Annotated in this window: 110 protein-coding genes and 2 tRNA genes (1 of these 112 only partly in view); 67 read left to right on the top strand and 45 right to left on the bottom strand. The window is 35.5% G+C overall.

Annotation, left to right across the window (positions count from 1 at the left end):
- Positions 1-194: 194 nt before the first annotated feature.
- The 6 genes from NO995_RS12330 to trxB form a co-directional block, all read right to left on the bottom strand.
- The gene (locus NO995_RS12330) at positions 195-1,325 is read right to left on the bottom strand and encodes a cytochrome-c peroxidase (protein WP_258227773.1); all 1,131 of its coding nucleotides are present in this window, start codon (positions 1,323-1,325) and stop codon (positions 195-197) included.
- Between the two features lie 2 nt (positions 1,326-1,327).
- Positions 1,328-2,923 carry a DUF6850 family outer membrane beta-barrel protein gene (locus NO995_RS12325; RefSeq protein WP_258227772.1) on the bottom strand — a complete coding sequence of 532 codons (1,596 nt, stop codon included), beginning with the start codon at positions 2,921-2,923 and terminating at the stop codon, positions 1,328-1,330.
- 52 nt (positions 2,924-2,975) lie between these two features.
- Positions 2,976-4,316 carry a DUF4876 domain-containing protein gene (locus tag NO995_RS12320; RefSeq protein WP_258227771.1) on the bottom strand — a complete coding sequence of 447 codons (1,341 nt, stop codon included), beginning with the start codon at positions 4,314-4,316 and terminating at the stop codon, positions 2,976-2,978.
- Positions 4,317-4,322: 6 nt separating this feature from the next.
- The gene (locus NO995_RS12315) at positions 4,323-6,980 is read right to left on the bottom strand and encodes a TonB-dependent receptor (RefSeq protein ID WP_258227770.1); all 2,658 of its coding nucleotides are present in this window, start codon (positions 6,978-6,980) and stop codon (positions 4,323-4,325) included.
- Between the two features lie 188 nt (positions 6,981-7,168).
- A tRNA-Pro gene (locus NO995_RS12310) sits at positions 7,169-7,243 on the bottom strand.
- Positions 7,244-7,352: 109 nt separating this feature from the next.
- Complete coding sequence (gene trxB / locus NO995_RS12305) at positions 7,353-8,327, bottom strand: thioredoxin-disulfide reductase (protein WP_258227769.1); 975 nt, start codon at positions 8,325-8,327, stop codon at positions 7,353-7,355.
- 167 nt (positions 8,328-8,494) lie between these two features.
- On the opposite strand from trxB, the gene NO995_RS12300 reads away from it, so the two are divergent.
- Positions 8,495-8,956: a hypothetical protein gene (locus NO995_RS12300; protein WP_240575453.1), complete on the top strand. Its 462-nt coding sequence runs from the start codon at positions 8,495-8,497 to the stop codon at positions 8,954-8,956.
- Positions 8,957-9,005: 49 nt separating this feature from the next.
- On the opposite strand, the gene NO995_RS12295 is transcribed toward NO995_RS12300, so the two are convergent.
- Both NO995_RS12295 and NO995_RS12290 read right to left on the bottom strand, forming a co-directional pair.
- Positions 9,006-9,674, bottom strand: coding sequence for a bifunctional 4-hydroxy-2-oxoglutarate aldolase/2-dehydro-3-deoxy-phosphogluconate aldolase (locus NO995_RS12295; protein WP_240575452.1), 669 nt, complete (start codon positions 9,672-9,674; stop codon positions 9,006-9,008).
- A gap of 12 nt (positions 9,675-9,686) precedes the next feature.
- The gene (locus NO995_RS12290; RefSeq protein ID WP_240575449.1) at positions 9,687-10,733 is read right to left on the bottom strand and encodes a sugar kinase; all 1,047 of its coding nucleotides are present in this window, start codon (positions 10,731-10,733) and stop codon (positions 9,687-9,689) included.
- Positions 10,734-10,885: 152 nt separating this feature from the next.
- On the opposite strand from NO995_RS12290, the gene NO995_RS12285 reads away from it, so the two are divergent.
- On the top strand, positions 10,886-11,914 hold the full coding sequence (locus NO995_RS12285) for a LacI family DNA-binding transcriptional regulator (protein ID WP_258227768.1): 1,029 nt from the start codon (positions 10,886-10,888) through the stop codon (positions 11,912-11,914).
- Positions 11,915-11,982: 68 nt separating this feature from the next.
- Here NO995_RS12285 and NO995_RS12280 read toward each other — a convergent pair whose 3' ends face one another.
- The gene (locus NO995_RS12280; RefSeq protein ID WP_258227767.1) at positions 11,983-12,330 is read right to left on the bottom strand and encodes a cupin domain-containing protein; all 348 of its coding nucleotides are present in this window, start codon (positions 12,328-12,330) and stop codon (positions 11,983-11,985) included.
- Between the two features lie 127 nt (positions 12,331-12,457).
- Positions 12,458-12,532: transfer RNA gene (locus NO995_RS12275), tRNA-Pro, on the bottom strand.
- A 139-nt stretch (positions 12,533-12,671) separates the two neighbouring features.
- Between NO995_RS12275 and NO995_RS12270 the strand changes: the two genes are divergently transcribed.
- The 15 genes from NO995_RS12270 to NO995_RS12200 all read left to right on the top strand — a co-directional run bounded on the left by NO995_RS12270 (position 12,672) and on the right by NO995_RS12200 (position 27,277).
- Positions 12,672-14,957: a TonB-dependent receptor gene (locus NO995_RS12270; protein ID WP_258227766.1), complete on the top strand. Its 2,286-nt coding sequence runs from the start codon at positions 12,672-12,674 to the stop codon at positions 14,955-14,957.
- A 6-nt stretch (positions 14,958-14,963) separates the two neighbouring features.
- Positions 14,964-16,085 (top strand): PQQ-dependent sugar dehydrogenase, encoded by a 1,122-nt coding sequence (locus NO995_RS12265; RefSeq protein WP_258227765.1) that lies wholly within the window; start codon positions 14,964-14,966, stop codon positions 16,083-16,085.
- Between the two features lie 9 nt (positions 16,086-16,094).
- Positions 16,095-16,496 (top strand): cytochrome c, encoded by a 402-nt coding sequence (locus tag NO995_RS12260; RefSeq protein WP_258227764.1) that lies wholly within the window; start codon positions 16,095-16,097, stop codon positions 16,494-16,496.
- A gap of 67 nt (positions 16,497-16,563) precedes the next feature.
- Positions 16,564-17,169, top strand: a complete 606-nt coding sequence (gene udk, locus NO995_RS12255; protein WP_258227763.1) for a uridine kinase — start codon at positions 16,564-16,566, stop codon at positions 17,167-17,169.
- 2 nt (positions 17,170-17,171) lie between these two features.
- A complete protein-coding gene (locus NO995_RS12250) occupies positions 17,172-17,495 on the top strand; it encodes a septum formation initiator family protein (protein ID WP_258227762.1) in 324 nt (107 codons plus the stop codon).
- Positions 17,488-18,858, top strand: a complete 1,371-nt coding sequence (locus NO995_RS12245) for a methylmalonyl-CoA mutase subunit beta (protein ID WP_258227761.1) — start codon at positions 17,488-17,490, stop codon at positions 18,856-18,858. The genes NO995_RS12250 and NO995_RS12245 overlap by 8 nt, the downstream gene beginning before the upstream one ends.
- A 1-nt stretch (position 18,859) precedes the next feature.
- Positions 18,860-19,447, top strand: a complete 588-nt coding sequence (locus NO995_RS12240; protein WP_258227760.1) for a hypothetical protein — start codon at positions 18,860-18,862, stop codon at positions 19,445-19,447.
- 3 nt (positions 19,448-19,450) lie between these two features.
- Entirely contained in the window at positions 19,451-21,571 is a 2,121-nt protein-coding gene (scpA, locus tag NO995_RS12235; RefSeq protein WP_258227759.1) for a methylmalonyl-CoA mutase, read from the top strand.
- 119 nt (positions 21,572-21,690) lie between these two features.
- Positions 21,691-22,455 carry a ParA family protein gene (locus NO995_RS12230; protein WP_240574930.1) on the top strand — a complete coding sequence of 255 codons (765 nt, stop codon included), beginning with the start codon at positions 21,691-21,693 and terminating at the stop codon, positions 22,453-22,455.
- Positions 22,456-22,458: 3 nt separating this feature from the next.
- The gene (locus tag NO995_RS12225) at positions 22,459-23,367 is read left to right on the top strand and encodes a ParB/RepB/Spo0J family partition protein (protein WP_240574929.1); all 909 of its coding nucleotides are present in this window, start codon (positions 22,459-22,461) and stop codon (positions 23,365-23,367) included.
- Positions 23,357-23,971 carry a DUF5683 domain-containing protein gene (locus NO995_RS12220; RefSeq protein ID WP_240574928.1) on the top strand — a complete coding sequence of 205 codons (615 nt, stop codon included), beginning with the start codon at positions 23,357-23,359 and terminating at the stop codon, positions 23,969-23,971. The genes NO995_RS12225 and NO995_RS12220 overlap by 11 nt, the downstream gene beginning before the upstream one ends.
- A 2-nt stretch (positions 23,972-23,973) precedes the next feature.
- On the top strand, positions 23,974-24,678 hold the full coding sequence (gene dapB / locus NO995_RS12215) for a 4-hydroxy-tetrahydrodipicolinate reductase (protein ID WP_258227758.1): 705 nt from the start codon (positions 23,974-23,976) through the stop codon (positions 24,676-24,678).
- A 67-nt stretch (positions 24,679-24,745) separates the two neighbouring features.
- A complete protein-coding gene (gene lepB, locus NO995_RS12210) occupies positions 24,746-26,326 on the top strand; it encodes a signal peptidase I (protein WP_258227757.1) in 1,581 nt (526 codons plus the stop codon).
- A 16-nt stretch (positions 26,327-26,342) separates the two neighbouring features.
- Positions 26,343-26,969: a WbqC family protein gene (locus NO995_RS12205; protein WP_240574925.1), complete on the top strand. Its 627-nt coding sequence runs from the start codon at positions 26,343-26,345 to the stop codon at positions 26,967-26,969.
- On the top strand, positions 26,969-27,277 hold the full coding sequence (locus NO995_RS12200) for a DUF6122 family protein (protein WP_258227756.1): 309 nt from the start codon (positions 26,969-26,971) through the stop codon (positions 27,275-27,277). The genes NO995_RS12205 and NO995_RS12200 overlap by 1 nt, the downstream gene beginning before the upstream one ends.
- Here the strand turns inward: NO995_RS12200 and NO995_RS12195 are convergent, their stop codons facing one another.
- The 8 genes from NO995_RS12195 to NO995_RS12160 all read right to left on the bottom strand — a co-directional run bounded on the left by NO995_RS12195 (position 27,278) and on the right by NO995_RS12160 (position 33,934).
- Complete coding sequence (locus tag NO995_RS12195) at positions 27,278-28,303, bottom strand: endonuclease/exonuclease/phosphatase family protein (RefSeq protein WP_258227755.1); 1,026 nt, start codon at positions 28,301-28,303, stop codon at positions 27,278-27,280.
- A gap of 30 nt (positions 28,304-28,333) precedes the next feature.
- Entirely contained in the window at positions 28,334-29,176 is an 843-nt protein-coding gene (locus tag NO995_RS12190; RefSeq protein WP_258227754.1) for a rhomboid family intramembrane serine protease, read from the bottom strand.
- Entirely contained in the window at positions 29,176-29,943 is a 768-nt protein-coding gene (locus NO995_RS12185; RefSeq protein ID WP_258227753.1) for a rhomboid family intramembrane serine protease, read from the bottom strand. The genes NO995_RS12190 and NO995_RS12185 overlap by 1 nt, the downstream gene beginning before the upstream one ends.
- A gap of 3 nt (positions 29,944-29,946) precedes the next feature.
- On the bottom strand, positions 29,947-31,953 hold the full coding sequence (mutL, locus tag NO995_RS12180) for a DNA mismatch repair endonuclease MutL (protein ID WP_258227752.1): 2,007 nt from the start codon (positions 31,951-31,953) through the stop codon (positions 29,947-29,949).
- Positions 31,954-31,956: 3 nt separating this feature from the next.
- Positions 31,957-32,241, bottom strand: a complete 285-nt coding sequence (locus tag NO995_RS12175; protein ID WP_240574919.1) for a riboflavin synthase subunit beta — start codon at positions 32,239-32,241, stop codon at positions 31,957-31,959.
- A gap of 17 nt (positions 32,242-32,258) precedes the next feature.
- Positions 32,259-32,513 carry a hypothetical protein gene (locus NO995_RS12170; protein WP_258227751.1) on the bottom strand — a complete coding sequence of 85 codons (255 nt, stop codon included), beginning with the start codon at positions 32,511-32,513 and terminating at the stop codon, positions 32,259-32,261.
- Positions 32,514-32,665: 152 nt separating this feature from the next.
- Positions 32,666-33,151, bottom strand: coding sequence for a 6,7-dimethyl-8-ribityllumazine synthase (gene ribH / locus NO995_RS12165; protein ID WP_258227750.1), 486 nt, complete (start codon positions 33,149-33,151; stop codon positions 32,666-32,668).
- Between the two features lie 3 nt (positions 33,152-33,154).
- Complete coding sequence (locus NO995_RS12160) at positions 33,155-33,934, bottom strand: tol-pal system YbgF family protein (RefSeq protein ID WP_258227749.1); 780 nt, start codon at positions 33,932-33,934, stop codon at positions 33,155-33,157.
- Positions 33,935-34,075: 141 nt separating this feature from the next.
- On the opposite strand from NO995_RS12160, the gene recF reads away from it, so the two are divergent.
- From recF to NO995_RS12135, 5 genes are all read left to right on the top strand, one after another.
- Entirely contained in the window at positions 34,076-35,155 is a 1,080-nt protein-coding gene (gene recF, locus NO995_RS12155; protein ID WP_258227748.1) for a DNA replication/repair protein RecF, read from the top strand.
- Positions 35,156-35,159: 4 nt separating this feature from the next.
- Positions 35,160-35,840 carry a 2'-5' RNA ligase family protein gene (locus NO995_RS12150; RefSeq protein WP_258227747.1) on the top strand — a complete coding sequence of 227 codons (681 nt, stop codon included), beginning with the start codon at positions 35,160-35,162 and terminating at the stop codon, positions 35,838-35,840.
- A 38-nt stretch (positions 35,841-35,878) separates the two neighbouring features.
- Positions 35,879-36,175, top strand: coding sequence for a DUF721 domain-containing protein (locus tag NO995_RS12145; protein ID WP_258227746.1), 297 nt, complete (start codon positions 35,879-35,881; stop codon positions 36,173-36,175).
- Between the two features lie 98 nt (positions 36,176-36,273).
- Complete coding sequence (locus tag NO995_RS12140; protein ID WP_240574913.1) at positions 36,274-36,465, top strand: cold-shock protein; 192 nt, start codon at positions 36,274-36,276, stop codon at positions 36,463-36,465.
- Positions 36,466-36,621: 156 nt separating this feature from the next.
- Positions 36,622-36,813: a cold-shock protein gene (locus NO995_RS12135; protein ID WP_240574912.1), complete on the top strand. Its 192-nt coding sequence runs from the start codon at positions 36,622-36,624 to the stop codon at positions 36,811-36,813.
- A gap of 76 nt (positions 36,814-36,889) precedes the next feature.
- Here the strand turns inward: NO995_RS12135 and NO995_RS12130 are convergent, their stop codons facing one another.
- Positions 36,890-37,309 (bottom strand): nucleoside-diphosphate kinase, encoded by a 420-nt coding sequence (locus NO995_RS12130; protein WP_188224288.1) that lies wholly within the window; start codon positions 37,307-37,309, stop codon positions 36,890-36,892.
- Positions 37,310-37,481: 172 nt separating this feature from the next.
- On the opposite strand from NO995_RS12130, the gene NO995_RS12125 reads away from it, so the two are divergent.
- From NO995_RS12125 to NO995_RS12105, 5 genes are read left to right on the top strand one after another with little or no spacing between them, the layout of a single operon-like run.
- Positions 37,482-38,501, top strand: a complete 1,020-nt coding sequence (locus NO995_RS12125; RefSeq protein WP_240574911.1) for a bifunctional oligoribonuclease/PAP phosphatase NrnA — start codon at positions 37,482-37,484, stop codon at positions 38,499-38,501.
- Positions 38,494-39,039: a gliding motility-associated peptidyl-prolyl isomerase GldI gene (gldI, locus tag NO995_RS12120; protein WP_258227745.1), complete on the top strand. Its 546-nt coding sequence runs from the start codon at positions 38,494-38,496 to the stop codon at positions 39,037-39,039. Before NO995_RS12125 ends, gldI begins: the two co-directional genes overlap by 8 nt.
- A gap of 43 nt (positions 39,040-39,082) precedes the next feature.
- Positions 39,083-40,210, top strand: a complete 1,128-nt coding sequence (locus tag NO995_RS12115) for a peptidylprolyl isomerase (RefSeq protein WP_258227744.1) — start codon at positions 39,083-39,085, stop codon at positions 40,208-40,210.
- Positions 40,211-40,246: 36 nt separating this feature from the next.
- A complete protein-coding gene (gene lgt, locus NO995_RS12110) occupies positions 40,247-41,176 on the top strand; it encodes a prolipoprotein diacylglyceryl transferase (RefSeq protein ID WP_258227743.1) in 930 nt (309 codons plus the stop codon).
- A 1-nt stretch (position 41,177) separates the two neighbouring features.
- A complete protein-coding gene (locus NO995_RS12105; RefSeq protein WP_258227742.1) occupies positions 41,178-41,675 on the top strand; it encodes a DUF192 domain-containing protein in 498 nt (165 codons plus the stop codon).
- On the opposite strand, the gene NO995_RS12100 is transcribed toward NO995_RS12105, so the two are convergent.
- From NO995_RS12100 to NO995_RS12070, 7 genes are all read right to left on the bottom strand, one after another.
- Positions 41,672-44,050, bottom strand: coding sequence for an outer membrane beta-barrel family protein (locus tag NO995_RS12100; protein ID WP_258227741.1), 2,379 nt, complete (start codon positions 44,048-44,050; stop codon positions 41,672-41,674). The two genes, NO995_RS12105 and NO995_RS12100, sit on opposite strands and share 4 nt — an antisense overlap.
- A gap of 66 nt (positions 44,051-44,116) precedes the next feature.
- Positions 44,117-44,560, bottom strand: a complete 444-nt coding sequence (locus tag NO995_RS12095) for a GNAT family N-acetyltransferase (protein WP_258227740.1) — start codon at positions 44,558-44,560, stop codon at positions 44,117-44,119.
- Between the two features lie 12 nt (positions 44,561-44,572).
- Positions 44,573-45,868 (bottom strand): phosphoribosylamine--glycine ligase, encoded by a 1,296-nt coding sequence (locus NO995_RS12090; RefSeq protein ID WP_258227739.1) that lies wholly within the window; start codon positions 45,866-45,868, stop codon positions 44,573-44,575.
- Positions 45,869-46,038: 170 nt separating this feature from the next.
- Entirely contained in the window at positions 46,039-49,023 is a 2,985-nt protein-coding gene (secDF, locus tag NO995_RS12085) for a protein translocase subunit SecDF (protein ID WP_240574903.1), read from the bottom strand.
- 207 nt (positions 49,024-49,230) lie between these two features.
- Entirely contained in the window at positions 49,231-49,848 is a 618-nt protein-coding gene (locus NO995_RS12080) for a hypothetical protein (RefSeq protein ID WP_258227738.1), read from the bottom strand.
- A gap of 72 nt (positions 49,849-49,920) precedes the next feature.
- Positions 49,921-50,847, bottom strand: a complete 927-nt coding sequence (locus tag NO995_RS12075) for a malate dehydrogenase (protein ID WP_240574901.1) — start codon at positions 50,845-50,847, stop codon at positions 49,921-49,923.
- 199 nt (positions 50,848-51,046) lie between these two features.
- Positions 51,047-52,078: a DUF6588 family protein gene (locus tag NO995_RS12070; RefSeq protein WP_258227737.1), complete on the bottom strand. Its 1,032-nt coding sequence runs from the start codon at positions 52,076-52,078 to the stop codon at positions 51,047-51,049.
- A 284-nt stretch (positions 52,079-52,362) separates the two neighbouring features.
- On the opposite strand from NO995_RS12070, the gene NO995_RS12065 reads away from it, so the two are divergent.
- A complete protein-coding gene (locus tag NO995_RS12065; RefSeq protein ID WP_258227736.1) occupies positions 52,363-53,127 on the top strand; it encodes a membrane metalloprotease in 765 nt (254 codons plus the stop codon).
- A gap of 28 nt (positions 53,128-53,155) precedes the next feature.
- Positions 53,156-53,725 carry a porin family protein gene (locus NO995_RS12060; protein WP_258227735.1) on the top strand — a complete coding sequence of 190 codons (570 nt, stop codon included), beginning with the start codon at positions 53,156-53,158 and terminating at the stop codon, positions 53,723-53,725.
- A gap of 67 nt (positions 53,726-53,792) precedes the next feature.
- On the opposite strand, the gene gyrB is transcribed toward NO995_RS12060, so the two are convergent.
- The gene (gene gyrB, locus NO995_RS12055; protein WP_240574897.1) at positions 53,793-55,742 is read right to left on the bottom strand and encodes a DNA topoisomerase (ATP-hydrolyzing) subunit B; all 1,950 of its coding nucleotides are present in this window, start codon (positions 55,740-55,742) and stop codon (positions 53,793-53,795) included.
- 426 nt (positions 55,743-56,168) lie between these two features.
- Here gyrB and NO995_RS12050 point away from each other — a divergent pair, with 426 nt between their 5' ends.
- The 5 genes from NO995_RS12050 (at position 56,169) to NO995_RS12030 (ending at position 63,434) form a co-directional block, all read left to right on the top strand.
- Positions 56,169-57,434, top strand: coding sequence for a porin (locus tag NO995_RS12050; protein ID WP_258227734.1), 1,266 nt, complete (start codon positions 56,169-56,171; stop codon positions 57,432-57,434).
- A 287-nt stretch (positions 57,435-57,721) separates the two neighbouring features.
- The gene (locus tag NO995_RS12045) at positions 57,722-57,991 is read left to right on the top strand and encodes a hypothetical protein (protein WP_240574895.1); all 270 of its coding nucleotides are present in this window, start codon (positions 57,722-57,724) and stop codon (positions 57,989-57,991) included.
- A gap of 3 nt (positions 57,992-57,994) precedes the next feature.
- Complete coding sequence (locus NO995_RS12040) at positions 57,995-59,395, top strand: aspartyl/glutamyl-tRNA amidotransferase subunit A (RefSeq protein ID WP_258227733.1); 1,401 nt, start codon at positions 57,995-57,997, stop codon at positions 59,393-59,395.
- Positions 59,395-62,730: a bifunctional amidotransferase subunit GatB/aspartate--tRNA ligase AspS gene (gene gatB/aspS, locus NO995_RS12035; protein ID WP_258227732.1), complete on the top strand. Its 3,336-nt coding sequence runs from the start codon at positions 59,395-59,397 to the stop codon at positions 62,728-62,730. The genes NO995_RS12040 and gatB/aspS overlap by 1 nt, the downstream gene beginning before the upstream one ends.
- A gap of 176 nt (positions 62,731-62,906) precedes the next feature.
- A complete protein-coding gene (locus tag NO995_RS12030) occupies positions 62,907-63,434 on the top strand; it encodes a DUF2911 domain-containing protein (RefSeq protein WP_240574892.1) in 528 nt (175 codons plus the stop codon).
- Positions 63,435-63,485: 51 nt separating this feature from the next.
- Here the strand turns inward: NO995_RS12030 and NO995_RS12025 are convergent, their stop codons facing one another.
- Entirely contained in the window at positions 63,486-63,812 is a 327-nt protein-coding gene (locus NO995_RS12025; protein WP_258227731.1) for a DUF202 domain-containing protein, read from the bottom strand.
- Positions 63,813-63,855: 43 nt separating this feature from the next.
- Complete coding sequence (locus NO995_RS12020; protein ID WP_240574890.1) at positions 63,856-64,485, bottom strand: 7-carboxy-7-deazaguanine synthase QueE; 630 nt, start codon at positions 64,483-64,485, stop codon at positions 63,856-63,858.
- 188 nt (positions 64,486-64,673) lie between these two features.
- Between NO995_RS12020 and NO995_RS12015 the strand changes: the two genes are divergently transcribed.
- Genes NO995_RS12015 through rluF form a run of 6 tightly spaced genes read left to right on the top strand, consistent with a single transcriptional unit; the run spans position 64,674 to position 69,862 of the window.
- Positions 64,674-66,206 (top strand): DUF853 domain-containing protein, encoded by a 1,533-nt coding sequence (locus NO995_RS12015; protein WP_258227730.1) that lies wholly within the window; start codon positions 64,674-64,676, stop codon positions 66,204-66,206.
- Between the two features lie 49 nt (positions 66,207-66,255).
- Entirely contained in the window at positions 66,256-66,807 is a 552-nt protein-coding gene (locus NO995_RS12010; protein ID WP_258227729.1) for a hypothetical protein, read from the top strand.
- A gap of 5 nt (positions 66,808-66,812) precedes the next feature.
- Positions 66,813-67,787, top strand: a complete 975-nt coding sequence (locus NO995_RS12005; RefSeq protein WP_258227728.1) for a YitT family protein — start codon at positions 66,813-66,815, stop codon at positions 67,785-67,787.
- 17 nt (positions 67,788-67,804) lie between these two features.
- Positions 67,805-68,179, top strand: coding sequence for a cupin domain-containing protein (locus NO995_RS12000; protein ID WP_258227727.1), 375 nt, complete (start codon positions 67,805-67,807; stop codon positions 68,177-68,179).
- Positions 68,180-69,004: an alpha/beta hydrolase gene (locus NO995_RS11995; protein WP_258227726.1), complete on the top strand. Its 825-nt coding sequence runs from the start codon at positions 68,180-68,182 to the stop codon at positions 69,002-69,004.
- A gap of 42 nt (positions 69,005-69,046) precedes the next feature.
- The gene (gene rluF / locus NO995_RS11990; RefSeq protein WP_258227725.1) at positions 69,047-69,862 is read left to right on the top strand and encodes a 23S rRNA pseudouridine(2604) synthase RluF; all 816 of its coding nucleotides are present in this window, start codon (positions 69,047-69,049) and stop codon (positions 69,860-69,862) included.
- A 123-nt stretch (positions 69,863-69,985) separates the two neighbouring features.
- Here rluF and NO995_RS11985 read toward each other — a convergent pair whose 3' ends face one another.
- From NO995_RS11985 to NO995_RS11970, 4 genes are all read right to left on the bottom strand, one after another.
- Complete coding sequence (locus NO995_RS11985) at positions 69,986-70,555, bottom strand: acetate uptake transporter (protein WP_258227724.1); 570 nt, start codon at positions 70,553-70,555, stop codon at positions 69,986-69,988.
- A 247-nt stretch (positions 70,556-70,802) separates the two neighbouring features.
- Positions 70,803-71,678 carry a bifunctional methylenetetrahydrofolate dehydrogenase/methenyltetrahydrofolate cyclohydrolase FolD gene (folD, locus tag NO995_RS11980; RefSeq protein ID WP_258227723.1) on the bottom strand — a complete coding sequence of 292 codons (876 nt, stop codon included), beginning with the start codon at positions 71,676-71,678 and terminating at the stop codon, positions 70,803-70,805.
- A gap of 50 nt (positions 71,679-71,728) precedes the next feature.
- On the bottom strand, positions 71,729-73,057 hold the full coding sequence (gene ffh / locus NO995_RS11975; protein ID WP_258227722.1) for a signal recognition particle protein: 1,329 nt from the start codon (positions 73,055-73,057) through the stop codon (positions 71,729-71,731).
- A 195-nt stretch (positions 73,058-73,252) separates the two neighbouring features.
- Positions 73,253-75,004 (bottom strand): hypothetical protein, encoded by a 1,752-nt coding sequence (locus NO995_RS11970; RefSeq protein WP_258227721.1) that lies wholly within the window; start codon positions 75,002-75,004, stop codon positions 73,253-73,255.
- Between the two features lie 112 nt (positions 75,005-75,116).
- Between NO995_RS11970 and NO995_RS11965 the strand changes: the two genes are divergently transcribed.
- The 3 genes from NO995_RS11965 to NO995_RS11955 all read left to right on the top strand — a co-directional run bounded on the left by NO995_RS11965 (position 75,117) and on the right by NO995_RS11955 (position 78,942).
- On the top strand, positions 75,117-75,632 hold the full coding sequence (locus tag NO995_RS11965) for an RNA polymerase sigma factor (RefSeq protein ID WP_258227720.1): 516 nt from the start codon (positions 75,117-75,119) through the stop codon (positions 75,630-75,632).
- A gap of 69 nt (positions 75,633-75,701) precedes the next feature.
- Positions 75,702-76,598, top strand: coding sequence for a FecR family protein (locus NO995_RS11960; protein WP_258227719.1), 897 nt, complete (start codon positions 75,702-75,704; stop codon positions 76,596-76,598).
- Positions 76,591-78,942, top strand: coding sequence for a TonB-dependent siderophore receptor (locus NO995_RS11955; RefSeq protein ID WP_258227718.1), 2,352 nt, complete (start codon positions 76,591-76,593; stop codon positions 78,940-78,942). The genes NO995_RS11960 and NO995_RS11955 overlap by 8 nt, the downstream gene beginning before the upstream one ends.
- 66 nt (positions 78,943-79,008) lie before the next feature.
- Here NO995_RS11955 and NO995_RS11950 read toward each other — a convergent pair whose 3' ends face one another.
- Positions 79,009-81,645 carry a valine--tRNA ligase gene (locus NO995_RS11950; protein ID WP_258227717.1) on the bottom strand — a complete coding sequence of 879 codons (2,637 nt, stop codon included), beginning with the start codon at positions 81,643-81,645 and terminating at the stop codon, positions 79,009-79,011.
- Between the two features lie 311 nt (positions 81,646-81,956).
- Between NO995_RS11950 and NO995_RS11945 the strand changes: the two genes are divergently transcribed.
- Positions 81,957-82,382 carry a DUF1573 domain-containing protein gene (locus NO995_RS11945; RefSeq protein ID WP_240574867.1) on the top strand — a complete coding sequence of 142 codons (426 nt, stop codon included), beginning with the start codon at positions 81,957-81,959 and terminating at the stop codon, positions 82,380-82,382.
- A gap of 47 nt (positions 82,383-82,429) precedes the next feature.
- On the opposite strand, the gene NO995_RS11940 is transcribed toward NO995_RS11945, so the two are convergent.
- On the bottom strand, positions 82,430-83,728 hold the full coding sequence (locus tag NO995_RS11940) for a PDZ domain-containing protein (RefSeq protein WP_258227716.1): 1,299 nt from the start codon (positions 83,726-83,728) through the stop codon (positions 82,430-82,432).
- Between the two features lie 165 nt (positions 83,729-83,893).
- On the opposite strand from NO995_RS11940, the gene NO995_RS11935 reads away from it, so the two are divergent.
- The 4 genes from NO995_RS11935 to NO995_RS11920 all read left to right on the top strand — a co-directional run bounded on the left by NO995_RS11935 (position 83,894) and on the right by NO995_RS11920 (position 87,494).
- The gene (locus NO995_RS11935) at positions 83,894-85,084 is read left to right on the top strand and encodes a pyridoxal phosphate-dependent aminotransferase (protein WP_258227715.1); all 1,191 of its coding nucleotides are present in this window, start codon (positions 83,894-83,896) and stop codon (positions 85,082-85,084) included.
- A complete protein-coding gene (gene murB, locus NO995_RS11930) occupies positions 85,084-86,097 on the top strand; it encodes a UDP-N-acetylmuramate dehydrogenase (RefSeq protein ID WP_258227714.1) in 1,014 nt (337 codons plus the stop codon). Before NO995_RS11935 ends, murB begins: the two co-directional genes overlap by 1 nt.
- Positions 86,098-86,163: 66 nt before the next feature.
- Positions 86,164-86,694, top strand: a complete 531-nt coding sequence (locus NO995_RS11925; protein WP_240574862.1) for an RNA polymerase sigma factor — start codon at positions 86,164-86,166, stop codon at positions 86,692-86,694.
- Positions 86,695-86,705: 11 nt separating this feature from the next.
- Positions 86,706-87,494 (top strand): anti-sigma factor, encoded by a 789-nt coding sequence (locus NO995_RS11920; protein WP_240574851.1) that lies wholly within the window; start codon positions 86,706-86,708, stop codon positions 87,492-87,494.
- A gap of 86 nt (positions 87,495-87,580) precedes the next feature.
- Here NO995_RS11920 and aqpZ read toward each other — a convergent pair whose 3' ends face one another.
- Positions 87,581-88,306, bottom strand: a complete 726-nt coding sequence (gene aqpZ, locus NO995_RS11915; RefSeq protein WP_240574849.1) for an aquaporin Z — start codon at positions 88,304-88,306, stop codon at positions 87,581-87,583.
- A 149-nt stretch (positions 88,307-88,455) separates the two neighbouring features.
- Between aqpZ and NO995_RS11910 the strand changes: the two genes are divergently transcribed.
- From NO995_RS11910 to NO995_RS11880, 7 genes are read left to right on the top strand one after another with little or no spacing between them, the layout of a single operon-like run.
- Positions 88,456-88,659: a membrane or secreted protein gene (locus NO995_RS11910; RefSeq protein ID WP_240574847.1), complete on the top strand. Its 204-nt coding sequence runs from the start codon at positions 88,456-88,458 to the stop codon at positions 88,657-88,659.
- A 6-nt stretch (positions 88,660-88,665) separates the two neighbouring features.
- Positions 88,666-89,778: a glycosyltransferase gene (locus NO995_RS11905; protein ID WP_258227713.1), complete on the top strand. Its 1,113-nt coding sequence runs from the start codon at positions 88,666-88,668 to the stop codon at positions 89,776-89,778.
- Positions 89,769-90,314 (top strand): RNA polymerase sigma factor, encoded by a 546-nt coding sequence (locus tag NO995_RS11900; RefSeq protein WP_258227712.1) that lies wholly within the window; start codon positions 89,769-89,771, stop codon positions 90,312-90,314. Before NO995_RS11905 ends, NO995_RS11900 begins: the two co-directional genes overlap by 10 nt.
- A 3-nt stretch (positions 90,315-90,317) precedes the next feature.
- Positions 90,318-91,562 carry an NRAMP family divalent metal transporter gene (locus tag NO995_RS11895; RefSeq protein WP_258227711.1) on the top strand — a complete coding sequence of 415 codons (1,245 nt, stop codon included), beginning with the start codon at positions 90,318-90,320 and terminating at the stop codon, positions 91,560-91,562.
- A 47-nt stretch (positions 91,563-91,609) separates the two neighbouring features.
- A complete protein-coding gene (gene lipA, locus NO995_RS11890) occupies positions 91,610-92,488 on the top strand; it encodes a lipoyl synthase (RefSeq protein ID WP_258227710.1) in 879 nt (292 codons plus the stop codon).
- 3 nt (positions 92,489-92,491) lie between these two features.
- A complete protein-coding gene (gene gap / locus NO995_RS11885) occupies positions 92,492-93,502 on the top strand; it encodes a type I glyceraldehyde-3-phosphate dehydrogenase (RefSeq protein WP_258227709.1) in 1,011 nt (336 codons plus the stop codon).
- A 32-nt stretch (positions 93,503-93,534) separates the two neighbouring features.
- Positions 93,535-95,772, top strand: coding sequence for an ATP-binding protein (locus tag NO995_RS11880; protein ID WP_258227708.1), 2,238 nt, complete (start codon positions 93,535-93,537; stop codon positions 95,770-95,772).
- On the opposite strand, the gene lpxK is transcribed toward NO995_RS11880, so the two are convergent.
- Positions 95,769-96,776, bottom strand: coding sequence for a tetraacyldisaccharide 4'-kinase (gene lpxK / locus NO995_RS11875; RefSeq protein WP_258227707.1), 1,008 nt, complete (start codon positions 96,774-96,776; stop codon positions 95,769-95,771). The genes NO995_RS11880 and lpxK overlap by 4 nt on opposite strands.
- Before the next feature lie 142 nt (positions 96,777-96,918).
- On the opposite strand from lpxK, the gene NO995_RS11870 reads away from it, so the two are divergent.
- From NO995_RS11870 to msrA, 3 genes are all read left to right on the top strand, one after another.
- A complete protein-coding gene (locus NO995_RS11870) occupies positions 96,919-98,013 on the top strand; it encodes a Nif3-like dinuclear metal center hexameric protein (protein ID WP_258227706.1) in 1,095 nt (364 codons plus the stop codon).
- Positions 98,014-98,016: 3 nt separating this feature from the next.
- Positions 98,017-98,799 carry a zinc ribbon domain-containing protein gene (locus NO995_RS11865; RefSeq protein WP_240574822.1) on the top strand — a complete coding sequence of 261 codons (783 nt, stop codon included), beginning with the start codon at positions 98,017-98,019 and terminating at the stop codon, positions 98,797-98,799.
- A 122-nt stretch (positions 98,800-98,921) separates the two neighbouring features.
- Entirely contained in the window at positions 98,922-99,578 is a 657-nt protein-coding gene (gene msrA, locus NO995_RS11860) for a peptide-methionine (S)-S-oxide reductase MsrA (RefSeq protein ID WP_258227705.1), read from the top strand.
- Here msrA and NO995_RS11855 read toward each other — a convergent pair.
- The 3 genes from NO995_RS11855 to NO995_RS11845 form a co-directional block, all read right to left on the bottom strand.
- Positions 99,575-100,375, bottom strand: a complete 801-nt coding sequence (locus NO995_RS11855; protein ID WP_258227704.1) for a bifunctional 2-polyprenyl-6-hydroxyphenol methylase/3-demethylubiquinol 3-O-methyltransferase UbiG — start codon at positions 100,373-100,375, stop codon at positions 99,575-99,577. The two genes, msrA and NO995_RS11855, sit on opposite strands and share 4 nt — an antisense overlap.
- Positions 100,376-100,518: 143 nt before the next feature.
- Positions 100,519-100,938 carry a (4Fe-4S)-binding protein gene (locus NO995_RS11850; RefSeq protein WP_240574815.1) on the bottom strand — a complete coding sequence of 140 codons (420 nt, stop codon included), beginning with the start codon at positions 100,936-100,938 and terminating at the stop codon, positions 100,519-100,521.
- 51 nt (positions 100,939-100,989) lie between these two features.
- A complete protein-coding gene (locus NO995_RS11845; RefSeq protein WP_258227703.1) occupies positions 100,990-101,781 on the bottom strand; it encodes a class I SAM-dependent methyltransferase in 792 nt (263 codons plus the stop codon).
- Positions 101,782-101,942: 161 nt separating this feature from the next.
- On the opposite strand from NO995_RS11845, the gene kynU reads away from it, so the two are divergent.
- From kynU to NO995_RS11805, 8 genes are all read left to right on the top strand, one after another.
- The gene (kynU, locus tag NO995_RS11840) at positions 101,943-103,214 is read left to right on the top strand and encodes a kynureninase (RefSeq protein ID WP_258227702.1); all 1,272 of its coding nucleotides are present in this window, start codon (positions 101,943-101,945) and stop codon (positions 103,212-103,214) included.
- On the top strand, positions 103,207-104,628 hold the full coding sequence (locus NO995_RS11835) for an NAD(P)/FAD-dependent oxidoreductase (protein ID WP_258227701.1): 1,422 nt from the start codon (positions 103,207-103,209) through the stop codon (positions 104,626-104,628). Before kynU ends, NO995_RS11835 begins: the two co-directional genes overlap by 8 nt.
- 10 nt (positions 104,629-104,638) lie before the next feature.
- Positions 104,639-105,049, top strand: coding sequence for a RidA family protein (locus NO995_RS11830; protein ID WP_258227700.1), 411 nt, complete (start codon positions 104,639-104,641; stop codon positions 105,047-105,049).
- On the top strand, positions 105,046-106,482 hold the full coding sequence (locus tag NO995_RS11825) for an aldehyde dehydrogenase (protein ID WP_258227699.1): 1,437 nt from the start codon (positions 105,046-105,048) through the stop codon (positions 106,480-106,482). The genes NO995_RS11830 and NO995_RS11825 overlap by 4 nt, the downstream gene beginning before the upstream one ends.
- Positions 106,483-106,594: 112 nt before the next feature.
- Complete coding sequence (locus NO995_RS11820) at positions 106,595-107,377, top strand: SDR family oxidoreductase (protein WP_258227698.1); 783 nt, start codon at positions 106,595-106,597, stop codon at positions 107,375-107,377.
- 143 nt (positions 107,378-107,520) lie between these two features.
- Positions 107,521-108,057 carry a 3-hydroxyanthranilate 3,4-dioxygenase gene (locus NO995_RS11815; protein ID WP_258227697.1) on the top strand — a complete coding sequence of 179 codons (537 nt, stop codon included), beginning with the start codon at positions 107,521-107,523 and terminating at the stop codon, positions 108,055-108,057.
- Between the two features lie 31 nt (positions 108,058-108,088).
- On the top strand, positions 108,089-109,174 hold the full coding sequence (locus tag NO995_RS11810; RefSeq protein WP_258227696.1) for an amidohydrolase family protein: 1,086 nt from the start codon (positions 108,089-108,091) through the stop codon (positions 109,172-109,174).
- Between the two features lie 57 nt (positions 109,175-109,231).
- Positions 109,232-109,873 (top strand): O-methyltransferase, encoded by a 642-nt coding sequence (locus tag NO995_RS11805; protein ID WP_258227695.1) that lies wholly within the window; start codon positions 109,232-109,234, stop codon positions 109,871-109,873.
- 151 nt (positions 109,874-110,024) lie between these two features.
- Here NO995_RS11805 and NO995_RS11800 read toward each other — a convergent pair whose 3' ends face one another.
- The 5 genes from NO995_RS11800 to NO995_RS11780 all read right to left on the bottom strand — a co-directional run bounded on the left by NO995_RS11800 (position 110,025) and on the right by NO995_RS11780 (position 115,104).
- The gene (locus tag NO995_RS11800; protein ID WP_240574791.1) at positions 110,025-110,312 is read right to left on the bottom strand and encodes a twin-arginine translocase TatA/TatE family subunit; all 288 of its coding nucleotides are present in this window, start codon (positions 110,310-110,312) and stop codon (positions 110,025-110,027) included.
- A 114-nt stretch (positions 110,313-110,426) separates the two neighbouring features.
- A complete protein-coding gene (locus NO995_RS11795) occupies positions 110,427-112,733 on the bottom strand; it encodes a M1 family metallopeptidase (RefSeq protein WP_258227694.1) in 2,307 nt (768 codons plus the stop codon).
- A gap of 108 nt (positions 112,734-112,841) precedes the next feature.
- Positions 112,842-113,345, bottom strand: coding sequence for a DUF6702 family protein (locus tag NO995_RS11790; protein WP_258227693.1), 504 nt, complete (start codon positions 113,343-113,345; stop codon positions 112,842-112,844).
- A gap of 72 nt (positions 113,346-113,417) precedes the next feature.
- A complete protein-coding gene (locus NO995_RS11785; protein ID WP_258227692.1) occupies positions 113,418-114,218 on the bottom strand; it encodes a hypothetical protein in 801 nt (266 codons plus the stop codon).
- An 88-nt stretch (positions 114,219-114,306) separates the two neighbouring features.
- Entirely contained in the window at positions 114,307-115,104 is a 798-nt protein-coding gene (locus NO995_RS11780; RefSeq protein ID WP_258227691.1) for a hypothetical protein, read from the bottom strand.
- Positions 115,105-115,277: 173 nt separating this feature from the next.
- On the opposite strand from NO995_RS11780, the gene pepE reads away from it, so the two are divergent.
- A protein-coding gene (gene pepE, locus NO995_RS11775; protein ID WP_258227690.1) for a dipeptidase PepE crosses the window boundary here: on the top strand, positions 115,278-115,343 show its 5' portion. Its footprint extends 642 nt past the window's final position; the window shows 66 of its 708 coding nt (coding positions 1-66); its start codon is at positions 115,278-115,280; its stop codon lies beyond the right edge, outside the window.

Raw genomic sequence — 115,343 nt, 5'->3', positions numbered from 1 at the left:
TAAACCTATCCTTAAAAAATAAATCATGGGAAGAATTGGGAATTCAACTGAGAATATACAAAATTTATTTACATCTTTTCGCTATTCTCACAAAACAATACTAATTTTACTACATATAATATAAAATGACAAGCATAAAAAAAATCCTGAAATAATACTGTTTCAGGATTTTATAATATAAACTTCACAACCTTTTACATTGGTAATTCCGGAGGCGATTCTCTATGTCGTCTGGACTCTAAAGTTTCTAAAAACGCAACCAATGCGCCTTTTTCCTCTACTGTTAATTGCAAGGCTTTTAATATAGGTGAGGTTGTTGGAAAAAGTGTATCATTTAATTGATGTGCTTTGCGTTTAGGCTGCGGCATCCCAGCGTTATACATATTTACCACACCTTCTAGATGTGGAAATAATCCATTATGCATGTATGGTCGCGTTCTGGATATTTCTCTTAAACTTGATGTTTTAAATTTCCCGACATCTTCTTTCTTTCCAGTAACTTCATAAAGCCCTAAATCTTCAAACGGACGACCATAATAAGTTAATCCGGTATTGTGAAACTGATTATCTGAAAAATATCCTGAATTATGACAATTAATACATCTGGCTTTGGTTCTAAACAAATGCAAACCTAAAACTTCCTCATCTGAATATACTTCTGAATTACCGGAAATAAACTTATCAAATTTAGTACTCTCACTAACAATAGAACGTTCGAAAGTTGCAATAGCTTTTCTTATTCTTTGCTCAGATATTTGTGATGTACCAAAGGCTTTTTCAAAAAGTGCTTTATATCCTTCAATTTTAGATATGGTATCGACAGCCAGATTAATGTGAAAATTCATTTCCAATGAATCTTTAATCGGGAAATTAACCTGATCTTCAAGACTGCCTGACCTGCCATCCCAAAATAATTTTTCAGCGTAAGCGACATTTAAAATCGTCATAGAATTTCTTCGCCCCAATTGACGGTTATGCCCATAGCTGGTTCTTCTTCCGTCGTTCCAGCCAATTTCGGAATCATGACAACTGGCACAGGCTATTTGTCCGCTGGACGATAAACGCGGATCGAAAAACAGCGTTTTCCCCAACTCTCTTTTTTCTTTAGAATACGGATTCGTTTCAGGATAAACAACAGCATCTAAATGACCAATATCTTGAAAGTTAATAGCGGTTATCGAATCTAAATCGGGTGCCGGCCATTGCGTATAATCGCCACTACTATATTGCTTTCTAAGTACATTAATATCATAATACTGATAGGTTTTAAATGCTGAAAAAAGCACTACTAAAACCAGTACTGGAATAAAACTATATTTTTTCATCTTTAATAGCTGATAGTTAAGCTGGCAAGCCCGCTAAAACGTGAAGGGTCTGAACTTGAAAATGCATGCATTTGTTGGAAAGCAATCTGATAACCAGCCTGCAATTTCAGACTTACATTATAATGCTTTTGAGAATTGATATTAATAAAAGTTCCGCCACTTAAATTTAACTGATTCACACTGTATAATTCATGGTTTGGAATAATCACTTCGCTATAAAAATCGCGCTGCGCGTAAGCTGCAAAATCGTTTTCCTGAATATTTTCTAAATCTGAAGTATTTCCCTGAATATATAATTCATCAAGATTCAACCTCAATGTACTTTTAAAAAACGGACTTAAAGCCATATTATCTGAAACGGCAAACGAACGCATAATGTAAGGTTGAAAATCTAAATTTGTATAATTTGAAGAAGTTGTCGCCAAAGCATCACGTTGTTCTACGCTCCAAATTTTTGTACTCAACCCCATATCCCAAAATATCTTTTCTGAACTAAAATTTAAGTACGACAACCCTGCTTTCAAAGCATTTTCCTGAGCTGAATAGGTTTTTCCACCTTTAGCATACCAAAAATTATCTCCAGAACTAAAATCGCCGCTTACATTAAACTTTATCTGTTTTAAAGGTGTTATTTTATATAAACCTAAAACATTTACCGAAAATGATTCTGGTTTATAACTTGCAAAATAATTTGAGGTATCATCTTTATTTACAACTCCATTATTTCTATACGTAAGCTGATCTGCTGCTTTATACAAGGCATCTGCCATTATGGTTAAATTTTCCGTTTGGAACGTGTACCCTAAATGAGCCTGATACTCGGTGATGCGACGTTGCGTAGAATTTTTAAACGGACTTGATAAAGAACCGTAACCTGACATCCATCTTACATAAATATCGTAATTAGCAGGTAGGTTTTTATCGTTATTAGAAAACTTGATCTCGTTATCGACATGAGTATACCCGTAAGCAAACGATGCTTTTATATGATGTTTTTCAGCTAACTTATAACTTAAACCCAGATTAACATCTAAGTTATTGTAAGTTATTTCTGGTCTGGGGTCTAAACCAATACGATACTTATTAAACAACGTGTAATTCGTATTTAGTAAAAGTTTAATTTTAGAACTTACAGGCAAAATAAAACCGCCGTTTATATCATACTCCTGATTACTCCAGTTTCCACCTTTTGAAACACCGAAATAATGCGGATCGCTCATCACCCCATTTTCAGGTAAATCGTAAGACAGATTCCATTTTAAGTTTTTATAAAATTCTTTTGAAATAGAAATATCACCAAAAAACAATACGCCGTTTTTATTGCGGTACACCCCTTGAGTTTTTAAACCAAAGTTATTTATGGTTTCGGAGGTGCGACCATCTTTTAAATCACCGCTTTCGGTTTTAAAATATAAAACAGAAGCCGTATAATCTTTAATTGTGGCAAACTGATAGTTTAAAGGAAATTTGCTTAACTCCTGCACTAAATCTTGAGCAAAATTTTGACGCACAGGATCCTGAATACTATCAGTTTTTCGTTGACCGAAACCAACTAAACTGACACTAAAACCTAGCAAAAAAAGAAAATACTGCTTCATAACTTTATTAACTCGCAACGTAAAATTTAATTTATTAAAAGCTTAACAAAGCTTATTCAATAATAACTTCAGGGTGTGATAACACCATAAAATCGTTGCTGGAATTGTTAGTATCCTGATAAACTGTAATACCGTTTACTTCTTTACTTTTACGTATTACCGATTCTGAAGAATAATGTCCAAGAATCGTCGAAATTTCACCAGCATCAATATCATCGGTTAAACGCTTTGGTTTTGCTTTAGAAGGATCATTTCGTTGTGTCTCAACGCCATCAATAATTACAGCACTTGGAATTTGTAAATACACTTTGGTATCTTCAGTATAATCTTCTCCTGCTATGGATGGTAACGGTACGCGTCCCCATGAATTTATAGCGTCATCATTTTCTTTAAAAAGAACAAAGGCATCACGACCAAACGGATCTAAAATAAGATCTTTTCCTCCATAAGTTTTAAATACAATTTCCATGTTAGCTGCATTCGGGTTATCGATATCTGAATCTAAATACGAACTTCCAATAGACTCCTGATAATCTCTGTAATAAGCTTCAAATAGCGCATTACTTAAATCGATTGTTCTGTCTGGCTCCGGCACTTCGTAAACTTTAGTTTCTCCATCGCTATCTAAAACCGTTAACGGACTTTTATGGTTGATAGCCGTAGCTGCAACAATCACGCTTTTTCTTGGCTCTAAAACATGTTCTTCTCCGGTTCCTGGAAACCTTAATACCTCATCGGCGTAAACATAATTGGTATTTGCATATTCCACATCGGTTTGGTTATACGACTGACTCCAATCGTACTGACCATTAGCTAAATGATATGATTGTAATGTAGAACTCACTGAAGAAGTTCCATAAACCTGAGCAAAACATAAACCATCCAAATACACAGCTTCGTTGGAGTTGTTATACACTTCAAAAAACAAGTCTCTGAATGAAGCGCCTAATTTCACATCGGAACCTGAAAAGTACACCTGTTTAATCAACAAACTTCCTATTTTTCCACTTACTAAAACCATTTCTACCAATCCTGTAGATTCCTGATTAATCGTCACGCCACTTAAAGACGCATTAAAACTAACCGGATCTGAAACTTCCTGCCCCCAATAGGCTGAATATTCTTCGGCTGTAAACACTAAAGACGCATTTACATTATATTTCCCTGGCACAACTTCTATATCAGCCATACCATTAGCATCTGTCGTTAACGTATATGTTTTGCCGTCATCGTTATTCACTAATGTAATAGCAACATTAGCCGCAGCTGCAAAATCGTAACCTTCATTAAAAGTTACCTTAAAACTATTATTTACGGGCATTACAAAATTATCTTCATCATTACTACAAGCCATTAAAAAGCTTGTTAGGACAAATAGTAAAATCTTTTTCATTGTTTTTTAAAATTTATATTGGATTTGGGCACCAAAACTAATTGGGCTGTTTTTCACATATTCAATGCCATCTACCGTAATCACTGGGCGATAGTCTAAAAAGTTGTTAGCATAAACCGACATACTTATGCCATTAAGCAACTCTTTTGTCATTCGTAAATGAAAATTATGATAGATAGGCGTGGTTTTATCTTCGGCTGAAGATGGATTTAACCATAAACTACTATACTGGTCAGACTCCTGCTGATTTTCAGGAATACTTACACGTTCGCCATTAGTGTTGATATAGGCAATAGGAAAAATACTTGACGAAGTCGCAAAACTTTTCGATCTGGTAAATTGTTCAGCGGTTAAAGAAATTAATAATCCTAAATCGGACAAATGATGTGTTACTATTCCACGAAGTCTAAATAAATCATCTTTCGTTGGCGTACTTTTATAAACGCCATATGAGTATTGTTCTTCAAGGGGATCTGTATTCTGAATAACACGATCTAAATCTGAAAACGACTTACTATATACATAAGTTCCAACCAGACTAAACGAGGTATTGATAGCCTTTATCTTATTGAAGTTGAAATAGAACTCGATCCCTTTATCAATGGTACTTGCCGCATTGGTTTGTAAACTATAATCCAGCAATAATGGAGAATACCCAACAACCTCGTAGGTTGGAGGCGACTGACTATCGGCAAAGGTAAATTCTACTTCTGGGAAATCAACCCGTTCTAACGCATTATAACTCGCCAGTGCATCAAAGGTATGATTGTAATAACCGGTTAACGACAAGTTTCCGAAACCTGTATTATAATTTAACCCCAATTCGTATTTCCAGCTTTTTGTAGGCTCTAAATTCTGCTTGGCTATTTCGGTTTTATACGTTTGAATTAGATTAAATGAATAATCAGATGTTCTGAAATCACGAATAAGCATATCAAAATATTTATCTCCCGGAAAAATCTGCGAAAGCGATGGAGTTTTTGAAGCAAAACCCAATCCGCCTCGAAGACTTAAACTTTGACTTAATTCTACACCTAAATTAATTCTGGGGCTAAAATTTGAAAAACCATTCTGAATATCATAACGCATACCTAAATTGGCATACACTTCGTTATCGTTAGACAATTTCCAGGTTATATTATCCTGAGCATAAACGCCAAAATTTATCCTTGGTTTCACGTAACGCCCAAAATCTAAAGCACGAATACCTTCACCCGAACTTAGCGTACTACTCCCTGAACTAAGTGTTACCTGAGTATGAGCATTAGCTGGATCGTAAGCTTTTCCTTTTCCGTTGTTATCACTAAAACTATAATTTGCTCCTAACGACAAATTATGCCTTACATGAGAACCTTTAATTGTTTTGTCTACAGATGTACCTAAATTTAAATTTACTGGCTGCCCATACACCTGACGGATTTGCATATAGGCAACAGGCGTATATTCACCGGAATACAATCCGGTTTCTAACCCTGTTGGCACCACACGTCCTCCATCATTTTTAAAAGACTGAACATAGGAATGCTGATAGGTATAAGCATATCCTAAATTAACATTTAAATGATCTATAAATGAAGCCTCAGGTTGCCAGGTAAATCGGTTACTTAATTTTATCCCTCTATCCTTTTTATATTTTGCCTCCTGACCTCCATCATCGTTATCTTGATCATAATTTAAATCATCAAGGTTATTATGCAGGGTTAAAGAAAAAGTATTTTTAATCGTTTTATTTGAATTGTATAACGACCATATTCCAGATGCTGTAAGTCTGTTGTATTGCTCTAAACTATTTCTTGGATCGGCATTGGCATTTACGTAATCTAATGACAAGCTTAGGTTTCCTAACTTATCATTAATTTTAAAGCCTTTCCCAATACTAACTGCGCTATTACCTTGTCTTATATTGGCAGAAAGCCTGTAAGGTGTAACTCCAGCCTTTCTGTTAATTTTAATTAATCCGCTGGTTAGGTTACCATATTTAGCATCAGGAATTCCGGTTACGACTTCAATTTCATCAATATTACTGGCTGGAATAGAACGTAAATCGATACCTGAATTCACATTATCGTAGGTAGTTAGCCCAGAATTACTATTATAATTCTGCATGTTTTCATCGTTAGATAGCTGCATGCCATCTAATACATATGAAACCCCAAAAGCATTGGTTTGACTTTCTTGCGCTGTTCGTAATGAAATGGAATTAGCCGAATTTAATGAAGGTGGGGTTATGGTTTGCCCAGGAAGTTGATTTAAAACATCACTTAAACTATAGGACTGAATTTGATTAATGGCATATTCATCTAAAACTACCGCCGAACCAACTTTACTTCGCCTTGGTACAGCCGTAACTTCTACTTCTTCCAATCGTAAATCTTCGTCTTTTAAAACGATAACTAATGACGTATTTACAACTGTTTCTTTTGGTGTTAAAACTTTAGTTTTCTTTCCGAGTATTTTTAACTCGATTTCAAAATCATTCTTATCAACCTCTATACTAAAGCTCCCTTCATTATCTGTAACATCCCATTTACCAGTTTTGAGATTAAACACTGTAACACTTTCAATAGGCAGATGAGTTGCATCATCATTGACAACACCAAATACCCTATCCTGAGCTAAAGCACCAATAGAACACAGACAAATTAAAAGAAATACAGACCTCATAGTTAATTTTAAGCCTGCAAATATATCTTTATTTTTATTTATTCTAAATAAGAATAATAAAAATACGCCTAAAGAACTAAGAAGTTAACATGTGTTAAATTATGCTATAAATCATAACAAAGGATTGCTATTACAAACAAAACATATAACTCATTGAATTAAAACACTAAGAAAGAGAGAGAGGATTGTCGGGATGACAGGATTCGAACCTGCGACCACACGGCCCCCAGCCGTGTACGCTAACCGGACTGCGCCACATCCCGATTTTTAAATTTATTGCCAAAGAAAATACTTTTTAATAAATTTCAAAAGGGTAAAATAAAAAAAGCCGAAGTAAAAACTTCGGCTTTTAAAATCTATTTAATTTCTATGTTATGCAGTGGCTGAAACTTCTACGGTTACTTCTTTAGCCGCTAAATAACGTTCTGCATCTAAAGCTGCCATACAACCGGTTCCGGCTGCTGTAATCGCCTGACGGTATACGTGATCTGCAGCGTCTCCACTTACAAATACTCCCGGCACATTAGTTTTTGCTGTTCCCGGTGTATTAATAATATAACCCGTTTCATCTAAGCTGATATAATCTTTAAAGATATCGGTGTTTGGTTTATGTCCGATTGCCACGAAGAATCCTGTTGCTGGAATTTCGTATTTTTCGTTGGTTTTATTGTTATAAACTCGAACCGCTGTTACTACTTGTCCGTCACCAATAACTTCATCGGTTTCTGTATTGAATAAAATGTCAATATTTGGAGTGTTAGCTACACGCTCTGCCATGATTTTAGAGGCTCTAAACTCATCACGTCTTACTAACATGGTTACTTTTTTACATAATTTTGATAAGTAGTGTGCTTCTTCACAGGCTGAATCTCCTGCACCAACAATCACCACTTCCTGATTTCTGTAGAAGAACCCGTCACATACCGCACATGCCGATACACCGCCACCTAACTTCAAGTATTTTTGTTCAGATTCTAAACCTAAATATTTTGCTGAAGCTCCGGTTGAAATGATTACCGTATCACAGTGAATTTCCTTCTCGTCGTTTACCCAAACTTTGTGAATATCGCCTGAAAAATCTACTTTAGTAATCCACCCGTCTCGGATATCAGCTTCAAAACGTTGCGCCTGAGCCTGTAATTCCATCATCATTTCTGGTCCTGTAATACCTTGTGGATATCCTGGAAAGTTCTCAACTTCGTTAGTGGTTGTTAACTGTCCGCCTGGTTGTGTTCCCTGGTATAATACCGGACTCATATTAGCACGTGCTGCATAAATCGCTGCGGTATATCCTGCAGGTCCCGACCCGATAATTAAGCACTTTACTCTTTCTATTGTATCTGACATAATTGCTACTAATTTTTATTAAAACAAAAGTAGAATTTTTAACAGAAAACTTACACTAAAGTTATCAAAAGATATTATCGGTTCATAATTAGTTGTTATCCTAATTCATTTTCACCACATTTTTTCGTAAATTGTAGTAATCTGACTAATAACCTAATAAGATAATTATGAAACCATTTCTATTACTTCTCTGTACTGCAATTTTATTATCCTGTAACCAAAATCCGAAAGCAGAGCTACAAACGGCAGAGCTCTCTAACAAACTTGATTTGAAAGGAGCCTGGAAAATGATTAGTTATTTAAATTATAGTGGTGATGGCTCTGTAGACACCATTATGACTTCTGAAAAATTTATTCAAATGAAAATGTTTTCAGATAATAAATTTATGTGGAACAGATTCACCTCTTACGATTCATCTGAATGGTTTGGAAGTGGAAACTACACTTTTAAGAATGATACCTTAGCAGAGCACACCGAGTATGGCTCGGAAGCCTTACTTACCGTTTTAGAAAAAGATAGTATTCACCGATTAGATATTATCTTTATAGACGAAGACTCCTATATGCAAACGGAAAAAGATAGTTTGGGAAATCCTATTTATGGTGAAATTTACCATAGAATAAAATAAAAAAGGTTGAACATGAGTTCAACCTTTTTTTATAAAGAAAATTTTACAATTATTTTCTAACAGCTTTGATGATATCTAAAGCAGCTTTAACATCCTGCTCTAACTTTGCGTAATCTTTATTTGCAAGAATCTCTTTTGAGATTAATTGAGATCCCATACCAACACAAGTTACTCCTGCATCAAACCAACCTTTAAGGTTTTCTTCGGTTGGAGCTACACCACCTGTTGGCATAATGCTTGTCCAAGGTTGTGGGCCTTTAATTCCTTTTACGAATTTAGGTCCGTATAAATCACCAGGGAATAACTTAACGATTTCGCATCCTAGCTCTTCAGCTCTTGCGATTTCAGTTAAACTTCCACAACCAGGAGACCATAATACCTTTTTACGGTTACAAGCGATAGCGATATCTTCTCTTAACACCGGAGTTACAATAAAGTTAGCTCCTAAAGCCATATATAATGACGCGGCAGCAGCATCGGTTACCGAACCAACTCCCATAATCATACCAGGAAGCTCTTTAATAGCGTATTTTGTTAATTCACCAAAAACTTCGTGAGCGAAATCTCCACGTGCAGTAAACTCTAATAATCTAGCGCCACCATCGTAACACGCTTTTAATACTTTTTTACTTAACTCTAAATCGCTATTGAAAAATAAAGGAATCATTCCTGTTTCTTTCATAGCCTGAGCTACTTCTAATCTTGTATATTGTGCCATTTTAAAATGTTTTTATCGAGCTACACGACCTGAAGCGTCACCACCCATTAATTTTTCAACTTCTGAAACAGTAACTAAGTTCGCATCACCTTTAATCGTGTGTTTTAAACAAGAAGCAGCAACAGCGAAATCTAATGCGTTTTGATCATCTTCTGGGTATTTTAATAATCCGTAGATTAAACCTCCCATGAATGAGTCACCACCACCTACTCTATCAACGATATCTGTAATTTGGTATTGACGCGTTTCAAACATTTTGTTTCCATCGTATAAAACACCAGCCCATGTATTGTGAGATGCAGAAATAGAACCACGTAAAGTTGTAATTACCTTTTTAGCTCTTGGGAATTTCTCCATCATTTGCTTACAAACCGATAAGAAAGCTTCAGCTTTTACATCGTGACCTTGAGTTTGTACTGTTAAACCTTCTGGTTTGATACCAAAGTGCATTTCAGCATCTTCTTCGTTTCCTAAAACGATATCACAGTAAGATGTTAACTCAGTCATTACAGCTTCTCTATGTGCAGCATCACAGTATTTCCACAATTTAGCACGGTAGTTTAAGTCTGTTGAAATAGTAATACCTTTTGCACTAGCAGCTTTAACAGCCTCTAAACAAGCATCAGCAGCACCTTGAGAAATCGCAGGCGTAATACCAGTCCAGTGGAACCACTCTACACCTTCAAAAACAGCATCCCAGTCAATCATTCCAGCTTCAATCTCAGCCATAGCCGAGTGCGCTCTATCGTAAACTACTTTACTACCTCTTGATACAGCACCAGTTTCTAAGAAATAAATTCCTAAACGGTCACCACCCCAGATAATTTTATCAACATTAACACCACGCTTACGCATTTCCATCATGGCACATTCTCCAATATCATTTTTTGGTAAACGCGTTACGAAATCTACAGAAACGCCATAGTTTGCTAATGAAACCGCTACGTTAGACTCTCCTCCTCCATAAATAACATCAAAGTTATCAGCTTGCGAAAATCTTTTAAATCCTTGAGGTGCTAAACGAAGCATGATCTCACCAAAAGTTACTACTTTACTCATTTTTTTTAATAGTTATTAATTATTATTCGAAATTTAGTTAAACGATTAAGCAGTGTTTAGAAAAAAAAATTACCATTATCAAACTACTTATTTTGATTTAAAAAAGTATTACAGTAATTTTGCTTAAACGATTAAGCAAATATATAAAAAAATTGACCAACAAAAAAAAAACAACTATAAAAGACATAGCTAATGTATTAAACATTTCGCCGGCCGCCGTTTCCAAGGCATTACACGACGATTCGCGCATTAGTGATAAAACTAAAGAAGCCGTTAAAGAAGTGGCTAAAAAATTAAACTACCAGCCCAACCACTTGGCCAGTGCCCTGCGCCGTGGAAAAAGTAATCTGGTAGGATTGATTGTTCCAAGAACCAACAGCAACTTTTTTTCTTCCGTTATTCAGAATATTGAAGAAGTTTTAAACAAAAAAGGCTATAACATTATCATTACCCAGTCTAACGAATCATTCAAAAAAGAGTGTAGCAATATTGATACCTTACTATTTACTCAGGTTGATGGTATTATTGCATCTATGGCAAATGAAACCATTAGTCTGGATTATTATGAAAAGATAAAGTCGAAAGGCATTCCTTTAATCTTATTCGATCGTGGTGAAAATGATTTAAATGTCGATTATATAGGAATTAATGATTACGATAGCAGTCATATGATTGTTGAACATCTAGTGGAACAAGGCTGCAAGCGTATTGCCCATATTGGAGGTTACCGACATACCAGAATTTTCAACAACAGGATTCGAGGTTATATGGACGCCATAGCAAAACACAATTTACCCTTAAAAGAGGAGCTACTCATTGAAAGCAGTCTGACCATAGAAGACGGCAGAAAAAAAATGAAGCAGCTTCTTGAGTTAAAAAACAGACCGGATGCTGTTTATGTAGCCGCAGATTATGCCGCTCTTGGAGCCTTACAAGTTCTAGAAGAAGAACACATAAAAGTACCTGAAGACATCGCCTTAGTTGGTTTTGGAAATGAACCTTTTACCGCTTTGGTAAACCCTTCTATTACAACTGTTAACCAACATAGTGATGAAATCGGCAAACAAGTGGCCTTAACGTTTTTAGAGCGCGTTAAAACACCCGGAAAAAAGCAAACATTGAATAAAATTATTCTTGGCGCCGAATTGATTGTTAGAGATTCATCTAACAAAAAAGGATAACTATAAAAATTTCAAATAAAAAAGGTTTCAATTCTTGAAACCTTTCTTATTCCCACTAAGTCATTCGTTTAGGGCATAAAATCCTCTCGAATAGGATTAAACACATCTATCAAAATCCCAGCCTTTTTACAAACCGTGCCATGCATGGTATTGGGAGGAATATAAAGTCCATCACCTTCTTTTACCAGTTTCACCTCATTGCCAACCGAAAATTCAAATTCCCCGCTTGCCACATAAGTTACCTGAACATGTGGATGCTCGTGCATCGCACCAACACCACCTGCTTCAAAACTCACATTAACGAGCATAATATTATTGTCATACCCCATAATTTTTCGTTTAATACCTCCTCCAAGGTCTTCCCACTCCATATCATCACCTAATAAAAACACCTCACTTGCTCCAAAATTTATCATAATTTTAATATCTAGTCTATTTATTTATAAAATGTAACACTTCTAAAATATAAATTTTATGTGGAAAATTTTGACACTGGAATAAAATAAAAAAGCCAGAATATCAATTGATATTCTGGCTTTTTTGTCGGGGTGGCAGGATTCGAACCTGCGACCTCCTGCTCCCAAAGCAGGCGCGATAACCGGGCTACGCTACACCCCGAGTATAATGGCTAACTCATTACGGGGTGCAAATATACTTCTTTATATTAAATACACAACCCTTTTCATTAAAATATTTAATTATTTCTTAGTTCAATTTTTAACTAATTTAGCTTTAAACCAACTAACACCCTTTAAACTTGAAGTTTACAAAAATCATCTGTCTTTTATTTTTTTTAATATTTTTTAGCTTAACCGTTTTTTCTCAATCAAAAATTAGCGGAAAAGTAATCGATCAAGATACAAACACCCCGCTTTCGCATGTTTCCATTATTCTAAAAAACACTAATGATACTATCTACTCTAACAATCTGGGACATTTTGAAATATACAATTTAGGTACTTATACGTTTCATAAACCGGGATATGAAGATAAAATTGAAAACATTCTGGAAAATCATCCAATAATACAACTTCAAATAAATCCTAATGAATTACATGAAGTGATGATAAGCAGCAATCAAATAGCTAAAACACAAAATACTTCTTATACCTCATCTCAAATTATAACCACACAAAGCATTGAACAAAACAATACAATTGATTTAGCTCCGGTGCTAAATCAGGTCTCTGGAGTGTTTATGCAAAACGGCGCTTTAAACACAAACCGAATTACCATTAGAGGAATTGGTTCCAGAAATTTATACGGCACGAGTAAAATAAGAGCTTATTTTAAAGATATTCCGTTAACTACAGGAAATGGAGAAACAACTATTGAAGATTTTGAACTGAGTTCTCTGGCAAGAATTGAAATTATTAAAGGGTCGGGATCCAGTATTTATGGCGCAGGATTAGGAGGTTTCATCAAGTTAATTCCTAAAACAGCCGGATTTAATCAAACCAGCATTCAAAATACAACTACAATTGGTTCTTTCGGGTTATTTAAAGATGTTATTGAATTAAGTAGTTCTACTAAAAAAACGAACATCAATACGGTTTTTAGTCACACCCAAAACGATGGATATAGAAACAATAGCTCATATAACAGAAAAACCATTACCTTTAACGCCAATCATTATTTTAATGAAAGGGACGAAATTTCATTCTTAGCTAGTTTTGTTGATTTAAAAGGCTACATACCAAGTTCTGTAGATGAACAAACTTATTTAAACACACCTGAGTCGGCTGCTTTTACCTGGGAACAATCTAAAGGATATGAAGATACCAGACGTAGTTTACTCGGGTTATCCTGGCACCATCAATATAGCAACACCATTTCACAAAAAACCAGTGTGTTTTCTTCATTTAAAAATGCCTACGAACCCAGACCTTTTAATATCCTTTCCGAAAACCTATCTGCCCTTGGCTTTAGAAGCAGAATTTTAAAAGAATCCACTGAATTTAAATGGACGTTTGGCATAGAATTTTTCAATGATTTCTACAATTGGAAAACTTTCGGAAATCTATATCAGGATGCTCCATCAGGCACAGGAAGTATTCAAGGCAACTTACTTTCTAATTTTAAAGAAAAACGCTATTATGTCAACGCCTTTTTTGAAACAGATTACAGTATTTCTAATAAAACAGAAGTCTCAGTTGGATTAAATTTTAACAAGACCAATTATAAACTCAAGGACTATTATAATAATGATTCAAATCCGGACCAATCGGGTTCATACACCTTTAAAAGTGTCCTTTCTCCTACCTTGGGATTAACGCATAGTATTTCTAAAAACAGCAGCCTGTATTCTAATATCAGTCACGGATTTTCTCCGCCAACAACAACCGAGACTTTATTACCAGATGGTTTAATCAATACAAATATAAAACCGGAAACCGGCTGGAATTTTGAAATTGGGTCGCGATCTATTTTTTTTAATAATCGTCTTCAATGTAATTTTTCTGTATATAGATTAAATATTTCAAATTTACTGGTTGCTAAACGCACGGGCAATGACGAATACATAGGCTTAAACGCTGGAAAAACACGACATGATGGTTTTGAATTAGATAGTCGTTTCCAATGGTTTAAGCTCAAAAACTACAAACTAAACACCATTTTTAGCTATACTCTAAACCGCTATAAGTTTAAAGATTTTATAGATGGTGATAATGATTATTCAGGAAATGATTTAACAGGTGTTCCCGGCCATATTTTCAACTTAGGATTAGACTTCAACACCCCTTTTGGTATTTATGGGAACCTCCATTTCCAAAACGTTGGGAGCATCCCTATTACCGATAGCAACAGCTTGTACACCGATTCTTATAATCTGACAAATTTTAAAATGGGCTGGCTAAAAAACCTTAATAAAACTTTAAATATCAATGTGTTTTTAGGTATAAATAATATATTTGATAAAGCCTATGCCTCTCAAATTCTAATAAATGCGACGGGGTTTAACGGCTCACAACCCAGATATTATTACCCTGGAAACCCTATAAATTACTATACAGGCTTTAATATCACCTACAACATAAACTAACAAACAATGAAACCAATTTACACATTAGTAACCCTTTTTATAGTTTATACTTCCTGCGCCCAGCAGGTAGAATCTGAAATTAAAGCAGAATCACCAGAGCATATTAGCTATACAACCGAACTTGTAGTTCCCGATTTAAATATCGCATGGGGCATGGCATTTCTACCAGATGGAAGCATGCTTATAACCGAAAAGGCCGGTGAGCTAATTCATTTTAAAAATGGCACCAAAACCACTATCGATGGCCTACCTGAAATTTATGTGCGTGGACAGGGTGGCTTTATGGATATTAAGCTGCATCCTGATTATAAAAATAACGGTTGGATTTACTTTTCTTATGCATCTTCTGAAGGCGAAGGCGAAGGTGGAAACACAGCTATTATGAGAGCTAAAATAAACGGAACCTCGCTTTCAAATCAGCAACAACTTTACAAAGCTGTTCCAAACACTACCAAAGGGCAACATTTTGGTTCACGAATTGAATTTGATAATGAAGGCTATCTTTACTTCTCTGCTGGCGAACGCGGACAACGTGATGTGAATCCACAGGATATTACCAGAGATGGTGGCAAAATTTACAGATTAAATGATGATGGAAGTATTCCTTCGGATAATCCTTTTGTAAATACGTCTAATGCGAAAACTGCCATTTACAGTTACGGTCACAGAAATCCGCAAGGTATGACCAAACATCCAGAAACTGGAGATATCTGGACCCATGAACATGGTCCACAGGGAGGTGATGAAATCAATATTATTGGAAAAGGCAAAAATTATGGATGGCCTGTAATATCTTACGGTATCAATTATAGTGGTACCACATTTACAGATATCACCGAAAAAGAAGGTATGGAACAACCGCTTTTTTACTGGGTTCCTTCAATTGCTCCTAGCGGAATGACGTTTGTAAATTCAGATAAATACCCAAACTGGCAAGGCAACTTACTTGTCGGTTCTTTAAAATTTCAATATTTAGAGCGCTTAATTCTTAAAAACAACAAAGTTATTAAACGTGAAAAACTATTCGAATCTATTGGTCGTGTTAGAGATGTACGTCAAGCCCCTGATGGTTATATCTATCTGAGCGTAGAAGGCAAAGGCATCTATAAAATTATTCCAACAAACTAAAATAATCTTATGAAATTCATCCTACTAAGTCTAGTTATTGCAGCGTCATCTATTACCATAAATTTACAACAAACTACACCCTTGGAGGAAAGCATTAAACGAGGTAGTGAAATCTACGCTGATTTTTGTATGAACTGCCATTTGCCAAATGGTGAAGGTGTAAAAAATGTGTACCCGCCTTTAGCCAAATCAGATTTTCTGGTTAAAAATCAAGAAGTCAGTATAAGAGCCGTTAAATATGGTACAAACGGAGAATTAAAAGTCAATGGTATCGTCTATAAAAATGTCATGGCACCATTAGGCTTATCGGATTCCGAGGTTGCCGATGTTATGAATTACATAAACAATTCATGGGGTAACAAGAATAAAAAAATGATAACCAAGGAAGTAGTAGAGAAAATCAAAAAATAAGAGCATTCTCGATTAAATGTTTTACATTTATTTAAATTTGTAACAGGCTAATCAAACAAAATTACACATGCTTATTATAGGAATTGCAGGTGGTACAGGCTGTGGTAAAACCACGGTAGTAAACCAAATACTTAACGAGCTTCGGGAAGGAGAAATAGGTGTAATTTCTCAGGACTCATATTATCAGGACACGACGCATTTAAGCTATGAAGAGCGTGTTAAAATAAATTTCGATCATCCAAGATCGATAGATTTCGACCTTTTAGAAAGCCACCTTAAAGATCTAAAAGACGATAAACCAATACACCAGCCTGTATATTCTTTTGTTAAACATAACCGCACGGGAGATACTGTTTTAACCCACCCAAGAAAGGTTATGATTGTTGAGGGTATTTTAATATTAACCAGTCCCGAAATTAGAAACATGTGCGATATTAAAATATTTGTTCATGCCGATTCAGACGAACGTTTAATACGCCGTTTAAAACGTGATATTTCAGAAAGAGGTCGTGATTTAGATGAAGTTTTAAGTCGTTACCAAACTACTTTAAAACCCATGCACGATCAGTTTATAGAGCCCATGAAAGAATTTGCAGATATCATCATCCCAAATAACAAATACAATACTGTTGCCGTAGATATTGTACGCACCATTATTAACAACCGACTTTAAACATGGCCTTTTTAAAACATAAATTATTTAAACCCTTTAAAAATATATTCGTTCTCATCATCACACTTTTTGTGGTTTGGATGTTGTTTTTCGATGCCAATTCATGGCTTATACACAATGAATTAAATTCAGACATCAATGATTTAGAAGCCGAAAAAGAATACTATTTAAAAGAAATAGAAAAAGATAAAAAAGCACTTAAAAAACTTAGTACCGAAGAAGGTATAGAAAAATTTGCACGCGAAGAATATTATATGAAACGCGACAGCGAAGAAATTTATATTATCGAGTACGAAGACAGCATTAAAACAAAATCTAATGACTAAAGGACTATTTAGCGAATTTGATGAAGTTTCTACCAAACAATGGAAACAAAAAATTCAATTCGAGCTAAATGGCGCGGATTATCAAACTCTTGTCTGGCATTCAAACGAAGATATTTCGGTAAAACCATTTTACAATGCCGATGATTTAAAAGATATTTCCCAAACTTCAAACACGCAAGCAACCGCATGGCGCATTTGTGATACAGTCTTTGTTAACGACACTGAAAAAGCCAATAAAAAAGCCTTAAAATCAATACATCAGGGTGCTGAAAGCATTAAATTTATCATCCCTAATCACGATATTTCCATTGATGCTTTACTAACTGATATAGACTCCAAAAAAGTCCTTTTGCATTTTGAATTGCATTTTTTAAATTCCGATTTTGTAAAACAACTTTTTAATGCCGTTTCAGATAAAAAAAGTTTCATTCATACCGATATTATTGGGAAACTGGCCAAAACAGGCAATTGGTTTAACAATATGAATTCGGACATAGACCAATTTAAGTCTATAGCTCAGCAAACCAATTCCTTTAGCATTAATGCTACACTTTATCAAAATGCTGGAGCCAATATGGTACAGCAATTGGCTTACGCCTTGGCACATGCCAATGAATACTTAAACATACTTGATGAAGAATTAACTTCGGAATCTAAACAACAAACCAAAGTTATCTTTAATATCGCCGTTGGAAGCAATTACTTTTTTGAAATTGCAAAACTCCGCGCTTTACGCTTACTTTGGGAGACATTAGCTTCAGAATACCAGGTAAAATCTGAATGTCATATTTTGGTAACTCCCTCTAAACGCAACAAAACCGTTTACGATTATAACACCAACATTATACGTTCTACCACTGAGTGTATGAGTAGCATTCTTGGTGGAGCTAACACCATTTGTAATTTACCTTACGATTCCGTTTTTCATAAATCCAATAGTTTCAGCGAGCGCATTGCTAGAAATCAATTGCTCATTTTAAAACACGAAAGTTATTTCGACAAAGTCAACAATCCTACTGATGGCTCTTATTACATGGAATCTTTAACCAATCAATTAGCAGAAAAAGCTTTGGCTCTTTTCAAAGACATTGAGGTAAATGGCGGTTTTTTAAAACAGTTGAAAGTTGGAACCATTCAACGAAAAATAAAAGAAAGCGCTCAAAAAGAGCAAGAACAATTTGATAATAACAAAGATATTCTGGTTGGTTCTAATAAATATCCTAACCCGGAAGACAAAATGAAAAAGGAACTGGAATTATATCCGTTTGTTAAAACCCATTACAGGAAAACTTTAATCGAACCCATTATAGAAAAACGATTAGCAGAATCTTTAGAACAAAAACGCTTAAACAATGAAAATTAAAATGAAATCTAATATTTATTTTTTTGCTTTTTTATTAATTATCACACTTTACGGTTGTAAAAAAGGCACAACTTTTACAGACTTTCAATATACAGAAAAGCCTGAAACTATTACTTGCCAAGGTTTAGACTCTAAACTATACAAAGAAGCATTATATGCTTTTGAAGACGATATTGTTGCTTTTTACGGTAAAGACAAACCAAACACTACATTAACACAGGCGTATTATCAGTTTTTAAGAGATGCCAATGCAAAACGCGTTAGCTACTTAGATATCGCTTCAGAACATACCTTGAAAATTTTTGGAGCTTTAAAAAATGAAGGCGATTTATGGGATGCCGAAAACCCTAACAGTCATTTAAATTATAATGGCAATTTAATGCAATGTGTTACGACAAACATTCATGAAGAAAGTTTAAAAACAACGTTAAATGCATTAATCTCGACCAATAGCATGAGTCCTAAATTATATGGAGCACCACTAATGTCTAGTTACCGAAGCATTTTAGGAGATAAATATTTGGCAACCTATGTGGCTTTCGATTTGTTTTACGCCAACCTTTTTAATTTAAACAAGACTCCACAATAATTCATGTCTAGAAAAAATCTTCAACATATCAACCTTAAATCAGTAAACCAAAATCCAAAGTCCGAATATCAAATATTTGAGACTGCAGAAGGGATTGCTGTAAAATCAAATTATTCAAAAGATGATATTGAAGATTTAGAACATCTGAATTTCGCTGCAGGCATCACCCCTAACCTACGTGGCCCATACACAACCATGTACGTTAGAAAACCGTGGACTATCCGTCAATATGCAGGATTTTCAACAGCCGAAGACAGCAACGCATTTTACAAACGCAACTTAGCTGCCGGACAAAAAGGATTATCGGTCGCCTTCGATTTAGCAACCCACCGTGGTTACGATTCCGATCACGAACGTGTGGTTGGCGATATAGGTAAAGCAGGCGTCGCTATAGACACTGTTGAAGACATGAAACGCTTATTCGATGACATTCCACTCGATAAAATGAGTGTTTCCATGACCATGAACGGTGCGGTATTACCTATTATGGCGTTCTATATTGTAGCCGCCGAAGAACAAGGTGCTAAACAAAATCAGCTATCCGGCACCATTCAAAATGATATTCTAAAAGAGTTTATGGTGCGTAACACCTACATTTACCCTCCTGAACCTTCTATGAAAATCATTTCGGATATTTTTGAATACACCAGTAAACATTTACCGAAATTCAATAGTATCAGCATTTCCGGATATCATATTCAGGAAGCTGGAGGAACTGCCGATATTGAACTAGCCTACACGCTTGCCGATGCTTTAGAGTACATCAAAACAGGATTGGCTACCGGCTTAAATATCGATGATTTTGCACCGCGCCTCTCCTTTTTCTGGGGAATTGGCATGAATCATTTTATGGAAATTGCCAAAATGCGTGCTGCACGTATGCTTTGGACTAAACTGATAAAACCCTTCAACCCTAAAAACGAAAAATCGTTAAATTTAAGAACACACTGCCAAACCAGCGGCTGGAGTTTAACCGAACAAGACCCGTTCAACAATATTGCACGAACCACTATTGAAGCTGCTGCAGCGGTTTTTGGTGGCACACAAAGTTTACATACTAATGCTCTGGACGAAGCCATTGCCCTTCCAACCGATTTCTCAGCTCGAATTGCACGAAACACTCAAATATTTCTACAAGAAGAAACCAAAATAACTAAAACAGTGGATCCTTGGGCTGGTAGTTTCTATATTGAAAAATTAACTAACGACATTGCTGAAAAAGCATGGGAATTAATTCAAGAAATTGAAGGTTTAGGCGGTATGACCAAAGCTATTGAAGCTGGTATTCCTAAAATACGAATTGAAGAAGCTGCGGCCAGAAAACAAGCCCGAATAGATTCTAACCAGGATATTATTATTGGTGTAAACAAGTACAGATTAAAGCAGGAAGCCCCTATTTCAACACTTGAAGTAGATAATCAAACGGTTAGAAATACACAGATCGAACGTTTAAACATTATTAAGGCTAAAAGGAATTCAGAAAAAGTTAATAAAACACTTTCAAATTTAACCGATTGCGCTCGAACAGGACAAGGAAATTTATTAGCTTTAGCTATTGAAGCCGCCCGTGAGCGTGCTACTTTAGGTGAAATAACGACAGCTTTAGAAACTGTTTTTGGCAGACATAAAGCTCAGATAAAATCTTTTTCAGGGGTGTACAGTAAAGAAATTAAAAACGACGACACATTTAAAACAGCAAAAGAGCTTTCCGATGTTTTTGCAAAACAGGATGGTAGACGTCCTCGAATTATGATTGCAAAAATGGGCCAGGACGGGCATGATCGTGGGGCTAAAGTTGTCGCTACTGCCTATGCCGATTTAGGCTTCGATGTCGATATCGCCCCCCTGTTTCAAACGCCTCAGGAAGTGGCAAAGCAAGCCGTTGAAAATGACGTACATATTCTAGGTGTATCCTCTTTAGCCGCCGGACATAAAACATTAGTCCCACAAGTTATTGAAGAATTGAAAAACTATGGCCGTGAGGATATTATGGTAATTGTTGGCGGTGTCATTCCTAAACAAGACTATCAATTTTTATTCGATTCTGGTGTGGTCGCTGTTTTTGGACCAGGCACAAAAATAAGTGAAGCTGCCATAAAAATTTTAGAAATTTTAATCGACTAACGGTTACTTTTTTTAACAAATTCCTCTTAAAATTTTTATTAAGAATCACTGTTAACAAATTCCGTTTTTATTCCTAAATAATAGTTGTATTTTTACCCCTAATAAAACCAAATCATTTAATGGGTAAAATAATTGCAATTGCTAACCAAAAAGGAGGTGTTGGTAAGACAACAACATCGATCAACTTAGCGGCTTCTCTTGGAGTTTTAGAAAAAAAAGTATTACTTATTGATGCTGATCCTCAAGCAAATGCAACTTCTGGAATTGGAATGGATGTGGAAAGCGTAGAGATAGGAACCTACCAACTTTTAGAACATTCGCATGCACCTAAGGAAGCTATCATTAAAACCGATACGCCAAATCTTGACATTATTCCTGCACACATCGACCTTGTGGCCATCGAAATTGAGCTTGTTGATAAAGAGCAAAGGGAGTATATGCTTAAGAAAGCGTTGGTTGATATCAAAAATGATTACGATTACATCATTATTGACTGTGCGCCTTCTTTAGGTCTGCTTACGTTAAACGCACTAACAGCCGCTGATTCTGTAATTATACCAATTCAGTGTGAGTACTTCGCTTTAGAAGGTTTAGGAAAGCTGTTAAACACAATTAAAAGTGTTCAAAAAATTCACAACAAAGAATTAGACATCGAAGGTTTATTACTTACCATGTACGATTCGCGTTTAAGACTGTCGAATCAGGTTGTTGAAGAAGTTCAAAAGCACTTTAACGATATGGTTTTTCAAACTATTATTCAACGTAATGTACGTTTGAGTGAAGCCCCAAGTTACGGCGAAAGCATAATTAATTACGATGCGGCTAGTAAAGGCGCAACAAATTACTTAAGTTTAGCTAAAGAAATTATTAATAAAAATGCATAACATATGGCTAAGGCAACAAAAAAACAAGCTTTAGGAAGAGGATTATCGGCACTTTTAAAAGATCCAGATAACGATATTCAGTCGGTACAGGATAAGGGTGCAGATAAAGTGATTGGAAATATTGTTGAATTAGACATCGATTTTATAGAAGTTAACCCGTTTCAGCCACGTACCAACTTTAGTGAAGAATCGCTACGTGAATTAGCATCTTCAGTAAAGGAATTAGGTATTATTCAGCCTATCACGGTTAGAAAATTAGGCTTTAACCAATACCAGTTGGTTTCGGGAGAGCGTCGTTACAGAGCCTCTAAACTTATTGGTTTAGAAACCATTCCGGCATATATTAGAATTGCCAACGATCAGGAATCCTTAGAGATGGCGCTTGTTGAAAATATTCAACGTCAGGATTTAGACCCTATCGAAATTGCCTTATCGTACCAACGTTTAATTGACGAAATCAACCTGACACAGGAACAAATGAGTGAGCGAGTTGGTAAAAAACGTTCCACCATCGCCAATTACCTGCGTCTTTTAAAACTGGATCCAATCATTCAAACCGGTATGCGTGACGGATTTATATCTATGGGTCACGGTCGTGCCTTAATTACTATTGAAGACCAAAGTGCCCAGTTAGATATTTACGAAAAAATACTATCCAATCAGCTTTCAGTAAGAAATACTGAAGAACTAGTTAGAAATTACGGAGAAACCAAAGACGTTGAGGCAGCTCCAAAAAAACAAACTGAAACTGTACCTACTTACATAAAAGATGGCATTGGCGCTTTTTCTGAATACTTTGGTCATAAAATTGACGTTAAAGTATCTAAAAACGGTAAAGGTAAAATTACCATTCCGTTTCATTCAGAAGAAGATTTCAATCGTATAACAAAATTAGTTAAGGGTGCCAAATAAACTTTTAATAACAAGCGCAATAGCGCTTTTGTTTAGTTTGTGTGTATCAGCGCAAGAAAAAAACAACAAAAAACCCGAACTTCCCAAAGAAGTAATTGTTGATACCCTTGTGCAATTGCCTCAGGAATTCAATCCCCTATCGCCAGCTAAGGCAGCCTTTTATTCGGCAGTATTGCCTGGTTTAGGTCAGGCCTACAACAAACGATACTGGAAAATTCCTTTAGTATATGTTGGCTTGGGAACAGGTGTGTATTTTTATATCAACAATAACAAAGAATACAACCGTTATCGTGATGCTTACAAAAGTCGTTTAGCTGGATTTGAAAATGATGAATTTTATTTCGATTCGGAAGGCAACAAACTAGACACACCACGTGTAACCACCGAAGGTTTAGAGCGCGGACAAAAATTCTATAGAAAAAATAAGGAAATTTCACTTTTAGTGACACTGGGCATTTATGCCTTGAATATTATTGATGCTAATGTTGATGCGCATTTAATGCAGTATAACATTGATGAAAATTTATCATTAGCACCACATTACAGATTTAATGAGATTGATGCAACAAGCAATCTCGGCCTAACATTTAATTTTAAATTTTGATTATGAAGATAGCTTTACTTGGTTACGGAAAAATGGGGAAAACCATTGAACAAATTGCTATTAAACGCGGACATGAAATTGTTTTAAAAGTAGACAAGAATGACGATTCTTACGATATTACTCAAGCCGATGTTGCTATAGATTTCAGTATTCCAACGGTAGCTTTTAATAACATTTCCAACTGTTTAAACAACGGTGTTCCGGTTATTTCCGGAACTACTGGATGGTTACAGGATTACGATAAAGCCGTGGCCTTATGTAAAGAAAAAAACGGTGGTTTTATCTATGCATCTAACTTTAGTTTAGGGGTTAACATCTTTTTTGAGCTAAACAAAACATTGGCAAAAATGATGAACACCCTTAAAGAGTATAACGTAACTATGGAAGAAATTCACCATACGCAAAAATTAGATGCACCAAGTGGTACTGCGATTACTCTAGCCGAAGGTATTATTGAAAACCACAGTGGTTATGATAAATGGAAATTAGATGAAGCTGCTGAAAAAAGTCTTCCTATCGTGGCTAAACGTATTGAAGATGTTCCGGGTACACATACTATCAATTATGAAAGTGAAGTAGACACCATCACTATCGAACATACAGCTCACAATCGTCAAGGATTTGCTTTAGGAGCCGTAATTGCTGCCGAGTGGATTATTGGTAAGCAAGGAGTTTTTAACATGAACGATGTGTTAAATATTGGTTAATGCCGGTTTTTAACGTAACAATTGAAGTAAGTTTAAACACTAACGTCGCAAACAAAACAACATAGGTATGACATTAATGCAATGGTTTATTTTCATCTTGATTATTCAGGTAATTCATGGATTTGGAACTTGGAAACTTTATATTAAAGCAGGACGACAAGCCTGGGAAGCTTTTATTCCGGTTTATAACGCCGTAACTTTAATGAAAATAATAAACCGCCCTTGGTGGTGGACCATTTTATTGTTTTTACCTATTGTTAACCTGATTATGTTTCCTGTAGTTTGGGTTGAAACTGCCAGAAGTTTTGGTAAAAACTCAACAACAGACACGATTTTAGCCGTTGTAACTTTAGGGTTTTATAACTATTACCTGAATTATGCCGCAACTGTTGAGTATATTGAAGATCGTAGTTTAAAACCAACTACAGGTGCAGGCGATTGGATAAGTTCTATTTTATTTGCCATTGTTGCTGCTACTATCGTCCATACGTATTTTATTCAGCCATTTACCATTCCGTCATCGTCATTAGAGAAATCGTTATTGGTTGGGGACTTCTTGTTTGTTAGTAAGTTTCATTATGGTGCACGTATCCCAATGACAACCGTTGCAGCTCCTATGGTACATGATACCATTCCTGGACTTAAAAAGAAATCATACTTATTTAATGATCATTTTGAAGACAGAAAAACGTCTTGGGAAAATAAATTACAGTTACCATATTTACGCATTCCAGGTTTCGAGGATATTGAAAGAAACGATATTGTCGTATTCAACCAACCAGCCGATACGCTGTTGGACATGAACAACTTTCACCCGGACAGAAATTATTATAAGCCAATTGACAAGAAAACAAATTTAGTAAAGCGTTGTGTTGGTGTTGCCGGAGATACTTTAGAAATTCGTGATGGTTTTGTGTTTATTAATGGGGTACAAAACCAATTACCAGATCGCGCGCATTTACAGTTTAGCTACTTAGTTCAACCTAAAAGCACACAGTTTAATCCTGCTGTTTTAAAAGAACGCTATGATATTACTGATGGCTTTGGGATAATAAACAATCAGAATACGTATTACTTCTCGGCGATTTCAGATGAGGCTTTAGCTAAATTTAAAGACAACCCGAATGTTCTAAGCATTACACCAAACAAAAAGCCTAAAGGCGAACCAGATGCTTCTATATTTCCACACGACGCAAATTACAACTGGAACGTTGATAATTTTGGTCCGGTAGTTATTCCTGAAAAAGGAAAAAGTATTGCTTTAAACATTGAAAATTTATCAATTTACAAACGAGCTATTAGCGAGTACGAAGGAAATGAAGTGACCGTTAAAGGCAACCAGATTTTAATTAATGGTGAGGCAGCTACATCTTATACCTTTAAACAAAACTACTATTGGATGATGGGAGATAACCGCCATAACTCTATCGATTCACGTTTCTGGGGCTTTGTACCGTTCGATCACGTAGTTGGTAAACCTGTATTTATCTGGATGAGCTGGGATGGAAAATCACCGCGTTGGGATCGTTTCTTTACTACTGTTAGTGGTGAAGGTAAAGCAACGTCGTTCTTAATTCCGTTTTTAATATTGTTAGCTGGTTATTATGCTTTCAGCAAATGGCGAGCACATAAAAAAGCAAATGCTTAATTAGGATTAATATTCAATGAACATTATCATTCACCCTACATATTTTCCAAGTATTGCACACTTTGTTGCCATCGCTCAAGCGGAACAAGTAACTATAGAAGTTGATGATAATTTCTTAAAGCAAACCTACCGAAACCGTGCTTATATTTACGGTGCAAATGGCAAGCAAACCTTGAATATTCCTGTTATTCACACCCAGAAAAACAGACAAAAATATAAAGATGTAAAGATTTTCAATGAAGACAACTGGCAAAGTAATCATTGGAAATCTTTAATATCGGCCTACAGAACCTCTCCTTTTTTCGAGTATTACGAAGACGAGATCAAACCTCTTTTTGAAACTAAAGCTGACTCCATTTTAGATTTTAACCTAAAATGTTTCGAAGTGATTTGTGATTGTTTACAATTGGACATAGAACAGATGAAAACGGAAGTGTTTCAAAAAGAAGTTGATGGTGATACGACTGATTATAGGTATTTAGTTCACGCTAAAAAAGAACAGGAACAGCCTTTTGAACCCTACACTCAGGTATTTGATGATAAACACGGATTTATACCTAATTTGAGTATTCTTGATTTACTTTTTAACGAAGGACCAAATGCTCTAACCTATCTCGAAAATCAAACCTTAGCACCTCTATAATGCTTCAATTCATTGCACATTACGGTTGCCATGTGCTTTTACCTTTTGCAGTTGCTTTAATCTGGTATAAACCACTATGGATAAAAGCTTATCTTATTATGCTTGCCGGATTTTTAATAGATATTGATCACGTATTGGCTACACCTATATTTAGCCCCGGGCGTTGCAGTATCAATTTTCACCCTCTACACAGTTATTACGCAATTGTATTGTATGTGTTGTTATTATTTCCGAAGAAAACCCGTTTAATTGGCTTAGGATTAGTAATCCATATTATTGCCGATCTGGTAGATTGCTCCTTTATGTAATTATTCATTAAGCGCCAGTGTCGCCATAATTGGGTAGTGATCTGAATAATGCTCGTTATACGACCTGAAACCATTTACCGTAAAGGCATCATCCGAAAAGATATAATCGATTCTCACAGGAAAAAACTGAAAATCGTAAGTACGCCCAAAACCATTTCCGGCCTCTTCGAACGTATCGTTTAAACCACCTTTAATTTTTCGATAAACATAGGAATATGCAGTATTATTAAAATCGCCACAAATAATCATTTTGTAATGGCATTGTGCCTTGTGATTTAAAAGCATTTCAGTCTGTGATTGCTGCTTTTTAAAGGTCGTACCTATACGATTAATTAAACGCTCGGAATCTTCATTTTTTAAGCTTTCTAATTTCGTTTCAATGCGTAAAGACTCCAAATGCACATTATAAATTCTAAGCGTATCTTTTCCCTTTACAACATCAGCAAAAATGGCATTGTTTGATGTATTCGGAAATTCCACTGAACCTGAATTAATAATAGGATATTGCGAAAAAATGGCTTGTCCGTGCTTTATTTTTTTTCCTGAAAGATGTTCGTATCTATACTTAAAAAAAGCCAAATCGTTGTTTTTTCGTGGGTGATAATCCTGAATACACAAGATGGCTGGTGCTTCTTCTTTTACAAAATCAATTAGTTTTGTGTCGACATCTGTTTCGGGAATCCATTCAAATAAATTAAACAACCTTACGTTGTAATTCATAACTTTAAAATTATTTGGGGCTTCAATCTTTTTAGAAGCTGCAAACTTATATAAAGACCCAAAACAGAAATACCCAATGGCTAAAACAAAAAGCGATAAAATAAGTTGCTTTTTCAGTCTTAATACCCAATACAACAAGAATAACACATTACATAATACTAAAAAAGGGACTCCTAAATTAAGAACTGATAATACAGCGAACGTTTTTGGAGGTAAAAAAGGAAGCGCATAAGAAAACAAAAGTACCAACGCCATGATAGCATTAATAAGATAAATAAGCTTATTGATAGCGCTAAGGTTTTTCATTGGTTTAATGCAATCGTGTTGGCATGATAATTATTTACCTGCTCTAAATAAAAACTCTTTTTCTTCGGCTGTAAGACTATCGTAACCACTTTTACTTATTTTATCGAGAATAACATCTATTTTCTTCTGTGTATTAAACTCGTTAAAATCGGCTTTAGTATACCCACCTACTTTACTTTTATTTTTATGAACCGTTTTTAAAGGTCCCTTTTTAGACAGTTTTACATTAGAAAACATACCTATTAAGCTTTCAAATCCACGACCAATATCATTACCTTTAACAAGCTGCTTGGCATAAAAATAACCTAATAAAGCACCTCCTAAATGTGCCAGATTACCACCGGCATTGATTCCGAATAATCCAAACACATCCAAAATTACAATGGCTACACCAACATACCATAACTTAATATTGAAAGTAAAAAAGCGCATATCCTGATTGGGCATATAAGCACAAATAAAAATAAGCAACGCTCTTACAGCTGCCGATGCTCCAACCAATGTAGAATTTGTTCCGAAGAAACCTGGAAATAAGGAATAACCTAATAGAAACAACATTCCGCCACTCATAGCTCCTAAAAAGTAAATGTTTATCGCCATTTTAGAGCTGAATAGGTTTAAAAACATCTGACCAATAACATAAAGCCAAAGCATATTAAATAAAATATGCAACGGATCGTAATGTAAAAAAGCATACGTAATAATAGACCACGGTCTCACGATAAAGCTTTCAAAATTACTTGGCAGCTCGAACCATACCAAATATTTTCGAAGCAATAAACCGATAACAAAAACAACCACATTTGTGGCTATTATTTTCTCCAGCACATTAAGTCGTGCCAGCTTATATTTTACATCATCCAGAAGACTCATTAATACCAGCGGTTTTGGTTAAACTGATTTTTTTTCCAGTACCACATAATAATAAACCCAATAACAGCGCCTCCTACGTGTGCAAAGTGAGCGACATTACCTTGACCAAATATGGAATTACCTGACAAACCAGATATTAAATCTAAGATAATAATTCCGGGAATAAAATACTTCGCTTTTATAGGAATAGGTAAAAATATCATCATCAGCTCGGCATTTGGATTCATCATACCAAAGGCTGCTAGAATTCCCATAATACATCCGGAAGCCCCAACCATACTGCCATTATAAACAGGAAAAATGCTTTGTAAATAGGCTAATTGCTGATTAGTTACACTACTCAACACTTTATTTTCCTGAAGCATATGAATTATTTGATCTGAAGTTAATCCGGAAGCAATTAAATCGTTAAAACTTGGAATAAATTCAACATAATAAAAGCCTAATTGCAGTAATACAGCCCCAAGTCCCGCTGAAAAATAGATGAATAAAAACCGTTTACTTCCTAAAACTTGCTCTACAGGTGTACCAAACATCCAAAGCGCAAACATATTGAATAAGATATGTGAAATGCCAAAATTATGAATATCTGCCCCACCATGCATAAACATATGCGTTACAATTTGCCAAGGCTTAAACATCTCGTTTTTCGGAAAATATAAAGCAAACCAATCATAAAATAGACCATTAGCAATAGTCATGGTTCCTATAAACATAATCACGTTGATTATGATTAAATGTTTTACACTTTCTGAAATACGCATCATAACTTATATAAATTTTTTGTCCAACTCATCCACAGTCATGGTTATAAATGTGGTGCGATTAGCTGGTGATACACTTGGTTCTTTACAGGCAAACAACTGATTCACCAAATGCTCTTGTTCTTCTTTTTCCAAAGCTTGTCCGGTTTTAATGGCCAGACTCTTGGCCATCGATTTTGCCATTAAATCGGTAGCACTAAAACTACTATCGGGCACTTCATTTTCAACATCACTAATAAGTTGCTCTAAAATAATAGACACCTCACTTTCAGGTACACTTACAGGTACACCAGTAATTTCAACCAATCCTGCCTGCAACTTTGCGAAGATGAATCCGGTATGCTCCAAATCACTTTTTAAATCGCGAATAACCTGCATTTCCTGATTTGAAAAATGAAGTTCTAACGGAAATAACAATTGTTGACTAACAACATTCCTTACCGTCATTTGACGTAAAAACTTTTCATACAATATACGTTGATGCGCCTTATTTTGGTCTATAAGAAGCATACCCGATTTTATGGTACTTACAATGTATTTATTGTGAAGTTGATACGTAGTTTGCTTCTGTTCTACCTTATTATCTTCGGTAAAAGCAGAGATTGTTTTTTCTTCGGCTTCAAATTTTACGTGATTAAAATTTTGAGGTTGCGGACTCACATATTCCTGTTGTGGCGCCTCTTCTTCATAAGTTTCATCCTCCTCATACTCTTCTTCCTCCTCTTCCTGTTCGTCAACATAAACATGTCTTAATTCAGATTCCGGAGATGGAATAAATTCAGAATTCGCCTTTTTATAAATATCACTATCTGAAATACCTACACCCAAATCTCTCGAAAAACTTTCCCAGGTTAAAGCCTGATCACTTTTTTGAGCAATGGCTCTAACAATAGAATTGACTTCTTCTTTAAACGGATTGTAGTCACGGTCGACTTCAATAGTTGGGTTCTTTACCGGTTTTTTTTCTAACTCGTATGGGGTATCTAAACTCGCATCGCGATCGAAATCTAAAATCGGAGCAATATTAAACTGTCCCAGACTATGCTTCACCGCCGAACGTAACAAAGCATACAAGGTATGCTCATCATCAAACTTAATCTCTGTTTTTGTCGGGTGAATATTAATATCAATAGACTGCGGATCGACTGTTAACTTTAAAAAGTAACTCGGGTTTGTCCCGTTTTTTAACAAGCCATCGAACGCAGCATTAATCGCATGGTTTAAATAAGCACTTTTAATAAAACGATCATTAACAAAAAAGTACTGTTCGTTACGTGTTTTCTTAGCAAACTCAGGTTTTCCGACAAATCCGGTAACTTGCAATACTTCGGTGTTTTCTGTAACCGGTACTAATTTTTCATTGGTACGGCTACCAAAAATATTAACTATACGTTGCCTATAGTTTCCAATAGGTAAATTAAAAGTTTCACTGCCATTATTATACATGGCAAAACTAATCTCGGGATGTGCCAATGCTACACGATGAAACTCGTCTAATACATGGCGTAATTCAACATTATTTGATTTTAAAAAATTTCGGCGCGCCGGAATATTGAAAAATAAATTTTTAACTGATATGGACGTTCCCGGAGGCGTTACCACCACATCCTGAGCAACCACTTTACTTCCTTCAATAAGGATACCTGTACCAACATCGTCGTCTTCCTGTCTGGTTCTTAACTCGACATGAGCAATAGCAGCAATACTGGCTAAGGCTTCACCACGAAACCCTTTGGTATTTAACTGAAATAAATCTTCAGCATTACGTATTTTAGAAGTCGCATGACGCTCGAAACTTAATCGGGCATCGGTAGCACTCATACCCTTACCATCGTCTATAACCTGTACAAGCGTTTTCCCAGCGTCTTTTATAATAAGTTTTATAGTTGTAGCACCAGCATCAATGGCATTTTCTAACAACTCTTTTACAACAGAAGCGGGGCGTTGTACAACTTCTCCTGCGGCTATCTGGTTTGCAACATGATCGGGTAAAAGTTGTATAATATCTGCCATGAATTATTTAAAAAATATAGATAAATCGAAATCGATGATAAATAAAAATATAAGAACAAGAATAGCTACGATTATTAAAATACGACGGTTAGCCTCTTTGTCTTCATTGTTTTTTAAATCATCTAATGCGTTGATTAATTTTGTTTTTAAGTTGGTATTTCCCCCAACTGTCTTTCTGTACTCATCAAATTTATGCTTGATTTCAAAGGGATTTCCTTCTTCCCCATTATTAAAATAACGTGGTGTATAACTAAATTTTTTGTTCTTACGTGTTTTAAAAATGCCCATAATGTCTAAGTTTTAGGTTAATTGAATTTTGAATCTAATAAGTACATACAAATCAATAACAGTACCAAAATTAACAGTAGTGTGCGTATAGACATGGCGCCTTTAACTCGTCGTTTAGAAGTTCTGTTTTGTTCCCACTTGGAAACAAAATCGTGTTTAACAGAGTCTTCTCCATTAGTGATTTCCTCACTTTCCTTAGAGAAACGAGGTTGATAATTAAAGGTTTTATTTTTACGTTGATTAAACAAAACAGATGAATACTTATACCTCAAAAGTACTTAAAAATAGGCAGAATCAAGAAATACTATTGCCAAAAATTGTTAACAGAAATACCCGAAAAATAGTTAAAAACAAAAGAGATGCTTAATGGTTTAACATCTAAGCATCTCTCCTATTTACATTTAAACCTGTTAAACAGACTTTTTTAGCTATTGTTACGAAGTTCGGCCATTTTTATTGCTGCAATAGCTGCTTCTGTTCCTTTATTACCGTGTTTTCCACCCGAGCGATCAATAGCCTGCTGCAAGGTGTTATCGGTAAGCACACAGAAAATAACCGGAGTTTCGTGCAACACATTTAGATCTTTAATACCTTGAGTTACGCCTTCACACACAAAATCGAAATGCTTGGTTTCACCTTGAATCACACTACCTATAACGATCACTGCACTCACAATTTGTTCCTGCATTTTCTTTGCGCCATAGATTAACTCGAAACTTCCCGGAACATCCCAACGGATAATATTTTCGGGTAATGTACCATTATCTATAAGTGCATCGTAAGCCCCTTTATATAAGCCTTCTGTTATGGTATCATTCCATTCAGAAACAACAATCCCAAATCGAAATTTCTTCGCATTTGGGATTGTCGCTTTATCGTAATCTGATAAATTTTTATTTGCCGTAGCCATATATTATTTACTTGCCAATACCTGAGCTTTACCAATAAACACATCGATAGTCGCTGCCTCGGTAGAGTTTGGATATTCTTCTTTAATTCTGTTAAAGTAATCTAATGCTTTACCTGCTTTATCTAAATCTAAAGCAATTGCTCCTGCTTTGTATAAATACATTGGCGTAGTATACTCGTTGTTACGCATATTAGCCGCTTGCTCATAGTAATCTAAAGCTTCCTTTGGTTGATTTAACTGCACAAAAGCATCACCAATATTACCTTTAGCTAATGGCGCCAAAATTTCATCATCACTTTTAAAATCACTTAAATACTCAATTGCATTTTTGTAATCTTTTAATCTTAAATATGCTGTACCCGCATAGTAATGAGCTAAGTTAGCCGATGGCGTTCCGCTATATTCTTCGATAATATCTAACATTCCATATTTACCTTCTCCGCCGTTTAAAGCTAAGTTAAATAACGAATCTTTTTCAACACCGTTTACAGCCTGGTCGAAATATTTTTGAGCCTGGAACATATCGTTCATTGCATTTTGTTGTTTTGGTTTTGCGATAAACTCGTTGTAACCCAAATAACCTAAAACAACAACCGCTACCACACCGATAAACATGAAGATGTATTTCTGATTTTTCTCAACAAACTCTTCTGTTTTAGACGCCGATTCGTCTAATGTATTAAATACCTCTGCTGTTGTAGATTCTTGTTCATCTACTTCTACTACAACTTCCTTTTCTACCTTCGTTTTCGGTTTATAACCTCTCTTGTTATATGTTGCCATGTATTAATTCTAAAGTTAATGCCTCGCAAAAATATAATTTTTCTTCATATACAAAAGGTTATTTATTTGTATTTTTTCAATAATTTGCACCTCCTTTTTAAAGAGTTGCAACTCCTTAACATGCTTTAAGCTACTTTTTTTATGATTTTAAAATCACTTTCATTATTAAACTATAAAAATTTCGAAAGTAAGTCCTTCAATTTCAACGACAAGATAAATTGCATTGTTGGAAACAATGGCATTGGTAAGACTAATGTACTCGATGCCATTTACCATTTATCTTTCGGAAAAAGTTATTTTAATCCGGTAGCAACACAAAATATTAAGCATGGTGAAGAATTTTTTGTGGTTAATGGCGAATATATTAAAGACGATAAATCTGAAAAAATAATAGTTAGTCTGAAACGCGGACAAAAGAAAGTAATAAAACGCAACGGAAAGATTTACGACAAGTTTAGCGACCATATTGGTTTTTTACCTCTCGTTATTATCTCACCAGCCGACAGAGATTTAATTGTTGAAGGTAGCGACACCCGCCGAAAATTTATAGATGGTGTTATTTCGCAAAGTGACAAAGTCTACTTAAACCATCTCATTAACTACAATAAAATTTTAGCCCAGCGTAACGCTTTATTAAAATACTTTGCATTAAATCACACCTTTAACAAGGAAACATTAGAAATTTACAACCAACAACTTAACGATTACGGTTCACAAATTTTTGAAAAGCGTAAATTGTTTTTACAAACCTTCATTCCTATTTTTAAAGATCGCTATAAGGCTATTAGCAATGGTAACGAAAATATAGAACTGGAATACAATAGCGGCTTATTTGAAGAGGATTTAAACAACTTGTTACAAAAAAACATCAGTAAAGATAAAGCCCTGCAATATACCAGTGTCGGTATTCATAAAGACGATTTAAATTTTAATATTGAAGGTCATCCGGTTAAAAAGTTCGGAAGTCAGGGACAACAAAAATCATTCTTAATAGCCTTGAAACTAGCTCAATTCGATTTTATAAAAGCGCAAAGTGGCGTCAATCCTATTTTATTACTCGATGATGTTTTTGACAAACTTGATGAAAACCGAGTTACGCAGATTATTAAATTGGTAGACGATGCCAATTTCGGGCAAATATTTATAAGTGACACCCATGCTGAACGTACCGAAAACGCGGTAAAGCAAGCCCATCAATCGTACGAAATCTTTAGACTTTAAAAGCATGAATCTAAAAGAGCATTATAGCAATCTGTACGATGCATCCATTGAAAAAATAAAAAACAACACCTACGAAATCGATGATTTGATTGAATCGAAAAACGATAATCGTTTTGGCATCACCTTATTACTACGTCCATCAGAAGCTGTAAAAGCTAATATTCAAACGTTTTTAAGTGAATTAAAAGCGATTGAACCCAATCAATATTATTACGAAAGTTCAGATATTCATATTACAGTTATGTCCATTATTTCCTGTTATAATGGCTTTCAACTTGAAAATATAAATATTCAGGATTACATAAAAATTATTCAGGAAAGTTTAATTGATTCACCCAATATAGAAATTCAATTTAAGGGCTTGACAGCATCACCTTCCTGCATTATGCTACAGGGTTTTATGAATAATGAAGCACTGAATTCTATAAGGGATGATCTGAGACAAAATTTTCAAAATTCAACTTTAGAACAAAGTATAGATCAACGTTACGCAATTCAAACAGCACATTCTACTGTTGTGCGCTTTAAAAATAAACTAGAGCATAAAGACGCTTTCCTAAAAACTATTGAAACCTTTAAGGATAAGAACTTTGGGACATTTAAGGTACACGAGTTAGATTTGGTTTATAACGACTGGTACCAAAAAGAAGCACTTGTTGAAAAGTTATTTCAATTTGAACTCTAAAACGTAGTACCTTTGCCACTTCTCAAGACTCCAAATTCATGGCAAAACGCAACAACGAACATATTAGCATCTCTGACGCTTTAAAGGAATTTGTTGAAACCAACAAATTAGAAAAAGGCTTAGATAAAGTCAATGTCGCCGATGCCTGGGCCGATCTTATGGGTAATGGTGTTAATAATTACACCCGATCGGTTAATTTAGAACGCGACACACTTTATGTACAACTTAATTCTAGTGTTTTACGAGAAGAATTAAGCTATGGAAAAGAAAAGATTATAATGATGATTAACGAGGCTCTCGGAAAAGAAATTGTTAAAAAATTGATTTTAAGATAACTACATTTAAAAATAAAAATAATAAAAGCCTTCGATTTCTAACAAGCTGTACTTATTTACATTACCTTTGACCTTTAAATTTTTTATATACAAATACAATGAGTAAAGGTACAGTAAAATTCTTCAATGATTCTAAAGGTTTTGGATTCATCGTTGAAGAAGACAACAACAAAGAACATTTCGTACACATTTCTGGACTAGTCGATGAAATTCGTGAAGGTGATGTAGTTGAATTCGATCTACAAGAAGGTAGAAAAGGATTAAACGCCGTAAACGTAAAAGTAATCTAATACATATACTTTAACAATTACAACAAAAAGGCTGTCAAAAATTATTGATAGCCTTTTTTTGTGCGTAAAATTTTATTAAAAATTTTACACTAAATTCATAGAATAAATTGAATTTTATACTACATTTAACTCAATTAATAACTAATATTTCAATTTATGAGTACAGGAACAGTTAAATTCTTCAATGATTCTAAAGGATTTGGGTTCATTATCGAAGAAGGTTCAAAAAAAGAGCACTTTGTTCACATTTCAGGATTAATCGACGAAATTCGTCAAGGCGACGAAGTTCAATTCGAACTGAAAGAAGGTAAAAAAGGATTAAACGCAGTAAATGTAAAAGTAATTTAATATATACTATTTAATTTTTTTAAGACAAAAAAAATCCCGCTATGGCGGGATTTTTAATTTATATAAAGCGGTTTAATTAAAACTGCTCTCTTCCTGCAAAGTGGAAAGCACCTTCAATAGCTGCATTCTCATCACTATCACTTCCGTGAACTGCATTTTCACCAACAGAAGCTGCATATAATTTACGAATAGTTCCTTCGGCAGCATCAGCTGGGTTTGTAGCACCAATTAAAGTTCTGAAATCTTCAACCGCATTTTCTTTTTCCAAAATAGCAGCTACGATAGGCCCACGAGTCATAAACTCTACTAACTCACCAAAGAATGGACGCTCACTGTGAATTGCATAAAAAGCTTCAGCATCAGCTTTGGTCATTTGCGTTAATTTCATTGCTACAATTCTAAATCCTGAAGCTGAAATTTTCTCTAATATTGCGCCAATGTGTCCGTTTTCAACTGCATCTGGCTTTAGCATTGTAAATGTTCTATTTGTTGCCATTTTTAAATTTTAGTGTTATTCTTTTTAATTTCATTTAAAGCATTCTTAAAAAGACATATACTTTTCTAAAAATACTTCACAATGAAGGTCTTTTAATTTTGCTGCAAAAGTACGCTATTTATCATTAAAAACAAGCCTATGTAATTTTAAAAAAATTGTATCTTCGTCATCTATGAAAAATGAAGAAATTAGCAACATAAAACAATTGTTATCTACTGAAAAAAAGATAGTTATTGTACCACATAAAAACCCCGACGGCGATGCCATCGGATCTACTTTAGGCCTTTACCATTATCTTTTAAAAGGCAACCATCAAGTTCACGTTATCGCCCCAAACGATTATCCGCACTTTTTAAAATGGATGCCTGATGAAAATAAGGTCTTAAAATACGATTCACAAACCGAAGAATCTGACACTTTAATTCATGCTGCCGATATTATTTTTACATTAGACTTTAATGCGCTAAACCGTACCGGAAACATGGAAACCGTTTTAGCCGAAAGTAAAGGCATTAAAATCATGATAGACCACCATCAGGCTCCTGATGATTACGCCTTGTATACCTATAGTGATGTAAGTATGAGTTCTACCTGTGAAATGGTATATCATTTTATTGATATGCTTGACGATAAAGCGTTGGTTGATACTAATATCGCTTCTTGTTTATATGCTGGAATTATGACCGATACTGGCTCATTCCGTTTTCCATCAACAACAAGCCAAACCCATCGCATTATTGCCGATTTAATCGATAAAGGTGCTAACAACTCACAAATACACAACAGTATTTACGATACTAACAGCTATCAACGTTTACAATTATTAGGTTGTGCCTTAACCAATTTAAAAGTCCTACCCGAGCACAGAGCGGCATTCATTACTTTATCTCAGGACGAACTCAATAAATACGATTACAAAAAAGGCGATACAGAAGGGATTGTAAATTATGGTTTATCTCTGGACAATATTGTACTAGCAGCTATTTTTATTGAAGACAAGCAGGAAGGTATTGTTAAAATATCGCTACGTTCAAAAGGTGATTTTTCGGTAAACGACATGTCCAGAACCCACTTTAATGGTGGCGGACATATAAATGCGGCTGGCGGACGAAGTGAATTATCACTAAACGATACCGTTGAAAAATTTATTAGTATATTGCCTAGTTATAATAAAGCCCTGAATAATGAATAAATTTTTAACACTGGCCACAATCGCTTTGGCGTTAGCTTGCAAATCTCCTGAAGCAAGACGCCCTGTTTCGGTTAAATCGGGCTCATTTATTGATGAATCCGTAGAACGTAATAAAAAATTAAATGCCGAAGAACAAGCACTTATAGAAAAGTTCATGACGCAAAAACAGGAAAATGAATACATTGCTTCTGAAAGTGGTTTCTGGTATTTCTACAATACCAAAACAGAAATTGACTCTTTACAAACACCTGTTTTTGGAGATGTAGTAAACTACGATTTCGACGTAAAAACTTTAAATGGGCAAACCATTTATTCGTTTGATGATCTTAAAACCCGTAATTACACCATGGATAAAGAAGAACTTTTTACTGGTTTAAGAGAAGGACTAAAACTTATGAAAACCGGTGAAACAGTAACTTTTTTATTCCCTTCACAAAAGGCATACGGTTACTATGGTGACGAAAACAAAATTGGCAGCAATACACCATTAATGTGTAAAGTAACCTTAAACTCTATCACAAAAACCGAAGACGATTAATTCAAAGAAACCAACTATTCCCTATAAATATTTACAGAACCATATGAAACAGTTAAAAATTTCAGCTAAAATACTTTTCATTGTCACCTTACTTACCAACTTAACATCATGTAAAGCCCAGTATCCGGAATTAGAGGACGGCATTTACGCCGAGTTCGTTACCAGTAAAGGCGTTATGGTTGCCAAATTAGATTACAATGAAACTCCGGTTACCGTTGCTAATTTTGTATCCTTAGCCGAAGGTACTAACACCATGGTCGACAAACAATATAAAGGAAAAAAATTTTATAACGGAACAACGTTTCACCGTGTTATTGATGGTTTCATGATTCAGGGTGGAGATCCTATAGGAAATGGTTCTGGTGGTCCCGGATACAAATTTACCGATGAGTTTTCAGAAGATTTAAAACACGATAAAGCTGGTATCCTATCTATGGCAAACTCTGGTCCGAATACTAACGGAAGTCAGTTTTTCATCACCGAAAAACCAACGCCATTCTTAGACAATAAACATTCTGTTTTTGGAGAACTGGTTATTGGTTTGGATGTGCAGGATACCATTTCAAATGTGGAAACCGATGCGACGGATGAGCCAATTGATAAAATCTACATTAAAGAGCTGAATATTATCCGAAAAGGAAAAGAAGCTAAGCGCTTTGACGCTCCAGACATTTTTGTGAATCATTTTGTTGAAGCCGAACGTCTTGAAAAAGAAAAAGCAGCAAAACAGGAAGCCTTATTAACTGCAACCAAAGAAAGATTTGAAAAACAAAAAGCAGAAGCCACTACCCTGCCTTCTGGTCTAAAATATTACATCAGCGAAAAAGGCGATGGCAACAAACTACCATCAACCGCAATTATTCTTACAGATTACAGCTTGTATATGGAAGATGGCAAACTATTTGACACCAGCAAATTAGATGTTGCCGAAGCCTTCGATATGGTAAACCCTGGGAAACGAGATGCCGAAATGTACCGCCCTATTGAAGCCGAAATCAGTCCGGATGCCCGCATGATTCCAGGTTTTAAAGAAGGTTTACAACAACTTAGTGTTGGAGATAAAGCCACGCTATTTATTCCATACCACTTAGGCTATGGCGAAATGGGAAATCGCGGCATTCCCCCACGTGCGAATTTAATTTTTGAAGTTGAAATTATTGAAGCACTCTAAACAAAACGACAATTTATATACAGAAAAATAACACTTATGTACCTATTAAAATTTGATTGGAATCCTATAACAGGTATCGATATCATTGGAAATTTCAAACTACACTTTTACAGCCTTATGTGGGTTACAGCCTTTGTATTAGGGTGGTTTATTATGAAACGTATTTTCACCAAAGAAAAAGTATCCTTAGAATATTTAGACCCTTTATTCATCTATACAGTTTTAGCAACCATGATCGGGGCTCGATTAGGGCATGTTTTGTTTTATCAGTCTGAATTAATTTCTGAAGACTTTTTCAGCATCTTTTTACCATTCCGATTTAAAGGCGGTATTGAATTTACGGGATTTCAAGGTTTAGCAAGTCATGGTGCTGCCATTGGAATTATTGTTGGGATGTATTTGTACCGTAAAAAATACAACTACAAATCGCTACTTTGGATTTTAGACCGTGTCGTGATTTCGGTTGCTTCAGGTGCCGTATTCATTAGAATTGGGAACTTTATCAATTCTGAAATTATAGGAAAGGTAACCGATTCTGCTTTTGGTGTACGTTTTATTCAGGATCAATATTACAAAAGTCAGATTGTACAATTAACGGGCATTAAAGATGCTCAGGAAGCCTATAATGCTGTAACCACCAATCCGCAGTTTCAAAATTTACTTGATGCCGTACCTTACAGACATCCGGCACAATTATACGAGTCGTTCTGTTATGTTTTTGTATTCTTAATTTTATGGTATTTCTACTCGAAAACCACCAAAAAAGATCAAACAGGATTCCTATTCGGATTATTTTTAATTTTATTATGGTCTATTAGATTCTTCGTTGAATTTGTAAAAGAACCTCAAGGCGACGAATATATTAACTGGCTTGGTTTAAACACCGGACAATGGTTGAGCATTCCGTTTATTCTAATAGGACTTTATTTTATGTTTGTTTATAAACCAAAACAGCCTGTGGTATAACATGAACTTTAAAAGTTTCTATATAACTTATCTTATTTTTGCAGCCTGTTTTACTTTAAGTTTCACAGGCTGTAAAAAAGATGATAAAACAGTGGTAAAACAAACCGAAATAAAATTCACCAAAGAAGGTGAACTTACCATTTTTAAAGCCGATTCTACTCAGGTAAATTTAGATATTGAAATCGCCGATACCGAATTTGACCGTGAAACAGGTTTGATGTATAGAGATGCTATGAAACCAAAACAAGGCATGCTCTTTGTTTTTGACGATGTTAGAGAACGTTATTTCTATATGAAAAACACAAGAATACCGTTAGACATTATTTATATTAGCGACAACAACAAAATTGTAAGTTTTCAAAAGAATGCCAAACCTTTTGATGAATCGTCGTTGCCTTCAAACCTGCCAGCAAAATATGTTTTAGAAGTTAATACCGGTTTATCCGACCAATGGCAACTTGCCGTGAACGATAGTATTAGCTTTGTAAAAACACATTAATAATGTCGTCTGCCTCCGGAATATTCCATAGCTTCTCCTTTACCAAAACCATAGCTAAAACCAAATGTAACAAAGCGACCACGAGCATTTTTACTATATGACAAAAAAGAATTTTGGCTAGTAAATCTCTCATCGATTCTTGAAACAAAAACATCGCGAACTCCTAGGTTTAGAACACCTCTACTATTCATTATTTTTTTCCGAAGACCTAAATCTAAAAACAGCATATCGCTCACTACGCTTTGTACGGTTTTATATTTAGATTGATAATTTCCGGTTGCTTCAAAATCTATATCAGCAGGCATTTTAAATTTCCCCATTAACTTGGAAGTCCACTGATTTCCTTTAAAATCGAACAACTGAGCTTCAAAACTTCCATCACGTTTAAAAGTATTATAATTAAAATCGGCATTAAGTGTTAACCAGTTTATCGGGCTATACTTGGTATTAAACTCTATTCCGTAAGTACTGTTCGCCCCAATATTCTCGGGTCTTGTTATATTTACATTATCTTCGGAAGTTGTAATACGTTCAATCACATCGGTCGTGTAGCGATGATACACTCCAAAATTAAGCGATGTTTTTCCGATATCGAAAATACTAGTCAATTCGTACGAATCTGTAAATTCCGGCATTAAATTAGGGTTCCCTTGACGAATGCTAAAACTATTCCTTATATTAAAAAACGGATTTAAATCCCATAATCGTGGACGGTAAATGCGCTTTGAATACCCGGCTTGTAAAGAAACCATATCTGAAATTTTATATGATGTATGTACACTTGGAAACAGATTTAAATAATTTTGATTATTTGCTTCATAAGTATTTGCTAATAAAGTCTTCAAATCGGTTTGTTCCATTCTAAGCCCTGTTTTCAATCCCCATTTTACTCCCTCGAAAGACCCGGTAGCATAAATTCCAAAAACATTCTGATTGTAATTAAAAATATTGGTAAGCCCTTCGTCCGTCACAAAATTTTCACCAACAAAGTTCTCCACTTCATAATCATTACTTACATCATTTATTACATATTGAGCACCAGTTTCCAAACGCCATTGTTCTGAAAATGGTTTGGTATAATCTAACTTAAATGTGTACGTGTAATCACTAAAATCGGCTCGAGTGCGTTGAACGGCATCTCTATCTTCACCTGAAACCGTAACATCATTAAACAAAGAAGATTGATCTTTGGCAAATGACTGCCCTAAAGCACTGAATAATAAATCATGATCTTCATGGTCTTCAAAATCCTTTTTATATTGAAGCTCATACTGCCATTTCGGATTGGTTGCCTCGGTTTCTTCAGTTCGATCCCATTCAGATATCAAGGCGTTTGTCTCATCAAACAATTTAAATAGATTATTTGAAGGTTGATCTTCTACCTCATAAGCAAAATTTCCGGAAAGCGTTACCACATTATTGGGATTGATATAATAATCAGTTCCTAAAATGATATTATAAAACTTTTCATTTCGGTATTCTTTTCCTGAATTCATCAGGTTTGTATTATTAATCAAATCTGTATTAATATTCTCCCCTACGTTAGGATTACTTCGTCTGCCTATACCAAGTTGCGTAAACAGGTTAAATTTTTCTGAACGTCGATTCAAACTTAATCCCACACTATGGTTATCTGGAATTCCTGTGTTCAGACTTAATGAACCGTTCACACCTTTACGCTCCTCTTTTTTAATAATGATATTTATAATACCGGAAGTTCCCTCGGCATCGTATTTTGCAGACGGATTAGTTATAACTTCAATACTTTCAATCATATCGGCAGTAATACTGCCTAATGCACCACCTTCACCGGTAAGAATCGAAGGTTTTCCATTAATTAAAATCTGAACACCACTGCTGCCTCGTAAACTTATAATCCCCTCTATATTTACACTAACTGAAGGCACATTATTAAGGACTTCCAAAGCGCTCATACCTGTACTGGAAATATCTTTACCTACATTAAAAACACGCCTATCTAATTTAAATTCGGTTCTGGACGTTTCTGCCTGCACTACCACTTCGTCTAACTGCGAAGCATCCTCCTGGAGCCCAATGGTTCCCAGATTTATGGTATTATTTTTTAAATTGAATTGTTCAATAGTTTTCGATAGAAACCCTATAAAACTTACTTCTATATAAAACTTTGATGCTTTGGTTTTAAGAGAAAAACTACCATCCTCAGTAGTTATAGCACCTGTAATAGCTTGTTTAGTATCACGACTGGCAACTACAATGGTAGCATAGGACAATGGTTGCTTACTACCTTCATCAATAACAACGCCCTTTATTTCAATGTTTTGTGAGCCACCCTTTACCCCTTGAAATAATAGGAATATAAAAAGAATGTATGTTGAAACTGTCTTAAAACTCATTTTTTAAACCTGTTATTAAAAGTTGCAAGTTAAATTAAAGTACTCACTTTTTAATAAATCTAAGGTTTAATTTGGGTAAAGGTATAAACCTTCCTTTTGTTCACCATGATGTAAAGTCTTTACATATAAAAAACCATTTTTAACATAAAAATGGTGGAGATTCAAGTCTTCAATGGTTAACCAAAATTTGGTTTCAGGATACATTTCTTTCAAACTATTTAGCCAAAAAGAGCCCAAATTCTGTCCTCTTCTGGATTCAGAAACATATATAAAGCCTAAATATTTATATCCTTTTTCAAAATAAGTATTTGCTTCTTCCAATGCATAAAACATATCCAGCGGGCATTTTGTAAATACTAAACCACCGGCTACAATTTCATTAGCTTCATTTAAAACAAAACATTCAGTTGACGACTTATAATCCTCCCACAACGGCAAAATACTCTCCTGCCAGTCCTGTGGAAGAATGGAAAAAAAAGACTGAACTTTGATGCACTTTTCAAAAATCATAACAACATTAAATTACAATAATCCCCATGACCACAATTTATCGGAGTCTTCAGTCCATCGATCGCCAATATCGGTACGATAATATCCGTTATTAATGATGACGTTATTAATACGATTATACATCATTTTCTGAGCATCTTTCATGGTGTTTCCAACCCCGGTTACCAAAACAGCAATTCCCGTATTTCCGGTAATAAGCCATTCGTCGTTTACCTTTTTTAAATGCATAGGATGCACGCCTTCCTTTCCGTTTTTCTTAAACACTACAACTGCATCTTTAGAAAACAGATTAAACGTTTTTTTATCGTCGTAAGGAAATGGTGGCACCACAATAAATGCCCCTACCTGAAAGCCTTTTTTTGTATTGATTTTAAACTTCTGTCTGGTTACGAGTTTATAAAATAACTCACCCAAAGGTTCATTTATACCCGCACGCTGAATTAACACCTGCGGATACCCAAAACGGGAAGTAAACTCCAGAGGATAAATGCCATTGCCATTCACAATGCAATTGATATCTATATGTCCTATAAAATTATGTTTTGCCAAAGTATGTTGAAATTTGAGTAATGTGGCTTCAAAAATAGGCGAGTCTTTCACCCAAAACATACTAGTTCCCATTTCACCGGTTGATACTCCGAGCTCTTTTGGAAATAACTTTTTATGCTCAAAAGTAATGTTTATAGGATAAATAAATTCGTTTCCATTAAAGAAAGCTGCAATCGATATTTCAACACCTTTTACTTTACGCTGCAACTGAAAGTTACCGAAGTTATTTCCCCAGGATTTTTCATAAGCTTTTAACACGCGAATCACGTCCAGACCTTCTTCATCACTTCCAACAAACAATAATTGTTTAAGCTCTTGTGTTTCTCCACAAGGTTTCAAAACATACGAACTCGGGTGGTTTTCTATATAATGAATAGCGTCGTTAAACGTGGTAAACTCCTTTGAAGGAATCACTTTTATCTTATGCTTCTTTAATTCTGCCTGACCAAAGTTTCGGTCTAATTCCAGGTTATCGGTATACTCGGTTCCTCCTAAAACCAATTTACCTTTAGCTCTTAATGCATTGGCAATTTTTCCATAACCTGTATAATCGAACACGATAATATCGGCCCAATCGACATGCTTTTCCCATTGCGCTGCCTTTGGCACAAATCCATAACCTATTTCCTTGGACGCTTTGTCTTCTATATATAATTTTACGGCGTGACCTTCTAAGTAAATTGTGTTAGCAATGTCCAGAGACTCGCCCCAACGCGAAACAAAAAGAAACTTTTTTCGCGACTGTGTTTGGGTTTTCACCTAAACAGTTTGAAGTATTAATTGATAATTCATCACAGATAAATTTTAAGCAAATGTATATAAATAACATATCAGTTGTACACAGCCTTCAACGACAAAATATGTTAAATTTTAAGCATAAAAAAAGCCCGTTAAAACTAACGGGCTTTCTATGTTTAAGAACTAACAACTTAGTCTTCTTTCTTCTTTTTACCTTCTAAACGCTTTACTGTATCATACATTATTGGCGATGCAATAAATAATGAAGAGTATGTACCTACTACGATACCAACAATTAAAGCAAACATAAATCCTCTAATAGAATCTCCACCAAAAATAAAGATTGCTAATAATACTACTAATGTCGTAGACGAGGTATTTAAGGTTCTTCCTAAAGTGCTACTTAACGATGTATCAACAATCTTTTGGAAATCCCAACTTGTATGTTCGTTAACGTACTCTCTAATTCTATCGAATACAATTACGGTATCGTTTAACGAGTACCCAATTACCGTTAAGATAGCTGCGATAAACGCCTGATCGATTTCCATGCTAAATGGCATGAATTTGTAGGTTATTGAGAATACTCCTAATACGATTAATACGTCGTGGAATACTGCTGCAACTGCACCAAGTGAATATTGCCACTTTTTGAAACGGAATAAGATATAAAGGAACACAACGATTAACGATCCTAAAATCGCCCAGAATGATGCTTGTTTAATATCATCGGCAATTGTTGGACTTACTTTGTAAGACTCCATTAAGCCAACCACTTTGTTTACGTTGTTGTTATCGATAAACTCTTCGTAAGACTGACCTCCTAAATAAGGTTGAATAGCAGCGAATAATTTAGATCTGATTTCTTCGTCTACTTCCTTACCAGTTTCATCAATTTTATACTTGGTTGTAATTTTTAAACTATTACTCTCTCCAACAGTTTTAGCATCAGCACTGTTGAAAACGTCTGGTTGAGATAATACACTCTTAATTTCTGAAGCGCTAACATCTTGTGGGAACACCACACGGTAAGTTCTACCTCCAACAAAATCTACACCCTGATCTAAACCATTAGTAGCTAATGAACCGATACCTAATGCAATAACAATTCCTGAAATGATATAAGCTACTTTACGCTTCTTTAAGAACTCGATATCAATTCTTCTGAATAAGTTTTTAGTCAATCCAGTAGAGAACTCTAACTGACCACCTTTGTTTACATACCAGTCGATTAATAATCTTGTAATGAAGATTGCAGTAAATAATGATGTAGCAATACCAATTAATAATGTTGTTGCGAAACCTTTAATTGGACCTGTACCGAATACGAATAAAATTAATGCTGTTAAACCAGTCGTAATGTTCGCATCTAAAATTGAAGATAAAGCGTTGCTAAATCCGTCCTGAATCGCTTCTTTCTGTCCTTTACCTTTAGCAATTTCTTCACGAATACGCTCGAAAATAATTACGTTCGCGTCGACCGACATACCAATGGTTAATACAATACCGGCAATACCAGGTAACGTTAATACCGCTCCTAATCCTGATAAGATACCAAAGATTAATAAGATGTTTAATAACATAGCAACATCAGAGAAAGCACCTGCTTTTCCGTAGTAAACTACCATCCATACTAAAACTAAAGCTAAAGCAATCATGAATGACATTGTACCACTATCAATCGCTTCCTGACCTAAAGATGGTCCTACAACATCACTTTGAATAATATCTGCCGATGCCGGTAATTTACCTGCACGTAATACATTCGCTAAATCGATAGCCTCGTTTAATGTAAAGTTTCCTGAAATAGATGAATTACCTCCAGCAATTGGTCCTGAAGTTACACCTGGAGCAGAATACACTACATTATCTAAAACGATAGCAATCTGGCTTCCGTTAGTAAATGCTTCACCCGTCATTTCTTCCCAGATTTTAGCACCTTTTGCATTCATTTGCATAGATACTGTTGGTCTGTTCATTTGGTCGTAATCCTGACGTGCATCAGTTACTACAGCTCCACTTAATTGTGGCTCATTATCTCTGTTTCCAGCTAAAGCGTATAATCCAACAACTTCACTGTTTTTTTCTGGTTTACCAAAAGCAAACTTCGTGTAACGCATTTCTGCAGGAAGTAAAGCTCTTACTTGTGGCATGTTTAAGTATTCTAATACTTGATTACGATCTGTAACTTCAAAATAAGCTACAATTGGTCCGCCTTGGTATCCTGGACCACGAATTAAATCGAAAATTGGGTTTACTGTATCTACGGCTGTAGAATCTGTAGTAGCATCACCTAAAAGATCGTCGATAGCATCTTCCTGGTCGTTGCTTTCAACTTCTTTAGTTTCAGATTTTGTATCAACAATATCTTTTAACGTTTCGTTCGCCTGAGTTAAGAAACCAAAAAACTGCTCTCCTCTGTAAGCATCCCAAAACTCTAACTGTGCTGTACTTTGTAATAAAGATGTTGCTCTTTCAATATCTTTAACCCCTGGTAACTCCACTAAAATACGACCAGACGTTCCTAAACGTTGAATGTTTGGAGATGTTACACCAAACTCATCAATACGCTTACGTAATACTTCGAAAGCAGAAACGATAGACTCGTCAATTTTTCTCTCGATAACCACTTTTACATCTGCATCAGACATACTTCCATCAATCTCACCATCTAATGTTTTTGTATAGAAAATATCTGGAGAAGCTAATTTAGTATCACCTTTAATCTTATCGAAAGCGATAAAGAAATCTTCTAAATATGTATTTTGAGAATCTTTTTGTAATTCTGAAGCATCATCTAAAGCCTTGTTAAATACAGGGTTTTTAGTATGATTAGCTAATCCTTTTAAAATGTCTTTTACAGACACCTGAAGAATAACGTTAATACCTCCTTTTAAATCTAAACCAAGGTTCATGGCTTTTTGTTTCACTTCGCTATAAGTGAATTTTGCAATACCCATGTTAAACACGGTATCATTGGAAATAGCATCTAAATATCTTAATTCTTCTGCACTTCGTTTTGCTCTGAAATCGTCTTCTGTTTCAGAGATTTTGTTGATGGCAACTTCTTCTGCCTCGCTCTCTATTTGACTTGCTTTAAACGTGAATGATAGCTGGTAAATACTTACCAATCCGAATAAAACCGCAAATAATTTTACTAATCCTTTATTTTGCATGTTTTGTTGTTTTTGTGTCACTCTAATCCACTATAAAAATGAATTAAACTTTGACACGCTTTTAGTTAATTAAAATTGTAATTGTTGCTCTAAAAGACGACATCTTTTAGATTGCTTTAAGTGTATATTTGAGTTGTTGGGAAGCCTTTATAAAAACTGAAGCATAACACAAACCATCAATTGAAAATCAATCAATAATATTCTGTTTTAAGCTAACCCTGAATATATAGGGCCTGCGCGTACTTCAGGAATATTACCCGTTGTATTATCTATAGCAACGGCAATATCTCTAAATACTTTTAACGCAACTTCAACAGTAAGACCGTTGTTGTTAACGTCTTGTATGGTATTGAAATAATAAACATATGGATTAAAAAACCTGTCGAAATCCTGCTTAGCACTAAGCATATGCTTTCCGCCAAAACCAGACGGTGCATCGTTAGCTTTGTGAATTTCAAAAACATCGAATTTATAGGTTTTAGACTCGTCGTCTGAAGGGAACTGGTTATTTGCAGTATTGCTATAACCAATATTTAGTGAATCATCATCAGAAAGTAAATCTTTAATACTGGCAACATCGGCAGCACTGTAGTACGAAATAACTACTTCTCCATTTTGCAGTTGCTTTACTTGAACAGCATCGGCACCGATAGCTTGCAGTTGACTGGTAACCTCCTGGATAGCACAATGGGCTTCATCAGATGTTACTTCAACATCTGTGAATTGCAGTACTATCTCCTGATTAGGCTCAGACGTTCGATTCTGATAAATACCTAAAAAGGAAATTAATACGATTAAAGCACCAAAGTACCATTTTGTTCTCATGCGCCAAATATAAAAAAAAGACTGTATTTCTACAGTCTTTCCTTAAAATATCTAAATTTTTCTTCTGGTATCTTATAGTTCAAGTAAACCATTGGTTTTTCTAACGCCTTCGGCGCTTGATTGCATGTGTGCTTTTTCGGCATCACTTAAAGGAATATTAACAATACTTTCAATACCGTTTTTACCTAAAATCACCGGTACTCCGATACAAATATCAGATAATTCATATTCACCATCTAATAAGGTTGAACATGGATACATTTTCTTCTGGTCGCAAGCAATCGCCTGAACCAATCCGCTAACTGCCGCTCCTGGTGCATACCAAGCCGAAGTTCCTAAAAGTTTGGTAAGTGTTGCGCCTCCAACTTTAGTGTCTTCTGCTACTTGCTGTAAACGTTCTTCTGATAAGAATTCTGAAACTTTCACACTATTTCTTGTAGCATGCGATGTTAAGGGTACCATACCTGTATCACTATGACCACCAATAACCATTCCGTCTACATCGCTAATTGGAGCTTCTAAAGCTTCAGCTAAACGGTACTTAAAACGTGCTGAATCTAAAGCACCACCCATACCTATAATTCGGTTTTTAGGTAAGTTTGTTGTTTTATGCACTAAGTACGTCATGGTATCCATTGGATTACTTACAACGATAATGATGGTGTTTGGTGAATGTTCGATTAAGCTGGCAGCAACAGATTTAACAATTCCAGCATTAATACCAATTAATTCCTCGCGAGTCATACCCGGTTTTCTTGGAATTCCAGAAGTAATAACACAAATATCGCTATCTGCTGTTTTACTGTAATCTCCTGTTACACCTGTAATTTTTGTATCAAAACCATTTAACGAAGCGGTTTGCATTAAATCCATAGCTTTCCCCTCGGCATAGCCTTCTTTAATGTCAACTAAAACGACTTCTGAAGCAAAATTTTTAATGGCAATGTACTCTGCACAACTAGCACCTACGGCGCCTGCGCCTACTACTGTAACTTTCATATTTTAATGTTTTATAGTTTAATATGTATTTTGATTTTTTTCAACTTTGTAAAGAAAGAACTTAAGGAATTGTTTTGCCAGAGAAAGCAAAAACTTTAGGTTTTCCCTTCCAAATTTACGAATTAATATACTCTAAATAAAAAAAGTGCAAGATTAAATCTTACACTTTTTCAGAAATTTTTATTGATTAATTTATGATTTATCTGAAGCCAAAGTTTAACCCGACAGAAAAGGCATTAAACTCAGCTAAATGGTATTCTGCATTAAATCTAAAAAAACCTATTTTTAATTTCGTACCAACTGTTCCTCGCATTCCAGATACTTTACTGGATACCGAAAACGGATCGGTTATACTTTGCGAACCACTTAATGGCCCTGTAGTAACAGTGTAAGTTCCTAATAAATCAGATTCCGATTTTCCGCTGATATACCCTACTCCACCATAAAAATTAATAATAGGCAATTTGGTTGAAGCAATTAACTGAAACAGCCAAGTATTGGTATCGTTTTCCAACTTCTGATTGTCTCCATCAACGCCCGACGATTCTGTTAAATCATAAGAAGCGCCAAGATGCGTATAAGCCACCAGACCAGAAAGTGCTACGGGCAATAATTTATCAGCCGGCAACCATTTGGTTGCTTCAAACTGTAATCCGGCACCGTACATATTAAAGGCAACCTCATCGGTTTTAATTTCAGGCATAAAACGCGCTTTAACTTCAATGCCTTTTATTAAGCCAACACCACCTTGAATAAATGCTGAGGGTAATAAATTACCACTTGCATTACCAATGCCCGAAGGTAATGTAATGCGTTCGCTGGAAAGCGGGTTATTTTTATCTGTGATTATAATATCGATGTCTGGATTATTTTCTCCTAAAGCGGTAGCCACCTGTTTTGATGTCTCTAAATCTGAAAAATTCACAACATAATCATAATCCGCACTGTTATAATCAGCAATATTCATTAAAAACGATTTATCCGATTTACTAATTAAAGAAGCATTCATAACCACCGAAATTTCAAATCCTCCTAAAGGTTTGGCATCAGCGGTATTAAACCAGTTAGCATTCATACTGTACATTAAACCATTGGTTGCCGGTGCCAGATAATCGTTTGTAAATCGTTGTGCATTTTCAACACCAGCAATAAGTAACGCGTCGACATCATTTTGGGCTTTCGAAACTAATGTCGCTAAACCAAAGATTGTGAATAAAGCAATTTTTTTCATTTTGTAAGTTTAGGGTTATTATCAAAAGTAGAAAAACAGAATCAAAAAACACCATTCAGCGTTTAAAATTAACATCTTAGCGATAATTAATTAAAATAAAAGTCTGAAACTTATATTAGGTGTTAATGGCAATGGAATAATCGTTTATAGTTTATAATTTTGAAAAAAGCTTACTAACCTTTATTACCAAAACTCAAAACCATCCCCACAATTTTAACGTATGTTATGTTAAAACAGCCATCCTATTTGGGTGGCTGTTTTTAAAAAAAGCTATATTTACAGTCATGAAAAACAAACTACTCCTGCTACTTGTCTCTCTAATTGTTCTTAGTTCATGTACTAAAGACAACTCTAACAGTTCAAGCAATTATAAAATTGAAAACCAACAGGCAACAGGAAGTTCTGCTTATGATATTCTTTCTGATGATACTTATAAAAGCTTAGTAATAGAATTAGTTTATGTTGAAGGTTTTGCTCCAACAGCGGCAGCATTAAACAATTTTCAAAATTTTTTAAATGACCGAATTTACAAACCTGACGGCATTACAATAGAAACGCGTGCCATTGCTTCTCCGGGAGAATCACCATATACCACAAAAGAAATTGCTGCGATTGAAGATAAGAATCGTACCCTTTACAATTCAGAAAACCAAATAGCTGTTTGGATGTTTTTCGCCGATGGAGAATCTGACCAAAACGATGAAAACAGTGTTGTTTTAGGTACAGCCTACCGCAATACGTCGTTTGTTATTTACGAAGAAACCATTCATGGCTATAGCGATAGCCGATACGAGCCCAACCGAGGCACATTGGAATCTACTGTGATTAACCATGAGTTTGGCCATATTTTAGGACTTACCAATTTAGGAACCGCCATGACCGAAGACCATGAAGATCCGGAACACGATAAACATTGCGACGTTGAGAGCTGCCTGATGTACTGGGCTGCAGAAAGCTCATCAAGTCTTGGAAACCTTTTTAATGCAGGAACCGTTCCGCAATTAGACCCGAAATGCCTTGCCGATTTACAAGCTAACGGAGGTAAATAACCCATTAATTATTTTAAACCTACAAATCATGAAAAATTTATTTTTTACAATTATTGGCGCAATCATATTTAATTTAAATTCTTTTGCACAAGATGCTCATTTTGGTATCAAAGGCGGGTACAATCTGGCCGCCGTACAATACGACGACGATTACGAAACCGGACAACGTCACGGATTTCACATAGGGTTTTACGGTGAATCTTTCCTTAATGAAAATATAGCATTGCAAGTTGAGTTTCTATATTCACAACAAGGTTTTGAATTAGAAGGAAACAATGCCACTTTCACCCAAAAACTGGATTATTTAAACCTACCTTTAATGTTAAAATTATATCCGGATAAGCATTTCTTTCTTGAAGCCGGACCACAGGTTGGTTTAGCTATATCACACAAAGAAGAATATAAAGGTTTATTTTTTGACGGATTTAGAGAAACCGAACCCGATAATTTTGATTGGGGTCTAAATTTTGGTGCTGGTTTTAAAACAGATTCAGGTGTATCTTTTGGCGCCAGATATCACTTAGGAATGGGAGATATTTACGACGATGGAAATCCGAAAAACCGCGTATGGCAATTCTACGTAGGTTTCGATTTCTAAAACAGGAACTTAATAAAAACAAAAAAGTCGCTTGAAAAGCGACTTTTTTGTTTTGTATATTCTACAATTATGCATCAATATTAGCATAAACAGCATTCTTTTCAATGAAATCTCTACGAGGTGGCACCTCATCTCCCATTAACATAGAGAAAATTCTATCGGCTTCAGTACCGTTATCGATTTGCACCATACGTAAAGTTCTGAATTCCGGATTCATAGTCGTATCCCATAATTGCTCCGCATTCATCTCTCCAAGACCTTTATAACGCTGAACACTTACACTACCTCCAAATTCTTCTGTAATGGCATCACGCTCTTTATCATTCCAAGCGTATTGCTTTTTATTACCTTTCTTAACTAAATATAATGGAGGTGTTGCAATATATACGTGACCTTCTTCAATAAGTTCCTTCATATAACGGAAGAAGAACGTTAAAATAAGTGTAGCAATGTGTGAACCATCAATATCGGCATCACACATAATTACAATCTTGTGATAACGTAATTTCGATAAGTTTAAAGCTTTACTGTCTTCTTCTGTACCTATAGTAACTCCCAAAGCTGTAAAGATATTTTTAATCTCTTCATTTTCGAACACTTTATGAGTCATGGCTTTTTCAACATTCAAGATTTTACCACGTAATGGTAAAATCGCCTGGAACGCACGGTCACGACCTTGTTTTGCAGTACCACCTGCCGAATCTCCCTCGACAAGGAATACTTCACATTTTGCAGGATCCTGCTCCGAACAGTCACTTAATTTACCAGGTAAACCACCAATACTCATAACGGTTTTACGTTGAACCATCTCACGCGCTTTTTGTGCTGCATGACGCGCCTGAGCTGCCAAGATTACCTTTTGAACAATAATTTTAGCATCGTCTGGGTGTTCTTCTAAGTAATCGGCTAACATTTCAGAAACCGCCTGACTTACACAAGCTGAAACCTCGCGGTTACCCAATTTCGTTTTTGTTTGTCCTTCGAATTGCGGCTCTGCCACTTTTACAGATACAATGGCTGTTAAACCTTCACGGAAATCATCACCGGCAATATCAAACTTTAATTTGTCTAACATACCTGATTCATCGGCATACTTCTTAAGCGTATTTGTTAAACCACGACGGAAACCTGATAAGTGAGTTCCTCCTTCGTGTGTATTAATGTTATTTACGTAAGAGTGTAAATTTTCGGCATACGATGTATTATACACCATAGCCACCTCAACAGGCACACCATTTTTCTCTCCTTCAAAAGAAATAACATGCTGCATTAATGGCTCGCGAGTCGCATCTAAATACTTGATAAATTCTTTAAGACCTTCTTCCGAATGGAATGTTTCACCTTCAAATTCACCATCTTTTTTAACAGCGCGTTTATCAATTAAATGAATAGTAATTCCTTTATTTAAGTAAGCCAGCTCACGCATTCTGCTTGCCAAAGTATCGTAGCTATACTCTAAAGTTTGTTGGAAAATAGTCGCATCAGGCTTAAAGGTCACGATGGTTCCACGCTTATCGGTTTCGCCTACTTGCTTTACAGGGTATAACGACTTTCCTCTTTCGTACTCTTGTTCCCAGATTTTACCATCGCGGTGAACGGTTGCTTTTAAATGGTCTGAAAGTGCGTTAACACAACTCACACCTACCCCGTGTAAACCACCAGATACTTTATATGAATCTTTATCGAATTTACCTCCGGCACCAATTTTAGTCATTACAACCTCAAGCGCAGAGATGCCTTCTTTTTTATGTAAATCTACAGGGATACCACGACCATCATCCTCAACAGTAATCGAGTTATCCTCGTTAATTGCTACAGTAATATTGTTACAGTGTCCGGCTAAAGCCTCATCAATCGAGTTATCTACTACCTCATATACCAAGTGGTGTAATCCACGAACGCCTACATCTCCAATATACATCGATGGACGCATACGTACGTGCTCCATTCCTTCAAGAGCCTGAATACTATCGGCCGAATAACCATTCTTGTTAAATTCTTCTTTTGCTTCGCTCATATTTCGAAATTATCTTAAATTTTAATCTAGTTAACACATAAAAAAATGACGCACAGGCATCATTTTATCAGTACAAACAAATATACGAAATAACAAGCCTTTCAAAAAGCTTTTTATCGACTTTATATATTAATTATCAACAATTGTTAATTAATTAAAAGTGTCTTAAATCGTCTAAAAAAGGCCTTAAATTTGATTTTAGCATTTTTATTTATTTTCTAAAATTTGAATTTCACCGAAATTCAATACAAGCATTTTAATCGCGTATTTACATCATGTAACTCCTTCTAGTTTTGGAAGATTTTCAGCTTAAATCTTCCTGTTTTCATTTAAAAGATTTAAATTCATCGTAAACATGATGTTTGTCACATTTTCATCATTTAGTAAGCAATAAATTTGCGTTACACTAAATAACTTAACACCGTTATGAAAATTAAAAACAAAACCTTAGTCTATTGCTTTTTACTCTCTCTATTTTTCCCTGCAACGATACTAAGTCAAGAGACAGAACAATTCAAACCTACCTTTAACTGGAACATTACCTCTCAATTCTGGCTTAGATATTCCGATTTAAATGACGGCTCGGAAATTCACGGAGAACCTACTTCTGATTTTTTTGATATTTCTATTCGCAGATTACGCATTCCTATATCTGCTCAAATAACACCAAAAATATATGCTTATGGTATGTTTGGCGGTAACAATTACAATTTTAAAGGCGATGACTTCCCTATTGGCATCTTAGATTTATATGTAGAATATTCTTTTGCAAAATATTTTGAGGTTGGCTTTGGAAAATCGGGCTGGCAAGGTTTAAACAGATGGAATATTCGTTCCAGTAAAACTTTAATGGGATTAGACTCTCCTCTGTTTACGTTAAACTCTGTTGAAATTAATGATGATATTGGACGTTTATTTGGACTTTGGGTTAAAGGTCAGGCTGGAAATTTTGATTACAGAATGACGTTTAACAGACCCTTTTATGTAAAAAACGTTCCGAATGGCTCTGTCAACTTTGCTAACAACAAACCCCGAGTAAAAACTTCAGCTTATGTAAAATACCAATTCTTTGATCATGAATCGAACAAATCGGCTTACCAGACTGGCACCTACCTTCAAAAGAAAAAAGTATTTAATATAGGTGCTGGATTTCAATATCAACCGGAAGCGATGAGCGACGGCGATGCCAACCTTGAGGAAACCAACATTTACGACATTACTCATTTTGCAGCCGATTCTTTTTTAAATCTTCCGCTTTCAAATGGCAATGCTATTACAGCATACCTAGGGTATTTCGATTACGATTTTGGTAAAGACTACATCCGAAATGTTGGCGCTAACAACCCAACTACTGGCGGCGGCACTGACTTTAACGGCTCTGGGGTTGCATTCCCAATGATTGGAACAGGAACTACCTGGTATGGACAATTTGGTTATGCTTTTAAAGAGGCACAAATTTTAAATCTCCCAACAGTTATTCAACCAAATATTGCTGTGCAACATTCTAACTGGGATGCTTTAAATGATAACATGACCGTATATGATTTTACCGTAAACTTTCTTATCAATGGCTCTCATGACAACAAAATAAGTTTAGGATATCAGCACCGTCCTATTTTTGATGCCACAACTTTAGAACAAAAAGACTATAAAGGTATGGCAGTTCTTCAATATCAAATTTCGTTTCATTAAACCCATTTTTAAAAATTAAACACAAACACCAGTTTCGTTATATAAACAATAAATTATTTTTAACTTTTTTAACAAATCGATAATACCTTAGTGTATCCTTAAAAAAAATGTTGATAGTATGTTTATTCTCTATATATTTGAGAACGAATAAATAAAAATGACAGTAATTAACAACAATAATAATTTCAATAATCCTAAAAGTTAGGACAGGAAGGTTATTGTTTAAAATATATGTAAAAAGCCTTCCGAGTTCGGAAGGCTTTTTTTTAACCGAAAATTTATTAGACATGAGTAAAATTATGACCGTCGACATCCTGTCGAGTATTAAAGGAGCACAACCCAGCGAGGCTGTGAACAAATTATTTGATGTAATTAAAAATGCACAGGCAACAAATAATACCTCTTTTAATAATAATCGTAATAATTGCGTGTCCTTAGACGATTTAAGAGAAGACGAAGTGATTGAAAGTTCTGCAACCGAAAAGCAAATTATTATTGAAAACTTCCCGAAAGAGAAAAAAGGCTACTTAGTAGTTTCTAAAATTATAGAAGAATAACATATGGACTCTCAAATACATAAAATTCACCAGCAACTGGCAAACAAAGAGATATCCTGTGTTGCTCTGGTTACTGAAAAATTAAGCGCTTTAAAAGCTAACACCCATAACACGGTAAATTCCACTTTAGAGGATTTAGCCCTTGATTTAGCCTCTAAAGTCGATGCCAAAATTGCAAATGGTGAAACTATTGGATTGTTGGAAGGGATTCCTTTTGGTATTAAAGATGTTTACATGCTGCAAGGCACAACTACCACGGCGAGTTCCGATTTACTTAAAAACTACAAATCGGCGTACACCGCAACAGCAATTCAAAAATTACTGGATGCTGGCGCTATTCCTTTGGTAAAAGAAAACTGTGATAGTTTTGGTCACGGTTCGTCAAGTGAAAACACTATTTTCGGATCGGTTAAAAATGCCATTAACCCAGACCTTGTAGGCGGTGGTTCCAGTGGAGGTTCGGCTGTAAATGTAGCGAAAGATTATACTGTATTTTCTATTGGTGGCGATACCGGAGGGTCGGTACGTCAACCAGCAGGTTACAACCATGTTTACGGACTAAAACCCACTTATGGACGTATTTCGCGCTACGGACTTATGGCCTATGCTTCGTCAACAGATTGTGTTGGACCTATCGCCAAATCAGTTGAAGATATACGTATCGTCTTAAACGTAATGAGTGGTAAAGATGTAAAGGATCAAACTACTTACACTTCCGCGGAAATTACCGCCGATAGCATTACAGATGCTTCTGAAATTAAATCAGTAGGTTATTTTAAAAACTTTATTGAAAGTGACGCAATTGATCCGAAAATCAAATCGGACTTTTTAAGTACTATTGAAAAAATTAAAGCCAAAGGTATCGAAGTTAAAGAACTGGATTTCTTTCAGTCTGATATTTTGGTGTCTACCTATTATACATTGGCCATGGCAGAAACCGCCTCTAACCTATCGCGTTTAGATGGCAGTAACTACGGTAACCGTATTGATGATAAAAACTTAAAAGAATCGTACGCGGTTACCCGTTCTGAGAATTTTTCAGAAGAAACTAAACGAAGAATTGTTGGTGGAAACCAGGTACTATCGCAAGGGTTTTCAGATGAAATCTACTTAAAAAGTTTAGCGCTTCGCGATGCGATTTCAGAAAACTTTGAAGATGATTTTAAAGATGTTGACATTATCTTATCACCGGTAACACCAAGCACACCTCCAGAAATTGGAAATAGCTTAAAAGATCCGCACGCCATGTATTTAAGCGATGCATACACAGTTGGATTTAGTCTTGGCCAATTACCAACTTTAACGGTTCCGCAAGGCACCGAAACAGGCTTACAAATCACAGCCGCAAAAACGAATGACGAACTTGTTTTGAAGTTTGCTAACTTCTTAAAAGATACGATATAATGGAATTAGAACAATTAGACGCGCTTTTAAAAGCACACGAATTAGAATTGGTTATCGGACTGGAAACTCACGTTCGATTAAACACAAAAACCAAGCTGTTTTGTTCTTGTCCTAACCAAGAAATTGAAACACCAAACCAAAATATATGCTCTGTTTGCACCGGCCAAATGGGGGTTTTACCTGCTGTTAATAAAGAGGCCGTAAAAAAGGCTATTTATTTTGGAAAAGCAGTAAAATCAACCTTTTCTAACAATGTCATTTCGTGGGATAGAAAACACTACGAATATCCGGACAACCCGAAAAACATACAAATTACACAGTTTCACAACCCGATTATTCCCGACGGACAAGTCTCTTGTTTCCGTAATGATGGGTCTCAGTTTACTGTAAACTTAACTCAAGTACATATCGAGGAAGATGCAGCTAAACTGATGCACGAAAAAGCGGTTTCTTTGGTAGATTTCAACAAAGCTGGTGTACCGCTTATTGAAATTGTTACCGAACCTTGCATTCGTCATATAGAAGATGCTTCAACTTACGCACAATACATTCAGCGTATTGTTCAGAATTTAAAAATCTCTGAAGCTAACTTAGAAAAAGGAGAATTTAAGTCGGATGTGTCGGTGTCACTTCGTAAAAAACATTCTTATGCTTTAAATCCGCGTACCGAAATAAAAAACTTAAACTCGTTTAAGTTTATGGTCGATGCCTTAAAAGAAGAAGTTGAAAAACAACTGAACTATTATATCGAGCATAAAGAATTTAGACCAGATCAAACTACCGTGCTTTGGGATGCCGATTTGAAGCAAACCAAAACCATGCGTAAAAAGGAATACGAGGCAGATTACCGTTTTATCTCGGAACCAGACCTGCCTTTTGTTTGTATAAAAGATGTGGTAGAATCGATTGATGTTGATGTAAGTTCATTACCTTTTGCGGTAGAATCTATCTTAATTAAAGGTGGTGTTTTACCGCAGGATGCGAAGTTTTTCACTGCTGATTCTTTACGTTCTGAAACTTTTGTAGCAATTAACGATGTTATTCAAGATCCGTCGTTTGTTGCAAAAACATTAACTAACAACATCAAACCTGAAGAATACGGAGACATTCACCGTATTGAACACTTAATTGAAATTTTCCAGTTGTTTAAATCGGAAAAAATCACATCGGTATTAGTGCAAAATGCGATTACTGAGTATTTAAAAGACAGACATTTTGACTACAACCAATATTTTGATGAGAACACCATTTCTGAAGAAAAAATCCAGGATGCCATTGCTAAAGTCATTTCAGAAAACGAAGCCATAGCTAACGACATTAAAGGCGGAAACCAAGGAAAAGCAGGAATTTTAGTCGGAAAAGTAATCGCCATTATCGGTAAAGGCGCTTCTGGAAAAGTGATTCGTGAAGGTATTTTAAATATTCTTCAAGCGGATAGCACTTCAACTTCATCAGCTGAATCAACTGTAAAAACAAAAGCTGAAGCGCAGAGTTCTTCTAAAAAAGAACAAGAAGAAGTTTTACCTGAAATTCCAATTGTGATAAAAGAAGAATATCGCACACATTTAATTACCGATATTACTGATAATAGCATTAATCAGGAAGTCACTCTTGCAGGTTGGGTTTCGAGTGTTCGTGATCACGGCGAATTAATTTTCATTGATTTGCGAGATTCAAGTACCGAAATTTTCCAGGTTCGTTTAAGCCGAGAGTCTTTCGCTAACCTTGATGAACTGGTACGTTTAAAGCCTGAGTCGGTAATAACAGTTTCGGGAACTATTGTGCAACGTAAAGAAGATGATTACAATACTGCTTTACGCACAGGAAAAATTGAACTTGAGGCCAAAGACCTTGATATTTTAAATTTATCTAGAACACTGCCGTTTGAAATAAAACGTGCCACTAAAACAAACGAAAACACGCGTTTTCAATATAAATATTTAGATCACAGAAATGACGATGTGCGTCGTACGATTGTTAACCGTCATAAAGTTATTAAGCTGCTTCGCGACATTTTAGATGAACAGGACTTCCTTGAAATAGAAACGCCAATTTTAAGTGCCGGAACCGATGAAGGTGCCCGTGAATTTATTGTACCTTCCAGAAAACAAGCCGGAGCATTTTACACACTACCACAGGCTCCTCAGCAGTTTAAACAAATGCTCATGGTGAGTGGTTACGAAAAATACTTCCAGATTGCTCGTTGTTTCAGAGATGAAGATTCTCGTGGTGACCGTCAGCCGGAATTTACGCAGTTGGATATTGAAATGGCTTATGCGAGTATGCAGCAAATCATAGATTTAAACACTAAAATGTTTAATGAAGTTGTGACTAAAATTTACGGTAACAAATGGATTTTACACCCGTTTGAAGTTCTGACCTACAAAGAAGCGATGGACTATTACGGATGCGACCGTCCAGACTTACGTTTTGGATTAAAACTTCAGGATATAACTGAGATTGTTAAAGACACGACATTCCAGGTTTTCAGTAAACCAATTGAAGAAGGCGGTATTGTAAAATGTATTAAAGTAACAGCCGAAGAGCAAGGTAAAAAGCGTTTATCTAAAGGGCAGATTGAAAAATTAACAGCCATAGCACAGCAACACGGTTTAGGTGGTTTGGCCTATATTATTGTGAACGAAGACGATTTACAATCGCCAATTATTAAATTCTTAGGTGAAGACATCGCTGCCGGAATTATTAAAGCTACGCATGCTCAGGTAGGTGATATTGTATTCTTCTCGGCTGCCGATTATGCGACTGCAAATAAAGCTTTAGATGCCGTACGCCAAGAATTAGGAAGCATGTTGAAATTAATTAACCCTAAAGAATTAAGACCAGCCTGGGTAGTCGATTTCCCAATGTTCGAAAAAACAGATGAAGGTCGTTGGACATTTACACACAACCCATTCTCAATGCCTGCTGTTTACGATATTGAAAAACACATGAGCGGTAACGACGAAGAAATCGGTTCCATTATTGCTCAGCAATACGATTTAATTCTGAATGGTTACGAAATTGGTGGCGGTTCGGTGCGTGCCCACAAACCAGAGATTTTAGAAGCCACTTACAGAAACATGGGCTACAATAAAGAAGAAATGCTAAAAAGCGTGAGCACCATGTACAAATCGTTCCACTACGGGGCCCCGCCACACGGTGGTATTGCCTGGGGTGTAGACCGATTAATGATGATTTTAGAAAAGAAAACATCCATTCGTGAAGTGATGGCTTTCCCTAAAACCGGAACCAGTGAAGATTTACTGTTTGGGGCGCCATCCATGCTTTCAGATAAAAAAGTAGAAGAAATGAATGTGAAAATCATGAGAAAATAATTCTCAGTTTGAGTTAATAATAAAAAAGCTTCAGCATGTTCTGGAGCTTTTTTTTATCATTGAATTTAAACAAATTAAAAACTTTAACAGTCTTAAATAATATTTAAATAAACTTTAAGAACATTTCATTTTATCTTTAAAAACACAATAATCTTTAAACAACTAATATCATTTTTATGAAAAAATCAACTTTATTAACCACACTTGCTTTTGCCTTTGTTATGCTATTTTCTTTAAATGCAAGTGCTCAAAAATTTGCAAAATTAGACAAAAGCCCATTAGACATTGCTTATTACAGAACCGACAGAAATGCTCCACCAATGGCAAAAGTTATATACAGCAGACCGCAACTTAACGGAAGAGCTTTAGCAACCTTAGCACCAAACGGAAAAGTTTGGAGAACAGGTGCTAACGAAGCAGCAGAAATAAAATTCTATAAAGATTCTAAACTTGGAGGCAAAGATGTTAAAGCTGGCACATACTCGTTATACACGATTCCTGGTGATAGTGAATGGACAATTATTTTAAGTTCAGACACCGATGTTTGGGGAGCCTACAATTACAAAGAAGCCAACGATGTTTTAAGAGTAAAAGCTCCTGTAAGTAAAGGAGAATCTGTAGAAGCGTTTTCTATAGCATTTGATAACGATAATATGTTTTTAGCTTGGGATACCACAAGAGTTGCCGTACCAATCAGTCAGTAATTATAAGTTTATAGCATAAAAAAAACACCTTGAAATATCAAGGTGTTTTTTTTATGCTTCAATGTTTTCAGCCATATCGTATAATCGGTTTAAACTTCGGCGTAGCACATAAAATCGATGAATCCCAATTACAAAAAAGACTATCGAAAAGACCAATGAAATATAAGCCAGGTAATCAAAATTAGAATACTCATCTTTCAACTGAAAAAAAGCAAAACTCCCGATCAATAAATACAAAGACGATCTAATATAGGACAACAACGTTCGTTCATTAGCCAAACGTGTACGCTCAATAGACAACTGATCGCGTAAAATAATTCGGCCGTCTGGTGTAAACTCTCGCTTAGTACTTAAAAACTTATGTCGTTTTTTATTCAAGGTTTCCTGTCTTAAACATCCACCTTAAAATTACAGTATTTTTTTAAGGAATATTTAAATACTTATGTGTTTGTAAAGAAACTTTCCACTTTGGGTGTTTCATCACATAATCTACGATTTCCGGAATTACTTTATCACGTTTGCTCCATTCCGGCTGCATATACAAAATACAATCTCCATTTACTTTAGCTGCTTGTTCTTCAGCAAAACGAAAATCATCTTTATTATATATAATCACCTTAAGTTCGTTGGCTTTGGCATATACTTCTTCGGTAGGCAACTTCATTTTTTTGGGCGATAAACAAATCCAATCCCAGATTCCGGTTAACTTATAAGCCCCAGAAGTTTCGATATGAACCTGCATCCCTTCAGCTTTTAACTGAGTTGTTAAAGCCGTCATATCCCAGGTTAAAGGTTCCCCTCCGGTTATAACAATGGTGTCACTATACTTTTTAGCATTCTCTACAATCTTCGTTGTTTCGGTAGGCGGGTGTAAATCGGCATTCCAGCTTTCTTTTACATCGCACCAATGGCACCCCACATCGCAACCACCAACACGAATAAAATATGCGGCAGTTCCCTTATGATATCCTTCTCCTTGTATGGTGTAAAACTCCTCCATTAAAGGCAACATTTCGCCTTTCTCTACTAATGATTGTATTTCGCTTTTCATGGGTGCAAAGATACGTATTCATTTACTTATTTCACTTTTTTTACCGTTCATTTAACGTCTTGATTTTTTCATCAAAATAAAGACATTCAACAATATGCAAAAATTGGGTTTAAGACTATGGATGTTCACAAAAAACAGCTATTTTTTTCTTCATCAATTTTCATGTATTTTTAACCAAAACTAAAGGTATGAGCAGAACAGACGATTTTTTAAAACACATTACTGAAGGCAACATAACAAAAGGCGACTTCATTCCTGTTGGTGCCGCCATGTTAGATGGACAAACCATTACTGGCGCCCATGTAAAAATTCCTTTAAAAACCTTAAATCGTCATGGTTTAATTGCCGGAGCTACCGGAACTGGAAAAACAAAATCGTTGCAGGTTTTAGCTGAAAATTTAAGTGAGCGTGGCATTCCTGTTTTGCTAATGGATATTAAGGGCGATTTAAGTGGATTAGCTAAACCAAGTCCGGGTCACGTAAAAATAGATGAACGTATGGCTCAAATTGGTTTACCTTTTGAAGCCAAAGGTTTTCCAGTTGAAATGTTAACCTTATCGGAACAAAACGGTGTTAGACTTCGGGCCACCGTTAGCGAATTTGGACCTGTATTATTGTCTCGAATTTTAGACTTAAATGATACGCAAGCCGGAATTGTAGCAGTAATATTTCAATACTGCGACAATAATAAATTGCCTTTATTAGATTTAAAAGATTTTAAAAAGATTTTACAATACGCTACAGATGAAGGGAAGGATGAATTTATTGAAGCTTACGGACGAATTTCAACGGCATCAACCGGAGCCATCTTACGTAAAATTGTAGAACTGGAACAACAAGGTGCCGATTTGTTTTTTGGAGAAACCTCATTCGATGTTCAGGATCTACTGCGTATTGATGAAAACGGGCAAGGCTATATAAACATCATCCGATTAACCGATATTCAAGACAGGCCAAAACTGTTTTCAACCTTTATGCTTAGTTTACTGGCTGAAATTTATTCTACTTTTCCTGAACAAGGCGATTCCGGAAGACCTGAATTGGTCATATTTATTGACGAGGCACATTTAATTTTCGATGAAGCTTCAAAAGCGTTACTCAATCAAATTGAAAGTATCGTAAAATTGATTCGTAGTAAAGGTGTCGGACTGTATTTTGTTACCCAAAACCCAACCGACGTTCCTGAAGAAGTTTTAAGTCAGTTAGGTTTAAAAATTCAGCATGCCTTACGCGCCTTCACGGCAAAAGACAGAAAAGCGATTAAGTTAACGGCTCAGAACTATCCGGATTCTGAATATTACAACACCGAAGACGTTTTAACATCGCTTGGTACAGGTGAAGCTTTAGTATCGGCTTTAGATGAAAAAGGCCGTCCAACGCCCTTGGCAGCAACCATGATGCGAGCACCTATGAGTCGTATGGATATTTTAACAGATGATGAATTGAAAGAACTACTTTCAACCTCAAAAATGGTTAAAAAATATAATGAAACTATAGACCGCGAAAGTGCTTACGAATTATTAAATGAAAAAATTGCAAAGGCAGAAGCTGACGAAGCCAAAGAAAAAGCTAAAAAGGAACAGGAAGCCTTAAAAAAAGCCAAAACTTCATCATCAACAAGACGCCGAAGTACCGCTATGAACCCAGTTGTGAAGGTATTAACCAGCGCTACATTTATTAGAAGTGTTTTTGGTATTTTAACTAAAATCATGAAAAAATAATACGACATTTGTCGCTTAAAAATAAAAAAAACAACCTATCTATCATTACATGAAAAAACTAATATTAAGCATCACTGCATTGTCTTTATTATTTGCAAGTTGTAGTAAAACCCAAGACCCCTTCGAAGTGTCTAAGCAACATGTGGGTTTGTTAACAGACTCTACACTTGTTAAAGACTTAAAAACCGTTTTTATTAACGATTCCATAGCAGAAACCTTTAACGATAAAGGCGCCTGGGGTGTTGATAAAAGCATTGAGGTTTTCGATAAAGCAGGACAAAAACTTTTAATATTAAACCCGGAATATAAAACAGATACGACTGCAGTCGTAAAAAGCATTCAAATTATAGATCCGCGTTACAAAACCGATAAAAACATTACAACAGCAAGTACGTTTAAAGATATTAACAGCAATTACAAAATATCAAGAATCGATAACTTAATTAATTCGGTTGTGGTTTCTGTAAACGATATCAATGCCAGTTTTACTATTGATAAAAAAGAACTACCAGCCAATATTAGATTTGATATGAATTTAGATATTGAAGCCATGCATATTCCTGATAACGCTAAAATAAAGTACTTCTTTATTAACTGGTAAACCCTATGAATCCGTTTTTATCCAAATTACTGGTCGATGTTGCTCGCAAAAGACTAAAAAGCAAAAGCGATGCCCCTGTGAGTAAACGGCAAATTGTGCCACTGGTAAGGATATTTCAGGTGGAACTGGCTCACGCTATTAAAGAATACATCTTTATAATCATTGGTGTGTTTTCTGCCGGATTCGGATTAAAAGGATTTTTATTACCTAATCATTTTATTGACGGAGGCGCCACTGGTATTTCATTATTACTAAACCATGTGACGTCTCTTGATTTAAGTATCTTCCTGATACTTGTCAACCTTCCCTTTTTAATATTAGCCTCAAAAACCATTAGCTTAAAATTTGCTATTAAAAGTATTGCAGCTATTGCTTTTTTAGCTTTTGTTGTTCATTTTATCGACTACCCTACCATAACAGACGATAAACTTTTAATTTCTGTTTTTGGTGGTTTTTTCCTTGGTTTAGGTATCGGATTATCTGTGCGAGGCGGCAGCGTTATAGATGGTACCGAAGTACTGGCTATTTACTTAAGCCGCAAGTTATCACTCACTATTGGAGACGTTTTACTTCTCATCAATATTTTAATATTCTCGGTTGGCGCTTATGTCCTTTCCATTGAAACGGCACTTTACGCAATTTTAACGTATCTTGCGGCCGCAAAAACTGTCGATTTTGTTGTTGATGGCGTTGAAGAATATGTTGGTGTTACCATTATATCAACACACCACGAGGAATTACGTGTCATGCTCACTGAAAAACTGGGACGTGCCTGTACCATTTATGCCGGCAAAGGTGGATTTGGAACCACAGGAAAGAGTTACGATAAAGATATTATTTACACCGTAGTCACCCGTTTAGAACTTGCAAAACTTCAAACTGAAATTGACAAAATAGACAGAAACGCCTTTATAATAATGGGGGTTGTAAAAGACCTAAAAGGCGGTATGATTAAGAAGAAACCCTTACAGGGACATTAAACGAAAACCAAAATATTTTGGCCAATAAAAAATATACGATACAAAACAATCCGTTTGTTGTACCTACAACCGATGGCAAAGTTATAAAAGAACATTTTGGCGTTGCTACAAATGGCAATAACAACATTAGTATCGCCCATATGAAAGCGCCTGCCGGGTGGAGCGAACCTTTTCAAACACCTGAATTCGACGAATACACATTTATAATAAGTGGTAGAAAGCAATTTATTATTGAAGGAGAAACAGTTATTTTAGAAGCTGGACAATCTATAAAAATAGAACGCAATACCCGAGTACAATACTCCAATCCATTTACCGAAGTCTGCGAATACATTGCTATTTGCACACCTGCATTTTCAATGGATTTAGTACACCGAGAAGAAGAACATTAAATGAATAATACCCTTGTTAAAACCATAGGTAAACTTGTTAACACAGTAAGCTACCTATCACCAAGTTATGCAGCTAAAAAAGCTGTAGATATTTTTTCAACCCCTAGAAAAGGAAAATTACACGCCGAAGAATTAGAATACCTAAAACCGACCAAGCAAAAAGTTTTTAAATACGACGGTATAGACATCCACACCTATCAATGGACAGGATCTAAACAAACTATTTTACTGGTTCATGGTTGGGAAAGTAACGCCTATCGATGGAAAGATTTAATAGACATTTTTAAAACAGAAGATTATAATATTGTGGCTTTAGATGCCCCAGGACATGGTAATTCCGGACACAAAACATTTAATGCAGTTTTATATTCAGAATGCATTAATATGGTGGCTCAGGCATTTAAACCAGATATTATTATTGGTCATTCTATTGGAGGTACGGCCTCTGCTTTAGCTACTAATAACCATAAACTTCCTGTTGAAAAATTAATCATGTTAGGTGCACCTTCTAACTTTGACGAGGTTATTGAAAACTACGTTAAAATTATGGGCTACAACAAAAGAGTTGTAAATGCTATGGATGCTTATTATTTAAAACACTTCGGAAAATTGCCTAGTTTTTACAGCATCAAGAACTTTTCAGAACATCTGGAAGCCGACGGATTAATTATTCACGATAAAAAAGACCGTATTATTTCATATCGCGATGCGCTTCACATTTCAAAATACTATAAAAATGCGAAGCTAGTTAAGACCAAAGGTTTTGGTCACGGCTTAAAAAACGAAATCGTTTACAATCATATTTTAGAGTTTTTAAACGCTTAGAATTGTTGTATTTTTGCTCCCTAAATTCATTATCTCAAGACCATGTCGGAAGAATTAAAACGTATTAATAAATATTTAAGTGAAATTGGATACTGCTCACGCCGAGAAGCCGATAAACTTATTGATGCCGGTCGTGTAACTATAAACGGCAGTGTTCCTGAAATGGGTACTAAAATTGCACCGGGCGATGTGGTTTGCGTAGATGGTAATGAAGTAAAAAACACCAAAGAAAGCTTTGTATATCTGGCTTTCAACAAACCAGTGGGCATTGTGTGTACTACGGACACCAGCGTTGAAAAAGACAACATTATCGATTATTTAAACTACCCGAAACGCATCTTTCCTATTGGGCGATTAGATAAACCTAGTGAAGGTTTAATTCTTTTAACCGACGATGGCGATATTGTGAACAAAATTCTCCGTGCCAGCAATAACCATGAAAAAGAATATATTGTATCGGTAGACAAACCTATTTCGCAAACCTTTATTGAGCGTATGGCAGGTGGGATTTATTTAGAAGATTTAAAGAAAACCACCAACAAATGTAAAGTAGAAAAGCTAAGCACTTACGAATTTAAAATTATACTTACCCAAGGACTAAACCGACAAATCCGTCGTATGTGTGCGTATTTAAATTACGAAGTACAGACTCTGAAACGTGTTCGTATCATGAACATTAAACTGGACACACCTGTTGGAGAATACCGTGAATTGACCAAAGAAGAGTTCGCCGAATTAAATAAACTCATTAGCACCTCAACTAAAGTCTTCAAACCAAAAACAGACAGACGTTCTGGCACAACTTCTGAAAGACCGCAACAAAACGACAAAAGGCAACCGAAACGTAGAAAGCGTTAAAAACCCTACTTATTTTTATTGCTGTCATTCTGAATTTATTTCAGAATCTGGCATCAGCACGTATTTTAGATTCTGAAATACTGAAATAAATTCAGCACAGGTAAAATCAGGTTAACAAAGTATTTACTTCTTACTAATCCAGGCCTTTCCGTTCTTCAACAATTCTTTTCCACTAACATCATTCAATATGATGACAGCCATCATATACCAGGCAGAAAGTGCGCAAATAATTAAAACAACAGCTGCAACTTTATTCATTACTGGAAAACCAAAATGCCCCAGATCTAAAAGAATAAAACCAATCAATAAAGTTGTAAATGTAACAGCCATGGCTGAATGAATATATAAAGATCCTACCCAGAATATAGCTGTTAAAAAAGTAAATCCCAGTAAATACAAACCTGTTTCAAAAGAAGTTGTTTCATAAACACCTAAGTGGTTTAAAATCCAAATGATACCCAAACCAATCCAAAATGCACCATAAGTTGTAAATGCTGCAAAACCGAAGTTATTTCCTGTTTTTTGCTCCATAAAACCTGCTATAAACTGCGCCAATCCTCCAAAAATAAGGCCCATGGACAAAACAGGACCCAAACCAGAAAAACCAAGGTTATGAAATTGTAATAATAATGTGGTTAAACCAAAACCGGACAATCCAACTACAGCCGGATTTGCTAATTTATTGTTGCTCATATTGAACTATTAAATAATTAAAATTGGCGGCAAAACTAGGATATAAACATTTTTAAAATTATGACAAAAAGCAGAAAAATTGCTTTTATTTTTTCCTATCTGGCAGCCGTTATTTAAAATACAGATAATAGATATTAATCGATTCACATCTTCATTCCCCAAAAGGAGAAAATAGACAAGTGACCGCACAAAAAAAAAGCAGCATTTAAAAAAATGCTGCTTTTTTTATTTTCAATAAAGATATTATCTATGCGTGTCTTTCTCTTGCTAATAATGTGTTTTTAAGAAGCATGGCAATCGTCATTGGTCCTACACCACCAGGTACCGGGGTAATAAAACTTGCTTTAGGGCTTACACTTGAAAAATCGACATCACCAGCTAAACGGTAACCCGCTTTTTTAGTTTCGTCTGGTACGCGAGTAATTCCAACATCAATAACAACTACACCATCTTTAACCATATCGCCAGTTAAGTATTCTGAGATACCAATAGCAGCTACAATTATATCTGCACCACGAGTAATCTCAGCTAAGTTCTTCGTACGACTGTGTACAACAGTAACTGTTGCATCACCTGCCTTACGCTTTTGACTCATTAAAATACTCATTGGGCGACCAACAATATGACTACGTCCCATCACGACCACATTTTTACCAGAGGTTTCTACATTGTAACGCTCTAATAATTCCATGATTCCAAATGGTGTTGCCGGAAGGAAAGTTGGTAAATCTAATGCCATTCTACCAACATTTGTTGGATGGAAACCATCTACATCTTTATCTGGATCGATAGCCATTAATACCTTTTGCTCGTCGATGTGCTTAGGTAATGGTAGCTGAACGATAAATCCGTCGATATCGTCATTGGTATTTAATTCGTGTATTTTCTGTAATAAAACTTCCTCAGTTGTTTCCTCAGGTAAGTCTATTAACGTTGAATTAAATCCTATTTTTTCACAAGCTTTTACTTTAGCATTCACGTAAGTCATACTTGCACCATCTGTTCCTACTAAAATCGCTGCTAAATGAGGTACCTTTTCGCCATTGGCAACCATGTTGCTCACTTCTACCGCGATTTCCTCTTTAATATCGTTACTTACTTTTTTTCCGTCTAAAATTGTCATATTTCAGATTTTGCTTGCTTGTTTATTATAAATGTTCTTAAAATTTACTATTAACGCATGCCTCGCATCATGCTCATCATCTTTTTAGCACCACCACCCTGCATCATCTTCATCATTTTGCTCATTTGGTCGAATTGCTTTAAAAGCTGATTAACTTGTTGTACTGAAGTACCAGATCCTTTACCAATACGTTTTTTTCTGCTCGCATTGATGATTGAAGGATTGGTTCTTTCTTCAGGTGTCATTGAATAAATGATGGCTTCAATGCCTTTAAAGGCATCATCATCAATATCGACATCTTTCAACATTTTTCCTGCACCAGGTATCATGCCCATAAGGTCCTTCATGTTACCCATTTTCTTGATTTGCTGAATCTGATTTAAGAAATCGTCAAAACCAAACTGGTTTTTAGCAATTTTCTTTTGAAGCTTACGTGCTTCCTCTTCATCAAACTGCTCTTGTGCACGCTCTACTAACGACACCACGTCTCCCATACCAAGGATACGATCTGCCATACGTGACGGATAGAACACATCGATCGCTTCCATTTTCTCACCAGTACCAATAAACTTAATTGGTTTATTCACTACCGATTTAATAGAAATAGCCGCACCACCACGTGTATCACCGTCTAATTTAGTAAGGATAACCCCGTCGAAATTCAATACATCGTTGAAGGCTTTCGCGGTGTTCACAGCATCCTGACCTGTCATAGAATCTACAACAAATAAGGTTTCCTGTGGTTTAATAGCTGCGTGAATATTTGAGATTTCGGTCATCATGGCCTCATCAACAGCTAAACGACCAGCGGTATCTATAATCACCACGTTATGTCCGTTGGCTTTGGCATGTGCAATACCTGCCTGAGCAATAGCTACCGGATCTTGATTTCCTTTATCGCTAAAAACCTCTACACCTATCTGCTCACCAACAACATGTAACTGGTCGATTGCAGCAGGACGATACACGTCACAGGCTACTAATAAAGGTTTCTTTGTTTTCTTATTTTTTAGATAATTAGCAAGCTTACCAGAAAAGGTTGTTTTACCAGAACCTTGTAAACCTGACATTAAAATAACACTTGGTGTACCTGACAAGTTGATTCCTTCGGCATCACCTCCCATTAATTCGGTTAACTCGTCTTTTACGATTTTAACCATTAATTGCCCAGGCTGTAATGTCGTTAATACATTTTGCCCCAGTGCTTTTTCCTTAACGGTATTTGTAAACTGTTTTGCTATTTTAAAGTTAACATCGGCATCCAGTAAAGCACGTCTTACTTCCTTTAAAGTCTCTGCAACGTTTACTTCTGTAATACTTCCGTGTCCTTTAAGAACGTGTAAGGCTTTATCTAATTTATCGCTTAAATTATTAAACATAATTGTTATTGAAATTTTAAGAAGTGCAAATTTAGTGATTTGCTGTGTATTATAGAAGTATACTTATACAAAATATGGAACAAAAAAAAGGACTACCAAAATACATATTTTGACAGCCCTTTTCCGTTGAAAGCTTCCTTAAATAATTAACCTACTAACTTAAACAAACAAGTTGCACTTTCAACTGTAGCAGAATTAATTTCTCTTTTCCAATACTAAAATGCGTTCTACTGCACCAGAAGCACTTAAATCTTTTAATTCTATTCGTGTTGTTGACATTTCTTTAATTCTCCAACGATGATTTAACACTGCAAAAGGCTCGGTTTCCTCAAAGCGCATCCCCAGGAATAACCCTTCATAACGATAAGCTAACCACGATCCGTTAATAACATTAGCCTCTAAATCGGTTGCTGTTACACGACCTGAAACCATAAAATTCAAAGTAAAGTTGCTGTAATCTGAAGTTTTATCGACATCTCCATCCTGGTATTTAGCAACTTCCCAATCGCCAACAATTAATAAGGCGTCAATATTTTTTAAATCCACGTCAAGCTCCGGACAGTGTCTTTTCAACACCATTTTATTACTATCATTCTCTAATTTGATTAATCCTGGTTCAAGGAAAGTTATTAACCATTCCAGATTTAAATTTGGTCGACCTTCAAAAGCTATCTGCAACATAAAACCTGTATCAACGGCAGTCACCTGATAGGTGCCTTCAACAAGCTCACCATTTATGCGAAGTTTCACAAGATTTTCAGCATAGAATTTTAATGGTGTTCCTATGTATTCATTTTCATTATCTACACCTTCAACATTTAAACGCTCTACACGCCAGTAACATTCCTGTAAATAATTCTCAATGCGTTCTTTAGTATAATCGAAAACAATGTCACAGTTTTTCTTTAATATGACACGATTACCTCCGGCCTGATATAATTTAATTCTTCCGTATTCTAAATCGTAAACAAACCATTCCAAACTAAAATCTACTAAAGTATCAAACTCTAACTTTATCAAGGCTCCATTATCTGTAACACGCGTAGACCAGGTTCCTGTTAAGGTATCACCTCCTCTGGTGCGCACCTGCACAATGTTTTCAGCTTTAAATACTATGGCATACTCGTGATACTTTTCAACTAAATTATCTTCATTTCTTTCAAACTCATACACCACCCATGGACAGGTTTGTAATAAATTATCTAAACGCTCTTTAGTGAAATCGGTATCTCCATAATCGTTGTCATCATCTTCATCGCAGGCATTTTTAGCCTCTCTCATCGCATTTCTCAATGCCAGATTATTATTCACTTCTATGGTTGTTCCATCTCCCAAAACCATAGTCACAGGAAAGTTTAAACTCGCAAATACTTCGCCTTCTCGCACTCTATGAATAAATCGATACATGGCTCTGTCGCTTTCAATAGTCACCACATCGATAGCCTGAGATCGCGTATCGTAAACGGAAAAAGAAATAGGGTATTGAAAATCGATACACTCAATATCATCATCATCTTCATTTTCTCCACGGCATTCCTTTGCCAACTCGATTAGAGCAGCTTTAGATTCAATAGTAATTTCAGTGAAGTTAGAGGTCGTTACAGTAATGGGAAAGAAAATCTCCAAGTCACTATAATCGTAATCGAACTCCTTAAATAAAGCGGCTATAATTTTATAATCTTCGGTTGAATCTATTTTAATTTCCAAACCATGAACCGACACCGTTATTGGCAACCCAACCGTTAAACAGCTGGCTCTATCAATAATATTGTCCATAGATCCGTCTTTAGTTGAAGTTGCTTCAATTAATACAGCCAACTCCGAATTTGCTGCAATAGCTTCAGATTCTTCGGCAGTTGTAATATCGACAACTTCATCCTGGCAAGACGTCATTAGGGAAAGGGCAAAAAAAGACAGTAGTAGTAATAATTTTAGTTTAGTTTTCATGATATGTAATTTTGGTTGATCATAGCTTTTGGTAATAGAACAAGTTAACTTTAAAAATTCCTACCCTGTATATTCTTTTTTTTTATTTTAGTTACTCCAAGTTCAAGGGAATATGCCAAAATCGATACAGGATAATATATGCGAAGAACGTTTGTTTTCTTCCATTTTTAATAAATACGCCAAAGATTTACACAACTTTTTATATTATAAATTCGGAGAGCAACTTAACCCAAAAGATAAAGTACAGGAGGCTTTTGTAAAACTCTGGGAAAACTGCGGAAAAGTTACTCCAGAAAAAGCCAAGAGCTTTGTATTTACTACCGCAAACAACTTAATGCTGAATGAAGCTGCACACCAAAAAGTGATATTAAAATATCAAGGAACAAAACCTACACATTATACTAATGAAAATCCTGAATTTTTAATGCAGGAGGATGAATACCGTAAAAAAGTTCAGCTCGCCTTAGCCAATTTAACAGATGCTCAGCGTGAAGCCTTTTTAATGAATAGAATTGAAGGCAAGCGATTTAAGGAAATAGCCGAGATTTTAGACATATCAACAAAAGCCGTTGAAAAACGCATTTACGGCGCTCTTGAAAAATTGAGAAAAGACATTAAAGAACTGTAATCTTAAAAATTTTAGTTTTTAGGGTAGGAAAAAACAATAGTTAACTGTTATATAGACGAATAAGGAATTATGGATAGAGAACAATTAATATCGAAATGGTTAAATAACGAACTGAACAATCAGGAACTTGAAGCCTTTAAAAAGCTTGAAGATTATGAAGATTTAATTCAGTTGAACAAAGCCTTACTGAGCTTTAAATCTGAAGAATACAATACGGCTGAAGCTTTAGATCAGGTTTTAAACACAATTAACAGTTCGAAAAAAACAACAACTCCTTGGACAAAATACATGGTTCGGGTTGCCGCGGTATTAGCTATTTGTTTCAGTTTATATTACTACACAACTACTTTAGACACAACCTACACCACCGATTTAGCTGAAAAAACATTTATAGAACTACCCGACCAATCTGTTGTAAACTTAAATGCCAAATCGACTTTAGTTTTTAATAAAAGTGATTGGAAAAATGAACGCGAAGTCAACCTTTCTGGAGAAGCTTTTTTTAAAGTTTCTAAAGGGTCTTTGTTTCATGTAAAAACCAAAACCGGTACTATTACCGTATATGGTACACAGTTTAACGTTAAACAACGTGAACAGTTTTTTGAAGTTATTTGCTACGAAGGTTTAGTTGGAGTGACTTACAATTCACAAGAGACTAAATTAAAACCTGGTGACAGTTTTTTAATTCTAAACGGGAAATTTATTGCTAAAGAAAAAGAAAAAAACCTAGAACCTTCGTGGTTAAATAATGAAAGTACCTTTAAAAGTTTACCTTACAAACAAGTTATTACAGAATTCGAAAGACAATACGGCGTGAACATGAAACTATTAAACATAGATGAAAACCAATTATTTTCTGGTAGTTTCACCCATAATAATTTAGATATTGCACTAAAATCTATCACCGTACCGTTACATATAACCTATAGTAAAACAAACAATACTATAACATTAAAAGGTGAATAGAAACTTTATACTTTCTATTATTTACGGATTATGTTTTTTGATGTTTTTACCGGTTAACGGACAAACCCATCAAGAAAAGCAATCTCTTTTTTCTATTTTAAAAATTCTTGAAGAGCGCTACAACATTAGTTTCTCGTATGCCGATGCTTCCATAAAAGAAAAAGCAGCTCCTTTACCTTCTAAAGACCTGAGCTTACAAGATGCATTAGACCTTTTAAATATTCAAACCTCATTAGAGTTTGAAATTTTAGATTCTCGGTTTGTTGCCATTAAAGAGCGTATCGTATCTGAAGAATCTTCTTTCAAAGTACAGCGTCTTGATGAAATTATTGTTTCAAAGTATCTTACCAATGGTATAGAAAAACTAAATGACGGTGCCATTACCATAAACACAGAAGCCTTTGGCATTCTTCCCGGATTAATAGAACCCGATGTATTACAAACCATCCAGGCACTTCCCGGAATTATAAGTACCGATGAAACAGTTTCCAACATCAATATTCGAGGCGGCACTCACGACCAGAACCTCTTTCTTTGGGACGGCATTAAAATGTATCAGTCAGGTCATTTTTTCGGATTAATTTCGGCTTTCAACCCCTATACAACCGAGAAAATAAACGTTTACAAAAACGGAAGCAGTGCCAGATATGGCGATGGTATTTCCAGCGTTATCGACATGAAATTACCCAATACTATTGATAACGAATTTAAAGCAGGACTTGGCTTTAACCTGATTAATGCCGATGCATTTGCGAAAATTCCACTATCAAAAAAAACAGAGGTACAAATATCCAGCAGACGCTCACTTACCGATTTAATTGCCACACCAACCTACGACCAATACTTTAAACGCATTTTTCAGGATTCCGATTTAACCAATACCTCAAGTTCTAATTCAATTTCGCAAAACGAAAAGTTCTATTTCTACGATGTGGCTTTAAAATTTCTTTACAACATCACAGAAAAGGACAAAATCCGTTTTCATTTTTTGAATGTAAATAACTTTTTAAATTACGACGAGCAATCTACCAATAACAATAGAGACGAAGCCTTAAACAGCAGTTTAAGACAAGAAAACTTAGCAGCCAGTGTCACCTATACCAGAGATTGGAATGAAAGATTTTCGACCACTTCTCAAATTTATGTTTCCAACTACGATTTAGATGCCATCAATTTTGACATTATTAATAACCAACGCCTGATTCAGGAAAATGAAGTTTACGATGGCTCTGTTAAATTGGATATTAATTACACCCCGAATTACCAGTTTAAAATTAAGGGAGGTTATCAATTTACAGAAGTTGGCATCAGTAATTTAGAGGATGTTAACAATCCTTATTTCAGAAGTTATATTAAAGAAGTCATTCGTAGTCATGCGGCTTATGCCGAAACCCAATATTTATCTAATAATGCACAAACCAAACTTCATTTTGGCGGGCGCTTAAACTACTTTCCTAAATTCGACAAAGTTTTAATTGAACCACGATTAAGTTTTAGTCAACGGTTTTTAAACAACTTCAGACTGGAGATTCTTGGAGAGTTAAAAAGCCAGACTACTACGCAAATTATCGATTTACAAAACGATTTTTTAGGTATTGAAAAACGTCGATGGGTTTTAGCAAACAATTATACAGAAATCACTACAAAGGATAATCAGACTATTTTTCCAGTACCAATTTTAAAGAGCAAACAAATATCTACCGGAATTCATTATAACAAAAACGAATTACTCATTAGTCTGGAAACTTACTTAAAAAAGATAGACGGCATTACTACCCGAAGTCAGGGATTTCAAAACCAGTATCAGTTTGTGCATGCTTTAGGAAGCTACGATATTAAAGGTTTAGATGTACTAATTAATAAACAGTTTGGAAATACGGTGAGTTCATGGGTTTCCTATTCTTACAGCATTAACGACTATACTTTCGATAGTTTAAACAATGGACAATCATTCCCGAATAATACCGACATCAGACACGCCATTTCTTTTGCAGGAACCTATACCAATCATAATTTTAAATTTGCCTTAGGTGTTAACTGGCATTCTGGAAAACCAACCACAGAACCCGACATTACCGACAGTCCGGATGACGATGTAATTACATATGCAAGCCCCAATAGTTCAAACCTTAAAGATTATTTACGAACCGATTGTTCCGCAACGTATGCTTTTAATATTTCAGATGCAGCTAAAGCCACGGTTGGCGCTTCTATATGGAACCTTTTAAATCATAGTAACATCATTAACAGCTACTATACTTTAGACGCTGCCAATAATGTAAACAAAGTTGAAAATCATTCGTTAGGCATCACGCCTAACGTGAGTTTTAGAGTAAGGTTTTAAGTCTTTATAAAATAAAAAAGACACATTTTTCAATGTGCCTTTTTCAATATTTTAAAATCTCTATTTTTAGCTTAAACTGGCTAAACTCGATTTAATCGTTTCAATTTTAGCCAGAGCATCGGCTTCCTTTTTACGCTCGTTAGCAATAACCTGTTCTGGCGCACCATTTACGAAACGCTCGTTAGATAATTTCTTTTGAACCGATTTTAAGAAACCTTCTGTATAATTCAACTCTTCAGTTAACTTTTTAATTTCAGCTTCAACATCAATGCTTCCTGCCATTGGCACAAAGTATTCATTCGATTTTACACGGAATGTTAAAGCGCCTTCAACAGCTTCATTCACGTATTCAATAGCTTCAAGGTTTCCTAACTTTTGAATGATGGAATCGAAGGTTGTGCTCGTGTTTCCGTTATTAATTACTGAAAAACCAATGGCATCTTTAAACGCAATATTCTTTTCTTTTCTAATATTTCTGATTCCTGAAACTACTTCTGAAGCAAAATCGAATTCACCAATCAAGGCTTCATTTACTGGTTTTGCTTCCGGCCATTTTGAAACAATTAAAGCTTCTTCCGGAGTACGCTCAGCAATATAATGCCAGATATCTTCTGTTAAGAACGGCATAAACGGATGAAGAATTTTTAAGTTATCTTCAAACGCAGCGATTAATCCTTTATAAGTTGCGGCATCAACAGGTTTTTGATACGCAGGCTTCACGATTTCCAATAACCATCCTGAGAAATCATCCATAATCAATTTATAAATCGCCATCAACGCATCGCTTAAACGGTATTTACTAAAGTGATCTTCAATTTCAGTTAGGGCTTTTTGGAATTTAGACGCGTACCAGTCTAAAGCAATTTTGCTAGATTCTGGTTGTGGAATAGTTTCATCGATTTGCCAACCATCAATTAAACGGTAAGCATTCCATATTTTGTTTCCGAAACCTTTTCCTTGCTGACATAGAGCCTCGTCGAATAATAAATCGTTACCTGCAGCACTACTTAACAATAATCCCACACGAACACCATCGGCACTGTACTCTTCAATTAATTTTAAAGCATCTGGTGAGTTTCCTAACGATTTACTCATTTTACGACGTTGCTTATCGCGTACAAGCCCGGTTAAGTATACATTGTTAAATGGTCTTTCCCCTTTATACTCGTATCCGGCAATAATCATTCTGGCAACCCAGAAGAATAAAATATCCGGACCAGTTACTAAATCATTTGTTGGGTAATAGTATTTTATGTCCTCGTTTTCTGGATTGCGAATACCATCGAACACGCTCATTGGCCATAACCAAGATGAGAACCAAGTATCCAAAGCATCGGTTTCCTGACGTAAATCTTCAGCTTTTAAATCGGCATTACCTGTTTTATCAATAGCTAATTTTAAAGCGTCTTCCATAGTTTCAGCAACTACAAAATCTTCTTTTCCATCACCATAGTAGTACGCAGGAATTTGTTGCCCCCACAATAACTGACGTGAAATATTCCAATCGCGGATGTTTTCCATCCAGTGGCGATAGGTATTCTCGAACTTCTTCGGGAATAATTGAATCTCGTTATCTTCACCTAAAACCGCTTCGATAGCAGGTTTTACCAATTCTTCCATTTTTAAGAACCACTGATCGCTTAAACGAGGCTCGATAACCGCTTTGGTACGTTCTGATGTTCCTACTTTATTTACATGTGTTTCAGTTTTAATTAAAACACCACTTTCTTCCAATTCCTTAGCAATCGCTTTACGCACTGCAAAACGATCTTGACCTTCGTAATGCAATCCGTAACTATTTAAAGAAGCGTCTTCATTAAAGATATCAACCACTTCAAGATTGTGCTTATCGCCTAAAACCTTATCGTTTTCATCGTGTGCCGGCGTCACTTTTAAACATCCGGTACCAAATTCCACATCTACATACTCATCCTCAATAATTGGAATGACACGACCACAAATAGGTACAATGGCCTTTTTACCTTTTAAATGTGTAAAACGCTCATCGGTTGGATTGATACAAATAGCAGTATCACCAAAAATAGTTTCAGGACGTGTAGTTGCAATAGTCAGCACATCATCACTTCCTTCAATTTTATAGTTTAGGTAATAAAGATTTCCTTGCTTTTCTTCGTAGATTACCTCTTCATCAGACAATGTTGTCTTTGCTTCGGGATCCCAGTTTACCATGCGATAACCACGGTAAATCATCCCTTTGTTGTACAAGTCAACAAACACTTTTATTACGGCTTCAGACATATCGTCGTCCATCGTAAACTTAGTTCTGTCCCAATCACAAGAACATCCTAATTTTTTAAGCTGCTCAAGAATTACACCGCCATATTCGTGGGTCCAATCCCAGGCATGCTTTAAAAATTCATCGCGAGATAAATCGTTTTTATCAATACCCTGCTCTTTTAATTTCGCTACAACTTTAGCCTCGGTAGCAATAGACGCATGGTCGGTACCCGGTACCCAACACGCATTTTTACCTTGTAAACGCGCTCGACGTATTAAAACATCCTGGATAGTATTGTTTAACATGTGCCCCATATGTAAAACCCCAGTTACGTTTGGAGGAGGAATTACAATGGTGTAAGGTTCTCTTTCGTCTGGCTCTGAATGAAAATAGTTGTGTTTCATCCAGTAGTCATACCACTTACTTTCTACCTGACTGGCTTCATATTTTGATGGTATTTGCATACTTTGGAATAGTTTTTGAATATTGAAGTGCAAAAGTACTCATATTTCTTTTTCTGTGAAAACTATATTAGCAGTAAGAAACAGAAGTACTTATTTTAACAGAATTAGAAAAAATTAATGAAAAGTATTACGTACTTTTAATTGTAATTACAGACAAACATTGATGTAATACATCTAAAAATTTTGTAGAATGATTAAAAAGTGAGTATGTTTGATTTAGTTTTTAGAGAAGTTGAGCATGAAATGAAACTTAATTTCTCTATTAATAACATGTAAAACAAGAACATAAAACAATTAAAAAATAATAAACCATGAAACAGTTATTAACAATCTTATTCATCGGATTAATTAGTTTATCGGTTAATGCGCAGGATAAAAAAGCGAAGATAGAATTCAAATCTGAAACTATTGATTACGGAACGATTGAAAAAGGATCTAATGGTGTACGCGAATTCGAATTCACAAACACAGGTGATGCACCGCTTATCATTTCGAAAGTATCTTCAAGCTGTGGATGTACGATTCCTAAAAAACCAGACGAACCAATTTTACCTGGAAAAACTGGGGTTATTGAAGTCAAATACGATACAAACCGTGTTAACCCAATTAGAAAAACAATTACTGTAATTTCTAATGCAGACACACCAACAGTAGCTTTAAAAATTAAAGGCGAGGTTGTAGATACAAAATCGGCAGATACTATGCTTGAAAAGAAAAAAAGTATCGTACAGCAATAATAAAATAAAATTCAACATACTTAAGGCAGCGAAATCGCTGCCTTTTTTTATTCCAAAGGATTTTTTAAAACAAAATTAAACGCTAAATCTACTCCGTTACGCTCTACCTTTAAACGAATATGCTTACCGGCATCTTCATAAAACATTTCCATAATTTTTTGAAGCGTAAAGTGGTGTGCCGGTTTTCCATTAACCGATAATACAATATCGTTAATCTGTACCCCTGCAATAGCTGCTGGAGAATTTTCACGAAGTTCAACAATAGCATATACCGGCTTTAAGACCAATTTAAAAGTTGGTTCCAAATAAATTTGCTTCCCATCCAGATTATTGTTCCCCTCTTTATCTTTATCCAAGTTGACACGACTACTGGATTCACGAACCAGTCTTACACCGTCATGAGCTAATTCGATGCCACTCTTATTGTACCTAAAGTCATCATTAAAATTACCATTTTTCTTTAATACAATCTTCGCGTTTCCATAATCAAAAACCACATCAAATCGCATTAATACGTTCCCGGAAATGCTTCCAGCTCGTTCCCGATGTTGCTTCGCATGTGCAATAAATAACGAATCTGGATAAGCAACATTTGGCTTTTGTAAAACAAACCTATTTAAATGTAAGGCTTCTATTTTAGACCTTTTACCATACACGCTCCCACTCAATCCATGTCCCAAAAAATCATAAAAAAAATAATCTCCTGAATCAACCCCACGTTCTTCATCTTCAAATAACCATAAGGCATCACTTCCTCCTGAATCAATCAATAATTTCACAGGAATTGATTTCTCATGTAAATCGACAACCGCATTCATATAAGGCTTATTATTGTAAAATTCAAGATTAAACTCTTCACACTTCCTGCATGTCTTGTAACGATACTCTTCAGGATTTGTAAGCCGCAAAAATTGCTTCGAATAATTAACCTCAACGACCAAATCTTTTAGTAAATCAAACCCAATTATACCATGAACAGGGACACCTAGTTTGGGCGCCAGATTTAAATTCGCATCATAAATAGCATATAAATCCTGATTAAGTTTAACAGCATCACCAATTTTAAACACATTATTTATCGATCGGTGCGCCATTATCTGCTCCCCTTCACCTAACCCTCGTAAATAAATTGTATCGGTGTGCTTAATTTTCAAAGAATCTGAAACATTCAAGAAATTAAACAGAATAGGCTTTGTAACACCTGTGTCTAACAGGAACGATAAACCCACCCCATTTATCTCAACAGGAACAATAATTAAATTGTTAATGAGTTTAAATTTGACTTTATCAGACTGTGTTTTATTACGAACAACGAACCTATTTTGAGAAAAATTATGAAAACTCAAGAAAAAAAGGCATACGCTAAAAAATACATATTTTTTCATGAGAATTAATTCGAATAATTGACTATTCAATTTACAAATCTTTGAAACACAATACTTATTTTAGCCAGATTTTTAAAAAAACTTTAATATAATTTTCTCAACTTTGCGCTTCGCAACAAAAAAATAATGCCAACTATTTCAAAAAAAGGGCGATTAATGCCCGAGTCTCCTATTCGTAAATTAGTCCCTTTTGCTGAGCAAGCAAAAAAGGACGGCAAACATATTTACCACTTAAATATTGGTCAACCAGATATTAAAACTCCTGAAGTCGCCTTACAGGCTGTAAAAGATAATACGGTTGAAATTCTTTCGTATTCAAGATCTGAAGGATCTGAAACATACAGAACCAAATTAGCCGCCTACTATAAAAAGCATGATATTACAGTAGACCCTAAAGATATTGTGGTAACTACAGGTGCCAGCGAGGCCTTATTATTTTTATTCAGCAGTATTATGGATCCGGGAGATGAAGTAATTATCTCTGAACCTTTTTATGCCAACTATATTGCCTTTTCAACTGCGACAGGTGTAAACGTAGTTCCTGCTATATGCGATATTGATGATAACTTTGCGTTACCATCTATTGAAACTTTTGAAAAACTAATTACCCCGAAAACCAAATCGATTTTAATTTGTAATCCGGGGAACCCTACGGGATATTTATACTCGAAGGAAGAAATTCAACAATTAGCCGATTTGGCAAAAAAGCACGATTTGTTTTTAATTGCCGATGAAGTGTACCGTGAATTTGTATACGATGGTGAAACCCACTACTCCATTTTACAATTAGAAGACATGGATGAGCACACTATTGTGATTGATTCTGTTTCTAAGCGCTACAGTATGTGTGGTGCGCGCGTTGGTTGTCTGGTTTCAAGAAACACCACCGTTTTACAAACCGTACTAAAATATGCTCAGGCACGTTTAAGTCCGCCAACCTTTGCGCAAATAGCCAGTGAAGCTGCCTTAGATACACCTCAAAGTTATTTTGACGATGTGATTGCCGAATATGTAGACAGACGCGACACTTTAATTAAAGAATTACAACAAATTGAAGGTGTAAAAGTAGGCTCTCCAAAAGGCGCATTTTACTGCATTGTTGAGTTACCTATAAAAAATTCAGACAATTTTGCTCAATGGCTTTTAGAGCATTTCGACATCAACGGCGAAACCGTTATGATTGCTCCTGCAGGCGGATTTTATTCAACTCCGGGCTTAGGTCTAAACCAAGTAAGGATTGCATACGTACTTAATAGAGAAAGCTTAATAAAAGCCGTTAACATAATTAAAGAAGCCTTAAAAGTTTATAAAGACTAGTGTATATTCAAAAAAACATATCATTAAAGCCTTTTAATACCTTTGGTATTGACGTTCAAGCAGATTATTTTGTTTCAGTAAACTCTGTTGAAGAGCTAAAATCCGTTTTATCACTTAACGATTACCCGAATAAATTAATTCTTGGTGGCGGAAGTAATATGTTGCTAACAAAAGATGTTAATGCTCTTGTTATACATGTAAACCTAAAAGGTATTGAAGTTGTAAATGAAAATGAGCAGGAGGTTTACATTAAAGCCTATGCTGGTGAAAACTGGCACGAATTTGTATTATGGTGCATTAACAACCATTATGGAGGTGTTGAGAACCTGTCGTTAATTCCTGGTAATGTAGGCACGGCACCTATTCAGAATATTGGCGCATACGGGGTTGAGCTTAAAGATGTTTTTCATTCCTGCGAAACTATAGCTATAGAAGATGGTTCATTCGCTAACTTTTCAAACGCTGAATGTGATTTCGGGTATAGAAACTCTATTTTCAAACAGGACGCCAAAGGAAAATATATAATTACCTGTGTAACTTTTAAACTTAGCAAAAAAGATCACAAATTACATATCAATTACGGCACAATAGCTTCACAATTAGACACTATGAACGTAAGTAACCCTACTATTCAGGATATTTCAAAAGCCGTTATTGCAATTCGGGAAAGTAAATTACCAAATCCGAAAGAGATTGGAAATAGTGGAAGTTTCTTTAAAAACCCGGTTATTTCAAAAGCATTATTTGAAAAACTCCTTGCTAATTTTGAAGACATACCTAGCTATCCGGTTTCAGACACCGAAGTAAAAGTACCTGCCGGCTGGCTTATTGAAAAATCAGGATTTAAAGGAAAACGTTTTGGCGATTACGGCGTACATAAAAATCAGGCATTAGTTCTGGTAAACTACGGAAATGCTAAAGGCGAAGACATATTAAAACTATCTAAACTAATACAAGACACAGTTAACCGTCTATTTAATATTAACATAGAAGCTGAAGTAAACATTATTTAATACAAAAGAAATTTCTACCTTTGGCGGTAATTTGCCCCCAAATTATTCACTTTAAAACCTAAAAAGTTGATATCATCTATAGAAAAAGAAATTGTTAATCTGCTGGAACGTGGCGATAAGAAAGCCATATCCCTTCTATATGAGAACTATGCAGATTCTTTATTTGGTGTTATTAAAAAAATAATATCAGACGATGATACTGCCCAGGATGTGCTTCAGGAAAGCTTTGTAAAAATATGGCGCTATTCAAAAAAATACGATGCCAGTAAGGCCAAGCTTTTTACCTGGTTATATCGAATTGCCTATAACACAGCCATTGACAAAGTTCGATCTTTAAAAAATAAAGATGGAAACGAAGTCCAAATAGAAGCCACATACGTATATAAGTTATCAGCATCAGAGTTAAATCAGGATGTTTTAGATATAAAAAAACATCTAAGTAGTTTAGATGAAAAATATCAGATCGTATTAAATGCACTCTTTTTTGAGGGCATGACGCAGCAAGAAGCCAGTGAGGAATTAGATATTCCGCTGGGTACTATAAAATCGAGATTAAAAATTGGATTACGAGAATTGAAAAAGATTTATAATCCTTAACTTAAAAAGTCATGAATGCGAAAATAACTACTTTTTTAAATTCTGGCCTATTAGAAAAATATCTTTTAGGTGAAACTACTGTTGCCGAAACAGAAATGGTTGAAACCTATATTTCGAAATATCCAGAAGTTGAAAATGCATACAACGAGCTACAAAACAACTTAGAAATTGTAGCCAAAAGTCATGCTGTAGAAGCCCCTGTAAGCATCTTAAACAGCATTTTAGATGAACTTGACGACACACCTGTTGTGGCGATGAAACCTACTAGAAATTACAAATCTTGGTACAAATACAGTATTGCTGCCAGTGTTGCTGCCTTACTGTTTGCAGGTACCTCGTATATTTTCTATAACCAGAATAAAAAATTAAATCATGAAAATCAGGTTGTTGTTGACGAAATTTTCGACTTACGAAACGATATTCAAATGAACAACAAAAGGTTAGACGATTTAATGCAGCAATTTAAACAGCTTAACGACCCTGAAACTTATAAATACATTATGCAGGGTAACAATCGTGCTAAAAACTTAAAAACAGTTGCTTATATCAATCCAAAAGATAAAACATCGATGATTGATGTGGTTTCGTTACCTCAGCTACCCGAAGAACAATGCTATCAAATCTGGGCAGAGTTACAAGACAAAATGGTAAGCTTAGGCATTTTAAATGAAACCGACAGACAACTTAGAAAAATACCCTATACCGAAAACGCTCTGGGATTAAATATTACCATAGAGCCTAAAGGAGGGAACACAACAGCCTCTCTAGATAATTCGGTTGCAGAAATAGATTTACAATAGATTAATAGTTCCACTATTTATAACATAAAAAAAAGCCTAACTAAGTTAATTAATTAGGCTTTTTTTTATTTGTATTCTTATCTAATTTAGCTATCCAATTCTTCCTTTTCTGGGCTTTCCAAAAGATTTTTATAAATTAAACCTCCCACTATAGCTCCTAAAATAGGCGCTACCCAAAATAACCACAACTGCGCTAAGGCATCTCCCCCGACAAATACAGCCTGTGATAACGAACGAGCAGGATTTACAGAGGTGTTTGTTATAGGAATAGAAATTAAATGAATTAAAGTTAATGCCAAACCTATGGCTATACCCGCAAATTTGCCATTAGCAAATTTATCGGTTGTGCCCATTATGATAATTAAGAAAAACATGGTTAATAAAAACTCTGTTAAAAACGCAGCTCCCATACTATAACTTTTACCAAAATAAACGGCATGATCGTAAAAATTAGTTGCAAATGCTCCCGGAGCATCTCCCCCTGTTCCTCCATTTATAAAATATATTGCTGCAGCCGCTGCAATAGCTCCTATACACTGCGATACAATATAAGGAACAGCTTCTTTTGCAGAATGCCTACCTCCTGATAACAAACCAAGTGTGACTGCCGGATTAAAATGTCCACCAGAAATATGACCTACCGCATAAGCCATTGTTAAAACCGTTAGACCAAATGCTAAAGCCACACCTACTAAAAGTATGCCTACCTGACCAGAGTCGGCCGGAGCTATTTGTGATGCAAAAATTGCACTACCGCATCCTCCGAAAACAAGCCAAAATGTTCCAAAAAATTCTGCAAATAATTTTTTCATGAATTAAATAATTTAAAGGTTAACTACCTAAAGATAAGAATTTTTACAACGCCATGTAGTCCAAAATTTAAATTTGAAGACACACTATCTTTTAATCGTCTATTCCAATTCTATTCAAAAAGCATTATCTTTGCATAAAATATTTTCACATGAAACTTGTATTATTAACATTAGCATTGCTAGGATTAGGTGTCGCAGGTATAGCCATTAAAATTTGGGCTAAAAAAGACGGTAAATTTGCCGGAACATGTGCCAGCCAAAACCCAATGTTAAATAAAGATGGGCAGGCTTGTGGTTTTTGCGGAAAAACGCCTGATCAATTTGATACTTGTAACGAACCTCAACACTCATAATTTTATATGAGTATACTTGATTTTGTGTTCTACACATTTGCTGTTGTAGTTGTTATTCAAGTTATTATATATTTAGTTGTTTTTGGCAAATTCGCCTATTTAAAACCTAAAAAAAAAACTACTCAAAACCTTCCCGTTTCGGTAATTGTTTGTGCTAAAAATGAAGCTGAAAATTTAAAAACGTTTCTGCCTTCTATCATTTCACAAAATTATCCTGAATTCGAAATTGTTTTGATTAATGATGCTTCCAGTGATGATACGCTTGACGTTATGGAAGATTTCAAAAGTCAGTATAGCAACATTAAAATTGTTGATGTAAAAAACAACGAAGCCTTCTGGGGAAATAAAAAATATGCATTAACCTTGGGCATTAAAGCATCAAGTCACGAATATCTACTGTTTACCGACGCCGATTGCAAAGTGCTTTCTAAATACTGGATTCAGGAAATGACTTCCCATTTCTCTGATAGAAAAAGTATTGTTCTAGGATATGGTGCTTACAGCAAGATTAAAAATTCATTTTTAAACAAACTCATCCGCTTCGAAACCTTAGTAACGGCCGTTAATTACTTTTCGTTTGCCAAACTCGGGAATCCATATATGGGAGTAGGTAGAAATCTTGCCTACACAAAAAAGGAGTTTTTTAAAGCCAACGGATTTATTAAACACATGAAAGTGCGCTCAGGCGATGATGATCTATTCGTAAATCAAGTAGCGACAAAAAGCAATACAGCGATTTGCTTTTCAGCTGATAGCTTTACAGAATCTACATCAAAAACGAAATGGAGCGCTTGGATTAGACAAAAACGTCGTCATATTTCAACGGCAAAACACTATAAATTAAACCATAAGTTAAGCTTAGCTCTGTTATACTTTTGTCAGGTTTTATTCTGGATCTTAGCTATTGCTCTTTCAATAACGACTTACATGTGGCCATTTGTTGTTGGATTAATTGTTTTCCGGTTTATCGTTCAATATGCTGTTTACGGATCTTCAGCAAAAAAACTAAATGAAAGCGATCTTTTAGTACTACTTCCTTTGTTAGAAATCTTTTTAATTAGTGTGCAATTAGCTATCTTTATAAAAAATCTTACATCAAAACCTAACCATTGGAAATAAAGGAAGCCATTGCACGTGCTAAGGAAAACGACCAAAAAGCATTTAATTTTTTATTAGATACCTTTTGGGATGATGTTTATGGTTTTCAACTAAAGCGTATTCAAAATGAAAATGATGCCGAAGATATTACCATTCAGACATTTTCACGAGCTTTCGATCGCATTGAAACCTTTGATGACAATTACAAATTCAAGACCTGGCTCATTACCATTTCTAAAAATATTCACATCGATTTACTTCGGAAGGAAAAAAATTCCATTTCACAAGTTATGTCGAATGACGACAAATCGGTGTATCAAATTTTAGATGAGTCCCCTACTCCTGAAGATAAACTCATTACAGATCAGCATTTAGCTAAACTACTTCGTGACATAAAAAAACTGAAACCTCATTATCAGGAAATTATTAACATGCGTTACTTTCAGGAATTAAGCTACAAGGAAATTTCCGTTCAGCTTAAAGAACCTATAAACAACGTAAAAGTGAAACTACTTCGGGCGAAAAAGCTATTGGCTGAAATTATTCAGTCGAAATAAAAAATGATTTCGAAGCTTAAAAATCTAGGTCCTGGATTATTATTTGCCGGTGCAGCAATAGGCGTTTCTCATTTAGTACAATCTACCCGAGCTGGGGCCGATTTTGGCATGGGACTACTTTGGGCTTTATTGTTAGTCAACCTATGTAAATATCCATTTTTTCAGTTCGGACCACGCTACGCAACCGCTACCGGTGAAAGCTTATTAGATGGTTACAAAAAGCTAGGCAAAGGTGTTTTGACTATTTATTACATTCTTAATCTTGCCACCATGTTCACCATCCAAGCTGCAGTAACCATTGTTACCGCAGGATTGGCAGCTAATTTGTTTGGAAATTTTGGAAGTTTCAGCATTGGAGATAAAATAATTTCCAGTACCGAAATCTGGACGTTAGTCATTCTATTAATTTGTGTTACGCTACTTACTATTGGTAAATACAAACTGTTAGACAGATTAATGAAAGTTATTGTAATTACTTTAACCATCAGTACTTTTGCTGCAGTTTTCATTGCACTTTCCAACACACAACAACCTGTTTCCTTTGCTCAAATTATCCCTAACAACAGTTTAGACATAACCTTTCTTATTGCCTTTATGGGATGGATGCCTGCTCCTTTAGACGTATCAGTTTGGCAATCCCTCTGGGCAGTTCAGAAAAACGAAGACACTAAACAATACACACCGGAAAAATCACTTTTCGACTTCAACATCGGCTATTTAAGCACAATAATTATTGGCATTGGCTTTTTACTCTTAGGTACTTTAGTCATGTACAAAAGTGGTGAAAGTTTTAGTCCGTCGGCAAGTGTATTTTCAGGACAACTTATTAGTATGTATACTAAAAATTTAGGCAATTGGGCTTATGTAATTATTGGAGTTGCTGCATTTACAACCATGTTTAGCACCACATTAACCACGCTTGATGCCTCACCAAGAGCCATGGCTAAGGCGACACAACTTCTTTTTAAAAAAGAAACCAAATTAAACTACACCTTTTGGATTAGCCTATTAACCATTGGATCTATTTATATTTTTTTCTTTTTAGCTTCAGAAATGGGCATACTTATCCAACTGGCAACTATTCTTTCGTTCATAACTGCTCCTTTTTTTGCGATTATCAATTATATTTTAATTTCCAGTAAACACACACCAGATCCCTGGCGACCTTCTAAAAAATTACATGTTTTAAGTTGGCTGGGAATCATCTTTCTTATAAGCTTCAGCATTTGGTATCTAACCACATTATAGCCTCATTTTAAAAGAATACTTTGTATCTTTGTGCTTTATTTTTCAATATGAATACAGAAAGCACTTCAAATATATTACCGGAAAGAAAACCAAAACCGAAATGGTTACGCGTTAAACTTCCAACTGGAAAAAAATACACCGAATTACGAGGACTTGTTGATAAGTATAAATTGAATACTATTTGTACTTCGGGAAGTTGCCCGAATATGGGTGAATGCTGGGGAGAAGGTACTGCTACCTTTATGATTTTAGGTAATGTTTGTACACGTTCTTGTGGTTTCTGTGGTGTAAAAACCGGGAGACCAGAAACGGTAGACTGGGATGAGCCAGAAAAAGTAGCGCGTTCTATAAAAATCATGAACATTAAACACGCGGTTTTAACCAGTGTTGATCGCGACGATTTAAAAGATATGGGAAGCATTATGTGGGCCGAAACCGTTAAGGCTGTTCGCCGAATGAACCCAGAAACCACTTTAGAAACCCTTATTCCTGATTTTCAAGGTATCGAGCAACACATCGACAGAATTATTGATGTAGCTCCGGAAGTGGTATCCCACAACATTGAAACCGTACGTCGTTTAACGCGTGAAGTACGTATTCAGGCACAATACGACCGTAGTATGGGCGTTTTAAAATATTTAAAACAACAAGGACAACGTCGTACAAAATCGGGGATCATGTTAGGTTTAGGTGAAACACGTGAGGAAGTTATTGAAACGCTTCACGATTTAAAAGCCAACGATGTCGATGTAGTAACTATTGGTCAATATCTTCAACCAAGTAAAAAACATTTACCGGTTCAGCAGTTTATTACGCCAGACCAGTTTAAAGAATACGAAGAGATTGGAAAAGAATTAGGTTTCCGTCACGTTGAAAGTAGTGCACTAGTACGTTCTTCTTACAGAGCTCAAAAACATATTAACTAAGGTATGATTAACATAGCTATCAATGGATTTGGTAGAATAGGCAGACGCGTTTTCAGATTATTACAAAATTATGAAAACGTTCAGGTGGTTGCTATTAACGATTTGGCTGATGTTAAAACTCTAAGTCACCTACTTAAATATGACAGTGTACATGGTGGTTTTAACGGAACAGTTTCATTTGAAGAAAATAACTTTATTGTTAACGGAAAAAAGATTGCACTTTTAAACCATAAACATCCTAAAGATATTGACTGGACACCCTTTAATGTCGATTTTGTTGTTGAATCTACCGGTAAGTTTAAAACGGAAAAGGAACTACAGCATCATATTAACAATGGTGCAAAACATGTGGTTTTAAGTGTTCCTCCTTTAGATGATCATATAAAAACTATTGTTTTAGGGGTTAATGACGATAGTATTGATGGTAGCGAGACCATTATTTCTAATGCCTCTTGCACCACGAATAATGCTGCTCCAATGATTGATATCATTAATAAACTTTGTGGCATTGACCAGGCCTATATTACCACAGTACACTCCTACACTACAGACCAGAGTTTACACGACCAGCCGCACCGTGATTTAAGACGTTCACGTGCTGCTGGACAATCTATCGTACCAACAACAACAGGCGCTGCCAAAGCGTTAACCAAAATATTCCCAGAACTGTCTGATGTTATTGGTGGTTGTGGTATTCGCGTTCCTGTTATTAACGGTTCATTAACCGATATTACCTTTAACGTAAAAAAAACTGTTAGTATTGAAGAGGTTAACAATGCCTTTAAAGAAGCGGCTTTAGGGAATTACAAAGGTATTTTAGAATATACCGAAGACCCAATTGTCTCAATTGACATTGTTGGTAACACACATTCTTGTATATTTGATTCAGGGATGACCTCCGTTATTGGTAAGATGGTAAAAATTATTGGATGGTACGATAATGAGAGTGGTTATTCACAAAGAATAATTGACTTAATATGTAATTTATCGAAAAAAAGTGCGTTTTATCGATAAATTATTTATATTTGTCGGTAAACATATCTAAAATGCTTCAAATAAAAAGTTACATAGTCCTACTACTATTGCTCTTTAGCATGTGTGTTTCATCGCAGAATTCTGCCAATGATGATCCAGAGTTAATTCAAAATGAAATCAATTATCATATTGAAAATGCTCAAAAAAATCTAGAGAACTTCAGCTATTATGAAGCTCAAAAAAACCTGGATTCAGCTCTTAAAATTGCAGAAAACACCAATAACAAAGAAAATATAGCCATAATCTATGCCCTAAAAGGAAAACTTCAATTGTATGTTGAAGAGTTTGAACAGGCTATAAATTCATTAAACAAAGCTGTTGAAATACAGCGTACCATAAACGACAATATCAATCTTGGTAAATCCTATAAGATATTTGGTGATGTTTATGCTGCAAAAAAAATGTACTATCAGGCTCTAGATTCTTACAGAGCAGCAAAATCTAAATTTGAAGAAGAAGAATTACATGCCGATTTAGCCGATGTGCTTCTTGCGGAAGGTAAAACCTACTTACTTTTAAAAAATTACAACAGAGCCCGCGATGTTATTGAGCAATCTTTAGCATTGGCCAGAAAAAATGATTTACTTAAAATACAAAGTGAAGATTTAGTTTATCACGCCATTGTTTACAATAAACTTAAGAATAACGAAAAAGCGCTAACGCTTGCAAACGAAGGTGTAGCCATAGCCAAACAGGAAGGTTTTTTAAGCATTTTAGATAAAGGCTATTTAATTACCAGCGATATCTACAATGAACTTGAAGACTTTAGGGCTTCAAGAGAAAATTTAAAATACCACATTGAAATTTCAGATTCTTTAGCAGGCATTAAACGTGCTAACTATTCTAAAGCACAGGAGACTCAAGCCAAATTAGATTTTGCTTTACAGGAAAACGCCAAATTATCTGAAGATAAGGAAAAAGCTGAAGACGATAAAAATTTAGGAACCTTAATCTCGATTTTAAGTGTGGCCTTAATTACCATTTTATCGTTATTGACACTGTCGTTATACAAAAACAACAACATCAGGTTAAAGACCAATAATATGCTTCACAAAAAAAATGGAGAACTTATTATTGCTAAAGAAAAAGCTGAATTAGCATCGAAAACTAAAGCAAACTTCCTTTCAACCGTAACACACGAGTTAAGAACACCGCTTTATGCTGTAACTGGTTTAAGTAATATGTTGCTGGAAGAAAACCCGAAACCGGAACAAATTCAGCATTTAAAATCTTTAAAATTCTCAGGAGATTACCTTTTAACCTTTATTAATGATATTCTTCAGATTAATAAAATTGAAGCTAATAAAGTTGATATTGAACCAGAGCCATTCAACCTTAAGAAAAAAATCAACAATATTATCCTGGCTTTAAACAATTCTGCTCAGGACAATAATGTTAAAATTCATCTGGAATACGACACGACGCTTGGGGAAAACTTTATTGCCGATCAAATTAAAATATCTCAAATCCTTATTAACCTTATTGGTAACTCAATTAAGTTTACCAAAGACGGCGACATATGGATTAGAATTTATAAAATTGAAGAAAAGGATAAAATCTACACCCTTCGCTTTGAAGTAGAAGATAACGGTATTGGTATTAGTCAGGAGAAACAAGACCATATGTTTGAAAGTTTCTCACAAGGTTCGATACAAATTAATCGTAAGTACGGAGGTACCGGATTAGGTTTATCTATTGTTAAAGGTTTAATTGATATTCTTAAAGGAAAAATTTATGTAAAAAGTGAACTTGGAAAAGGAACAACTTTCTACTTCGAAATTCCATTAGAATATACGGCGACCGAAGAAAACTTAGACAACAAAACCACTTACTTTAGTGGAAATCCAGACGATTTAGACTTAGAAAACGTTAAGGTTCTTGTGGTTGAAGACAACAAAATCAACCAGATGATTACCAAGAAAATCTTAACTAAAATGAAGCTAAATTGTGAGATAGTTGACAACGGTGAAGCTGCGGTTGATAAGATTAAAACCAATAAATACGACATCATTTTAATGGATATCCATATGCCGGGCATTAGTGGTATAGAAGCCACTAAAATTGTGAGAACCTTTGATAAGGAACTTACTATTTTTGCACTTACAGCTGTAACCATTGAAGATAAAATGCATGAGTTTGAGGAAGCCGGATTTACCGATATTATTCCTAAACCATTTAAGCAGGAAGAGTTTGAGAAAAAACTTTACAATGCTTTAGCATCTAAAAAAGGAAGATCTGAAACCGCTTAATTAGCGTTAACAAAATCTAAAACAAGTTTATTAAAAACTTCCGGTCTGTCAATCTTTGTTTTTATTGGGAGATAGTATAATCTGTTTTTAAGCACATCGTATTGTTTTAGACGCATAAAATCTTTTTCTGTGGTTAAGAGCGTCGATTTTGTACTTAGTAATAAAATTTCCTGATCAGTAAAATTATGATGATCATCAAAATTTAAATGATCAAAATGTTTTCCTTTTTCTTTTAAATATTTCACCAAAGTATTCGCATTGGCAATCCCAGTTACCAAAGTAAAATCTCCAAATGTCTCTAAAGATTTTGTTTCATGAGATGAATACACATTGGTATCGTATTCAATCGAACTAAAAAATACTTCCTGATACGATTCAGGCTTAATTGCCTTAATAATATGTTGTTTTCTGGATTCACTTAAATCGTCTGGACATTTTGTTATCACAATAACATTGGCACGTTTTGCTCCACTTCTGGGTTCTCGTAAATTTCCGGTTGGTAACATCCAGTCTTTAGTATAAATATTACTATAAGCAGAAAGTAAAATATTAAACCCTGCTTTTACTTTTCGGTGCTGATAAGCATCATCTAATAAAATAACATTTGGGGTTTTATCTAAAACTCGTAATTGCTTTATACCATTTCTACGATCGGCATCTACCGCCACCAAAATATCGTTTCCAAACTTATTGTAAAATTGAAAAGGCTCATCTCCCAGAGTTTCCACTATTGATTGTTCATCTCCTAACTGAAACCCTTCTGTTTTTCGTTTATAACCTCGGCTTAATGTGGCTACCAGATGGTCGTCTTTCAATAAGTTAATCAAATACTCAATCATAGGAGTTTTGCCTGTTCCTCCAACACTAAGATTACCTACACAAATAACCGGAAAGTCGTAAGATGATGATGTTTTCAAACCACGATCATACAATACATTTCTCAAATAGGTAATTAAATAATATACAGGTACAAACGGAAAGACTATTTTTCTAATTAACTTCATCAGGCCCCAATCTAATTTCATTTTAACGTGGCAATATAAGCATTTTTCATCTCACTAAAGAATCTTTAGGTTTTCTAAAACTTAATAAATATTGTCTCTAAATGACTTAAAATTTTATCTTTGGTATAAACAAAATAATTTCATGATAATTCAAGATGTTATTGACCACTTGGAGACCTTAGCGCCTTTGGCTTACGCCGAAGATTTTGATAATGTAGGCCTTCTTGTTGGTGATAAAAGAGCGAAATTAACAGGCGTGTTAGTAACCCTTGATACTTTAGAAACTGTTGTAGATGAGGCAATCGAAAACAACTGCAACTTAATAGTCAGCTTCCACCCTATCATCTTTAAAGGACTTAAAAAAATAACAGGAAAAACATATGTAGAACGCGTTGTTCTTAAAGCCATAAAACACGATATCGCCATTTACACCATGCACACAGCCCTAGACAATGCGTTTCATGGTGTTAACGACATGATTTGTAATCAGCTCAAATTAAGCAATAAGCAGGTTTTAATTCCTCAACCACAAACCATAAAAAAACTAACTACCTATGTTCCTAAAAATGAAGCCGAGCAACTTAGAGAGGCTTTATTCAATGCTGGTGCCGGAACTATTGGTAATTATAATAATTGTAGCTTTAATGTGGAAGGTTATGGTACGTTTAATGCTAATAAAAATGCCAATCCTACTATTGGAGAACGCGGTGTCACATATACAGAATTTGAAACAAAAATTACAGTCACCTTTCCAAAACATTTAGAATCTCAAATTCTAAAAACATTGTTCGACACCCATTCTTACGAAGAAGTGGCTTTTGAAGTGGTTAGTATTGAAAATAAAAATCAGCATATAGGTATAGGAATGGTGGGCGAATTGCAAGAATCTATGGATGAAAAAAACTTCCTGACCTATGTAAAAGACAAAATGAATACCGAATGTATTCGTCATTCTGCCTTTTTAAATAAAAATATTAAAAAAGTTGCGGTACTTGGTGGCTCCGGAAGTTTTGCTATTGATGCTGCTAAAGCCGCTGGTGCTGACGCATTTATCACAGCCGATTTAAAATATCACGACTTTTTTACGGCTGAAAACAGCATCCTACTAACCGATATTGGACATTATGAAAGTGAGCAGTTCACAAAAAACGGTTTAGTAGCACATCTTACAAAAAAAATTACTAATTTTGCAATCATTTTATCAAAGACAAATACCAATCCTGTTAAGTATTTTTAAAGTATGGCTAAAAATAAAGAAGTAACTGTTGAAGAGCGCTTAAGAGCTTTATACGATTTACAACTCATCGATTCACGTATAGATGAAATTAGAAATGTTCGTGGAGAACTTCCTTTAGAAGTTCGTGATTTAGAAGATGAAGTTGCAGGTCTTAACATCAGATTAGAAAAATTAGTTTCTAGTTTAGAAGTTATTGACAACGACATCGCATCTAGAAAGAATCTTATTGAAGAAGCTAAAGCTTTAATTAAAAAGTACACCGAGCAACAAAAAAATGTTAGAAATAACAGAGAATATAATTCTTTAACTAAAGAGGTTGAATTCCAGGAATTAGAAATTCAATTAGCTGAAAAGCACATTAAAGAATTTAAAGCTCAAATTGAACAGAAAAAAGAAGTTATCGCTGAAACTAAAGAGCGTTTAAAAGAGCGTGAAACGCACCTTAAACACAAGAAAAGCGAGTTAAACGATATTTTAGCTGAAACTGAAAAAGAAGAAAAAGCTTTAATTCAAAAATCTGAAGATTACAAAAACGAAATTGAAGAGCGTTTAGTTTCTGCATACACCAGAATTCGTCAAAACGTGAAAAATGGTTTAGCTGTTGTACCAATTGAAAGAGGTGCTTCAGGAGGATCTTTCTTCACAATTCCACCTCAAATTCAGGTTGAGATTGCGGCTCGTAAAAAAATCATTACTGATGAGCACAGTGGACGTATCTTAGTTGATGCACAGTTAGCTGAAGAACAAAAAGAAAAAATGGAAAAATTATTCGCTAAAATAAGCTAATAACTTTCTAACTAAATATTTAAAAGCCTTTACCAATTTTGAGTAAAGGCTTTTTTATTTCAAATTATTAAGGTTTTTAAAATTGTAACGTCTAAATCTTAAAACGCAACAACTCGAAACCAATGAAACATCTTATTTTCACCTTCACCCTTACCCTAATTATAAGTTGTCAGAATACAGCCCAAAACTCAAAAGCTCAGGAAGCGGTAATAAACTCAAATCCAGTAGAAGTCCCATTAAAAAATGGAAAAGCTCGCGCTTACTTTGCCAGTGGCTGCTTTTGGTGTGTTGAAGCTATTTATGAAAGTATTAAAGGTGTAGATGAAGTGATTAGCGGGTATTCCGGAGGTCATACTAAAAACCCTACTTACGAAGCCAGTAATACGGGAAAAACAGGGCATGCCGAATCGGTTGAAGTGATTTATGACCCTAACATAGTAAGTTTTTCAACTTTAGTTGATGTTTATTTTGGTTCGCAAAATGTGACTCAGGTTAACGGACAAGGTAATGATATTGGCTCGCAATACCGTTCTATTATTTTTTATCAGAATGAAGAACAGAAGGCTATCATTCTGAAGAAAAAAGAAGTATTAGCAAAAAAACTAAATGCTAAAATCGCAGCCGAGGTATATCCGTTTCAAAAATTCTGGAAAGCTGAAGATTATCATCAAAATTACGAACGCCTGCATCCCAACAATCCTTATGTACGCAATGTTTCTATTCCGAGGTTAAATCGGTTTAAAGCTAAATTCCCAGAATTACTCAAAGAAAATCATTAAGGTTTTGTCGCCTTTATTTCAAAAATTAAAGGATACAAACGGTCTTTAGTTACATAATTACCAGATTCGGTTTTTACTAAATCTGGCAAAACATCATACGGACTTTCATCATGCTCCCGTAAATATTCTATTCTTAAACCTGCTTCTGTTAATGCTGTAACTACTTCACCTAAACCATGATTCCAACCATATTCCTTACTTACTATTTTCGATTTGGTGTCCGCATAAGTACCTTCATATTCCTCATAAATCACTTCGTCCTGCATATAGCCATACTTCATAACTGGCTTACCTTCTAAATAATCGAACATCCAAACAATAGGATGAAATTCAACCATATAAAAAACACCTCCTGACCTTAAACGATTGGCTATAATTTTACCCCAAGGTTTTAAATCCGGCAACCAGCCAATAACACCATAACTTGTAAAAACAATATCGAATGTTTCTGAAATATAATCGGGGACATCTAGTACATTACAACAAACAAATTTAGCATCTAAACCCAATTCGTCATTAAGACCTTTCGCCATTTTAATGCCTTCATTACTTAAATCCACACCAACGCAAATAGCTCCCTCTCTACTCCAACTCAAGGTATCTTGCCCAAAATGACATTGCAAATGCAATAAAGATTTTCCACGAACATTTCCTAAAGCCAACTGCTCATAAGAATTTAAAGAAGTCTTACCTGTTATAAAAGCCTCAAGGTTATACATTTCACTTTCTACATGAATCTTAACCTTATCATTCCATGTCTTTTTATTGACTTCAAAATATTCCGAATTTTTATTCATCTTTTAACCACCATTAACATCCAAAAGCATCTTTATAACGTATATATTATAAATCAGCTTAAGGAAATATAGATTTAATATTCCGCGTATGCGTCTCTATATATTTAAAGCGCTTCAATTAAACAGTTGAAGCGCTTTTTCTTTTAGCCTTTAAAATTCTCCTTAGCGTGCGATCCATCACAAAAAGGTTTGTTATGAGAATGTCCACACCTACAAAATGCCGTGGTTTTATTTTTCACTTCCTGACTTCCATCTTTATGACTAATATGAAGCGTGCCATAAACTAATAACGGACCATTTTCTAAAACCTCAACATGAGCTTCTAAAACTTCAGAGGTTTTATCTTTTTTGTTGTTCATATAATAACTCAAAGCTCCCGACGGACAAGCTTTAACCTGATCTACCAATATTTCCGTTTTAGCACCATCAATATTAATCCATGGGCGAACCATAGGTTGAAAAACCTGAGGTAAACCTTTAGCACAAATGCCTGAGTGGATACATTTTTCAGGTTTCCAGACAATCGTCACTTCTCCATTTGTATATTCTTTTGTCTTATCCATGATGTTATCTATTAAGTTATAAATTAAAATATCGGAAGCTATTAATAAATTTCACTTAAACTTTCCCTTAATAGCTATGGCTCTTGCTAACAGCTTCACAAAACCACCAGATTCAGATTTTAGTCTTTCTTGAAGATTGCTTTTTAAAGCTTCCTTATGCTCACTATCCAAAGAAGCTAAATAACTTGGCGCTGGACCTTGTCCTCCTAAAAATGGATTCCAATAATCATCAAAATTTTTAAAATTTGTTTCTATATCAAGTTTAGTCGATTCAATATTTTTTAGATTGGCCTTTTCGAATGCTTTAATCAAGTTCTCTGAATTACAAATTGGAAATCGTAATCCCTCATCGAATACTTTTGATTTTGAATCAATTTGATAAGCTGCATCCCAAAAATACCTCAAGAAATCCATCCTATCGGAATAATCCCAAACATAAGCCGCAATAACACCATTAGGTCTAGAAACTCTTTTTAATTCAGATAGTGCTTTTTCTAAATTCTGAAAAAAATTCAAGGCAAGACCAGAAACTACCACCTCGAAACTTTCATTTTTAAACGGTAAATTCTCAACACTTCCAACTCTAAATTGACCGGTAATTAAAATTCTCTGTTTCACTTGTTCAATAAAACCCTCTGACTGATCAATGCAACTTAAACTCATTGGCTTACAATGTTGTTCAATAGACTCACTTAAGGCACCTGTTCCACAACCAACATCAAGCCAGTTTTTTCCCAAACCTGCATTTAGCCATTTAAGAAACTTTGGAGCCATTAATGAACTCCATCTTCCCATAAAGTATTCATACGGGTCTCCTGCTTTCCATACATCATTAATTTCCATTGTTATAAAACTTTCGAATTTATCCACCCATCACCAAAGCCACTAATAATTAATACATTTCATTAAATATACAAAATTTAGAAGTTGAAATTAGAGTAGGTTAACAACTTTATTCCTAACTTTAGGAAACATAATTTTTTAGAAAACTAAACGAAACTATTTTGTTCGACTTTAAATCTGGTCTTGATTTCGCTAAAGAATTAGACCAAAATGACATATTGACTTCTTACCGAAATCAATTTCATATTCCGAAAGACAAACACGGAAATGACTTGATTTATCTCTGTGGCAACTCTTTAGGACTACAACCCAAAATAACCAAAACTTACGTTGATCAGGAATTGGAAGATTGGGCCAACCTAGGTGTTGAAGGTCATACTGAAGCTAAACACCCTTGGTTGCCGTATCATGAATTTTTAGCTGAAAGTATGGCAAAGGTCGTTGGCGCAAAACCCATTGAAGTGGTTGTAATGAACACTCTTACCGCCAATCTCCACTTTATGATGGTGTCCTTCTATCAACCAACACCAACTCGCTACAAAATTTTAATTGAAGCCGATGCCTTCCCTTCCGATAAATATGCTGTAGAATCGCAACTACGTCATCATGGTTATGACGACAAAGAAGGGGTTATTTTATGGAAAGCTCGTGAAGGCGAAGAACTTTTACGCTACGAAGATTTAGAAGCTATTTTAGAAAAAAATGGTAATGAGATTGCTCTTATTATGATTGGTGGCGTAAATTATTATACCGGACAATATTTCGACTTAAAACGCATCACTCAACTCGGACACAACTACGGTTGTAAAGTCGGTTTCGACTGTGCTCATGGTGCAGGAAACGTACCTTTGAATTTGCACGATTCGGGCGCCGATTTTGCCGTATGGTGTACTTATAAATATTTAAACTCTGGTCCGGGTAGTTTAGCAGGCGCCTTTGTTCATGAGCGTCATGCTTACAATAAAAACTTAAACCGGTTTACTGGCTGGTGGAGCCATAATAAACAAACGCGTTTTAATATGCGCGATGAATTCGACCAACTTCCGGGCGCTGAAGGCTGGCAATTAAGTAACCCGCCTATACTTTCGATGGCTGCCATTCGGGCCTCTTTAGATTTATTCAATGACGTAGGCTTTGAAAACCTTACTGAAAAATCTAAAAAGCTAACTGGTTATTTTGAGTTTTTAATCAACGAACTCAACAACGAACACATTAAAATTATTACACCAAAAAACAGTAATGAACGTGGTTGCCAATTATCCATTCAGGTAAAAAATGCGGATAAAACATTACATCATAAATTAACAGAAGCAGGCATTATTTGTGACTGGCGCGAACCCGATGTTATTCGCTGTGCCCCTGTACCGCTATACAACTCTTTTGAAGATGTATACAATATGGTTGAAATTTTAAAAGGGATTTTAAATGAATAACAACCAAACCATACAAATTATAGGCGCCGGACTTTGTGGTTCACTGCTTGCTTTGCGACTTGGTCAACGTGGATTTAATGTTGAAGTTTTTGAAAAACGTCCCGACCTTAGAAAAGTAGACATCAGTGCCGGGCGCTCCATTAATCTCGCGTTTTCAAACCGCGGCATTAAAGCTATGAAAATGGTAGGCATTCAATATAAAGTAGCGCCACTTTGTATTCCTATGCATGGTCGCATGTTACACGATATAGAAGGCAATACCATATTGTCGCCATATAGCGGAAAGGAGAACGAATATATCAACTCCATTTCCCGTACAGATTTAAATGCCCTGCTCCTTAATGAAGCCGAAGCTTTAGACAATGTCACTATTCATTTTAACCATAAATGTACTTCGGTAGATTTTGAAAACAACACCTCCTATTTTCATAAATATGAAGATAAAACCGAATTTTCAAAAGCAGCCGATGTAATTATCGGCACCGATGGCGCGGGTTCTGTTCTTCGGAAAAGTTATTATTTAGGAAAGAAATTTTTATTCAGTTTTTCTCAAGATTACCTAACTCACGGTTACAAAGAATTAAGTATTCTTCCTGCTGAAAATGGCGGATTTAAAACTTTTAAAAACGCATTACATATTTGGGGACGCGATTCGTTTATGCTTATCGCCTTGCCTAATTTAGATGGCAGTTTTACGGTGACTTTATTTTTAAGTTATGAAGACGGCGAGTATAATTTCAATAATCTAACAACTCCAGAACGCGTTACTGCATTCTTTTCAACTTACTTTAAAGATGCTTTAGAATTGATGCCGAATTTGGTGGACGACTTTTTTGAAAACCCTACTTCACCTTTGGGAACCGTTAAATGTTCTCCATGGCATTACAAGGGAAACACCATCCTTTTAGGAGACGCAGCACATGCTATTGTTCCGTTTTACGGACAAGGAATGAATGCTTCCTTTGAAGATGTTACTGAATTTGATAAATTGTTAGATGAAAATTTCACCGATTGGGAAAGTCTGTTTAAAGCTTTTGAAGTCTCACGAAAAAAAGACACCGATGCCATTGCCGATTTAGCCATCGATAATTTTCACGAAATGAAAGGTCATGTTAACAATGCTATTTTCCGCGAAAAGCGTAACTTAGAAATGGCTTTCGAAAAAACATTTCCTGAAACTTATGCCTCTAAATACGGCCTGGTAACCTTTAATGAAAATATAGGCTATCGCGAAGCCATGTTAAGAGGACGAGCACAAGACAAGGCTATTTTAAACATGCTAACTGATGGCGATATAGAAACACCGCTTAAACTGGACAACAAAACCTGGCTTGAACACACCTTAAAACAAGTTCAGGCAGAAACCGAACATATTTTAGAAGAAGACCGTGTTGCTAAAAACATGCATCACTAAAAACAAGACTATGAAAAGCGAGGCTGTAACACCCCGAGGCGCCTATCCGCATACCAAACGTGTGGGCGATTTTATATTCGTTTCCGGAACTAGTTCCCGTCGACCTGACAATTCTATTGCTGGTGTTGATGTTATTGATAACATGGGAACGAAACATTTAAATATTGAGGTTCAAACACGTGAAGTTATAAAAAACATTGAAAAAAATTTAGCCCAAGAAGGCGCTACCTTGAAAGATATTGTTGATGTGACCACCTTTCTTGTTAATATGAACGATTTTGCAGGCTATAACAAAGCTTACGCTGAGTTTTTTGATAAGGAAACCGGCCCAACAAGAACCACAGTGGCGGTTCATCAATTACCACATCCCGATTTGGTAGTTGAAATAAAAGTTACGGCATTTAAAAAACAGACAAGTTGAAAATCCAAAACTACATAAATGGTAATTTTCATGATCCATTATCTAATGAATGGCTGGACAACTACTGCCCTGCAAATGGAGAAATTTATGGTAGTTTACCAAATTCGGGAAAAGAAGATGTAGACAATGCATACATAGCAGCACAATCGGCGTTTCCAAGTTGGTCACAAACCACACTGGAAGAACGCAGTCGGATTTTAACAAAAATTTCCGAACTCATTGAAGCGAATTTAGATCGCTTTGCGGAAATAGAAAGCAAAGATAATGGTAAACCCATACATTTAGCCAAAACCATCGATATCCCCCGAGCAGCAAGTAACTTCCGTTTTTTTGCGCATGCCATCACACAGTTTTCAAGTGAAAGCCATCAAAGCATTGGTTTGGATGCTGTAAACTATACCTTAAGACAACCCATCGGAGTTGTTGGTTGTATTTCTCCATGGAATCTTCCGTTGTATTTATTTACCTGGAAAATTGCACCTGCGATTGCAGCTGGTAATTGTGTGGTTGCTAAACCCAGTGAAATCACTCCTGCAACAGCTTATTTACTGGGAGACATTTGTAACGAAGCAGGCTTACCTAAAGGCGTGCTAAATATTGTGCATGGGTTAGGTTCTACAACCGGACAAGCCATAATTGAACACCCAGATATTAAAGCCATTTCCTTTACTGGAGGCACAAAAACCGGGGCACATATTGCAAAAACTGCAGCTCCTATGTTCAAAAAATTATCTTTAGAACTTGGTGGTAAAAATCCGAATATCATTTTTGCAGACTGCGACTATAAGGACATGTTAGAAACAACCGTTAGGTCTTCGTTCTCCAATCAGGGGCAGATTTGCTTATGTGGAAGTCGTATTTTTGTAGAACATTCCATTTACGAACAATTTAAAACTGATTTTGTAAATAAAGTAAAACAATTAAAAGTTGGTCATCCATCAAATCAAGATACTGATATTGGCGCTTTAGTTTCAAAACAACATGTTGAAAAGATTTTAAAGTATATTGATATCGCGAAAAAAGAACACATTATTTTATGCGGTGGTAACAAAATTATTATTGAAGGCTACGAAAACGGGGATTATGTAGAACCCACCATTGTTGAAGTTACTAGTAATGATTGTAAACTAAATCAGGAAGAAATATTTGGACCTATAGTAAGCATCATGCCGTTTGAAAGTGAGGATGACGTGTTACAAGTGGCCAATCAGGTAAAATACGGTTTATCGGCTACGCTTTGGACTAACGATTTAAAACGCACCATGCGCTTAAGTAATCAATTACAAGCCGGAATCATTTGGGTAAACACTTGGATGTTACGAGATTTACGAACACCTTTTGGAGGTATGAAAGCTTCAGGTGTTGGACGCGAGGGTGGTTTTGAAGCCTTACGCTTTTTTACCGAAACTAAAAATGTATGCATAAAATATTGATACAACTTGTAATGCAGAAGATGTCACCTTGAGCGCAGTCGAAAGGTAGTTTAAGCATCACAATAAACTAAATAATTAACTTTAAAAGATTTCTGCCTACGCAGGAAAGCCTATGAATTTAAACTTAAAAAACAAATACGCTTTAGTTTGCGGAAGTACCGCCGGAATTGGTAAAGCTACAGCCATAGCACTAGCCGAAGAAGGTGCCATAATCACCTTAGTTGCCAGGAACCGGGACAAACTAAAACAAGTACTTACCGAATTACCCAATAGCGACAAACACGATTTTATTGTTGCCGATTTCTCTAACCCTAGAGATTTACAGGAACAAGTGATTAAGTATGTTGAAAAACACCATGGATTTCATATTCTAATTAATAATACTGGAGGGCCAAGAAGTGGTGAAATTATTAACGCCAGTCTCGATGAATTCGATAATTCCTTTATTCAGCATTTAAAATGCAATCATGTGCTGGCGCAGTCTACCATTCCATTTATGAAAGATGAAGGGTTTGGTAGAATTGTGAATATCATTTCTACATCGGTTAAAGAACCTATCCCTGGACTTGGCGTAAGTAACACCATTCGAGGTGCTGTGGGAAACTGGAGTAAAACACTGGCTACCGAAGTTGCTGCCTTTGGCATCACGGTAAACAATGTACTACCCGGTTTTACCGAAACCGAACGTCTAAACGAAATTATACAAATAAAAGCTAAAAATGAAGGTCGTACCGTGGAAGACATGGCAGAAATAATGAAAAACTACACGCCAGCCAAACGTTTCGCCCAGCCAGAAGAAACGGCCAATGCCATTGTATTCTTAGCAAGTGAAGCAGCGAGTTACATAAACGGAATTAACATTCCTGTTGATGGCGGACGCACAAAAAGTTTGTAACTTTAGAAATGAATCATTGCGTGAGGGATTACTCATTAATTATTAATTTAAAATTAATGAATTCGTGAATACAGGTATTTGCAGCAAGCCACCATGTAGCGCGGAAAGCCCGACCCGAAGGGGCACGTCCAAAACATAAAACTATGAGTAAATTAGTTTCTCCTTTAAATTTTAAAGTCTGGATTGAAGAAAACCGTCATCTTTTAAAACCACCGGTAGGCAATAAAGTGGTATGGAAAGACGGCGATTTTATTGTCATGGTGGTTGGCGGACCTAACAGCAGAAAAGACTACCATTATAACGAAACAGCGGAATTTTTTTATCAGGTGGAAGGCGATATTGTTTTAAAAATTATTGATAACGGCGAACCTAAAGACGTGCATATTAAAGAGGGTGATATTTATTTACTTCCTCCAAAAGTACCGCATTCACCGCAACGTGGTGCCAATACGGTTGGTCTGGTTATCGAATACAAACGCCCCGAAGGCATGAAAGATGCACTGCTTTGGTTTTGCGAATCCTGTACCACAAAATTGTACGAAGAAGATTTTACTTTAGATAATATTGAAACCGATATGCCTAAAATTTTCGACACCTATTACAGTGACCTCGACAAGCGTACCTGTCCGAATTGCGGTGCAACGATGGAACCACCAAAAAAAGTAAAGATTGAAGATTAATTTTAGAAATTGAAATCAGTTCTAAACAACTATGGAACAACGTAAACTTCGAATTAACGGACACTCACACCTTTTGCCCTACCCTGAAGAAATTCCAGATTTTATGCGTGAAAAAGGCATTTTTTGGGTGGATAAAGACCGAAAATTTATGCTACAAAAAGATTGGAAACGTCCGGTTACGGATTCCAGCTTCTTCCTGCATGAAAAGTTGGAATGGATGGAGCGTTACAAAATCGATCATGCCGTGGTATTAAACCTTTCTCAGCTTTATGGTAATGGTTTGCGTGTTGAGGAAATGAAACAGGCCCTACGTTTTCAAAACGATTTTAATGCCCGTATTCAACACCAATACCCAAGTAAATTTACCTGCGGGTTTGTAGTACACCCAGGATTTGTTAGAAGTGCTTGTTGGGAAATTGAGCGTTGTGTAGAAGAAAACGGTATGAGTCTGCTATGTTTACCAACGCACTATATGGACACCATTGGTACCTGGCGTTGTATTTTTGATGAAGAAAACGAACCCATTTTTGAACTGGCTAACAAATACAATCTTGCTGTAGAAATTCACCCATACGACGGTGAAAAGTTTATAAAACTAGAAAATACCTCCTGGCGATTTCACCTTATCTGGATGCTGGCACAATGTGCTGACGCTTATCATTTTTTAACCTTAAACGGCTATCAGGAAAAATACCCGAATATGCGCACGTGTTTTGCGCATGGCGGGCAGTTAGCTCAAATAAATCTCGGACGACGTATACAAGGGTTTGATGGACGTCCTGATCTGTTTGAAGGCAAACACCACCCGCGAAAAGCTGTGGGACATAAAAACATCTTTTTCGACACGCTGGTACACGATACCGGTTCTTTAGAATTATTGATAAAAAACCAAGGCGTTAAACAGGTGTTGATGGGCTTAGATGACCCTTATCCGCTAGGTGAAATGGAAAGCATTAAACAATCCTCCTACCCTGGTAAAATTTTAGATTTGGCTATGGAGCGTAAAATCATTAACGAAAACGACCGTGATGCCATCTGGCAAAATAACGTGATTCAATGGCTTCATGGCGACGATGAAGTGGCGAAACAAAAATTAGTGGATAGAATCTTAGGATAATAAACTATTCACTCAAAATATCCTATTTTTGCAATCTGTTGTTAAAAACAAGCCCATATGTATTTTTTACCTGAAGATTTAGACGATTATGTAGTTGCCCATTCTGAAAACGAACCTGAATTATTGCAGCAGTTAACACGTGAAACCTACCAAAAAATATTGCAGCCTATTATGCTTAGCGGTCCGTATCAAGGTCGTGTATTGAGTATGATTTCTAAACTGGTACGCCCAAAAACCATTTTAGAGTTAGGTACTTTTACTGGGTATGCGACGCTTTGTCTGGCAGAAGGTGTTAAAAAGGATGGTGAAGTCCACACGATTGATGTGAATGAAGAACTGGTCGATTTTCAGCGTAAATATTTTGATAAATCGGAATACGGTCATCAAATAGTTCAGCATTTAGGTAGTGCGATAGATATTATCCCTGAGTTAGATAAAACCTTCGATTTGGTTTTTATCGATGCCGATAAACCGAATTATGTGAATTACTTTCACTTAATTATTGACAAATTAAATCCGGGTGGGATTATCATTTCCGATAACGTATTGTGGCATGGTAAAGTGGTAGAACCTTTAGACCCCAAAGACCATTCGACCAAAATTGTTTTAGAGTACAATACCTTATTAAAGGAAGACCCAAGAGTTGAAACGGTATTATTACCTATTCGTGATGGCTTAACGATTAGCAGGAAGAAATAGATTTTTAGACTGCTAGACGGGTTAGATTTTAGACTAAATTTTAGCTTTTAACTCGGTCTAAATATCTAAAATTCTATTTTGCGTTAGCGATTGAAGCAAACTACCGTGTAGTGCGTAAAGCGCGACCTTTAGGTAACGCCCAAAAGACTAATTACATTTTACGTTTTACCGAACCTGCAAAGTCTTCAACATCATCTTTTACGCTGTTTATTTCCTTTTTAATATCGGAAACAAAACTGGTGTCTATGCCATTACTTTCGGCACTTTTGGTGATTTCGTGTTTTATGTCGTTGGTCGCATTTTTAATGGTGCGCATACCTTTACCTAAACCACGAGCAATCTCTGGGAGCTTATCGGCTCCAAACACCATGATAGCAATAAATAGGATAAATGCTATCTCGGCCCCGCTAATGAATAAAAATGTTGTTTGTAGTATCACAGTACAAATATAGGGAGTTGTTAAGCAGATTAAAAAATATTCTTAACGGAAAATGTGTTAAGAGTTTCGTTAAAAAAAGAAAGCCAACACATTCGTGTTGGCTTTTCTTATGATTTATGATTTTATCTTTTGTTTAAACTGATCGAATTCACTTTTAACTTCCTGCTTAGGCCAGATGTTGTTTGAGGTATCGACATCGGCAGTTTCTTCTTTCGGATCGATTTCAATACTTACAATTTCTTTATCTGAAGCAATGGCTTTACTTACTTCGTTATCGTTTAATCTCCAGATTTGAGCCGGATAGGTTACTGTTTCTGAAGTGCCATCGGCATAGGTATACTTCGCGATAATCGGCATAACTAATCCTCCTGGTTTTTCAAACGTAATGTTGTAGAAGTACTTAGGTTCTTTAATATTTTTACGTTCTTCAGGTGTAAAGTTGTCCATTAAATACTCTTTAAGCGATGTTGAATTATCAACTAAAGTTCCTTCTTTTAAATCCTCTGAATAATCTTCACTACCTTCTTCTACCATGAATACTAGAGGCACTAAGTTATTAACCGAGCCTCCTGATTTTGCTAAATAGTCTTTAATGTATTTGTTAGGTTTTGAAGACACAAAATATTTCTTTACATCTTTAATACCTATGTCAACCCAATCTGTAGTGTAGAACCATCCTCTCCAGTACCAGTCTAAATCGAATGCCGAAGCATCTTCCATGGTTCTGAAGAAATCTTCAGGCGTTGGGTGTTTAAACATCCAACGTTGCGCGTATTCTCTAAACGCATAGTCGAATAGTTCAGGTCCCATTACCGTTTCTCTTAAAATATTTAATGCTGTAGCCGGTTTACCATAAGCGTTGTTACCAAACTGGTACACGTTAATTCCTTTACTCATGATTGGTGCAATGAAATTTTGATCACCACCCATGTAAGGTACTATCATTTTTGCTGGTCCGCGATCTGATGGGAAATTGTCATGACCTACCGATAACGCTTCCGGGTGTTTTTTTCCGAAATCCTGTTCGGCTACATACTGTACAAAAGTATTTAACCCTTCGTCCATCCATGTCCATTGACGCTCGTCGCTGTTTACAATCATTGGGAAGAAATTATGTCCAACTTCGTGAATAATAACCCCCATCATACCATACTTTGTACGATCGCTATAGGTACCATCTGCATTAGGACGACCATAATTCCAACAAATCATTGGGTATTCCATTCCTTGCTCTTTAGCATGCACCGAAATGGCTTTGTGATATGGGTAATCGAAAGTCATTCTTGAGTAAGACTCTAAAGTACTTGCTACTACTTTTGTTGACCAGTCTCCCCATAACGGATTACCTTCTTTAGCATACAATGATACTGCCATAACATCGCGATCTCCGATTTTTACAGCCATCATATCCCAGATATATTTTCTTGACGTTGCAAATGCAAAATCACGAACATTTTCTGCTTTTAACTTCCACGTTTTTGTCGTTTCAGCAAACTGACCTTCTTTTGCGGCAGCCTCCTCCTGAGTTACAATAACCACAGGTTTGTCGTACGACTTTTGAGCTTGTTCATAACGCTCCATCATTTTTTTTGAGAATACCTCCTTACGATTTGTTAATCGACCGGTACCATCCAAAATATGATCAGAAGGCACCGTAATGTTTACTTCGTAATCACCGAAAGGTAAAGCAAACTCTTCACGCCCCCAGAATTGTGTATTTTGCCACCCCTCAACATCGTTATACACTGCCATTCTTGGGAAGAACTGTGCAATAATATAAGTCCTGTTACCATCTTTAGGGAAATACTCATATCCAGAACGGCCACGACCATCAACATGATCATTAATATTATACCACCATTTTACGTTAAAGGAGAATTTACCACCCGATTTTAAAACTTCAGGTAACTCAATACGCATCATGGTTCTGTTAATCATATACGTTAACGGTTTTCCACTGGTATCTGAAACTTCCTGAATATTAAAACCCCCATCAAAAGGTTCTTTCATAAAGTTAGATACAAACTGAGACGGGCGCAATACATCAGATACTCCAGAACCTTCAATAAGCGGCGATTTAGAATCTTTAGCTCTCATGTTCTGGTCTAACTGAACCCATAAATATTTTAAATCGTCTGGTGAATTGTTTGTATAAGTAACTGTTTCGTATCCTGAAATTTTTTGGTTTTTATCGTCTAAAACGATATCCATTTTATAGTCGGCCTGTTGCTGGTAATAAGCTGTTCCAGGAGCTCCAGATGCCGCTCTGTACATATTAGGAGTTGAAAACTCATCATACAATTGCCTGAACTTATTGGTATTTGTATGGCCTTTTTTAACCTCCTGTTTTTCTTGATTTTGGGCAAAAGCCGCTGTAGAAACAAAAAATACGGATAGAAAATAATACTTAAATCTCACCATGTGATTAATGTTAATTTTTAAAAGAATTTTAGTTGCATTAAAAAATCATTAACTGATTATTACAAAAAACGCCAAATTGCAACGAATAATAAAATATAAAACTATTATTTAGTTAAATTTTAACAGTACACTTGCCTTTTGTGGAAATAGTATGACGCTTTTCTGTTTCGAATTGATATTTGTTTTAACGATATTCTGCTGTTCTTCAAAGACATCGAATAACACTTCGTTAGTAACTTCTATGGTTTCTATGTATTTTACCTTTTCAATTTCCAGATAACACTTGGCAATATCAACATCGTAAGCTTTTCCAATAAATTGAACATTAACAGGTTTCCCGTTAATTTTAATCATTAGCTTTTCCTTCAGGTATTTTTCCATATAAGCATCAACCGATTCCGGTTCATTTTTCCCTGCCAGCGTAATATTGTCATCATAACGCTCTCTTAACAACTTTTCGAAATCGTCAATAAATATTCTGGAAATAATCTGTACCGACTGCTTTTCTTCTACATAATCTATCTGAGTAACACTTATATAGTATTTATGAACCGTCGCAAATGACAAAAATGACAGGGCGAAAACAAGAAGTGATATTTTAAATAATTTCATTATTATTTTAAAGGTTTGTTTGAATTACGAATGTAAGTATTTAAATGCTTTCAAAAGGTGTACCAAAACGGATTAATCACTTCCCTCACTCCTATTCTGCATATAGTCTCTATACTTACTTCTCAAAAATAACAGGATATTAAAATCGGTTTGATTTTTACAACGCTTTATAAAATTCGGATCGTCGGCACAGAAATAGAAAAATTCCATTCTATAGGCCTCATCTAAGGGATTAGACCTAAAAAAATCGGATGCCAATCGTGCTTTAACACTTCGCATTAAGGCTTCGCTTTCTTCATGCTCTACTCTTTTTTTTAGCATTTTAGTACGTCCCGTAATAGCGTTAATTAATGGATCGAAAGAAGCTCCCCCTAATAACATACCGGGTAACATCTTTGGTTTAAAATCACCTGCCTGACTTAAACGTCGTTCGCTTTGGGTTTTCTTTCTACCTGTATACCCCGGGATACCAACATCGTAAAAATTAATTGGCGCTTTACCATCCACATTATTAATATCCGAAAATAAATTTCCGGTTAACACCTTGCCTACCACAACTTCATCTAATTCATTTACCTGCTCTTCCAACATGACACGCATGGCTTTAAACATCATGATATTTTTATCAACAACCACATATTTTGACTGGTGTACCAAAGAAGAAAACTGAATAGTATCATTCAGTTTCGCTTTAATCTTAAATTCCCCTTGAGCATTGGTTATGGTAAACGCCTGCTCAGATTTATTCAGCACATGAATATTTTCGACATCACTTAAACTATTCACTACTCCCGATATTTCAATAGCTTGTGAAAAACCTAAATACGAAAACAGTATAACGCTAAAAAAAATAAAATTTTGAATGGTTGGCATTATTTTGTTTAAAAACATAAATAACGTCCATCATCTCTTAAATAAATTAAAAAACGGATTTAAACTTTTGTTAAAAAGAAATTCTGAGCTATTTCGCGTTCAGAAATTCGACACTTTTATCGTGCAGATGCTCTAAAAACTCCATTTCCTTACCATAACTCAATAAAGAATAATCAAAATCGCTGGCTTGAACATAATGAATAAAATCCTCAACACGATGTTCAGGAATTCCAAAATTATCAACCAAAAATGCAGAACTGAAATAATATTTAACCGATTCTAAAGGAACCTCGGGAATCCCCTTTTCCTCTTTCTCTGGTGCTTTAGATCGAAATAATGGCAACAACAACTGGTCTACAACATTCACAATATTAAGACCATTAATCATGGTTATATGTTGTGTTGGTGTTGCAATATTATTAGCCTGAGTTTGACTATCGGGTTTAAAATCGAATTGATCTTGGTGTTTAATTCCAAAATATAAAGCATCTAATTTAGGACTAAACTTTTTAGTCATTTTTACATCGGTCTCTAAATTACCTGACAAAGTATTTGGGATAAGCACAATCTCATCTAGTTTGTTAATCTCCTCAATTAAAAAGATTTTCATCTGTCTTGATGCAATGATGGCTTCGTTTACTTCAAACTTTAAATTTTCAAACTGCAAAGCACTCACCTCAATATTATCATGCAAACGAACATCGAGTTTAAACTCGCCTTTTTCATTGGTTACCGCAACTTTGTTCGATGTTGCATTGTAGATCGTAATACCATACACATCATTACTTTCAACTATAATCTTCCCGTCAACTTCAATTCTCTTAAAATCTTGAGAAAAAACAGTTAAGCTGGTAACGAATAGAATAAAAAACAGGCTTTTTTTCATGAGTTGGAAAATTATGATTTTTTAAAGTTAGATGACATATTTAATAGATTCAGAAAAAATCTATTGGATAACTGCTAACAATATTTCACTCTTAAAAATAAGACTTTAGCTTGAAACTTACTACAAAAACCAACAGAATATTTTATGTAGTTTTGCCTTATAAATTAATTAAAATGAAAAATATAATTATTGCCAGTACCTCAACCATACATGGCAGCGGATATTTAGACTACATATTA

The sequence above is a fragment of the Aestuariibaculum sp. M13 genome (genome assembly GCF_024723255.1).
Classification (GTDB): domain Bacteria; phylum Bacteroidota; class Bacteroidia; order Flavobacteriales; family Flavobacteriaceae; genus Aestuariibaculum; species Aestuariibaculum lutulentum.
This window is presented reverse-complemented; position numbering and strand designations above follow the sequence as displayed.

What these genes read in the sequence shown, in the direction of transcription:
- NO995_RS12330 (WP_258227773.1), bottom strand. Translation starts at nt 1,325, where the DNA reads ATGAAAAAATATAGTTTTATTCCAGTACTGGTTTTAGTAGTGCTTTTT.
- NO995_RS12325 (WP_258227772.1), bottom strand. Translation starts at nt 2,923, where the DNA reads ATGAAGCAGTATTTTCTTTTTTTGCTAGGTTTTAGTGTCAGTTTAGTT.
- NO995_RS12320 (WP_258227771.1), bottom strand. Translation starts at nt 4,316, where the DNA reads ATGAAAAAGATTTTACTATTTGTCCTAACAAGCTTTTTAATGGCTTGT.
- NO995_RS12315 (WP_258227770.1), bottom strand. Translation starts at nt 6,980, where the DNA reads ATGAGGTCTGTATTTCTTTTAATTTGTCTGTGTTCTATTGGTGCTTTA.
- trxB (WP_258227769.1), bottom strand. Translation starts at nt 8,327, where the DNA reads ATGTCAGATACAATAGAAAGAGTAAAGTGCTTAATTATCGGGTCGGGA.
- NO995_RS12300 (WP_240575453.1), top strand. Translation starts at nt 8,495, where the DNA reads ATGAAACCATTTCTATTACTTCTCTGTACTGCAATTTTATTATCCTGT.
- NO995_RS12295 (WP_240575452.1), bottom strand. Translation starts at nt 9,674, where the DNA reads ATGGCACAATATACAAGATTAGAAGTAGCTCAGGCTATGAAAGAAACA.
- NO995_RS12290 (WP_240575449.1), bottom strand. Translation starts at nt 10,733, where the DNA reads ATGAGTAAAGTAGTAACTTTTGGTGAGATCATGCTTCGTTTAGCACCT.
- NO995_RS12280 (WP_258227767.1), bottom strand. Translation starts at nt 12,330, where the DNA reads ATGATAAATTTTGGAGCAAGTGAGGTGTTTTTATTAGGTGATGATATG.
- NO995_RS12265 (WP_258227765.1), top strand. Translation starts at nt 14,964, where the DNA reads ATGAAACCAATTTACACATTAGTAACCCTTTTTATAGTTTATACTTCC.
- NO995_RS12260 (WP_258227764.1), top strand. Translation starts at nt 16,095, where the DNA reads ATGAAATTCATCCTACTAAGTCTAGTTATTGCAGCGTCATCTATTACC.
- udk (WP_258227763.1), top strand. Translation starts at nt 16,564, where the DNA reads ATGCTTATTATAGGAATTGCAGGTGGTACAGGCTGTGGTAAAACCACG.
- NO995_RS12250 (WP_258227762.1), top strand. Translation starts at nt 17,172, where the DNA reads ATGGCCTTTTTAAAACATAAATTATTTAAACCCTTTAAAAATATATTC.
- NO995_RS12245 (WP_258227761.1), top strand. Translation starts at nt 17,488, where the DNA reads ATGACTAAAGGACTATTTAGCGAATTTGATGAAGTTTCTACCAAACAA.
- NO995_RS12240 (WP_258227760.1), top strand. Translation starts at nt 18,860, where the DNA reads ATGAAATCTAATATTTATTTTTTTGCTTTTTTATTAATTATCACACTT.
- scpA (WP_258227759.1), top strand. Translation starts at nt 19,451, where the DNA reads ATGTCTAGAAAAAATCTTCAACATATCAACCTTAAATCAGTAAACCAA.
- NO995_RS12230 (WP_240574930.1), top strand. Translation starts at nt 21,691, where the DNA reads ATGGGTAAAATAATTGCAATTGCTAACCAAAAAGGAGGTGTTGGTAAG.
- NO995_RS12225 (WP_240574929.1), top strand. Translation starts at nt 22,459, where the DNA reads ATGGCTAAGGCAACAAAAAAACAAGCTTTAGGAAGAGGATTATCGGCA.
- dapB (WP_258227758.1), top strand. Translation starts at nt 23,974, where the DNA reads ATGAAGATAGCTTTACTTGGTTACGGAAAAATGGGGAAAACCATTGAA.
- lepB (WP_258227757.1), top strand. Translation starts at nt 24,746, where the DNA reads ATGACATTAATGCAATGGTTTATTTTCATCTTGATTATTCAGGTAATT.
- NO995_RS12205 (WP_240574925.1), top strand. Translation starts at nt 26,343, where the DNA reads ATGAACATTATCATTCACCCTACATATTTTCCAAGTATTGCACACTTT.
- NO995_RS12200 (WP_258227756.1), top strand. Translation starts at nt 26,969, where the DNA reads ATGCTTCAATTCATTGCACATTACGGTTGCCATGTGCTTTTACCTTTT.
- NO995_RS12195 (WP_258227755.1), bottom strand. Translation starts at nt 28,303, where the DNA reads ATGAAAAACCTTAGCGCTATCAATAAGCTTATTTATCTTATTAATGCT.
- NO995_RS12190 (WP_258227754.1), bottom strand. Translation starts at nt 29,176, where the DNA reads ATGAGTCTTCTGGATGATGTAAAATATAAGCTGGCACGACTTAATGTG.
- NO995_RS12185 (WP_258227753.1), bottom strand. Translation starts at nt 29,943, where the DNA reads ATGATGCGTATTTCAGAAAGTGTAAAACATTTAATCATAATCAACGTG.
- mutL (WP_258227752.1), bottom strand. Translation starts at nt 31,953, where the DNA reads ATGGCAGATATTATACAACTTTTACCCGATCATGTTGCAAACCAGATA.
- NO995_RS12175 (WP_240574919.1), bottom strand. Translation starts at nt 32,241, where the DNA reads ATGGGCATTTTTAAAACACGTAAGAACAAAAAATTTAGTTATACACCA.
- ribH (WP_258227750.1), bottom strand. Translation starts at nt 33,151, where the DNA reads ATGGCTACGGCAAATAAAAATTTATCAGATTACGATAAAGCGACAATC.
- NO995_RS12160 (WP_258227749.1), bottom strand. Translation starts at nt 33,934, where the DNA reads ATGGCAACATATAACAAGAGAGGTTATAAACCGAAAACGAAGGTAGAA.
- recF (WP_258227748.1), top strand. Translation starts at nt 34,076, where the DNA reads ATGATTTTAAAATCACTTTCATTATTAAACTATAAAAATTTCGAAAGT.
- NO995_RS12150 (WP_258227747.1), top strand. Translation starts at nt 35,160, where the DNA reads ATGAATCTAAAAGAGCATTATAGCAATCTGTACGATGCATCCATTGAA.
- NO995_RS12145 (WP_258227746.1), top strand. Translation starts at nt 35,879, where the DNA reads ATGGCAAAACGCAACAACGAACATATTAGCATCTCTGACGCTTTAAAG.
- NO995_RS12140 (WP_240574913.1), top strand. Translation starts at nt 36,274, where the DNA reads ATGAGTAAAGGTACAGTAAAATTCTTCAATGATTCTAAAGGTTTTGGA.
- NO995_RS12135 (WP_240574912.1), top strand. Translation starts at nt 36,622, where the DNA reads ATGAGTACAGGAACAGTTAAATTCTTCAATGATTCTAAAGGATTTGGG.
- NO995_RS12130 (WP_188224288.1), bottom strand. Translation starts at nt 37,309, where the DNA reads ATGGCAACAAATAGAACATTTACAATGCTAAAGCCAGATGCAGTTGAA.
- NO995_RS12125 (WP_240574911.1), top strand. Translation starts at nt 37,482, where the DNA reads ATGAAAAATGAAGAAATTAGCAACATAAAACAATTGTTATCTACTGAA.
- gldI (WP_258227745.1), top strand. Translation starts at nt 38,494, where the DNA reads ATGAATAAATTTTTAACACTGGCCACAATCGCTTTGGCGTTAGCTTGC.
- NO995_RS12115 (WP_258227744.1), top strand. Translation starts at nt 39,083, where the DNA reads ATGAAACAGTTAAAAATTTCAGCTAAAATACTTTTCATTGTCACCTTA.
- lgt (WP_258227743.1), top strand. Translation starts at nt 40,247, where the DNA reads ATGTACCTATTAAAATTTGATTGGAATCCTATAACAGGTATCGATATC.
- NO995_RS12105 (WP_258227742.1), top strand. Translation starts at nt 41,178, where the DNA reads ATGAACTTTAAAAGTTTCTATATAACTTATCTTATTTTTGCAGCCTGT.
- NO995_RS12100 (WP_258227741.1), bottom strand. Translation starts at nt 44,050, where the DNA reads ATGAGTTTTAAGACAGTTTCAACATACATTCTTTTTATATTCCTATTA.
- NO995_RS12095 (WP_258227740.1), bottom strand. Translation starts at nt 44,560, where the DNA reads ATGATTTTTGAAAAGTGCATCAAAGTTCAGTCTTTTTTTTCCATTCTT.
- secDF (WP_240574903.1), bottom strand. Translation starts at nt 49,023, where the DNA reads ATGCAAAATAAAGGATTAGTAAAATTATTTGCGGTTTTATTCGGATTG.
- NO995_RS12080 (WP_258227738.1), bottom strand. Translation starts at nt 49,848, where the DNA reads ATGAGAACAAAATGGTACTTTGGTGCTTTAATCGTATTAATTTCCTTT.
- NO995_RS12075 (WP_240574901.1), bottom strand. Translation starts at nt 50,847, where the DNA reads ATGAAAGTTACAGTAGTAGGCGCAGGCGCCGTAGGTGCTAGTTGTGCA.
- NO995_RS12070 (WP_258227737.1), bottom strand. Translation starts at nt 52,078, where the DNA reads ATGAAAAAAATTGCTTTATTCACAATCTTTGGTTTAGCGACATTAGTT.
- NO995_RS12065 (WP_258227736.1), top strand. Translation starts at nt 52,363, where the DNA reads ATGAAAAACAAACTACTCCTGCTACTTGTCTCTCTAATTGTTCTTAGT.
- NO995_RS12060 (WP_258227735.1), top strand. Translation starts at nt 53,156, where the DNA reads ATGAAAAATTTATTTTTTACAATTATTGGCGCAATCATATTTAATTTA.
- gyrB (WP_240574897.1), bottom strand. Translation starts at nt 55,742, where the DNA reads ATGAGCGAAGCAAAAGAAGAATTTAACAAGAATGGTTATTCGGCCGAT.
- NO995_RS12050 (WP_258227734.1), top strand. Translation starts at nt 56,169, where the DNA reads ATGAAAATTAAAAACAAAACCTTAGTCTATTGCTTTTTACTCTCTCTA.
- NO995_RS12045 (WP_240574895.1), top strand. Translation starts at nt 57,722, where the DNA reads ATGAGTAAAATTATGACCGTCGACATCCTGTCGAGTATTAAAGGAGCA.
- NO995_RS12040 (WP_258227733.1), top strand. Translation starts at nt 57,995, where the DNA reads ATGGACTCTCAAATACATAAAATTCACCAGCAACTGGCAAACAAAGAG.
- gatB/aspS (WP_258227732.1), top strand. Translation starts at nt 59,395, where the DNA reads ATGGAATTAGAACAATTAGACGCGCTTTTAAAAGCACACGAATTAGAA.
- NO995_RS12030 (WP_240574892.1), top strand. Translation starts at nt 62,907, where the DNA reads ATGAAAAAATCAACTTTATTAACCACACTTGCTTTTGCCTTTGTTATG.
- NO995_RS12020 (WP_240574890.1), bottom strand. Translation starts at nt 64,485, where the DNA reads ATGAAAAGCGAAATACAATCATTAGTAGAGAAAGGCGAAATGTTGCCT.
- NO995_RS12015 (WP_258227730.1), top strand. Translation starts at nt 64,674, where the DNA reads ATGAGCAGAACAGACGATTTTTTAAAACACATTACTGAAGGCAACATA.
- NO995_RS12010 (WP_258227729.1), top strand. Translation starts at nt 66,256, where the DNA reads ATGAAAAAACTAATATTAAGCATCACTGCATTGTCTTTATTATTTGCA.
- NO995_RS12005 (WP_258227728.1), top strand. Translation starts at nt 66,813, where the DNA reads ATGAATCCGTTTTTATCCAAATTACTGGTCGATGTTGCTCGCAAAAGA.
- NO995_RS11995 (WP_258227726.1), top strand. Translation starts at nt 68,180, where the DNA reads ATGAATAATACCCTTGTTAAAACCATAGGTAAACTTGTTAACACAGTA.
- rluF (WP_258227725.1), top strand. Translation starts at nt 69,047, where the DNA reads ATGTCGGAAGAATTAAAACGTATTAATAAATATTTAAGTGAAATTGGA.
- NO995_RS11985 (WP_258227724.1), bottom strand. Translation starts at nt 70,555, where the DNA reads ATGAGCAACAATAAATTAGCAAATCCGGCTGTAGTTGGATTGTCCGGT.
- folD (WP_258227723.1), bottom strand. Translation starts at nt 71,678, where the DNA reads ATGACAATTTTAGACGGAAAAAAAGTAAGTAACGATATTAAAGAGGAA.
- ffh (WP_258227722.1), bottom strand. Translation starts at nt 73,057, where the DNA reads ATGTTTAATAATTTAAGCGATAAATTAGATAAAGCCTTACACGTTCTT.
- NO995_RS11970 (WP_258227721.1), bottom strand. Translation starts at nt 75,004, where the DNA reads ATGAAAACTAAACTAAAATTATTACTACTACTGTCTTTTTTTGCCCTT.
- NO995_RS11965 (WP_258227720.1), top strand. Translation starts at nt 75,117, where the DNA reads ATGCCAAAATCGATACAGGATAATATATGCGAAGAACGTTTGTTTTCT.
- NO995_RS11960 (WP_258227719.1), top strand. Translation starts at nt 75,702, where the DNA reads ATGGATAGAGAACAATTAATATCGAAATGGTTAAATAACGAACTGAAC.
- NO995_RS11950 (WP_258227717.1), bottom strand. Translation starts at nt 81,645, where the DNA reads ATGCAAATACCATCAAAATATGAAGCCAGTCAGGTAGAAAGTAAGTGG.
- NO995_RS11945 (WP_240574867.1), top strand. Translation starts at nt 81,957, where the DNA reads ATGAAACAGTTATTAACAATCTTATTCATCGGATTAATTAGTTTATCG.
- NO995_RS11935 (WP_258227715.1), top strand. Translation starts at nt 83,894, where the DNA reads ATGCCAACTATTTCAAAAAAAGGGCGATTAATGCCCGAGTCTCCTATT.
- NO995_RS11920 (WP_240574851.1), top strand. Translation starts at nt 86,706, where the DNA reads ATGAATGCGAAAATAACTACTTTTTTAAATTCTGGCCTATTAGAAAAA.
- aqpZ (WP_240574849.1), bottom strand. Translation starts at nt 88,306, where the DNA reads ATGAAAAAATTATTTGCAGAATTTTTTGGAACATTTTGGCTTGTTTTC.
- NO995_RS11910 (WP_240574847.1), top strand. Translation starts at nt 88,456, where the DNA reads ATGAAACTTGTATTATTAACATTAGCATTGCTAGGATTAGGTGTCGCA.
- NO995_RS11905 (WP_258227713.1), top strand. Translation starts at nt 88,666, where the DNA reads ATGAGTATACTTGATTTTGTGTTCTACACATTTGCTGTTGTAGTTGTT.
- NO995_RS11895 (WP_258227711.1), top strand. Translation starts at nt 90,318, where the DNA reads ATGATTTCGAAGCTTAAAAATCTAGGTCCTGGATTATTATTTGCCGGT.
- lipA (WP_258227710.1), top strand. Translation starts at nt 91,610, where the DNA reads ATGAATACAGAAAGCACTTCAAATATATTACCGGAAAGAAAACCAAAA.
- gap (WP_258227709.1), top strand. Translation starts at nt 92,492, where the DNA reads ATGATTAACATAGCTATCAATGGATTTGGTAGAATAGGCAGACGCGTT.
- NO995_RS11880 (WP_258227708.1), top strand. Translation starts at nt 93,535, where the DNA reads ATGCTTCAAATAAAAAGTTACATAGTCCTACTACTATTGCTCTTTAGC.
- lpxK (WP_258227707.1), bottom strand. Translation starts at nt 96,776, where the DNA reads ATGAAGTTAATTAGAAAAATAGTCTTTCCGTTTGTACCTGTATATTAT.
- NO995_RS11870 (WP_258227706.1), top strand. Translation starts at nt 96,919, where the DNA reads ATGATAATTCAAGATGTTATTGACCACTTGGAGACCTTAGCGCCTTTG.
- NO995_RS11865 (WP_240574822.1), top strand. Translation starts at nt 98,017, where the DNA reads ATGGCTAAAAATAAAGAAGTAACTGTTGAAGAGCGCTTAAGAGCTTTA.
- msrA (WP_258227705.1), top strand. Translation starts at nt 98,922, where the DNA reads ATGAAACATCTTATTTTCACCTTCACCCTTACCCTAATTATAAGTTGT.
- NO995_RS11855 (WP_258227704.1), bottom strand. Translation starts at nt 100,375, where the DNA reads ATGAATAAAAATTCGGAATATTTTGAAGTCAATAAAAAGACATGGAAT.
- NO995_RS11850 (WP_240574815.1), bottom strand. Translation starts at nt 100,938, where the DNA reads ATGGATAAGACAAAAGAATATACAAATGGAGAAGTGACGATTGTCTGG.
- NO995_RS11845 (WP_258227703.1), bottom strand. Translation starts at nt 101,781, where the DNA reads ATGGAAATTAATGATGTATGGAAAGCAGGAGACCCGTATGAATACTTT.
- NO995_RS11835 (WP_258227701.1), top strand. Translation starts at nt 103,207, where the DNA reads ATGAATAACAACCAAACCATACAAATTATAGGCGCCGGACTTTGTGGT.
- NO995_RS11830 (WP_258227700.1), top strand. Translation starts at nt 104,639, where the DNA reads ATGAAAAGCGAGGCTGTAACACCCCGAGGCGCCTATCCGCATACCAAA.
- NO995_RS11820 (WP_258227698.1), top strand. Translation starts at nt 106,595, where the DNA reads ATGAATTTAAACTTAAAAAACAAATACGCTTTAGTTTGCGGAAGTACC.
- NO995_RS11815 (WP_258227697.1), top strand. Translation starts at nt 107,521, where the DNA reads ATGAGTAAATTAGTTTCTCCTTTAAATTTTAAAGTCTGGATTGAAGAA.
- NO995_RS11810 (WP_258227696.1), top strand. Translation starts at nt 108,089, where the DNA reads ATGGAACAACGTAAACTTCGAATTAACGGACACTCACACCTTTTGCCC.
- NO995_RS11805 (WP_258227695.1), top strand. Translation starts at nt 109,232, where the DNA reads ATGTATTTTTTACCTGAAGATTTAGACGATTATGTAGTTGCCCATTCT.
- NO995_RS11795 (WP_258227694.1), bottom strand. Translation starts at nt 112,733, where the DNA reads ATGGTGAGATTTAAGTATTATTTTCTATCCGTATTTTTTGTTTCTACA.
- NO995_RS11790 (WP_258227693.1), bottom strand. Translation starts at nt 113,345, where the DNA reads ATGAAATTATTTAAAATATCACTTCTTGTTTTCGCCCTGTCATTTTTG.
- NO995_RS11785 (WP_258227692.1), bottom strand. Translation starts at nt 114,218, where the DNA reads ATGCCAACCATTCAAAATTTTATTTTTTTTAGCGTTATACTGTTTTCG.
- NO995_RS11780 (WP_258227691.1), bottom strand. Translation starts at nt 115,104, where the DNA reads ATGAAAAAAAGCCTGTTTTTTATTCTATTCGTTACCAGCTTAACTGTT.